This window comes from Vibrio sp. R15-SG3-ISO1A (genome assembly GCF_059833955.1).
The window spans coordinates 1-105,533 of the sequence record NZ_JCBDGH010000064.1 but is presented as its reverse complement, the minus strand read 5'-3'; the positions used below and the strand labels follow the sequence as shown (position 1 = coordinate 105,533).

The following is a 105,533-nucleotide window of genomic DNA, read 5'->3' as shown; positions in this document are numbered from 1 at the left end:
GCCACAAGGTTTTGTTTGCAACTTGGACAAACACAACCACATGCTCTACCCCGTTGCACCTCACTAATGTCTAGGTATTTATCATCCCTCAAGCCAAACGGTATCAGCATCCCTCTCTTCCCTTCACGTTTATGAATTGTCGGTGACTAGCGTCGACTTTTCTTCAGTTGACGAATATCCTTGTCCAACGCATCCATTTTAGGGACTCTCATACGCGCGACCTGTTTCTGTCCGTTTTTCAGAGTAATTTCAACCTCCAAGAGATCTGATTCGTGTTCTGTGTCACCTGTCGAGACCTCCTTCGTTTTACCCCAAAAATACCTGAGGTAGTGAGTTCTAACACTAGCGACACCGTCAAAAGAAAAGCCTCCTTTGAGGCAAATCGTAAGAAAGGAGAAAAATTCAGAATCTTTCGTGGTTTTCACTGCTTTGCCCCATGAACGCCACAGATCTGTCAGGGCTTGATAGCGACGAAAGTCCCTGCTTTTGGGAGTCGTAACCCGCGTTACTTGTTCATTGGAATCAAAATCCACCTCTGATACGTAGACACCTTGTTGCTGAGCGTGAACTCCCTCTAATGTCTCAGCTATGGTGCTTAATAGGGAGCGTGACCATGCCACTTTGCTTTGAAGTTGCCGCTCTATTTCGTCATAGAAATTGGGATCGGTATTTCTGATATCGTCAAAACCTGACTGTGCTTGTTGCAACACTTTAGATAGGCGCTTAATTGACGCAAGATCGGTGTCACTTGGAATTTGGATTAGTATGTCTTCACACTCTTTCACTTGATGAACATCAAGCCCGATACTCATCAACTCGTCTGTCTGTTTTTGGCTCAACCCTGCCACTGCAAACTCCATGCAACTTGTTACTTAATAGCTTAGTTGTAGAAGGTATCATTTTGTATAGATGAAGCAAGCGATCGGATAGACAAAAAGAGAGTGATGTTTCGAAAAAAGCGAAGAGTCGAAAATAGGTGGGGTTTAACAAAAGTTGCTAAAAATAGATTTCAGCGGCACCACAGAGGCACCACAGAAAAACGAAAAGCCCGATAACTCATTGAATTATCGGGCTTTTTTCGGATATATGGCACGCCCTGTAGGATTCGAACCTACGACCACATCCTTAGAAGGGACGTGCTCTATCCAGCTGAGCTAAGGGCGCTCTACAGGGACAGGATTATACGAGTTCGAGGTCTTAACACAAGACCTTTTCGTATCATTATGATCTAAGTGACTAAAAAAGGGGCATTGGCGGTTGAGGTGTTTAAAAACAACCCGAAGCAAACGTTTGCTTATGGATGTTCATTCAATTATTTGCGACAATGCGCCACAACTTATTCGCCATTGTGATTAAAGGAAAGTCATGACTGCTCAAAATATCGATGGAACACTGATTTCTCAAACCGTCCGTTCCGAAGTGGCGGCTCGTGTGAAAGCGCGCCTAGACGCTGGGTTACGTGCCCCTGGCTTGGCTGTGGTTCTCGTTGGTGAAGATCCGGCGTCTCAAGTGTATGTCGGCAGCAAACGCCGCGCGTGTGAAGAGGTGGGCTTTGTGTCTAAATCGTTCGACCTCCCTGCCACCGCAAGTCAAACTGAGCTGCTTGCACTGATTGACACACTGAACGCAGACGATGAGATTGATGGCATCTTGGTTCAACTTCCACTACCAGCGGGAATCGACTCTACCGCCGTACTTGAACACATTCATCCAGAGAAAGACGTCGATGGCTTCCATCCTTACAACGTGGGGCGCCTAGCGCAGCGCATTCCAAAACTGCGATCTTGTACGCCGAAAGGCATCATCACCCTGCTTGATCGCTATAACATCGATCTTCGTGGCAAACACGCAGTGGTGGTTGGCGCGTCCAACATTGTCGGTCGACCAATGACATTGGAGCTCCTGCTTGCGGGCTGTACCACCACAACTTGTCACCGTTTTACTCAAGATCTAGAAGGTCATGTACGTCAAGCGGATCTGGTGGTCGTTGCGGTAGGTAAACCTAACTTTATTCCAGGTCACTGGATCAAAGAGGGTGCGGTCGTGGTCGATGTCGGTATCAACCGCTTGGAGTCAGGCAAGTTGGTCGGTGATGTGGAATACGATAAAGCCAAAGAGCGCGCCAGCTTTATTACGCCAGTCCCGGGTGGTGTTGGGCCAATGACAGTGGCGAGCTTGATTGAGAATACTATGCTAGCGTGTGAGCAATTTCATACCAAATAAATAGCGCTCTATCCTTCCTCAGAGCAGCGCTTCTTCTCGCGGCTCTGAGGCTGTTTTAGCGACATTAACATTGCCCGACCCTACCTCTTTGGCGAGATACATCGCTCTGTCCGCCACTTTTAAACACTGACTTAAGGTCATCGTCTCATTGTTAAATGAGATACCCGCACTGGCGCCAATCTCGACGTGAATATTTTTCAGTGATTGTAAATGGTGACCATAAAAGAGTGCGACTACTTGCTCTGCCAGCGCAACCACTTCTTGCTCCGACTCATAATCGCGCACAAAAATCGCAAACTCGTCACCGCCCAAACGGGCAATGTCGTATTTTTGCAGTCGCTCGCCCAATGCTTGCTGCGCAATGGCTTTGGTTTGCTTGGCAAAATCGTACAGTACGTTGTCGCCGACATCGTGACCATAACGGTCATTGACCGCTTTAAAGTTATCTAAGTCGAAGTAAATGATCGCGGTGTGCTTGTTTTCATCAAGGCGCGTCGCGTGAGACAACACCGACATAAAGCTTGCTCGGTTGGCCAACTGAGTGAGCGAGTCAATGTAAGCCAGTTCTTGAATGCCCTCTTGATCCATTTTCAAAATATAGTCGTCCATTTGACTTTGAAAATAGATCACGATGTGACACATACCTGACATCGCGACCAAGGTTAATACCAAGCGAAACCCTACATGGTATGGGTACGGAAACTGCGTCAAGCCAAAGGCGAAGATCATGGAGGTAAGGACAATATTCAGTACCGACAGTCCCACTCCAACACGAAAAGTATTGATGAATATGCCGATGGCAGACAGTGGGTAGACCCACATAATACCTGTACCTTCATACCCTCCGGTAAAAATAAGATACAAACTCAAGGAGTAGATAATAAAAGAGAGCCCAGCAAGACCAAAGCGATGTTGCAGGTTAATCATTTTGATGGTGACGATGCCAACCAAGGAGTAAAAGGCCAACGTTGTGCCCAGTTCAATATCGCTGCGATAAAAACTATAGACAGAGAAGGCCGCAAGGAAGGAGACACCTAAGACAGCGAGCACCCGGATCATCATCATCTGGCGCTGCTGTTTCATTAAGACGACTTCGGATAATTTATCCGCTACAAAGTGGTGTACGTTCATCGCGCTCCAGTCATTGCTACAAAACCAATCACTTATTTAGATAATGCTACATTATTTATTGTCAAACAAATATAGACACCGTCAAGCTAAGCGCGACTGAACGTAGGAGGATTCGTCGTTTTTGTTTACCGCATCACATCACAATTGCATCCGCAAGGTGTGAAACAGCCAGCGCAAAGTAGTAAGACCGGTTCCATTTCATTAGTACGTTATAGTTATTGTAGACCAAATAAACACGCCCATTCGCATCATCTGGTGCGATCAACCAGGCTTGGATGTCTTGGTCGAGCTTAGGTAGCGGTCGGCCATCAAAACGGGTAATCCCCATTGACGCCCACTGTTGCAAATATTTGGCTTTGTCCGGCGCTCGCCCTTGAATTGACGTATCAAACCCAGCGGGAAGCGTCACTTGACGTCCCCAGGTGTAGGTATCGTCCCAACCGGATTGACTTAAATAATTGGCCGCCGAAGCAAACACATCCGCTTCCGTCGTCCAGATGTCTTTTTTACCATCACCGTTGCCATCAGCAGCAAAGGCTAAAAATGAGCTCGGCATAAATTGGCACTGGCCCATCGCCCCTGCCCATGAGCCTTTAAAATCATCAAAAGCAATATGGCCCTGCTCTAAGATCTGTAACGCAGCCATGGTTTCACTGCGAAAGAAGGCCTCTCGGCGGCCGTCGTACGCCAAGGTCGCGAGCGCATCAATGACGGGGTAATTGCCGGTAAATTTTCCGAAGTTACTCTCAACGCCCCACAGCGCAACAATAAAGCGCGGCTGCACACCATATTGCTCACCAATGCGACTCAGCTCAGTGTGGTGCTTTTGGTAAAGGGCTTTGGCTTGGTCGATTTTCCATTTTGGTACGGCGCGAGGAATGTACTCATCTAAGGTCAGTTTTTTCTCTGGCTGATTCTTATCGGCCGTCACGGCGCGTGGTTTATGAGTCACATTGGCAAATGCCTCATCGATGACGGGCTGAGCAATCCCCATCGCTTTGGCTTCATCTCTGAGTGTTTGGATGTAATCATCAAATGACACCTCACTCGCAGACACTGATGTTGCCAACACAGTGCCTGAAAGTGTCAATCCTAGAACAGCTGACAGTATTGTTTTCACATTGCCCTCCTTGAGCAATTTTAGCGAGTCTTTAGAACTATGAATTATTCGACTGCTGGCGAGCTTTTTTCTGCTCTTTGTATTCATCAAGCAGGTTTTTCGGTGGGGGTGGCAGTTGCAAAAAGAAGCCCTCATCTTGCATGGATTGCTTCACTTTTTCGATGTCGACTTGTGCTAACTTGCGCCCGTCGAGCTTCACCATCATCACCATTGTAGGTTTACCGAACATCTGCATCAGTGTGTCAGGAACTTGCGAAAAATCGTCCTTTTTCGGTAAGTAGAGGTACGCGCCCTCTTTTTTTGAACTCTTATAAATTGCACAAAGCATGTCTATGTTTTTATCTCATTGTCATTAAACGTCAATGTTTCGCTATTTTTGAGAGCAAAACACCCAATTGAGCGCAAGATAACTTGCTGAGCTTAGGGAGGGAATATAACATGAGTCCCCTAGTCCCAAGCAACGCCCTTAAGAGGTTGCCACTTACCTATATGTCGAATATGACCGAGCCCAATACAAGCAGGCCACAGACCATTGGGTCAGAGAGCGTTACTGCTCAATCCAAGCCGTCCCAATCATCCAGCGCCGCTTCGCCTGACTTGAAAGGCAGCAGTTTCACCTTGTCCGTTTTGCACCTTAGCGATAACGATGTCGACAAATGCATCGACTTCTTACAACAGAAAGTGCAAACGGCACCTGCGTTTTTTGCTCACGCACCTGTGGTGATCAATATTTCAAAGGTGGTGGGCGAATTGGACTTTGTAAAGCTTAAGCAAGGCATCGCCCAAGCAGGCATGATACCTGTTGGGGTGACAGGATGCCCAGATAAACGTACACAAAACTTAGCGTCTGACGCTAAGTTTGCCGTGATGACGGCAAGCAAGTCCCCTACACAAGCGCCTGCGACCCTAGCGCCCACTAAAATTGTGCGCACCCCGGTGCGCTCTGGGCAACAGATTTACGCCAAAGACGCGGATTTAGTGGTACTCAATCATGTCAGTGAAGGCGCCGAAGTGATTGCCGATGGCTCAATTCATATCCATGGCACTTTGCGTGGTCGCGCTATTGCAGGGGCCAGTGGCAACACAGGTGCCGTCATCATCTGTAACAAACTCAATGCAGAATTGATGTCTATTGCTGGGCACTACTGGCTTACGGAACAGTTTGCCGAGGAATATTGGCAACAGAAAGTGATGTTCAGCTTGAGCGACGATTCACTCAAATTCGAGCTGTTAACAATTTAATAGTTTAAAGGAACCAACGAATGGCACGCATTATTGTTGTCACATCAGGAAAAGGCGGCGTAGGGAAAACCACCTCTAGCGCTGCTATCGCTTCTGGCCTTGCGATGAAAGGCAAAAAAACCGCTGTGATCGATTTTGATATTGGTCTGCGTAACCTAGACTTGATTATGGGTTGCGAACGTCGCGTCGTGTACGACTTTGTTAACGTCATCAATGGCGAAGCAACGCTCAATCAAGCGCTGATCAAAGACAAACGTACCGACAACTTGTTCATCTTGCCCGCCTCTCAAACTCGTGACAAAGACGCCCTCACCAAAGAAGGCGTACGCCGAGTGCTCGATGACATGGATGAGATGGGTTTTGAATTCATTATCTGTGACTCACCAGCAGGTATCGAGCAAGGCGCTTTGATGGCGTTGTACTTTGCTGATGAAGCGATTGTCACCACCAACCCAGAAGTCTCTTCTGTACGTGACTCCGACCGTATCCTGGGTATTCTCGATTCTAAATCCCGTCGCGCAGAAGAAGGCTTAGAGCCGGTGAAACAGCACCTGCTACTCACCCGCTACAACCCTGCGCGCGTAAATCAAGGTGAAATGCTCAGTGTGGAAGATGTCGAAGAGATCTTGCACATATCCCTGCTCGGCGTGATCCCGGAGAGCCAAGCGGTTTTGAATGCCTCTAACAAAGGAGTGCCGGTCATCTTCGACGACGAGTCCGATGCCGGTATGGCCTATAATGATACGGTTGAGCGTCTTCTCGGTGAGCAAGTGGATTTCCGCTTCCTCACTGAGCAGAAGAAAGGAATTTTTAAACGACTATTTGGAGGCTAATTAGGCATGTCATTACTTGAGTTTTTCCGCCCGCAGAAAAAGAGCTCTGCGAATTTAGCCAAAGAAAGACTGCAAATCATTGTGGCCGAGCGTCGCAGTCAAAACGACCCTGCGCCGTCTTATCTGCCTCAGCTTAAAGAAGATATTCTGAAGGTCATTGCAAAGTATGTCGACATTGACCCATCGATGGTCGACCTGTCGTTTGAGCACAAAGATGACGACATCTCCGTTCTCGAGCTCAACGTCAAACTGCCAGACGAAGAGAAATAGCCTGATTTAGTGAGCTATTTGATATAAGTAATGAGCCGATGCAATTGCATCGGCTTTTTTACGACACCAATATGGATAGCACAAAATATGCGCAGACAAACAAAAGCCCCAGCACAGGGCTGGGGCTCAATTTCAAAGCGTAGGCTTCGTGCTAGCGAAAACCTATCTCAACGTGACGGCTTACTTATGCGTCCGCTTTTTCTTTTTTCGCTTTTGGTGCTGCTTTCGCTGCTTCTTGATCCGCTTTCTTCTTGATAACCGTTGTACCTTCGAAAGTTTCACCTTCAACGAATGCTTTACCGTAGTAAGAAGCTTTTAGAACTTCTTTCAGCTCAGAGATTAGAGGGTAACGTGGGTTCGCACCAGTACATTGGTCATCGAACGCTTCAACCGCTAGCTCATCAAGCTTCGCTAGGAAGTCAGCTTCAGCAACACCCGCCGCTTGGATTGACGCTGGGATGTCTAGGTCTTGTTTCAACTCATCCATCCACGCTAGTAGACGTTCAATCTTCTGAGCAGTACGGTCACCTTCTTGGCTTAGGCCTAGGTGGTCAGCAACCTCAGCGTAACGACGACGTGCTTGCGGACGGTCGTATTGAGAGAATGCAGTCTGCTTAGTTGGGTTGTCGTTCGCGTTGTAACGTACCACGTTAGAGATCAGTAGTGCGTTCGCCAAACCGTGTGGTAGGTGGAACTCAGCACCAATCTTGTGCGCCATAGAGTGACATACACCTAGGAATGCGTTTGCAAACGCGATACCAGCGATTGTTGCCGCGTTGTGTACTTTCTCACGAGCGATTGGGTCGTTTGCACCGTTCGCGTAGCTTGAAGGTAGGTACTCTTTAAGCATCTTAAGTGCTTGTAGAGCTTGACCATCAGAGTACTCGTTCGCAAGAACTGATACGTAAGCTTCTAGAGCGTGAGTCACAGCATCGTAACCACCGAATGCGGTTAGAGACTTAGGCATGTTCATGACTAGGTTAGCATCAACGATCGCCATCTGAGGTGTTAGCTCGTAGTCAGCAAGTGGGTACTTAGCACCAGTTTCGTCATCAGTTACTACCGCGAATGGTGTCACTTCTGAACCTGTACCTGAAGTTGTGGTGATACAAACAAGCTCAGCTTTTTTACCCATTTTAGGGAACTTGTAGATACGTTTACGGATGTCCATAAAGCGCATTGCAAGCTCTTCAAAGTGCGTTTCTGGGTGCTCGTACATTACCCACATGATCTTCGCCGCATCCATTGGTGAACCACCACCAAGTGCTAGGATAACGTCAGGCTGGAAGCTTTGCATCGCTTCAGCACCTTTCTTAACCACTGATAGCGTTGGGTCAGCTTCAACGTCGAAGAACGTTTGTACTTCCATACCTTGTGCTTTCAGTAGTTGTACTACGTCATCTGCGTAACCGTTGTTGAATAGGAAACGGTCAGTAACAAGGAATGCGCGTTTCTTACCTTCTAGGTCACTAAGCGCGATTGGAAGGCTACCACGACGGAAGTAGATAGACTTAGGTAGTTTGTGCCACAACATGTTTTCAGCTCGCTTCGCTACAGTTTTCTTGTTGATTAGGTGCTTAGGACCTACGTTCTCAGAGATAGAGTTACCACCCCATGAACCACAACCTAGAGTTAGAGAAGGTGCAACGTTGAAGTTGTACAGGTCACCGATACCACCGTGAGTCGTCGGGATGTTGATTAGGATACGAGCTGTTTTTAGCTTGTCGCCAAAGTAACGGATACGGTCTGCGTTTGTGTCTTGGTTAGTGTATAGACCAGAGGTGTGACCGATACCGCCGATTTCAACCATAGTCACCGCTTGAGCAACCGCATCTTCGAAGTTGTCTGCACGGAACAAGCCAAGCGTTGGAGAGAGTTTCTCGTGAGCAAATGCGTCCTCGTAAGACACTTTACCAAGACCTTCACCAACAAGCACTTTCGTGTCAGCAGGAACTTTCACGCCCGCCATCTCAGCGATTGCTGCTGCTGGCTGACCAACGATCTTCGCGTTCAATGCGCCGTCGATAAGTAGAACTTTACGTACTTTATCCGCGTCAGCTTTGCTCAGTACAACCGCTTTGTGCGTTGCGAAACGCTCTTTCACTTCGTCGTAAACTTCGTCAACAACGATTGCAGCCTGCTCAGAAGCACACACTACGCCGTTATCGAATGTTTTAGACATTAGGATAGAAGCCACTGCACGTTTAACGTCAGCCGTTTCATCGATAACGACAGGAACGTTACCTGCACCAACACCGATTGCTGGCTTACCAGAAGAGTAAGCGGCTTTAACCATGCCTGGACCACCAGTAGCAAGGATAAGTGCGATGTCATCGTGCTTCATTAGCGCGTTTGATAGCTCAACAGATGGTTGGTCAATCCAACCGATGATGTCTTTTGGCGCGCCCGCTGCTACTGCTGCTTCTAGAACCAGTTTCGCTGCATCGTTGGTTGAGTTTTTCGCACGTGGGTGTGGTGAGAAGATGATGCCGTTACGAGTCTTCAGAGAGATAAGAGATTTGAAGATCGCTGTAGAAGTTGGGTTTGTGGTAGGTACGATACCGCAGATGATGCCCACAGGCTCAGCGATAGTCATAGTACCTAGGTTGTCATCCTCTTCTAGGATGCCACAGGTCTTTTCGTCTTTGTATTTGTTGTAGATAAACTCAGAAGCGAAGTGGTTCTTGATTACTTTATCTTCAACAATACCCATACCAGATTCTTCGACCGCTTGTTGTGCTAGCGGGATACGAGCTTGGTTCGCAGCAAGAGAAGCAGCACGGAAGATTTGGTCAACTTGCTCTTGAGAGTAAGTTGCGAACTCTTCTTGCGCTTTCTTAACGCGTGCAATCATTGCATCTAGCTCGGCTATATTAGTAACAGGCATAGGGAAATCTCCTAAAATTAACAAATATTAAAAACTTTTTATTAAGCCAACTGCATGCTTATCTTGGGCAGTCAATCACAGCTTTCTTAGTAAATTGCTTTCAGGGCTGAGTATATTATTTCAGGTTGTGAAAAAAATTGACCCAGATCAGTTCTGAAAAACTATTTACCTAGTTAGTGGTACGCGAATCGCACAATTCACCATAAACCACTAATTTATAAAGACTTAAATCACAAATCCGAACTGAATAAAATAACAGCAATCAATCTATCGAACTCATTGAACAAGCATAAATTGTAAAAAAGTTTCATTTTTTGACCACAAACTTACATGTGATTCACAAAATTCGTGCTACTCACACTACAAGTTACGTCATTTTCAGATGAAATGGCGTCTTGAAGACGTGATTTTGTGGCAAACTTAACAACATCGTAAAACTGTAGCTCATCTTACGCCTCTTTTGGTTAACAAAACATGTCAGGCGCGATCCCTTTGTCAGGAATAATTAGAAATTCTCAGTCATGGTATAGGCGACAGATTAGCTTTTTTCATTCGTTATCTGCGTGAATTTAGACTATATTCCGCGTGACTTTTTTACCCCTTTGCCTAATGTGGACATGCTTAGATGCAAACCTTTGAATTAGCGATTTTTTTACAGTTTTTTCTCGGTTTAGTCGCCGCCGTTAACCCGGTGGGGATCATGCCGGTGTTTGTCTCGTTAACCGGTCATATGACCCTCGAAGAGAAACACAAAACCGCAACCACAGCTAACGCGGCGGTCGCGGTCATTCTGATCGTCTCTCTACTCGGCGGGCAGATGTTGCTCGATATGTTCAGCATTTCTCTAGATTCGTTTCGTGTGGCAGGCGGTTTACTGCTGCTGAGCATCGCCTTTTCGATGATGAGCGGTAAGCTCGGTGAAGATAAGCAAAACAAGCAAGAAAAATCGGAGTACGTCAGCCGCGAACAAATCGGTGTTGTGCCTTTAGCGATGCCTTTAATGGCCGGTCCTGGTGCGATCAGTTCAACCATCGTTTATGGTTCACGCTACCCGGGCATGATGGATACCACAGGTATCATCATTACCATCGCGGTGTTTTGCTTGTGCTCTTGGCTGCTGTTTCGTTCTGCGCCTTTGATCGTGAAATTCCTTGGTCAAACCGGCATCAACGTGATTACGCGTATCATGGGCCTGATTCTTGGCGCTCTAGGCATCGAGTTCATTGCCAACGGGTTACGCAATCTATTTCCAGGCCTCGCCTAACCCCTTGGAATCCCACTAAGGGGTTGATCAAACAAACATTGAGCAAGGTTGACGCCTTTCTGCTTTGCTCATACTCTGACCTTGTCGTTTGTCACTAGGCTAGGTCATGAAATCCGATCCCTTAAAACACCATCTTTATGTCATCATCTTTGGCACACATACCAAGGCGGGTCGACGCTTCGATTTGGCGCTGATCGTAGCCATTTTTGCCTCGCTGATCGTTCTATTGCTTGAATCACTGCCTAGCGTGCCACAGGAATGGAAAAGTACCTTAAGAGTGCTGGAATACTCGTTTACTGCGCTGTTTACGCTCGAGTACCTTGTGCGACTCTACTGCTCGCCAAAGCCCCTAGCCTATGCGAAAAGTTTTTATGGGGTGATTGATTTATTGGCTATCTTGCCCACTTACTTGGCGTTTTTCTTTCCTTCGGCGACCTTTATGGGCGTGATCCGACTGCTCAGAGTGATGCGTATTTTCCGCATTCTTAAGTTGGTGCGCTATCTGCAAGACTCCAACATCTTGCTGCGCTCTCTGCTCACCTCTCGGCGCAAAATCTTTATCTTTTTCTCTAATGTCGCCATCTTGGTCACCATCTTTGGCGCTCTCATCTACGTCATTGAAGGACCAGAGAACGGCTTCACCAGTATTCCCATGAGCATCTATTGGGCCATCGTGACCATCACCACCGTGGGTTATGGTGACTTAGTGCCGCAAACCGGTCTAGGTAAAACCATCGCGGCCATTACCATGCTGCTGGGTTACTCAATCATTGCGGTGCCCACTGGCATCATCACCGCTGAAATCAACCAAGAGATGAAATCACACAAGACCTTGGTCAAATGTCCAAACTGCTCAAAATCGGGGCATGAGTCTGACGCGCTCTATTGCAAACATTGTGGCAGTGAGTTGGCAGACCCCGATAAGCGCGTGACCGCCCCAGTTCAAGAAGAAGTCTAAGCACTTTGTGAATCACCGATAAAACAATCACCAATAAAAAAGCGCCTGCAAAGAGGCGCTTTAGGATAGGGAACCAACACTCGAGCTTGAAGGTTTATTTCTCCGCTAGAATGATACGCAGCGTACGACGCAACGGCTCTGCCGCGCCCCATAGCAGCTGGTCACCGACGGTGAATGCATTGAGGAAGTCATCACCCATTGCCATCTTACGTAGACGGCCGACAGGAATCGATAAGGTACCCGTCACTTTCGCTGGAGTCAGCTCTTTTGCCGTGATATCACGGTCATTCGGGATCACTTTCACCCAGTCATTGTGCGTGGCGATGATCTCTTCAATCTCATCCATCGGCACGTTTTGTTTGAGCTTGATGGTCAACGCTTGTGAGTGACAACGCATCGCACCGATACGAACACATGTGCCATCAATAGGAACAGGTGACGCTTGGAAACCTAGGATCTTGTTCGCTTCGACACCCGCTTTCCACTCTTCTTTGCTCTGACCATTGTCGCGTTTCACATCGATCCATGGAATCAATGAGCCCGCAAGCGGCACGCCAAACTTATCCGTTGGGAACGAATCGCTGCGCATGGTATCTGCCACTTTTTGGTCGATATCCAGAATCGAGCTTGCAGGGTTAGCCAACTCTGAGCTCACTGAGTCGTTGATCACGCCCATTTGCGAAATAAGCTCGCGCATGTTTTGCGCACCCGCACCAGACGCCGCTTGATACGTCATCGCGCTGGTCCACTCCACCAGCCCTTTTTCGAACAAGCCACCTAGGCCCATCAACATCAAGCTTACCGTGCAGTTACCACCAACAAACGTGTTGGTGCCCGCGTGGATACCTTGTTGGATTTGCGCCAAGTTGACCGGATCCAACGTGATGATTGAATCTTGAGCCATACGCAGTGTTGAGGCTGCATCAATCCAGTAGCCTTTCCAACCTGCTTGGCGTAGTTTCGGATACACTTCTTCCGTGTAGCTGCCACCTTGACAAGTAATGACGGCATCAAGCTGTTTTAGGCTCTCTAGATCGAACGCATCTTGCAGCAAACCCGCGTCTTTACCAAAGTTTGGAGCTGGGATGCCGACTTGAGAAGTGCTGTAAAAAACCGGTTCAATGAGATCAAAATCTTTCTCTTCCACCATGCGCTGCATCAGGACAGAACCCACCATGCCACGCCAACCGACTAAACCTACTCTCATTCTCAACTCTCCATGTAATCTAAAAAAGGAATCACTCATCTTTCAATGTTCAGCTCAAAATCTCAAGCAAAAAATGCCATATTTTTGTAAGTTTTGTCTCGCTAAGCGCTAGAATCGCGTTAGCTGACTGTTTTCCCACTTTTTCTCAACGACGACACTACTAATCGTTCAAACCGAACAGAAAGAAAACAAAGCATCTACGGGGGAAGTAGTCGACAAGTCAGAACCAAACTTAACACGGGGCTTCTGATTGACGTATGATCTTTTCCATCGCTAAGGCCACCACTTGGAATGGCCATTTTTGTTGACTCATCGCTCTCAATTAAAGCTGATTCACTTTTAAGAACTGTTTCGCCTCGTCAATTGCCTGGCCAAGGACACGCTGTAGCTCGTTGAGCTCATCAGACAGGTCGGTTTGCGTCTCTTTGATCGCTTTTTCAACGCGAGCAGCCGCTTGTTTGAGAAGCGGCGCACCCAAGTTCCCCCCCACACCTTTTAAACTGTGCGCTTTGCGCAGTGCAGTCTCGGGGGATTCAACAATCAACCGTTCAATGGTACTGACGTCATCTTGATGATCTTCCACAAATACTTCCAGCAGCATGCATACTGACGCAGTATCACCATTGAGCGAGCTCAACATAGCTTGGGTATCGATAATCGGCTCTGGTTCCATAGGACTCTCTACTTCCTCGAGTTCATTGTCTTTTTTGTCAACCTCAACCCTGTTGTGATGATCAACCATCGGCTCATTTGACGCTAAACGTGAACGCGCCGCCGTTCGTGCGCTCATCACTAGTAAAACCAGCGCCGCGATGGCGAGAGCTGAACTGACTAATCCAAGCTGCACATGACGCTCCAAGCTTTGGTGGTACGCCTCGCCCAAGGAAGCAATTTGAATATTGACATCATGCCCGACCAGCCCTTCAACCAAGTGCAGACCTTTCGCGTACGTCCCCAACACCTGAGCCACCAACGCGAGTACACGCTGCAATTCTTGTTGCTGTGTGCCCTCTAGTTCCGTTGACCAAACATAAATACTGTCCATTTCACGCGATAGACGTGGGCTATCGTCATGCGTACCAAACACTTCCTCAAGCACCAACGCACTCAACCGATAGTAGGTTTGCGTCACCAGTGGCGAATCGGCCTGTTTACCCCTCGCTTGCTTGATGGTTTCAATCAGCTCTTGAATAAGGAGATCGTTGTCGAGGTAGGCTTTCGCTTGTGCAATGTATTTATCCAGCGAGAAAAGCAGTTGGCTAACATCAGGGGAGTACCAACTTTGCTCATAATTGGCTTCAATCTGCAATTGCAGCGCATAAATCAGTTGCAGATTCAGCTCTTGCTGATCCGTCGCTTCTGGCCGATACGCGGAGGAGAGGTGAAAGGTGCTACGCAGCTCTTCAACCGCGTTACGCAATTCGGTGATCCGCTGATGAGATTCGCCCAGCACTCGATAGTTGCTCACTAGAATTGCTGTTATCGCAATCCACAGTAAGACAACCATCCCACCTAGCCTGAGCCTGCTACTATCCATGTGTATGCCCTAAACAATATCCGTAAATACAATCATATACCGATTTTTTACATTCTGCTGAAGAAAGCGGCTTTGCACTCGCTCTTTCCTTTTGTCTGTGGCACAACGCAACAAAAAGCCCGCGACAATGCAGGCTCATAGATTGAGGTGAACTGAGCTCTGCTCTTTACCGGAGCATCATTTGCGATTGAGTTGCTCGCGCAAGTTCGGCGGTGTGCCTTTGATGGTCAGGGTATCGGTTTCCGGATCGTAGAAAATACGCTCGCCGAGCAGCAAACTGTCGAAGTTAATACTCAAGCCACCGCCAGCGCCGACGTACTTGGTTAGCTTACGAACTGCGGTTCTATCTCCTGGGAAACTCTCCTCGAGTTGGTAGCCTTGCTCTTGGGTGTAATCCAAAAAGCTTGTGCCATCATGCGAGGGGGACAACTCACCAGACAACTCTTTCACGTAGACTTCATCGCCGGCTTTAATTTGCTCGCTGCAGTAATCCGCTACTTGCTTTTTAAAACTCAGTACTTCGTCTTTTTCTAACTTGGAATCAGCACAGAAATCATCCACGGCCTGCATCAACACTTGGTTTTGCTGCTTGCTGTCGAGCCCGACCTCTGCCTGCAAGAAGTCCAAGAAGAAGTCTGCCACTTTGCGCCCTACTCGCCCTTTGATGTAGGCAAGATAGCGGTTGGACTCTTTATCGGTCTCATAAGCGGTCAAATCGATACGCGCGGCAATGTCCATTTTGCCCAGATCGAGATAGTCGGTGGCGCTAATGTCCAGCCCTTCGGTGACCTTTAAGCTCTGATTAGACGGAATGATGGCGACAAACAAGTAATCGGTCGCGAGCGATTGATACTGCGCAATCACCAAGATGCCTTCATCAGCAAAAGGGTATTTCGCTAACTCGTCTTTTAAGCGCTTGGCGCTAACTTGTGAGAAGTCGTAAAAATCGCGCTCCCCTTTTCGCAGTTCATGCAACCAGTGCTGAAATTCGCTGTCTGATTTGAAGCAGCCAAAGCCTTTTCCCGCTTTAGAATGAAACACGCGATGCAGCTCTGCGACGAGGTTTTCTGTCGACGCATCATTGGCAAGAGAAGCACTGCGGTAATTGACGATGAGCTCGTCGGAATCATTTTTCTGAAGTTGATGTAAGATTACGTGAGAGAGGTGCAAACTCATGTGATTTTTATCGCTGGGTAGGTTTCAGTTGCATCGCATTGTAGGGTATCATAAGCCGCTTTACTATCATCATTAGAGTCTTTATGCCGATTACATCTAAATACAGCGACGAGAAAGTAGAACAGATCTTAACTGAAGTGGCTGCTATCCTAGACAAACATGCCGCGGGTCCAGAACTGGCGCTTATGATCGCAGGAAATATCGCAACCAATGTCTTAAATCAGGATGTTGCGCCTTCACAACGCAAAGCAATTGCTGAAAAATTTGCTCAGGCGTTGATTTCTTCTATCGAAGAAAAAAGCCATTAAAAAATAAACGGATAATAGATAAAGATACATGGTAGATAACGGAAATACATATGGTGAGCGCGTATCGCGTCTCGTCGGCTGGGGTCACTGGTTTGCGTTTTTCAACATCATCGCTGCGATGTTGATTGGTACCCGTTATATCACTCAATCACCATGGCCTGAGACTTTGCTCGGTCAATTTTATCTGGCCGTATCATGGGTCGGGCACTTTGGCTTCCTCGTATTTGCCCTGTATCTCCTTGTTCTCTTTCCGCTGACGTTTGTCCTTCCGTCACGCAAACTGTTCCGCCTGGTGGCGGTCTGTTTTGCAACGGTGGGACTCACCGTATTGCTGATTGACACTCAAGCGTACCAGACCATCAATTTGCATTTAACGCCCGTGGTGTGGGAAGTGCTGTTCAACGATGACAGCTCCTCTGCCCTCAGTGCCGATTTGCAGCATTTATTTGTGGTGTTACCGCTCATCTTTTTGCTCCAATTGGCGTTATCTGAATGGGTGTGGCGCAAGCAGCGTAAACTCTCTCATAAGCACGTCGGCCGCCCAATTTCGGCGCTGTTCTTTATCAGCTTCATCACTAGCCACTTAATTTATGTGTGGGCGGATGCCTATTTCTACAATCCAATCACCTCTCAACGCGCGAACTTCCCGCTCTCCTACCCGATGACCGCTAAATCCTTTATGGAGAAACACGGCTTGTTGGACCGAGAGCAATATCTCAAACGCCTAGAGAACAACCAAACCAGCAACCAACTAGTCAGCTACCCGCTTGAGCCACTGGAGTTCAATCGCCGCGCCAACCAGTTGAACGTATTGGTGGTGAGCGTCAACAACCTCAGAGCCGATGCTTTGAATGAGCAGTTGATGCCAGCGACGGCGAAATTTGCCGCGCAAAACCTAAACTTTACCAATCACTACAGCTCAAGTAATGACACCTTTGGTGTGTTTGGTCTGTTTTATGGTCTGCCGAGTAGCTACGCCAGCAGCATTAAAGCGCAAGGTTCCAAGCCGATTGTGATTGATACGTTGGTCGACAAAGAGTACCAATTTGGCCTATTCAGTAGTGATAACTTCGATGATGCGTTGTACGGCGAAACCGTTTTCCGCGGTATGAACTTCCACGGCGTTGCGTTCGATTCCGATCACTCTGCCGAAGAGCAAACCATTAACGCATGGGCAACTTGGGTACAAGAGCAGAAAAAGTCACCTTGGTTTAGCTACGTTGAGCTCACCCCTGTCGAAAACTTCAGTGCTTACAGCAGTGACAGTAACGACAAACAAACCTCGACGGAAAAGCTCATCGCCGGCTACCACAAATCCGTTCAGCACGCCGACAAACAAGTCGCGCTGCTGATTGACGCGCTCGATACCTTAGGTCTCGAGGAAGACACCATTGTGGTGATCACCTCAAACCACGGCGCAGAGTTCAATGAAACCCAGACCAACAGTTGGGGCGCGAACAGTAATTACAGCCGATACCAACTTCAGGTGCCTATGGTGATCCATTGGCCAGGTAAGGTCGCGGCCACCTTTACTCACCGCACCAGCCACCTCGACTTCTCGGTGACGCTGCTGCAAGACATGTTAGGAGTATCGTCAAACCCAAGTGACTTTAGCAGTGGTCGCAATTTGTTTGATGAGCGTTCTCGCAAATGGATTTTAGCCGGTGATTCGCGTGAGTTAGCCCTGATTACCAACAAAAACACCACGGTGATCGACAAATTCGGCAACTACAAATTGTACGATGCGAACTACCAGCGATTACAAGACGACAACCCTACACTGCCGGTGTTAATGCAAGGTTTAACCGAATTGCAGAGATTTTATACAAAGAGCAACTAAATCATAATGTTATAATTGACGCTTACGTTGAATATGGTAAATTAAGCGAATCGGACTGTAGCGCAGCTTGGTAGCGCACTGTCATGGGGTGTCAGGGGTCGCTGGTTCAAATCCAGTCAGTCCGACCAGACAAATCAAAGGGTTAGCATTTGCTAGCCCTTTGTCTTTTCTACTCAATGACTATTTTGATGACTAAATTAGCCCTCTTAAGCATATAATCACCAACCAAGTAAGCATCAAAGAGTAGGCGATCACTTCCAGCATTCGCTAACCGTAAACCTCAGCAATAAATGCGTCTCTAGTTTCTACGTAGTCAGCAATTAGATGCTTGTGTTCCTTTGGCAGTTGAGCAATACAAGAGATCGCACCAAAGCGGCTCAGCCAAGCTCTAGGTGACATTTCTAAGCTTGCGGCAATAGCTCTAGCCAGTAAATCCAAATCCATCATTTGACAGTCTGTTAGCGTTCGCATTGCTTACCCCTTATTGTCGAGTTAGTTTGCGCATCATTGGCATTAGATATTCATTCATATATCTATCTTCCATTGCGCGGATCGCTGCGTGTTTTTTCTTGAATGTTTTCCAGTGGATACCCTTTGGCTTTAGCCAGTAGGTCGAATCTTCAAGAAGGTTGTCACAGTCTATCTTGTGTACTGGGTGATCACCCCATAAGGCACGGCGCTCTTTTCTTATTCGCCGCATTAGCCGCTCTTCTTCTGATTGGGTATTGCTTAAGTTGTAAAGCTTTAGGCACTTGCTACAGGCTAGCGCCTTGCGATAGATATAAAGCCGCTCTTTGAGTTCATCACAATGCGCACATAACAAGTAAAACCTAACGCCATAACCAACCTTTTTAGGTTCAAGATAGTAATGCCCTTTCAAGCCCTCTACCGTGTAATGCGCTCGCTTGTTTTCCTTTCTCTTTGCCTCAGCTAGTAGCGGCTGATTGAGAAAGTCACGTACCGAAATTGACGGATAGTGCTCTTTGTAGCGGCGTTTGCGTTGGGCTGCCATTACGCCGCCTTAAACAACTCTAAAGCGCTGCTAATGTCTGAAAATTCACGGTTAGAAGATTGTGCCAATACGCACTGTTCGGTGAGTAGGTAGTATGATTTGCTTAGAGTGTGGTGTGGCGGTTCAAACTTCGGGGCGACTTCTATAACCTCTTGAGCTAAATAAAAGCCTTTGTGTGACCTAATCACTCTAAAGCTACGCCCTGACACCGTTTTAACTTCAATTTTGATATTCATATCGCATACCTAAAAAAAAGCCCCGTGACGCTTCTCAGCGTGTTGGGGCTGCATTCTTACACTAGGGATTTGATAAACGCGATTGAAATATTTTCGCGCTCAAAGCGGCGTGTCCAGTTATCAGCATCAGCAAGCTCTGCCAATGTCGGGCTTTGTCCAGCCACTGCCGTATCACTCCAGTCATAACCCAATGGGTGAATAATTGGAGACACGCGAGACCAAACAACCTCAGAACCGCCACCATTACAGCTAGCCGCAGAACGCTCAATTTCTAGCGCATTCATTGGTGTACCCATAGCACCAGCTAGAGCGCCAGCACCAAGCATTACACTTGTGTAGATGGGGTTTTGTGGGTCTGTGTTGTCTACGTCAACGGTCGAATCAACTAGCAGCGCCATACCACCATAAACGGGGATGGTCATATCTAGCTCTTCAATGCGGCGGTACTCTAGCGAGATCTCGCTGTTTCCCTTGGCTGATTTGGCAATTGAACCAAAAATATTAGGGTGAACCACCAACATTTTCATTTGATCTAGGTTCTCGGACAACGTCACTGCACCATCAACAATCATGTCATAAGAGAAAGACTTAGTTTCATCTCCTACAACCATGTCACCGCCGTGATTTGACACAGAATCAGCCTCTAAGCCTTTAAGTGTCGCAACCGTACGTGCGTTAAATACTCGCGTCCAATAGTCGCCAGCGCGTGACTGAATCATATCTGATGCGTTCACACCTGACAGCTCATTCGCTAGGTCAATAGACGACCAGCCATTGTTCAGGTTAGCAATGCGTGTTTTCATTTCCACAGCACTAACTGAGTTAGGCGTAGCAGTATCACCAATCACATCATTTGATAGATTTGGGTCAGTGTCTGCTAGGTCTTTCCATGCTGGGATCGTTACAGCAATGCCGCCTTGGTTGGCTTTAGCTTGGATTAGTGAGCTAGTCACTACAGCGCCGCTTTGATATAAAGCTGAACGCTTGACCGATTTTTCTTGAATGTAGCCAGTGAACTGCTCTGGCTGGATTAGATTGCTTAATGTACTCATAGTATTAGCCTTTAGATTTACTTGCCGATCCCGAATTGAGATCCGACTTTCATTTGAGTATCTGCTTTCGCATTACCAAGGCTTCGGTAATTCGTCTGCGTAGCACCGCCCCCGCTTGAGTGCTCAGCTAGGCAAAAATTAGCATTAGTTTTTTGTAGGTAATCAATTAGATCGCTCTCGTTGATTTCCTCTCCGTCATAGCCAACCAGCGAGACAAGCGGCTTGCCGTCCACTACTTGAGCCTTAACGTGTTCCTGAATCTTGAGTGATAATAATTGCTCTGCGCCCTCTACTGGGTTCAACTTGTTAAGCAATGACGACACCGTAGACTGAGAAACAAACGTTTCAAATTCACTTAGTAGCCCGTCATTACTTTTTTGAAGCTGATCTAGTTGGACACCTAACTCTTGTTTAGCACTGCTCGCCGCTCGCTTTTCAGCAAGTAATACATCTCTGTTTTGCTCTAGCTTGGCGATTGACTCAGTGAGTTGCTCCACCGTTAGAGCTTCCGCTTTAGGCTGCTCAACATCGGCTGGATGATTGATTTGGTCTGTCATGTGGAACCTCTGACGATAGATAAAAGATAAGGTGAGATCGGGGAGCCTCCACTGGAAGGTGAGACCAGTTTCTCCCCGACCTCGATGCGCATTAGCAAAAACGCATGGCTATTATACCAACTATTGATAGGTTTTGACTATTAATAATGCGAAAAACCATTAAAAAACTTATCAAACCTTAGTGTAGATAGGTAGCTTAGAAAACGAGAAGATGTCGTTTAGTGATGTGGGCGGTCAATGTTTTTTACCGCCACGCCCAAAACGGTCAAGGGCTATGGGAAAATTTCAAAGTGAGGTTTTGATAAGTACAAAATTCTTGTACGTAGTGATGGTGGAGAACTTCCACCAATGGTGGATGCTTCAGATTTGAATCACTGGCAGTGAAGATAGGCTCAACTTTGAGCGCACTAAGCCAATGGCTGGGTTATGCCGATGCGTAACTGGGTTGCTACGCATGGCAGATTCCACTGTCGAAGGTAGGACTCCCCTCAATTTTTGGGTGTCGCCAAGGTGCAACTTGATTGCTACACCTATTTGTATGGCTTCTCCCATGCTTTAGCTAGCGAATCTAGCCAATATCGCCATAATATCTCCCATAACGGATTGACCGACCATTCCAAATACTACTGTTGTTAACACAATCACTCTTAGATAAAGCACTCACATATTCCCTATACATGGTTATATATTAAGTAGTGCAGTTTCTGCACCAAACCTAGTTTCCATTGTTCACGAACTAAATCACGCGCAATCCCTTGCTGTGATTGGGTTTTACCCGTTTGCAGCCTTTTGGGTATAGTGCAGTTTTTGCACCTTGTTTTTGCTCTGATTTTTTGAGTTAAGTGCAGTTTCTGCACCAAACCTAGGGGGGTATAGTGCAGTTTTTGCACCGTGTGATTTTTTAGCTTCAATAGGTCGCCAGTCAGTTCTAAGCGGCTTTGGTGATGCCTTGACTGTAACATTGCCCTGCCCTCTGTACTCATCCACACCAACCCAAGTGAACGCAAATAGCGTTGGTGGCTTGCCGCCTTTTCGCTGCGTTGTGCCTACTCCAGTTATTTCTATGAGTCCATTATCTTGTAGCGACTTGAGCGCACCTCTTAGGGTGTTGTTACTACCAAAGTGATCTTGCATTGCGTCCCATGTAGCTGTGAGATTCCCGTTGTTATGCCCGTTGTATTGACGCAACATTAGGGTTAATAACTTCACCGCATTCCCTGACAGCGCCGCATAGCTCGCAGAATCCACCACATAGTGCGGAATGCCTACAAACTTGGTTTTGCCTCGCTTATTCTCTCTCGCCATATTTAGCCCTCGAGAAGTTGCGATAATTGGCAATCAGCATTTTGTATAGACTGCTGATCTAAACCTATATACGCCATTGTCACTGCTGGGTTAGAGTGACCAATCCATTTAGAAACTAAAGCGATGTCTTTAGACGCTCTATATAACGCTGTAGCGGCTGATTTACGTAAGGTATGGCAACCTAGCCTCAGTGATTGAAATGACTCTCTGGCGGCTTTAGATAGACTCTCTCGCCACTCCTCAAGCTTGTTCTGTAACTTCTGCATGATTCGGTAGACTGACTGCCTAGTCACTGGCTTATCATCGCTTGAGCGGTTGCTGTTTAGCGTGAGGGTTGAAAAGACCAATTCAGACCTAACGCCATATTTCTCATGACGTAACTTAAGAATATCCATAGCGGTTTTGTTGCCGCTAATGTCAATGATTCGCGCCTTGTGTTTTGCTGAACCTGACTTGATGATCTCTTGTTGTACTTGAGCGCGGTTTTGCTCGTAGTATTCGTTTAACCAGTGACCAGCCTTGTCATCCGCTCCCATAATTGCTGCAAACTCTAAAGCCATCTCTAGGCTACTAGCGGCTAATACAACGGTTTTTAGGTCATCATTGCCCGTTTCTACCGCTATTGCTCTAAGGTACTGCTTAAGCTTTGGTAGAGCGCTTGTTTGTAGCTTCTTGTTGGTTGCTTTGGTTAGTTTGGCTTTGCTCTGTTTTGACTCATGGATAGTTATCAAACCTTTCTCTAAATCAACGCTGCACCATGTCATCTCACGCACATCAATAGAACGCAAACCAGTTGCCAACTGAACCTCAAACAAGTGATGCCAAAATTCGCCCTCTTGTTTTGCCAATTTACGGAAATGATTTAGAGACTTGTTATCTGCGATTGGAGTTCTTGCTAATGTCATGACTTAACCCTCCACTTTTTGCAGCATGCTGATTAGCTGGCGGTGAGTTAGTAGATGCGCGACTGATCGCAGTTGTGATAAAGTTAGCTTATTCATGGTCAAACCCTTATTTTGACTGTGATAGCGCCTCGATTGGTTTGCAGACCTTTCGGGGCGTGTTTGTATTTGATACACTACCGTATATACGGTTAAGAAAACAATACAACGGTATATACCGCTTGTCAACACGGTATATACGGAACATAGGAATTTTATGCAAAAAAAATTGGATATCCCTAACCAGTCACCAGTGACCACAATGCGCATGAAACCAGAAGAAAAGGAGCGCTTCATCAAGGCTGCTAACGCTGACGGATTTAAATCGCTTGGTACTTGGCTTAAACACTTGGCTAGAGATCGCGCTGATAAATTAGAGATTGAATAGTCACGCATCTGTGTATATCCTTTTTAGCATGGCTGGCGGCTTTAGTTTGCAGACCGAACCGCCAACCATAATCTTGAGAAAGGGCTTTAGTGATTACTTGCTAGAGTCCTTTTTTATTTCCGATGGAACGTCATTGGCAGATTCCGCGCCATATGTCGCCAGCAAATCACACCTAGCCTTAACCCAGTCCACCTTTCGCCATTTAATAGCGTTGAGTAATTGCTTATCAAGGTTTCGGGTTCTCATAGCCCACACGCGATCAGTTACACGCTTCTTCATGCTTTCACGGTCGTTTAAAAACTCGTTAATCTGCTCAACCGTCATCATGTGATATGAGTAATTCCCATGCGCTCGTTTGGTCGTAATTTCTACCCCGTGTTTGATTTTTAAAGTTGATATAACCGCATCTTCTTTGTCTATTTCAATGTCAGCGTAGCCTCTACCTGGTGGGCTAGTTGTCATCTCATTTAGCAAATAGATTAAGGTCTGACGATGAATCGCATCCATTTCAGATGTTAGTTCGCGAAACGCATCAGGAAATTCCTTCTGCATTGACTCGAGTGTAATAGGCATAGTTAAGCCTCCTCATGGTTGTTAGAAGATTGGTTTTGACACTTACGTGAATTCAGCCAGTCGCAAAGGTCTTGTCTGTAAAAACCTACACGTCTAGCTGATAGTTGGATTTTTGCTGGAAAGTCGCCTGAATTAACTAAGCGTTGAAGTGTTGGAATTGAAAAGCCGCAAAATGTTGCTGCTTCTTTTCTAGATAAGATTTGGTTCTGCATTCTACTGCCCTCTTGCTATGAAGTGGGTTCAGTTTAGTGCAGGTAGAATCATTATATAATTGAGGAAAAACTATTTATTCTTTTCCCCCATCTAAAAATACATTCCTAACAATTTCCTCCTTTAAATTCTCTTTCCAATTATTCCCTATATAAGCTTTCATTCGATCTCGAAGGGTTTTCCTATCAATGCCTAGCCGTCTAGCCGCTTCTGATACATTGGAATCACTATCCAAGTAAGTCCTGACTGTTCTACTGCTTTCTTCTGGTGGTAGTGGGGGTCTGTGATTTGGTATCCTGTTCTTCTCTGCTATAGCAGAAAATGGGACATCTGAACTAAGCGCACGATCAAGAAGCTCAAAAACAACTAAGTCATCCTTTTTCTGGAGCCCTAGATATCGGATCATTTCATGCTCTTTTTCCAATGGGTCATCAATATTAGCAACGTCCAACTGTCGCTTCATCGAGACTGCATCAGCTTTCATTTGGGCTGTTTCTTTTTCCAACCAAGATGATTTTTCATCATAAAGCTGTTTATTTTCTTCACTTAATTTCATCACCAGCTCAGAACTTGAAACCAACTCCTGAAGCAGTATATATATAGCCACTGCCCCCAAGGCACTACTTTGTTTTACTTCATCAGAAACGTCAGCACTAGCAAGTTCAATCAATTTATCTTGTGCATCGCTTATGATCTTCATAGCCTCACTGTTCATATACTTGCTCCTCTAGATACTTAGACCACCGCTCTAAAGCATCTCTCTGCATCTCGAATAATTCGCTTTGTTGCTTACCTTGAACATAAACCCTAAGCATTTCAGGCAAACTGTGATTAACCAATAACTCAACAATATGAGGCATTACACCAATTGCATTCATTCCACTTATTGCCGTCCTTCTTAAATCGTGTGGCGTCCAGCGCTCAATACCAAAATCATCCTGCTTTCTGGCAATGGCTCGAGTGATTACCTTTTCACTCATTGGCTTATCGCCTTTCGGTGACGGCATTACATACCGACTGCCATTAGAGCACTCTTTCAATTCTTTGAATAACTCAATAACTTGATTCGATAACGGTATCAGGTGATCTTTGCCATTCTTAGTGTTTGGCATTAACCAAGTGCCTTTCTCAAGGTCTAAGTGTCGCCACTCTGATAGGGTAATTTCGTTTCTACGCTGTCCAGTGAGTAACAGAATCTTAGTGGCTAGAACCACTTGAACCGACAAGCCAAGATTAGGCAACTTCTGCCAAACTGTTGCTATCTCATCGCCCGACAAATAACGCTCTCTAGGCTTTGGAGCGTGGTACTCTGACTTTTTAAGACTGGCGGTCGGGTCATCTTGCAAATAGCCCCTACGGACTCCCCAAGCGCATATTTGACGCAATAAGCCTAGTATCTTTCTGGCGTGTGGTTTACTACCTCTCGCCATGATTGGATCAAGGCATTGGTTAACGTGGCGCACCTTCATGATGCTTAGTTTGATATGACCAATTGACGGGTTTATATCGGCTTTAATTTCTCTCTGGGGAATGTCTAGGCGCGTTCTATTGTGTCGGGCGTATTTATCTAGCCACTCTCTGCATAAATCCGCTACAGTGCTGACAGTTTCTTGGTTACGCTCCAGCTTTGGATCGATACCTTCAACAATTAGCTGTCTAGTGTCTGCATGTGCGTCCTCTGCCTTTCTCAGTGGCATTTCTGGGAATCGCCCGTAATCAATACGGTGCTGCTTTCCCTCAAATGTATATTTGCCCTGCCAAGTAAGAACGCCCTTAGCAGACTCACGCAATGCCAAACCCATCTCATGAGAGTGCATCGTCTGTTTGCCTGTAGGGTTCTTGAGGATTCTCTCTAAATCTCGCTTGCCTAACGCCATGACTAATCCAATGACTAAAAAATATGACTAGCTATGATTTTACGTGATTCGTTATGATTCAATCAAAGCCCAATAAAAACGCCACTTTAGGCGTTATATTGATTATACTTGATTGCTCATGATTCATACAGAACTAATTGAATATAGTCATGGGGTGTCAGGGGTCGCTGGTTCAAATCCAGTCAGTCCGACCATTTATCCCTAAAGGGCTCATCTTCGGATGAGCCCTTTCTCGTTTATACGGCGACGCATCACAGAACCTCAGTATCAAAATCCATAAAATAAACCAATGGTTCATTTTATGGATTTGCTATGACTCAATACCATGCCATCGTCGATAGCGCAGGTGGCGCTGATTTTACCTCTATTCAAGCGGCGATCGAGGCTGCCCCCGCGAATGATGCTCCGTACCGGATTTTTATTCGCAAAGGTCACTATCCAGAGCGGCTGACGATTGCACGCGCCAAGGTGTCGCTAGTCGGTGAATGCGCACGTGAAACCGTCATCGACTGTAAGATCGCCAATCAAATGGTACTGGAAGATGGCTCTATAGGTGGCACCTACGGTAGCCGCGTCGTCATCGTCGATAACCAGCACTGCACATTGGCTCATCTCACGATTCGCAACTCGTTCGACTTTATTGCCAACCAAGCGAAAAATGATAGTGATCCCAGTAAACTCACGCACACCCAATCCGTCGCCCTATTGGTTGGCCAGCACGCTGACTATTTCATTGGCCACGATCTGATACTCGATAGTTATCACGACACCCTGTACGTGAGCGCAGGACGCAGCTACTTCTCAACATGTCATATTCTAGGCAGTATTGATTTTATCTTTGGTGGCGGCAGCGCTTTATTTGAACAGTGCCAAATCACTTGCCGTGCCAGAAGTGACAGGCCCAAGGACGCGCTATGGGGTTACATCGCTGCGCCGAGCACACCTCATTGTGTTCCCTTGGGTTTGGTCTTCTACCGCTGCGTTATCGATGCCGAAGCTGACGTCCCCAAAGGCAGCTATGCACTCGGTCGCCCTTGGCACCCCACCACCCACTTCTCTGATGGCCATTACGCCGATCCGAACGCCATTGGGCATTGTGCCTACTTAGCGTGTGAACTTGGCGAACATGTCAGCGATTGGACATCCATGAGTGGCCGCGGCCGAGACGGCAAGCGAGTGTGGTTTACCCCAGAGCAAAGTCGATTTGAATTGGTAGGTAATCGAGGAGAAGGCGCTCACGCACTGCCCCAGCAACAGCGTGAGATTGACGAGCACAGCGAACTTGGCTGGAAACCGCAGCAGCCCTTCAGCTAGCGAAGGGCTGCAAGATTGACGGTTATTGCGCCGTCATCGCCATCTCATTGTGACGCTCACCATAGATGACGTCTCGGTCATAGACGACGCGCACCTGTTCACCCATTTGACGATCGCCATGCAAGTAGCCACCACTTGAAACCAAAGTGGGCAGTTCATCGTAAATCCCCTGATTCGCCGCTTCAAGACAAAGCAGCGCATAGGGAATCGGGTCGTCAAAACGGGCGTACTTGACCGCTTTATTGGCAACAAACAAGCCACTTTCGCTGTGCCAGTGCTGCTCAATCAGTTGAGTTGCCGCGCTGTCTGCTAACGTCAACCAACGATGATCGCCGTCGATGTGGTGCATCTCTATCAGCGCCAATAGCAAGTAGCTCGAACAGAGTGACGTCTCGCTGGCTACCTCCATCAAGGCCCCCGTTGAGGACTCAAAACGGGCGAGTTCAAAGCGCGTCAGCATGCGTTTTAATAGGCGTTCAACACGCTCATTTTGGCTGGCTCGATAAGCGCGCGTCAGCGTCAATAAGTACGCAGGGTCGGCATCACGACGCGCTAATGTGGTGCCTTTGTCACCATAATAGCCATCTCGCACAAACTGATAGCCCGTTAAGTCGGTCCCATCAGCCCAGCACGGCTTCATTTGATTGGTTTCCTCATCCCAAGCGTGAGTAAAGTAGCCCTCGATGCCATCAATGATCCAGCCAAGCCACTCTTTGTCTTCACACACTTCAGGGCAAGCTAACAGAGCCAGCGGATTATCCACCACCAGCGCCCAGCAATCACGAAACAAAGCATTGGCTTCAAGCGCAATAGGGCCAAACTCAGGTCCAAATTGACGCCGCGCGCGATCACCAAACCAAGAGTAGGTCAAACGATCATCCTCAGGCACAGGCTCACGCTGCAAGGGTGAAGAGAATTGATAGACCGGCATGCGGGTCTTTGGATGACGGGCGAGCACAAATTGTCGATAGAGGTGCTTAGCCCAAGTCAGCGCCGCTTGGTCGTGCGTGTAGCGATAGGTGTGACATGCGGCGTATATCAGATCGGTTGAGGCATTCACAAACGTTAGTCCAACCGTTTCCGGTAATGTAGGCCATGCGCTCGCATCAACGGCGTCTTTGGGCGTATGGCGGGAGAATATCGATTCCGGTTGCAGTCGACCATATTCGCCATGTCGAGTGAGATCGCACTTGTCCCAATCCATCACGTGTGACGCCCAAAAGCCACTCAAATAGCGCTCAGTCACCGCCGGCTCGGTCTGATACATCAAGTCGTAAAATGGGAAGTGGTTTTTAAGTTCGTGGACACACTCTTTGCTTGCCGGGCCTTCAATGGCACCACTGGCCCAATCGACAAATCGATGCCCCCCCCAATGCAGTAATCCACTGGGTTTGTCGTGGTAACGGGTCAAGATACTTTCGCTCAGTTCGCTGGCGTGCGTAAAGTAGTGATTATCACCGGTGAGCATACTGTAGCCGATGTATCCGCGCATCAGATTTTGTTGGCTGGCAAAGTTGCTCATCGGGACTTGGCGCCCGTCGGGGTAGGTCCACATCACAGGCTGTAAGGTAGTGACATCCAGGCCGTCGGCCATCAGGCCCGTCTGGGGGTGCTTCCCTAGCTCTACACTACGGGCATAAAACAGATCAATATAGGGGCGAAAGGTGCGACGATTGGCAGTGTCCGTCATAGAGAATCCTTAATAGACAGGTCCTTATTAACCGAAAAAGTTGACCAAAAGAAAAAAGGCGCGAAGCCATCTGACTTCGCGCCCTACTCAAGCGATTACTTCGCCATGCGTTTCAAGATGCGGTCGCCGCGACGTAGGAAGTCTTTGGCAGCACCAGACACATCGGTTTGGCCGTAATCCAGTTTTTGCATCACTTCACTAAACAGCTCCATCAACTGAGCGTTGTCTGTGTACGTGGTTGGCAGCACTTCTTTTGGCAACGATTGAGCTTGCAAGTAACCTAGGTAAGACAAGCTTTCTTGGTCGATTTCGCCTTTGGCATCCAACGTTGTAAGACCAGCGGTGCTCAATGGAATACCACGAGCGAGACCTAGCGCCTCAACACCCACAGGATCGTTTAGCAAGAAGTCGACCAATTTCGCCGCTTCTTCTGGGTGCTTAGTGTTACGACCAATCGAGAACATCATCGAAGGACGCGCCAACAGACCTGAGTCAGTTGCACCCGGCGCCATTGGGTAAGGCGCTAGCTCCAGTGTCATTGAAGGATCAAGGTTGGCGGTGTATTTCGCGATAGCTGTATCCCACATGTATAGACCACCGAAGCGACCGTCAATCCAAGGGCGCATTTCATACAAGTTGCCTTTACCGTACGAAGCGAACTCTTTGGTTGATGGGAAGACGTGATTACTGACCTGATCCACATAAAGCTGGAAGAAGGCTTCCATCTCTTTTTGCTCGTAGTTGAGCATGTTAGTCTCAGCGCTGATGATGTCTTTACCCGTGGTTTGCAGCATGTAAGAGCGGTTCATCGCAAATACGTCGCGCGCTTCAATAACCAGTGGGTAGTGATCCGCACCAAGGTTTTTCTCAAACGCTTTACCCGCGGCCATCAACTCGTCCCAGTTATTTGGGTAATCCACCCCAGCTTGCTCCCACTTCTGCTTGTTGTAGTAGAACACGCGGGATGTCATACTGACTGGTAAGCCGTTGATTTTTCCGTTAACTGTGGTCATGTCCATCGCCGTTTTCGGGAAGTTCGCAATGTGCAGCGCATCCGCCTTTTGGCTCATGTCGTAGAAACCACCGCCATCACGAGAGAAGATAGGCAGCCAGTTCCAGTTGGTTTGCATCACATCAGGTTCAGTGTTACCCGCGATCTGTGTGGTCAAGCGAGACAAGTGACCATCCCAACCTGTGTATTCTGCTTTGACCTTGATGTCTGGGTATTTTTGTTGGAACTTCTCAATCGCTTCCAACGTCGCTTGGTGGCGTGAGTTACCGCCCCACCAAGACATACGTAGTTCAACGTCAGCAAAAGACGGTGCAGAGGTGGCGGCAATCGCCGACGCGATAAGAGTAGTCAGTACCTTTTTGTTCATGGATGTTTCTCCAATTATTATCGTAATAAAGAAATGTTCTGTTCAGTTTCTTTGTTAAAGATGTGCGCTTTTTGCATATCAACAACGAATTTGACGTTGCTGCGCGTTTCCATGCCCAGCTTGTCTTTCACATCGTCAATCGGCACACGAGCGGTAAATTCCTGATTATTCACTCTAAAGTACACAAACACCTCATGGCCCATGTTCTCCATACGCACCACATCGCCTGTGATCGTCGGTAGAGCATCATCTTCAGCCATCTGCAAGGTAATACTGTCTGGGCGAATACCGAGCACCGCTTTCTCACATTTGTGTGAGCGAATTTGCTCCGCTTTCGCTTGTGGTAGTTTCAAACGCTGGTCGCCGATCGCCACGTACAAGCCATCTTCTTCATCGTGCAGTTGAACATCACGTAAGTTCATTTCCGGTGCACCGATAAAGCCAGCCACAAACATATTGACGGGGTTGTTGTAGAGCTCATCCGGTGTATCAACTTGCATGATCTCACCTAGCTTCATCACACAGATGCGATCGCCCATGGTCATTGCTTCGGTTTGGTCGTGCGTCACGTAAACCGCCGTCGCAGAGCTGCCCTCTTTCTTAAGGTGGCGGTGCAGATCCGAGATGCGCACACGCATTGACGCGCGAAGCTTGGCATCTAGGTTTGACAGTGGCTCGTCAAACAAGAATACGTCTGGCTTTTTCACGATAGCGCGGCCTACTGCCACACGCTGTGCTTGGCCCCCTGACAACTGACGCGGCAAGCGCTCGAGCAACTCTTCAATCTCCAAGATTTTGGCTGCTTCATTAACGCGCGCTTCGATTTCATCTTTCGGCAGCTTTTGCAACTTAAGACCAAAACCCAAGTTCTCTTTCACTGTCATGTGTGGGTAAAGGGCGTAGTTTTGGAACACCATCGCAATGCCGCGATCTTTGGGTGCCAAGTTGTTCACCACTTTGCCGCCAATGGTCACTTCACCACCGGTGATGTTTTCCAAGCCCGCCAACATACGTAGTGTGGTTGATTTCGCGCAGCCTGATGGCCCAACGATGACGAGGAACTCACCGTCTTTGATGGTCAAGTCGACACCGTGTACCGCCTTAAAACCGTTTGAATATACTTTCTCTAGCTTTTTAAATTTCACTTCAGCCATTGTTCTTACTCCAAATTAACCTTTAATACCGCTACTGGTGACGCCTTCAACAAAGTATTTTTGAGACATGAAGAACACCACGATGGATGGGATGATGGCGATAGAAGCCATTGCTAGAATTTCGTTCCACTTCGCCCCTTCAGTGACGTCAATTGACATCTTCAGAGCCAGTGCAATCGGGTATTTTTCGACACTTGAGACATAAATCAGTGGACCCAAGAAATCGTTAACCGACCACATGAACTGGAACAGCGCTACCGAGATAATCGCAGGACGAATCACCGGTACGACAACATGCCAAAGTACCTGAAGTGAATTACAGCCATCGATCATCGCCGCCTCTTCCATATCTGTTGGTACGCCGCGAAGGAACTGAACCAACATGAAAACGAAGAAGCCTTGCGTTGCAAATGCCAAAGGCAAGTACAGGGGTAAGTAGCTATCGAGCAGCCCCATCTCACGGAACATTACGTATTGAGGAATAAGCAGAACCGATTGAGGGAGTAACACGGTCGCAATCAATGTCGCAAACCAGAACTTCTTCCACGGGATGTCAAATCGAGCGAAGCCGTAGGCCACGATGGTCGAAGAGACAACCGTAAAGAATACTTTTGGTAGCACATAATAGAACGTGTTTAAGATGTAGTGACCGAAGGTAAATTCAGTCCCTGTTTTCCAGCCATTGATAAACCCTTCCAGACTCCATTCAGAGGGGATAAGGCTCATCGACGAGAAAATTTCATGGTTGGGCTTCATGGCTGCCGTGAACATCCACAGCAGTGGGTAGAGCATCAAAAAGCCCACACCAATCAACACAACATAGCGAATAAAGGCATTGATTTTTTCGCGGCGAATCGTGCGTGCATTCTCTGCACCATTGTCAACCGCTTGATTTTCAACCGTAATAACTGACATGATTATTTCCCTCCCTTATCGCCAGAGTAGAAGACCCAGTACTTCGATGAACGGAACGTAATGCCCGTAAAGATGGCCACAACAACAAACAATGACCAAGCCAAAGCACTGCCGTAACCCATGTCAAAGAACTTGAACGCGGTTTCGTAGATGTAGAGAGAGATTAAATAAGTGGACTTCATTGGTCCGCCACCGGTAATCACGTACGGAGCGGTAAACTCTTGGAACGCCTGAGTGGTTTGCATAATGAAGTTAAAGAAGATAACCGGCGTGATCAGTGGCACCGTCACTTTCAAGAACATTTGCCATTTGCTCGCACCATCAATCAACGCCGCCTCGTATTGAGACTGAGGCACGTTTTGTAGTGCCGCGAGGAAGATAACCATCGCAGAACCAAACTGCCAAGCACGTAGCAACGTGATGGAGAAGAGCGCAAATGCCGGTTCACCTAACCAGCTGATAGGTTCCACACCAAAGAAGCCAAGCGCACCATTGAGCACACCGTCTATAGCGAACAATGCGCGCCACAGTACGGCAATAGCGATACTTGAACCTAGAATGGAAGGGATGTAGTACGCGGTTCTGAAAAAGCCAATTCCTTTGAGTTTAAAATTCAGGATAAAAGCTATGAACAACGCGAACGCCAGTTTGACTGGGATGGTCAAGAAAACGTACAAGAATGTAACGCTCATTGACTTCCAGAACACATCATCTTCAGTGAGCATGTACCGATAGTTCTCAATCCCAACGAATTCAGGCGAATTCATGAGATCGTAATCGGTGAAGCTCATCAAAAATGATGACACAAATGGAAAGGCGGTAAACACTATCAACCCGATGATATAGGGAGACAGGTACGCCAATCCAAGCTTACGATTTTCATACATTTTCTCGTCCTCTTTAGAGTTATATGCCAGCCGGTTAGACACTTCCCTTAGCAATACGCCTGCTGGCTTCACTATTCATTTAACGCAACTCTGTGAGGGATTTCACGTCGAAAAAATGTAATTGTGATCTTAAATAACATTTTTAATGATATACACACAAAAAATGTGAAACGCAGTTCTATTTTCATTTTTTAAAACGATCGAACTGTAAATTTTTACAAAAAACGGCACCTATCCGGCAATCTCACACATCAGGACAAATAACCAAAAAGATACTAACCAAAACACCAAAACAGAGATAAGAGCCACATAAAATAGAAAAAGCGGCTTATTAATTCAAAAAAATCATCAGAAACTGATTTGGCAAGGATAAAATTGATTCAAATCAAATAAATGAAATCACACAAGGAAAAGGATACATCGGGATGGTGAATGATTTTATTTTTAGAGCATCAAAATAAATAACAAAAGCAAAACATCGAATAATTTACAAAATTTAAACGTTATTCCCATTAAAATAAAACATCGTTTCATCGATCACGATTTGAGTATTTTAATGTTCATTTTATTAAGAAAGATCACTACATTAGCCGCCATCAAAACTACAGCTACAAAGGCGTTTCTAGATGAAGAAGATCCTAACCACCGCCATCCTACTTGGCCTAACCGCAACAGCAGTGAATGCAACGACACTGAACCTACGTCATGAGTACATTGCTTCTGAAGGCGATATGGACGCGAGACATCGTGACCGACTCGCCATTTCGCATGGATTCGACAACGGTATTGGCTTGAGCGCAGAAGTAAAATGGGGTTACGGCGATGACAGCTTCGACCTGTCTAAACTGAAAGACGTGGGCCATGAGACCAAAGTCAGTTACAACTACAAAGTCACCGATAGCTTTACGTTACAGCCTGCCTACGCCATTGACGCAAGCTCTTCTGCCGCAACACATAAATTCGATCTACGCGGTACACAAAAAATTACCAGTGATTGGAACGTGGCACTTCGCTACCGTTACGGTTACAAAAACAATGCTGCGAATAACGGCTCAAGCCACTACAACCAGTTGAACCTGACGTCTGGCTATAAAATGGGCGACTTTGGCTTTGGTATCGATATCGAAGGTAAGTTCGAACACTCTAGCTGTAAATGTAATGGCTATAAAGGGGATAAGAACTACCTAAACCTAGTCAACTTTACGGGTGAATACTCAGGCTTTGAACACGGCTGGCGCCCATTTGGTGAGATCGGTATGGTCGCACAAAGCACTGATTGGGGTGTTAATGATGCAACCAAATCAGAAAAAGACTCTTACGAGCCTCGTTTCCGTGTTGGTGTGAAATACTCGTTCTAACCGCTCACAAATAAAGCAAACAGTTTTTATAGGGGTTTACAAGCCTAACCAACCCCTATACTATGCGCCCCACACGGAGAGATGGCTGAGTGGTTGAAAGCACCGGTCTTGAAAACCGGCATACGTTAATAGCGTATCTAGGGTTCAAATCCCTATCTCTCCGCCACTATTTATCTTAAAAAGCCTTTGATTTTCAAAGGCTTTTTTCGTTTCTGGCGCAGACTTCCTCAGCTAAGAGGATTGACTGAGTCAATGTATATGTTCAAATCTGCATCTGGTGTCTACTACACACGCCTCTGTTTGCCGAAGTCTTTAAAAGATAATGGCTTTCCATTTGATATTAAGATTTCTCTGTATACCAAAGATCGCGCTGTGGCGGTTGATCGTGGTATTGACATGCTCGCCGAGCTGCGCCCTGTGATCCGCAGTACTTGCCCTAACTCTAGCCTTGATGCCTTCCATAAGAATGTAGGGCAAGTGATCGCTTCCCAACGTGAACAGCTCAATATTGATGCGCCCAACCTTGTTAAAGCTCGCCCCATCGTAGCCAAGGTGTCCAAAGTCGTTGCTCAGCCAATGCGAGAAAAAATCTCTGACCTACTCAACACTTTTCTTGATAGTAAGCGTCTGGAGCAGCTGCATGATCTCACGGTGCATCAACTCAAGCAGCGCAATCAGCACTTTATTGATACGGTGTCCGTGACATACATTGATGAAGTGACCCCTTCCATTGCCATGCAGTATCGAGACGCGCTGCTGAATCAAGGAAGAAGCAACAAGACCAACAAGTTTTACATGGCATCGGTGAAGCAGTTTCTAGGGTGGTGTCATGCAATGGAGCATTTGAGTACTCAGCCCTTTGCTAATGTCAAACTCAGAAAGCCCACAGGCACTAAAGCAGACGTCTCTCGCCCACGCTGGAGCCGAGAAGAGTTAAAGCAGTGCTTTACTCGCACTACGATGAACCACTCTAATGAGAGCTTGATATGGGCGTTGTTGCTGATGGCGTATCATGGCTGCCGCCCTTCGGAGGTTTGCCAGTTAAAAGTGAGCGATATTTGCTTTAAGTCGAACACCTTTGCCGTGTCTGATGAGAATGAAGGGCAGCATGTGAAAAATGATAACGCTCGTCGCACCTTGCCGCTTCATACTCATTTTACGAAGGGTAAGTTTGTCGATTTTGTTCAACGTAGAGAGAAAGCGCGTCAACAGAATCTATTTGATTACCCCAAGAAGAACGCACGTAACTGCGCCAAGCCCTTAACAGTTGAATTTGGCAAGCTGTTGACCGAAAAGGGATTTAAAACGGGTAAACGCCCTACCGCTTATAGTTTTCGTCATACCTTTGTCGATGAGCTGAAAAAGATAGAGGTTGCGGAGCATGTTGTCGCTCAGCTCGTGGGGCACTCACATCATGCCCTAACTTACGGTCACTATGGAAAGACGCTCAATGTCGAATCATTGCGCAGTTATGTTGACGGAATTGAGTTTCCAGAGCTAGAGCATTTCTTTTAAATGAGTTGAATTAGTGGTTGTATACCAATTTCATTAAGAGTATAATTAAAAGATTATGTTTGTATTTGTTGATGTTTATCGCTGGGTGTGGTAAGGTATCCTTACATTCAAAATAAGTACGCTTGGGGAGATGTGCTGTTGGTAGGAATACATCGCTATGCAAACACTTGGTACATACGTTCAGTCTCAACGTCCAATCATTCAAAGTAAACTCGCCGCTTCATCATGGAAATCTGAGTGCTCAAGGCTCAATATTATCGAGTCGGAAATAGGGCATGTTCGTCTGAATGACATTGATGAAACCTTTGTGCTTCAGTGGGTATCAAAAAAGCACCCTGATTATAAACGAGGCAAAAAGGCGATACACACCCTTGTACAATGGTCACCGAAAACTCGCAATGCTTACCTTGGCTTATTGAAAAAGCTGCTTGAGAGTGCAGAGCATGACAGGCTTATCGCCTCTTCACCCCTTGCACAAGTCGAGCTTTACAAGCTGTCTGACGCCGAGGCTCTGCCATTTTCTCGCGCAGAGCTGGCAAAAATTCTCTCCTACAAAGAGGCTTGCTATGAAGCAAGATTACTTGTGATGCTCGGCGCAACAACAGGTTTGCGTATCAGTGAGTTGATTGCCCTTGGTTGGGAAGACGTTGATTTTAAAAATCAGTGTTTACATGTCAGACGAGCCAAGCCACTCGCCAAAGCACCTTTCAAGGTAACCAAAACCAAATCGTCACAGCGCAAGGTTGAGCTGAATACTCACGCTATCTCTGCCCTTAGAGAGCTTGAAAGTGTAGTGGTCAACTAAATCCGGACACTTTGTTAGGCCAATTCTCGGCTTTAGCGGGCGGCACCCCATCATTGTGCTGATGCGGGCGCTGCCAGTTGTAGTAATCCATCAAAAACAGACCCACGTCTCGCCTCGCTTCTCGAGCAGTCATGTAGCCTGTTGATGGGATCCATTCTGTCTTTAAGCTCCGGAACAAGCGCTCCATTGGCGCATTATCCCAACAGTTGCCACGGCGACTCATACTCTGTGTTATCTGATAACGCCATAGCCGTTGTCTGAACTTCCGGCTCGCATATTGGCTACCTTGGTCTGAGTGAAACATGACTCCACGAGGGCATCCTCGTTGCTGGTAAGCCATATCTAGGGCTTTCACAACCAAGTCCGCATCAGGCTTTTCTGACATCGCCCAACCTATGACTCGCCGGGTATGAAGGTCGATAACAGCAGCCAAGTAGTGCCAACGACTGCCAGCCCAGACATATGTGATATCTCCGCACCAGAATTTATTAGGTTCGACAACGTCGAACTCCCTTTCTAGTCGATTCGGGATATCCGGTCGTTCCATTTGCACTGATTTATAAGAATGAGAGCCAGGTTGCTTAGACAACAACCCTGCTTCTTTCATCAGGCTACGCACTTTGAAACGACCAACCTGATATCCCAGCTCCTGCATCATTGACTTTAGCGAACGACTCCCTGCAGAACCACGACTCGCCTTGAACAGGCGACGAAGCTCACTTCGGAGTTTTAGTCGCTCAGGATCGACACTACGTTTCCGGGCCTTGTACTCATAGAAACAGGACGTGGAAATACCGAAAGCGGAGCAGACCAGTTCAGTGGACTCTTGCTCTCTTAACTGGTCTATCAGTGCGTACGTTCGAACTCGTCCGCCATCAAGAGAGCTGTTGCCTTTTTTAGAATCGCTTTTTCTCGTTCTAGCCGGTTGATGCGGGCCTCAAGCTCTTGAATCTTCTGCTGCTCAGGCGTCAAAGCCTTGCTGCTGGGAGTTTTACCATCACGCTCGGCCTGAAGTTGACTGACCCAGCGGCGGAGTACTGTCTCCCCAACATCCAAAGATCGACTGGCCTCAGCAACCGAATAGCCTTGATCCAGCACTAGGCACGCGGCCTCTAATTTAAACTCAGCAGTAAATGAGCGACGCTTTCTAGTCATTAAACACCTCTTGTTACGGTGGCAAGTTTACCACCTAAAGTGGTGTCCGGAATCATTAAACCACTTCATCCACATCAGGCGCTTAAGATGAGAACACCTGCTGAGGTATATGCTTTAGCAGCTTAAGTTGTCTAATTTTAGCTGGGTCATTACAAAAATTCACCCCGCTATCTTGTTGTATCTACTAGAAAACGGAACTTTTAGCCAAAAAAACAAGGCATTAAGGTTGTTTGAATTTCAAAAAAATGCGGGTATCCTTAATTTTGTTCTCAATAAAAAATATTTAATTTCCGATTCTCGGTATTTCCCCTCATCATTTTTTAAACTCGATTTGACGCTTTTCCTTTTATCAAACTGGCTTTGCTTCTCAGCGGCCTGCAAGGTTGCTGAGGCCAACTAATAACATTTGTTATCAAACAAACAAGAAGCCAAAATTTTTTTGAGTGGGTACTCTTTGTTAGTAATGCAAACAAAGGCTGTGAGAAAATCCATCAAACATAACGGCCTCCGGACAGAAGTAAATATGAGGGATAACACTAACTAGGCCTCGGATAATTAGGAAAAGTATCTTTAAATCTTTAACACTTGTTGCAACTTTTTTGATGATTTTCGCTAACTGAGAGGTGTGATGTTATCTTCTTATCCGGCGTTGAAGGGATTATGGTTGAGAAAAGCTTGGTAAAGGACGACTCTATACGTGTTCCATACTCCCTTCTTGCTCGAACAATAACCGGATGTTCTTACTTTGACAACTCGAGAAAAGAGGGAATATTGCCAAATAACGAACGATGCCGACTCTTATACTCTGGCATCGTCCATCTTGCAGTTCAATCTATTAATTTGTCCAGTAACACCTTAGATAACTAGTCTAACAAAATAGAAACGGAGTTAAACATTCCCATAGCAGAACTCTACCCCTATTTAGTTTTTTCCACTTGCCAAGCCCTTAAACCCTCATAACTAAATCCTAGGTAAAAGCTTACTTCTGAGTTGACATCATCTGTAATGAAATCACTTTTAGGTACAAAAAACGCGTCAAAACCATTCACGCGAATTGCACCTTTCTTTTGGTTATCCACTGAAGTGATTATTCCCGTGACTCGGCCAAGTTTATGTTTGTTTGCAAAGAAACCATCCCATTTGCCAAGTTCATGAGCATTAACTAGTGGAAGAGTTCTTTTAGTATCTGAAGAAACCCATTCAAACGATTTCTTGCTTGTTGTTGAAACGGGAATGTTACGCCTGCATTTTTCTATATAGTCCTTTGCCTTCTGTTGACTACTTAGAACACCTTCTCTATAGCTAAAATAGTGCAAAATATATAAGTAGTAAGTAGCATGAACAGATTTTCTTAATCGCTCCCAAACTTCAATTTTATCTATAGCCTCATAGTAAGAAAAACTAGGTGACATACGGTAAGCTCGGAACCAATGTTTAATATCGCGGTCATCCCCCCGGTTACTTGCAATATTGATTTCCATCAAATCTACGATCTTATCCAAATTTTTATCAGACAAACCGGATTCTTCATGAACTTTGAAATAGGTACTCGCCAACAGTCGCCTTGTATTAGTATGGTCGATATCTTTGTGTGATGTCATCAAGTTTGTCAGCCCTTCTATCAAACCCTCTTTATCATCATAAAACTTTGGAACTTTCGATATGGTTTCTTCAGCATGATGTGAGATTTTGTCCTCATCCTGTATACGCTTCAGTTCTGTAATTGACCACTCCAGCTCTTCTAGTTCTTCACGACACCATTGAGATGCCTCGTTGTTTTGCTTAAAGAAATCGCAATAGGTGTGTTTTTTACCCGTATCAACTGGCTTACTCTGCCTATAAATAGCTTCCACCGCTCCTTGGATTAACTTCGTGTATGAAACCAAAGCATGCTCAGATTTCCAACCACGATCATACGCTGTCATAAAGAACTCCCGCGATAATTCATAGTTATCCTCAATTTTGTCGATCACATCAACTGCTCTATAGCGGAGTCCTGTTTCTAAAGTAGGATTACTTTTAATGTCACGTATAGTTTCTTTCACTAAATTACTATAAACCATTGCTAGACCGTGATAGTGAACTTCACTTTCAGGATCTAACTCGATTGCTTTTTGGAAATAGCCTATCGCTTCTTTGCTGTCGCGTTGTGGGTCATAATTAATATGTCGACCCAAATGACTGAAGTAATGGGCATTATCAGGGAAACTATCACATAGATACTTAAGCACTTTATGCTGTTTATTTGAACTTTTAATATCGCTTAATAACTCAGAGAATTTTCCTTTCCCTCCATTTTCTTGATTTACTTCGGACTTACGTGCAATAAACAATCCTTGCAATATTTTCTCAGTTTGTTCTTCATCGCGAAGCTTTTGGGTTCCAAGAATACTAATCAGCTCAAGGCAGGAATCCTGAAACCTAGTCGCGTAACCCATTTCATCATCTTTATCAAGTAACCTAAATATAAGTTGGCGTGCTATCACGGGGTGGATAATACGCACCGATGCATCCTCAACTAAAAACAATGGGGCTGCACTTGTTCCAAACACTTCTTTAACTCTGAATACGCTGGTTGGAGCCCTACCTAGTATGACATTTATGAAAGATATAGGGAGATTATCCTGTGTATAATGTGAGATTAAAGAAAGCCATATCAATAGCTTCTTTCTGTCTTCAAGGATCTCACATGTCGAATTCTGAATAAACGAATCTATGCTCTTGTACTCTTCTTCGAAGGTAAAGAAACCGTAGAAAAATGGTTGTCGATACTCAACCATATTATCGTCATTGGTAAGCTTATCTAGTAATTCAAATCTGTCAGGATTTGCAAGTGCTCTGTAGTAGCGATGGAATGCCTCTGCATCTTCATTCTTAAGTGGACAAGGTATACTTAGAACTGAGTGGTTTCTATTAGTAGAGTGGTTTCTATTAGTAGAATGCTCACCACGTTCTGACTCCAATAATACATGAATGACACCGCGAACCTTTAATTCATTGGTTAACTTGTCTTTTTCAGTTGAACTTAAAACCGTACCATCGACAATAATAACGAGTGGTAAGTTCGTGAGAATTGATATTTGCTCTACATACTCATGGATATTAGTACTGTTTTTTACTACCTCTATAACAGGCCAATCATTTTTTAGGCGCCACGCTACCTTTTTAAGGACAGTACTACCACCGGCTCCAGGCTTATGGTATACAGTGCACTTTTCATAACTATTTTTGACTAGCGCTTCAACTACTTTTGATTGTACTTTTTTATCAATGGATAAATCGATAGCAAGGTTTTGCTCAAGTTCAGACCAAGATATTTGATGTCCTCTATGAAATTGACCAATATTACTTTTTTGATCAGCCATACCAGAGTGCAGTATATTAATGCATTTAGAACTAGCTGCATGAAGATCCTTGGGGACTTCTATTTTAGATAGCTTATTGCCACTTGTGCTTCTCACCGGAATTAGAACTTTATCATCGGCAGAAGGCATACTGTAATATTGAGATATGCTGCGAGTAAATTCCGTTAGTTGACACTTAAAACACTTTATATCATCTAGCTCGAGAGCCCTTCCAAGCTCTTGGTATGCGGTCATTTCGATATCATCACCACAAATAACAATAACTTTCAGCTGTTCTTCTAAGCTTTCGTCCAGAGCTTCGAGAATATGTTTAACTTTATTAATGTCCTCGTTTTCCGCTACCACGACTAAATTTACTGGTAAGACAGAGGTACGCCTCGCAAACCCTTGACTTAGAACTCTCAGCCTTGAGGCTGCATCTCTACGCCATTCTTTAAAACTGCTGTACAAAGATTCACTATCCAGTTCATGACCATTAACGCTAAGCCAAATAAGAATATCCATTTCAAGGTTGTTATTTATTTGCCTTGGCAAGCAATGTTTCCAAGCAATACTTTCAGATAAACGTCGTTTTGATTTGTCATGTAAACCATCGCCATGTACATCAAAATCGAGTACCAGATTCCAAGGTAAAGAAGTCATCCATTGACTATCATGCGAAGGCAAGGTGCGCAATTTTTCGCCAGCCAAGAAGATATATTTCGCCTTGTGACGGCTAAAATAGTCACATTCGCTCCAGATGGTTTGGATGGTATCTTCATCCTCTAGAGGCACAATAAGTGTTGATTGGGCAATTGCTTTTGGTTCACTCACTGAGATATTTTTGGCTTTTAACAGGTGATGAAGATTTGCAGCGGCATAAATAAAAGCGGATACTTTCATTTTATTAGAAAGTACTTCATCGTCTGCTAAGCGGCCTTTATTTGCAAAATTAAGACCAACGGCGATCCTAGCGAGTATTAATTGGTTATAAACATCTTCAATTCGGTTCTCATAGTGGTCTATTGCCCACTTTCTTATGTTTTTTCGATAGGTATGAATTTGCAATACACGAGTCAAAATGTCTCCATTCAAGCCAACTGGCTCGGGCTGCTCACACTCCTCAATGTTACATAGCAAGTCAGTTACTTTAATCCATTCTTCCATTGGTGTATCAGCGTGATTATTGAGTAACAATGAAAACTCAAGATAGGCATGATCAAAGAACATAGGCATTTGTGGTTTAAATTGTTCAAAGTCAATCAAAAACTCACGTTGCTTCCCCTTGTCTAGCCCTCCGTACAAGCAGTTATGACCATGTAAGTCACCATGCATACATCCCTCTAAGGGTCTCAATCTTATTTCACTAAGTCGTGAGTGACTATTTGCTGCGTAGTAATAAGGGTTGGGAAATGAATTGCTCGAAAAATAAAATGACTCTGATTGTGGTGAGATAGATAGCAAGCTATCCAATAGTTTTGGTAGTCTACTACCATCACTAATACGGTAGTCGAGCCACTTAAATAGAACATCTTGTGCAGAACACTCATCTGCAATTTTGTCGTTATGCCATTGGGTTAGAAGCAGTTCAGAAACACTGCACATAACGTTTGTCTGTGTAGTATGATCAACACTTGCTAACTCTTCAGTTAGTCCTAATCCACTACCTGCAATGGTCATAATGAAAGCAGATTGATTGTCACCATCTACTTTTTTGATTAGCTTAGGAATATGTTGTTCAGCAAATTCAGGCAATATTGTAGTAGCAAGTTGATGTGCTTCAAACTCATTTTTTGAGTATTCAGTACTGTTAGTACTGTATTTTATTATGGCAAACCCCGAATAAGCTGGGCTTTCAATAGTGATGTCACATAAATAAACTTCATCACCTGATTTACCTGACAGTTTTTTCTTGAGGTGAAATTCTCTGGCTTTGCATTGTTCCCTGACAAGGTCTTGTAAATTCTTGTAATTATCTTCAATATCCATATATTACCTAGCTCAAATATTTTGTTATTGTTCCGTCTGCCGTTGTTTTTAACCCGCAATGGAGTTTGAAACCAGTTATAGCTGCTAGTTCAACCTGTGAACACTCTTAACACAGTACGACAACCAATTATACTAACGTATGTATTCAGGTAATAGTGTGCGTCAGCTCCGAATTAAGCAACGCACTACATGTGATCCTTAACTTTTCTAATCTATTACCCTACCTGTTCCTATTACTTCTTTTTTATTAATTAACCTGTTAGCTCTATGCGACAGCTGTTACGGATTAATCCATTCAGTAATGCATCCGCAACAGTGACAATCCTAAACAGCAGTACGAGACGTCGACGTGTCTTAACAAGGGCTGCGATGCAGAACCACTACCAGTGAGAATATCTGGTTCGGTCATTTCCCCAAGTATCCATTTATGTAATTGCGTGCGTATCAAAAAGAGAGGTAGATGATTCAACACTACACAGTTGGATTCACATGAGCTATTGTAACCTAAACCTTGACATCCCAACCTCGTTCTATATAGTCATCAAGGTAAATCAATTGTTTAACAAGAAGTTCGCCCAAAGACTGTAATTAATTGAAAGTTAAATGCTTTTAGAGTTTCTGAGTGCTAGAGATAAAATTCAAATCCCTATCTCTCCGCCACATTGTAAAAGCCGCTGATTTCATCAGCGGCTTTTTTCATTTTGAGCGGCTCTACTTCACGTTAAGTGAGAAAAGCCGACAAGAATGGGATTTAGGTGCATATCGCCAACTCTCATTAAAGAAATCCCCGCTTTTCTTACACTTTTATTGTGTCTATTCTTTATAGTAACTCGACTCTTCTTATGAGGTAGTGTCGTTACTATGCAACCGTCCGTTAAATTGCAGCCTTTGGTGTATCGCAGTTTCTTTCGTAGCTCCTTAATCCCATTGTTGGTGATTGAGCTTTTGTTGCTGACCCTGTATTTCAGTATTAACGCCTACTTTTCAGAAAAAACCCGTTCGACTCTGATTGAAGAAGTCACCCTTTCGCTCAATGAAATCACCGCCAACGAAGCACTGCGCGTGAACCTTCAGTTGCAAGCGGTCTCGCGTTCAGCGCAGCTCCTTCAGACCAACCACCAGCAGTTTTTTACTCAAGCGATTTGCACCTTGCCTCATGGTGAGCCTGATTTTGCGGTGCACGCCAACGGCGCGATGTACAAAATCAACGCCGTCGGTGCCAGCCTTTATTATTCTCGAAGCACTCCAATTGGCGAGGTGCAACAACAAAAGGCACGTTGCAGTGAAGCGCTCGACCCACTGTTGATGACCATAGTCGACACCAATCCGGCCATCGTTCAGGCGTACATCAACACTTGGGATGACATGAATCGCCTCTACCCCTTTATGGACGATGCGCCCAGTCAATATGGGCCAGAGATCGACATGGAAGCGTTCAATTTTTACTATGACGCAGACGCCGAGCACAACCCAAGTCGCGGCCCCGTGTGGACAGAGGTCTATTTAGACCCCGCCGGGCAAGGTTGGATGTTGTCGAGTTTAGTGCCCATCTACAATGGCGAGGTGCTGGAAGGGGTCAGCGGTATCGATGTGACGGTCGAGTCTTTTATCGATCATGTGTTGAGTCATGAATACCCTTGGCAGTCCGCCTCTTTTGTGATTGACGAAGCAGGGACCATTCTCGCCTTGCAGCCTGAGGCTGAGCGCCTGCTTGGTCTTACCGAGCTGAAACACCACGATTACCAAGCTAGCGTCACCGATACTGTGACCAAGCCCGACGCCTTTCAGCTCGCCGCTCTCACCACATTGCCCAGCGATATTGCTCGCCTCTCTTCACAGCCTCGTCAAATCGAGTTAGCGGGCCGTAATTACCTCGTTGACACTAACCTCATCGAAGAGACCGGATGGAAAATCATCACCCTTGTCGATATGGCGTCATTTCTCTCTCCCGTTATCAGCTTAACTCGCTTTTCACATCAGTTGGGGTATCTTGCTGTTGCGATAATGGTGTTGTTTTACTTTGCTTTTGTCTTGTATTTACAGTCCAAGTCAAAACGCCTCGCCGCAGAAATTTCTCGCCCGATTGAAGCGTTAACCACGGCCACCAGCAAACTGGGCAAACATTGGCAGTTGGGCGATCTGGTGGATACTCACGTGGAGGAGATTCATAGCCTCAATCGCAATTTCCAAAACCTGTTTGATGAGTTGAAATCTCGCACCGCAGAGTTGGTTGAATCCACCATTAATGTCCGCGTACAGATGCGCGAGAAAGAGTTGCTTGCTCAGCTTGCGCATACCGACACATTAACCGGCATGCCCAATCGACTTAAACTCGATGAAGTGCTTCAGCACCACCACAGCAAAGCCAAAACGGATACCCATACTTACAGCGTCTTGCTCCTCGACATCGACCACTTCAAACGAGTCAATGACACCTATGGCCACCAAACGGGCGACATCGTGCTGACCGAACTGTCTGACTTGCTGACACAAAACGTCCGAGATACCGATATTGTCGGCCGCTGGGGGGGCGAAGAGTTTCTGGTGATATGCCACGGTGGTGATCCCGCCACACTCTCAGACTTAGCAGAACGACTTCGCGAGGTGGTCGCTACCTTCTCCTTCACCGACATTCCCGCGTTGACCATCAGTATCGGTGTCGCCAGATATCACGATGGCGATGACATCAATACCCTTCTCTCACGCGCTGACCATGCGCTCTATCAAGCCAAAGACCAGGGACGTAACCGCGTCGTACTCGCCTCTGACTGATGGTTTCGAGCCACGGTACCCCTAGAGTCGATAAACAGCGATGAGAATGTGGACTTAATCCACTTGATTGCAATTACGTTATAACATAACATTTGCGACCAATTCTCATTAACCAACTTGGAAAACTCTCATGACACAACCTGTGGTCGTCGCCAACGCTCTGTGCGTCGAGTTCGCACACAACCCGGTTCTCAATGATGTTCACTTTAGCGTCCAACAAGGGGAAGTCTTTGCTTTGCTCGGTGGCAATGGCGCCGGCAAATCGACAACACTCAAAACCTTTTTAGGCACCGTCACGCCATCATCAGGCCATGCCGAAGTACTCGGTCTCTCAACCACCACTCATATTGATGAGATTCGTAGTAAAGTCGCTTACTTGCCTGAATCCGTCATGCTGTATGGGCATTTAAGCGGCCTTGAAAACATCGACTACTTTTTGTCTCTCTCGGGCGTTACTCGCTCACGTCCTGAGGTGGAACAAGCTCTTGCGCAAGTGGCGCTCCAGCCCAATGCCTGGCATCAACGCCTCTCCAGCTATTCCAAAGGAATGCGACAAAAAACCGCGATCGCCCTCGCGCTGCTGCGTGAAGCGCCCGTGCTGTTTCTTGATGAGCCGACATCAGGCCTAGATCCAAGAGCCATTGACGAGTTCAACCAGTTGATCAGTGCGCTTGCTAAACAAGGCACGACGGTGTTTATGGTCACCCACGATGTCTACGGCGCATGCCAAGTGGCTGACCGAATCGGCCTATTGGACAAAGGACGTATTGTCGGTCTGTTTGAGCGTTCAGAACAAGGCAGCATCGACACCGAGCAAGTCCACGCCGCGTTCGCGCAAAGGGGCTAAGCATGAAAACTCTCTCCCTTATTCTGTTTGATGAGTGGCGTTTTTGGCGTCGCAGCAAAGTTGCCGCTACGGTGCTGGTGATCGGCGTATTACTCACTCTGGCATCTGTGGTGGTCAATCATGTTGAGACACAACACGCCGATGCTGAGCGTCGCCAACTTCAGCAGTACTCTGAATCCCAATTTATGGCCCAACCTGACCGTCACCCACATCGAATGGTCCATTACGGTCACTACGTGTTTCGTAATCCCACGCCATTGAGTGCACTGGATCCTGGTGTTGATGCGTATACGGGTCATGCGATTTTTCTTGAGGGCCATCGCCAAAACACCGCGATGTTCGCTGAGCAAAACCAGTCTAGCGGCATGACGCGCTTTAGTTCTCTGTCTCCTGCCTTTTTGGTCCAGGTGCTGTTGCCACTGCTGATTGTGTTGGTCGGTTACAGTTGCGTCACGCGGGAAAAAGAGGCCGGTACCTTGACCGTACTCATCACGCAAGGGGTGAACGCTCGTCAACTGCTGAGTGGTAAGTTCCTGGCATTGGTCTTGGCCGGAGTCGTCATGTTATTACCCTTGATGGTTGCGAGCCTGCTCGCCATTGGCGAGGGTGAAAGTGTCTTGACCAGCAGCGCCTTTATCTCCGGTTACCTTGGATACATCGTCATTTGGAGTGCGTTGGTGCTGTGGGTCTCGAGCATGAGTCAGCGCAGTCACGCCAGCTTCGCCATATTGATTAGCCTATGGGTGGTATTTGCTGTGTTGATGCCGCGTATTGCCAGTTCAAGTGCCGCCACACTGGCGCCGGCGATGGGCAAATTGGAGACAGATTTTGGCGTGATTGAGGAGCTGCGTCAGCTTGGCGACGGACACAACGCCGCTGACCCTGCCTTTGAAAAACTCAAACGCGATCTCCTTGAACAATACCAAGTGGACGACATCGCCAAGTTGCCAGTCAACTTTCGCGGCGCCGTCGCCGCGTATTCAGAAGAGAAACTGACTAAGGTTCTCAATCGCTACGCCGAAGACAATATGGACAAAGAGCAAAACCAAGCGAACATTGCGCGCCAATTTGGTTGGTTATCGCCGACGGTCTCCATGGCCAATCTCTCAATGATGCTGGCCGGTACCAACTTGGAAACGCACCATCGCTTTTTACGCCAAGCCGAAGAGCTGCGTTTTGAGTTCGTTCAAGCGCTAAATCACGTCCACCTGCACGATCTTGATTACCAAACCGACGTGAACCGCTATAAAGACGACGCGACAGCCAAAGCCGCGCGCGTCGACGCTCACCACTGGCAAGTGCTCTCCTCTTTTACTTTTACGCCACAAGCGCCCAACGCCCGATTAGCCCAAAGTCTGCGATATGCGTTGCAAATGGGACTTTGGTTACTGATTCTGGCGGGACTTATCCGTTTCGCGACTAGGAGATTGATGTCATGATGTCTTTAACGGATCTCATCCGTGAAACCCGTTTTCTCGCTAAACAAGGTTACGTTGTCGGCTTTTTGCTGGTTGTGTTTGCCCTGACAAGCTTTGCCGTCGTTAGCGGCGTAAATGAAATTCGTGAGCAGCAAGAGACCTTAGTTCGCTTGCAGGCGAAGGATGCCACAGAGCGCGAACACATTCTCGCCGAGCAGCACGACTACGGCAGCGCCGCTTACTACAGCTTCCACCTCACCTACTCTGAGCCTCAGCCGCTTGCCTTTGCTGCCATGGGCCAGCGTGATGTGACTTCTTGGAAGCACCGCATCCGCATGCTAGCGCTCGAAGGGCAGATCTACGAAACCGACGCACAAAACCCGGAACTCTCCTTGGCAGGCTTTTTCGATTTTGCGTTTATTGTCAGCATACTACTGCCTCTGTTTGTGATTCTGTTGCTCCATGATTTACGGGCGGGAGAGCGCGAAGCGGGTCGCTACGATCTGCTGTTGGTGAGCGCTAAACGTCAAGGCTCGCTATGGGCGGCACGTGCGTTGATTCTCTGCACGGGACTTGCACTGGCCCTGTTGGTCCCCTTTACTCTTGGTGCATGGACGATGGCAGTGCCCATCACCCAAGTCCTCGCGGTGATGGCCATCGTGCTTGTCCACCTCGCCTTTTGGGCATGGTTAACCTTACTCATCGGAAAAACACTCACCCAGAAAGGTCAGCGCTCGGCGCGCATTGCCTCAGCTTTGCTTGGTATTTGGTTAGCCTCGACGGTGGTGGTGCCCGTGGTCAGTGATAGCGTGATTAACCACACCATCACAGGTCCAAGTGGCGGCGACATCGTACTGCTGCAACGCGAAGAGGTAAACGGTGCGTGGGACAAACCCTTTTCTGATACTTGGGCGTCATTCTTAACTACCCACCCAGAATGGGCGCAAGCAACCGATATGCAATCACTGTTCGAATGGAAATGGTACTACGCGTTTCAGCAAGTGGGCGATCAAAAAGCCGCGCCACTGTCACAAGCGTATCGCCAAACACTACGCGAACGTGATGCCGCCGCTGGCTATGCAGCGTGGCTTTCGCCTTCAACGCTCACCCAACGTTGGATGACATCGCTAGCAAATACCGATGTCAAAGCGAGCATGCGCTACGAGCAACGTGTGCGCGATTTCCACCAATCGCTGAGACACTTCTACTACCCGCTGCTGTTTGGTGACGCGCCATTTAGCCATGATGAACTGAAGGCCATGCCGGTTTTCTCTGACGAGGGCTAAGGCTCGCTCACTCAAGCAATGAGCGAAAAAAAAGGCGCAGAGCAATCACTTGCCTGCGCCTTCTTCATAAATCTGCTCAGCTAAAGCTGATTAATGTCTTCAAACGATCCTTGAATGTAAGAGCCGAGATGAGTAGCGTAGTGTTCACTTTCAATCAGCGCCAACAACTTGTTTTTAAGCTCCACTGGATAGAGACGTTTCTCTGCCAACTGTTCAATCGGCACCCACTCGACGCTTTGAATAAACTGCTCGTCATTCAGCCCTTTAAGGTTCTCTAAGTTCGGTGTGCCTTGATAATGGGTGATGTGATAAAAGAACTCGGCATGGTAGCGATGATTTTCCGTTTCAAGAAACTCGCGCACGCACACTAGCTCACCCACTTTCACGCTCAGCCCCGTCTCTTCAACGAATTCACGTTCAACACACGCCTTAGTGCTGCGATCAACCGATTCCATGCCGCCCCCCGGCGGTATCCAGTATTCACCGGTAAAATCGTTGACTCTGAGCAACAACACGGCGCCTTGATCGACCAGTATGCCCGCGGCACGTATCCTGTGTTCCATGACTAATCCTTGTAAACATCCATTGCAGCTTGAATCAACTGAATGTGTATCGGCACTAAATCCTCATGACGAGTGCGATAACCACCACCGACGACGCAGGCAATCGGCACACCTCGCCTCGTCGCTACTTCAAACATAGCTCTATCTCGTTGATATATCGCCTGTGTTGAGACATTAAAATACCCCAGTTCATCCTCTTGGTGAATATCCACACCGGCATCATAGAGAATAAAATCAGGCTGATGCAGATTCACAGCCATCTCGACCACGCTAGTAAAGTGACTTAAAAATGTCGCATCGTCTGTGCCCTTTGAAAGCGCCACATCAAGATTAGAATCCGGTTTGCGCGCCGGAAAGTTCTTGTCGCAATGAAACGATAGGGTAATGATCTCCGCCTCATCTCGACACAAGGTCGCCGTGCCATCGCCGTGATGCACATCGCTATCAACAATAAGCACAGTATCCACATGCTCATTGGTCAAGGCTCTTTTGGCCGCGATCACCAAATCGTTGATCAGACAAAACCCACTACCAAAATCATAATGCGCGTGATGGTAGCCGCCGCTCAAATGAATCGCCACGCCTCGCTCTAGCGCCGCGTCCACCGTTGCACAGGTACCCCCTGCCGAAGTGAGGGTGCGAGTGATCAGTTGCTCACTCCAAGGAAAGCCAATACGGCGCATTTGGGCAGCAGGCAGTGCGCCGCGACACAAGAGATCAAGATATTGGTCGCAATGGGTACGCGCGGCTTCCTCCATCGTGATGGCACTGGGCGTGACCCAATCGATACGGTGCTGCCAAGGCGCTTGCTTGCGTATCGCCTCATACAGATAGCGATATTTGTTGATCGGGTAACGATGCCCATCAGGCAAGGGTAAATCGGAGTAGATCGGGTGGTATATCAGGGGGATCATGAGGACAACAAACACGTAACCATAACGCCCATGCTAGCAGCTCACGGGCGCAGGGAAAACGACTATCGATAGATGGACTTGGTGGATTGTCGAATCATCAAGTCTATCGGTGGTAAACGAGCCTCATGTCGTTCGCCTGACAACAAGTTCAACATCGAACGCGCAGAGACGGCGCCTATCTCTTCAATCGGCTGACGCAATGTAGTTAAAGCGGGCGTAAAGTATTGAGAGGTGGGCAAATCATCAAAACCGACGATGGAGACATCCTCTGGCACTCGAAAGCCGTGGTCAGTCAGGGCTTTCATTGCGCCATAGGCCGTTTGATCATTAGCGGCAAACAACGCAGAGAAATGCACTTTAGATTCAATCAGTTCAACCGTTTTCTCATACCCTGTTTCAGAGCTGAAATCGCCCTGTTTGATCAATTTTGGATTGGGTTTGATTTGCGCTTCAGTTAACGCTTTCTTGTAACCGGCAAAGCGTGCCCCCGAATCTGGTTGACTGGAGAGCCCTTTAATGTGGGCAATATTCACATGGCCAAGTTGCAACAGGTGCAGCGTTGCAATATATCCGCCCAGTACATTATCTAGATTCAAGGAGCGAACGTTCTCCCCTTGAATGTCATAGCCTACCGCGACAACCGGAATGGATTTCGCCGTGGTGAGAATCGACTGCTCGCTCAAGTTGCCCGTCACAATGATGATGCCATCGACGTTGCTTTTCATCAGGTACTCAAGCGCATGAACCTCAAGCTTATTTTGCCAATGTCCAGTCGCTAAAACCAAGGAGTAACCTTGCGCCAGCAATACATTCTCCATGTCATTGAGAATACGACTGGTGTAAGGACTGTCAGGATGCTGAATCAGCACACCAATCGTCATCGAGCGACGAGTGGTGCTTTGCTGCATATGAAAATTGGGCTTGTAACCCAACGTGGTGATCGCCTGCTCGATCTTGTGGCTCTTGTCATCAGACACATAGGTGGTGCGATTTAAAAAACGCGACACCGTACTAGGCGAGACGCCAGCCAACGTCGCGACATCGTACACCGTGGGGGATTTTTTCTTCTTGTTTGTCATAAGGTTGCTCGGCTCATCATGAGTCACTCACCGTAAGTGGCTGAACTATAATGGGACTGAGTCGTGTACTCAATCCCAACGATTGCGGCTTTGTGAGGTTCAGGCAAAACTCAATGGCAACCAGATATGACATCGCTCTGCCTGCACCCACGTATGCGCGTCCCTCATTATTGGTACAGATAAGCGAAAATCATTCCCGGTCTGAAGTATCGCCCCGCGGTGTACTTTAACCCCGTGCTGAGTAACCACTTATGCAGGTCAGCGTGATCCGGCCAATTATCCTTAGCAGCAAACTCGTCAGACGCGAGAGAGCGAATAAACTCATCGATATCATCCGTCAGATTTGGATTAACACGCCCATCGCTAAGTAGATGACCTAAGTGTTGCAAATACGATACCCACTGCTGAGCGCGAGTCTTATCGATGTCAAATCGCTGCGCCATCGACTCTGGCGTCACCACGACCGAGCAATTGAAACCCTCTGGCGCGGCGAAAGGAATCTTCGCCATTTGGTATAGCGCCTGATAGACGGTATCCATCAAGGCTTCCGCTTGCGTTTGCTTACCCGCCAAACGCAGCGCGGTGGCAACACTGAATTGCACACCAATCCAGACATCTTGCGCTTGGAATGCCTCGTGAGGACGCCCGTCCGCTAAGGTCATATTCGCCACCCCCAGCTTAGGACTGTTGGCAACAAAGTTAGTTTGGTAGATAAAATCCAAAGTACGTTCAGTCCGCTGCGGCGCAAACAAGCGAGGTAGCCCCACCAATTGCAGGTAGCTGTCAGCCAGTAACGCATCACCAAAACTGTTATCTGAATCCTCCACCAGCTCAGCAAACTGAGGCGTAAAGGCGGCGGGTGCGCGGCTCAATAACTGCTGCTTCTTCACTTTACGCTGCGCCCTTTGGCCATCGTCACTCGCCTCGTCGACCTCATCAAGATACGTGTTCAACACCGCGGCATCGCTCACTGCGTCACCACTCACCGCTAACCCCAATCCTTGTAGCTCAGCCAAACCTTCTCCTGTCAGATGCTTGGCTTGGACCGGCGTAACGAAAAAGTGGTAATAGCCTTGCTTCTCATCCCATAAGGCACGTTCGAGGGTTGCCAAAGCGCGCTCGCTACGTTCATTGTAACCCTCGCTCAGCGCCGTCTCACCAACACATTGAGCTAACTCAGCTGCCGCGCGCAGCCCTGCGGCCCATAAGCTACCACAGTAGATAGAGATGCCATGAGACGACAGGTTATCAAACGTATCGTCCGTGCCACGTGTCAAAGGTAAATCCTCACCGGGGCCAATCAGTTGACTGAGGTACTCGATACTCTCTTTCACCGCCGGCCAGCACTGTTCCACCACCGCCTGATCGCCGGTTTTCTGCCAGTGGCGGTAGACCATCAGGATGTATTTAGGTGCGAGATCCTTCCACTCTTTGACGTTATGCCAACTGTAGGCATCTGGCTGAATATCGTAAGGGCTGCCAAGATCGTGGATCACCGCGCCGCGCTCGGCACGCGTGCCTTGGTATTTTTCGTCAACCAACTCAGCGTAAGGTTTGTCTTCATACTCCCAATAGCGCCGCAGAGTGTCGTCACTGGCTAAAATCGCCCGCGCAAAATGCTTCATCACCGCCCCATCGAGTTGTGGCAACAAATACAGCAGTGAGAACGAGCCGTAAAAATAAACATCCAGTGAATTAAAGAAGGGATAATCGACACACTCTTTGACCAGCAAGGTATCTTCGACGTCCCACACGGTTGATTCCGCCAGAAACGAGAGGCTGTTCATCGCCATCGTCGCGTAACGCTGGGCACTCTCTTGACCACTAAACTTGGCCACCGCCTGGTCATAAAAGCCTTGTTGCTGGGTGACAATACGCTGCTCTATCTCTGAAAGCTTAGGCAAGGTCTGCGTTAATATCGTTTCAGCGCGCGATGGCTCAGGGAAGTAGCGAGCGTACGCTTTGTGGCTTTGCCAACCGTCGAGAAGGATTTTGCTGTGATCCATCACTTGCGCGAAACGCAGCGATTGCGTTTCACCCGGCTCAAGCTTCACCTGAACACAAACTAGAGCACTGAGTGGCTCACGGCCACTGTAGATACCGCGGTCAAAATGATCATTGGTTCGCCCTGTATGCAGTGCACGCCACACTTGTTGCTGCGCCTTGCTGGCGTAAACCTGTGATTTAAGCGACACGGTTATCTTGCCCGCTTGAACTGTGCTCGCTGACGCTTGAACGCCGTAGATCACCTCGCCTTCAATATCACTGGCATACGGTGAGTTGGACGCCAAGCGCACACCACTGAACTGCGTCTCACCTTGATCAAGCACAATCGGTTGATGCTGATGCCCAATCGGGTTTTGCACCAAGTGACAACACGAATCTTGTACGCCATCTCGTGCCTTTTGGTAGGTCGCTCCCATCAAGTTATTCAGCGGCTGAACCACGGTGACCCACTGAGCTTTACTGCTGCGGTTGGTGAGCTGAAATTGGTTCCAGTGCAAAGGTAGACTGCAAAGTTCTGGGGCATCTTTCACCACAGGAGAGACCACTTGGCGAGTTAACTCAATATCACCGAGTCCATGATAGTCATACTCCGCCAACGGATACAGCGCCCGATAATGCACTCGACTGGCGTCAACAGAGGGCACCACTGAACCACGCTTCGGTGTCAATGACCACGCGTGGGTCGACCCATTGACCAACAAACCATTAAAAAAGTCGATCGCGACCAGTAGCTGAGTCTCAACGCTTGTCTCGTCAGCCTGAATTGCCTGGTGCGTTGCAGCGCTAAATTCAATATTCCAGCGTAGAAAGTGCTCTTTGTTGTTCAAGTAGAACTGACCAGACAAAATGGTCTCCCTAATTAAGGACAATAGCTCACCTTTATTCTTACATTGTGATATCTCATGTAAAAATATCGCTGGATAGTAATTTAAATACAGTTTCGCTTCAGAAAAATCCGGTATATCTAGATTCTCAACGTGATATTCATCCATCACAGAAATATAGAAATCGTTGAAGTAGATATCATCCTCTTGGCAATCAATAAATATACCAGGAATGAAACTAAAATTCGGCGTTTTACCTTGCGGCGTTAAGGTGAAGGTGTTGCCAATACCACCCACCGCCATCCCTGTATTTTCAGGGGTGGTTGAGATAGGCGTATACCAAGGCTGGATAAATTCAACGGCGTTGCCTTTACTGCACAGAACATCCGATGGACCAAAATATGAAGTGTATGGAATTTTATTTATCATAATGTGAAAACCAACATTGAATATTTATATTCATCAATTAATATCGTCTTCAAAGGAGATATTAATATGTTTAAAATCGTTAAAGGGAAATTTGGAGATTTTCACTCCACAACACTCTTAAATTCAAAACTCGGCATCTGCGTCGAAATTATTCAAGACTTTGGTGCCATTATTAACCAATATCGGGTCAATCATAGTCCTTTCTCATTTATTGTTGGCTACCAAGACAGTCAAAATGTGATTCAATCTCACCCTTTTTTCTCTCGTAGTGCCAAACTGTTTCCCTTCCCTAACCGCCTAAAAAACGGTCAATATCACTACCGAGGCCATGACTACAGATTACCGGCGAACTTTCCTTGGTCTAAACATGCCGTACATGGCCTACTTTACAATCAACCGTTTCAAGTCGTTGAGACCGATGCACAAGAGCACTTTGCCACGGCGCGTTTTCGCTATGAGACCGGCCATCTTGCCGACGGTTTTCCGTTCGCTTTCCGGCTCGACGTCTGCTATCACATTGATGAGACTGGCCGCCTTCGCTGTTATACCGAGATCACCAATACCGGCGAATCCCCTTTCCCTTATGGCGATGCTTGGCATCCTTATTTTTCGCTCGGTGATTCACTGGCACAGTGCCAACTGAGCCTAAGCCCTCATCAAGAGGTCGTACACCGCGATGATTTACCCACCGGCGAATACACGAGCAACACCGCCCTCAGTATCCCAACGACGCTCGCCGATGTCACACTCAATCATTGCTATCGATTTCATCAAAGCAGTGATCAATCGCTCACCCTAACCCGAGCGGATCAACAAGCCCGTCTCGACTACCAGCAAGGGGCAAATTACCCTTTTATTCAGCTCTACACGCCAGCGTCGGAGCCGAGTATTGCAATTGAACCTATGTCATGCCCTGCTGATGCGTTTAACAATCACATGGGTTTATTGGAACTTAATCCCGAGCAAACCGCGCAGTTTGAGTGGCAGTGCCACGCACACTATCAGCCACGGAACTGATGCACCATCGTCGGGGAGGCTAACCTCCCCGAGCATTGGTTAGCCTAGCGTCACCTCAATGCGGTGGTCACCCGCCGCCAATACGGGCACTTTATTGCCCTCGACACGTTCACCGTTGACACGTAACTCAGCCACCCCCTTGCTCACCCGGTTAGGGTTGTCGACATGGATGTGGTACGTGGCGCCGCGAAACTGTCGAGTCACACGAAATTCTGGCCACGCTTTGGGAATGCAGGGATCGATGATCAATCCATCGATGTCTGGTCTTACGCCCAAAATCCACTGTGTGCCCGCGACGTAAGTCCAAGACGAAGTGCCCGATAGCCAAGCATTGCGTCCCAATCCAAACTGCGGATGCTCATCACCCAGAATGTTTTGTGGGTAACAGTATGGCTCCGATTCGAATGTCTCAATCACATCATTTTTCGAGGCAGGATTGATTTGACGATAGTACTGATACGCACGATCACCATTGCCCATCTTCGCCTCAGCAATCATCACCCAAGGGTTGGCGTGCAGGAAGATGCCGCCATTTTCTTTCGCCCCAGGTGGATACGTCGAGACGCCACCTAAGTTAGGATCAAAGCCGTTGTAGCCCGGCGTTGACAGCTTAATCCCATTGGCGGTATTGAGTTTCGAGTAGACAGAATTCAACGCCGTGGTGGCACGCTCGCCATCAGCAAACCCGGAAATCACTGGCCAGCTTTGACCATTAGTGTAGATTTGCCCTTGCGCGTTGATGTGTGAGCCAATTGGCTGACCTTGCTCATCAAAATAACGGATAAACCATTCGCCATCCCAGCCACATTCGTTGACGGTGGATTTCATCTGCTCGTACTGCGCTTGGTATTGCTGCGCACGTTGCTCGTCACCCCGTAAGCGACACAAATCAAGCATATCCAACAGCGCTTTACCGTACATGTTGGCGACCATCATCGACTCGGCGCCAGTGGGTAAGTTAACCGTGTCATTCCAATCTGCAAAACCCAGTAGCGGCAATCCGTGTTGACCGGTATTGCTGCGCGTGAACTCTATCGCTCGGCATAAATGCTCCCACACTGAGGCAGATTCAAGCGGCTGACCCTGTTTATCTTTTTGATAAAACGGGATCGATTTGTCGAGAAACGCACCGTTGCCTGTTTCTTTGACGTATTGGGTGACCGCATAGATGATCCACAAGTGATCATCGCCATAGTAATCCGGTCGGTCTTCTTCTTCTCGCGAGTCACCGGCATTGGCTTCCATCGTAGAGGGGAAGAACTGGTGCATCGCGGAGCCATCTTGGTTTTGGACCGATAAAAGACGCTCAATAAACTCACGCGCCTCTTCCGGCATATGGGTAATCACGCCCAAGGTATCTTGTGATGAGTCTCGAAAACCAATACCACGCGCACCGTAGCCAAGCTGATACAGAGACAAGTAACGTGACCAGTTCTTAGTAGTATGACACTGACGCGGGTTGTGGATGTTCAGCATCGAGTTCATCGCCGGATCGGGCGTTTCTACCTGAACGGTCGCAAGGTAGTCTTGCCAATGATCGGCTAGCTCAGCAAAGGCTTTATCCACTTGGGAGTGATCGCGGTATTTCTCCAGCATGGGCGCGGCGTCAGCCAAACTCGACATTTGCGTCAGTTGCACGACGGTGCGCTCACTTGCTTGAGGCTCAATCCAACCCAAACGCAAATTGAGCGCGCCGATGTTGTCGCCACGTAAACACTCGCTGTTGCCCAGTTCCTCTGCAAACAACTTCTCTGGCGCGGCCCAACTGCCATAACCGTGATTACCGAGAAACACTTGGCGGTCGCCATCGAATGAGGTCGCCACTCGGTCGGCGGTCATCAAGTTGACGGCATAATCGCGCTTCATAAATGCGTATTGCTCTAAGACGGTATGACCGCTCGCCTGTTGATGCGCATTGAGCGTCATCGTTTGCGGCACCCAGTCCGCGTTGACGAGCTGCTTAAGGGCATCAAAATGGGTAAATTCGAATACTGGCACAACATCTACGTGCAAAGCCTCGTCACTGATGTTGGTGATTCGGATGTCTTCGAGCAAGACGGGGGCATCTTTAGGTACAAAGAAGGTCGCCTCACAGCGTACCCCATACCCTTCGGCGATGATGGTGGTGTATGACAGCCCGGTATGGTTCTCAAACTTATCGAGAGGTTTAAGCGTCGGCGTATAGAAGGGTGAAAACACCTGAACATCGCCTTGGCGGTTGTTCACCTTTAGGTATAAGGTCGACCCTTTAAACTCTGAGTTAGGCAACTGAGCTATGTATTTGGTGATGCGGTTGAGGGCTGGGTCACCTTTACACAATACCACGCCGCCATTGCTGTCGACCAAGCCGCCAAACTCGAGTGTGCCCACGTAGTTACACCACTTGATTGGCGTACATGGTGTGGTGGCGACGTATTCTTTGTTGTTATCGTCAAAATATCCGAAATTCATGTCACTATCCCTGGCTCCCCCAAACCGAGGGAGCAATTCATTAAATCGTGTAATAAAGCGAATGAGATTCGCCGTGAGTGGCAGCCTTAGCTCGCGAGCGAGTTTTCGCTCAGCGCGTCAAACAGATGAATCGCGTCGAGATCGAGGTATAAAGTCAAATCCTTCACATCCACTTCTGCCGCTTGGGTTTCAACCATCAACGGCTGACCGCTGACCTCGGTTTTCAGCAAAATGCTGGCGCCGAGCAGCTCTTTGTCTTTAATGGTGACAGGAATCGGCAGCACGCGGTCATGGTCCACTTGCTCAGCACGCAAATGGATATCGGTTGGGCGCACACCAAAGTGCAGTGCGAGGTTTTTCGACGCGTGCGCTTTGAAACGCTCTGGCAACGGGATCTCGACGTCGCCTAGGGCAACAAAGAACGCCCCTTGCTTTTCAATCAACTTCGCATCCAACATGTTCATCGACGGGTTGCCGATGAACTGCGCAACAAATTTGTTGGCAGGGCGTTTAAAGACTTCGGTTGGCGTACCGACCTGCGCCACATAGCCATCTTTAAGAATGACGATGCGATCGGCGAGCGTCATCGCCTCAATCTGATCGTGGGTCACGTAAATCGTGGTGGTTTTCAGCTCACGATGCAGTTGCTTGATTTCTTCACGCATCACACCGCGAAGCTTCGCATCAAGGTTCGATAACGGTTCATCAAACAAGAACACCTTAGGTGTACGAACCATAGCACGCCCCATGGCCACACGCTGACGCTGACCGCCCGATAACTCTTTCGGTTTACGCTCAAGCAAAGGTTCGAGCTCAAGCATTTTGGCCGCTTTTCGCACTTCAACGTCGATGTCTGGCTTTTTCATCCCTTTCAGTTTGAGGGCAAACGCGATGTTCTCGTACACCGTCATGTGCGGGTAGAGCGCGTAGCTTTGAAACACCATCGCCAAATCACGATCTTTGGCGTCGATTTTGTTCATCAGCTTATCGCCGACAAAAATATCGCCAGAGGAGATGCTCTCCAACCCCGCGAGCATGCGCAGCGTGGTCGATTTACCGCAGCCAGAAGGGCCAAGGAACACCACAAACTCACCATCATTGACGGTAAAATCGAAGTGCTTTACCACGTCCACATCACCAAACGATTTTTTAATGTTACGAAATTCTACTTTAGCCATTAGTTGTTCTCCTCAGCGCGCTCTAGCAACATATTGCGATAGGCAATGGCGCTCTGTTTCAAAGTTCTTTGTTGAGTTTGGTAATCGACATGGACGATGCCGAAACGTTGGTGGTAGCCAAATGACCATTCGAAGTTATCCATCAGGCTCCACGCAAAATAACCATCGACGCGAACGCCCGCTTTGATAGCGTTGTCGACCGCTTCTAAATGCGATTGGAAGTACGCCACACGTTGCGTGTCGTCAACGCGGCCCTCGCAGACGTCATCATCACCGGCAGCGCCGTTTTCTGTGATATAGACAGGCGGTAGATTGGCGTAGCGCTCTTTAAAGCGAACCAAGAGATCCGTCAGACCTTGCGGATAAATTTCCCAGCCAATGTGGGTGTACTCCGACTCTTGCGGTTTGATGGTCTCAATCTCACCTTGCTCGTTGTAACGGGCAACGCTGCGGCTGTAGTAGTTCAGGCCAACGTAGTCCACCGGCGCTGAAATCACTGCCAAATCACCATCGAGGATCATCGGCATATTGGCGGCATGTTTTTCCATTACCACCGCTGGGTACTCCCCTTTCAGTACCGGATCCATGAACCAGTGATAACTCTCCGCTTCACAGTAATCCGCCGCGCCTTGGTCTTCTAGCGTGAGTGGGTATGACGGCGTCGCGTTAAATACAATGCCATGCAAAGAGGCCGGTGCATTGGCGCGCAGGATTGGCATCGCCAAGCCGTGGCCAAGCATCAAGTGATGAGACGCTAAAAAGCCCTCTTTATCCCCTTCGATACCCGGTGCATGAATACCCCAGCGGTAGCCGAGGAAAGCGGCAACAAACGGTTCGTTAAGCGTGGTGTAAACATCAATTTTGTTGCCAAAATACTCGCTGACAACTTGGGCATACTCAGCAAACTTGTAAGCGGTTTCACGATTTAACCAACCGCCCTTATCTTCAAGGTATTGAGGCAGGTCCCAATGGTAGAGCGTGACATACACCTTCAAACCACGAGCATGGCACTCATCGATGATCTGCTCGTAGAACGCCAATCCTTGCTCATTGACTACGCCGTCTTGTGGCAAAATGCGCGGCCACGCCATGGATAAGCGGTAAGCATCCACACCGAGACTTTGAATCATCTCAATGTCTTGTTTCCATAAATGGTAGTGATCGCAGGCGACAGCCCCGGTGTCGCCATTGTCGACTTTGCCTGGTACGGCGCAAAAGGTATCCCAAATAGAGGGCGTACGACCGCCTTCATGGATGCCACCTTCAATTTGGTAAGACGAGGTCGCCACACCAAAGACAAATTCCTTACTGCGTAATTTTGAGTCACTTGGAAGTTGATATTTATTCATTTTCTTACCTTATCTAACCTTTTACTGCACCCGACGTTAAGCCGCTGATCATCTGTTTTGACGCGAAGAGATACGTCACCACCAAAGGCAAAATGGAAATGGTGGTCCCCAGCATCACCGCGCCCCATGGCGTGTTAGGAATCCCTTGCACACTGCGCAGGGCTTGAGTAATCACGTAGTTTTCTGGTGTCGTCAGTACAACTAACGGCTGCATGAACATATTCCAGAAGAAGACGAACTGAACGATAGCCAATGTTGCCAACGCCGGTTTCATCAATGGCAAAACCACGCTCCAGTAAGTTCTAAACTCCCCCGCTCCATCCAGTTTAGCCGCTTCAAGCAACTCTTTCGGGATCGAGGCCACAACGTGCTGACGCATCAAGAAAATACCAAACGGCGTCGTCGTAAACGGCAGCCAAACCGCCATGTGGTTATCAAGCAAGCCAAGGAACTTGACGATCATAAAGTAGGGAATCAAGCTCAGTACGGGCGGGATCATCATGGACCCAACCAACATGCCGAACAGGATATTTTTGCCGCGGAACTTGAACACAGCGAAGGCATAGCCCCCCATGCTACAAAACAGTAGCGAAATCGTGGTGCCTAGGAAGGCGACATAAATCGAGTTAAACATCGCTTGCCAAAAAGGCATGATCTCTTGCAGTTTGGCGTAGTTGATCGCCAAGCTGTCACCAATGGCAAAGCTGATACCCGAACCAAAGATTTCGGTGCGGTCGCGTGTGGATAACAGCGCCGACCAAACAAACGGAAACACCGTCACAATCGCAGAGACAATCAGAATGATGCCCAATACGACCATCAGCACCTTAGTGAAAATTTCAATCGCTCGGTCGCTGGGCTTGATGGCTGCCCAAATCGACACTGGCGAAGTCGCAGAGTGAGTCGTCATGGTTATTGCTCCCCTAAGCCTTTTTTACCGAAGAAGAAGAATTGAATCGTGGTACACGCAGCGATCAAGGCAAACAGCAGCCAGGAAATCGCCGAAGCGGTGCCCATCTCTAGCCATTCCCAACCCACTTTGTAGAGGTACATGGAGATGGTGAGGCCCGATTGACCCGTACCGCCAGTACCACGTGTCAGAACGAACGGTTCTTCAAACAGCTGCAGGTTACCGATGATGGTCATGGTGACCGCGAAGAAGACAAACGGACGAATCATAGGCAGTGAGATGTTCCAAAAACGGCGCAGTGCGTTGGCGCCATCCATACGGGCAGCTTCTAGGATGTCTTTGGGTATGGTCATCAAGCCTGTGGTGTAGAGCACGATGTTGAAACCGGTGTATTTCCAAAACACCATGATGGCAATCGATGGTTTCACCATAGTCGCGTCATCTAACCAACGAATCGGCTGGTACTCATTGACCCAACTGAACGCCCAGCCAAACAGAGAACTGTCAGCCAACGCCATCAAGGTTTGGTTGATGATGCCGGAGTTTGGCGAGTACATGTTGAAGAAGATCAGCGATGCCGCAACGGTTGAGGTAATAAACGGCAGAAAATACGCTGACGTTAACCAATGACGAAGACGGTCACCCATTGACACCAAAATGTACGCCACAGGAATGGCGACAAGGTGCTGAGCCACACCGGATGTGATGGCTAACCACAACGTATTTTTCAATGAGCGCCAAAGCCACGGGTCGGTCAATGCAATGTAGTAGTTCTCATACCCCACATATTGCATCGCGCCGAGTCCTTCGACTGGGTTCCACTCATGAAACGAGAGATAAACAGAAAAAAGTAACGGGAAAATCCCAAATACAGAAAAAATAATCAAAAACGGCAATAGGAATCCGTACGGTGTAAGCGCTTTCAAATTTAGGCGAGAAAAAAGACTCTGACCGGTTGAAGTTTCCATGGCGCTGCTCGCTGCTTGATTCATAGTAACGACCTCTTACCTAGGGAGACGCAGAGTTGCGTCTCCCAAACTTAAAACAAACGTTGACTTACAGGTTGCGCGTACGACGCTTGATCAAACGCTCTGCTTCTTGCAGTGCGGTTTTGATGTCTTTGCCTTCATCCAGCACTTCCATCAACGCGTTTTCTAAGATGATAGACCGCGCGACATGGTCACCTTTTGCTGGCGCCACTGGCTTGATGTTCTTCGCCACTTCAGCAAACAACAAACGTGCTTTTTGTCCACCGAGGAAGGCCACTTCTTCTTGGAACAGATCGTCATCGTAGGTCGTCACGTTCGCTGGGAACGCAGCAATAGTTTCGAAGTGTTTGAGCTGCACATCACGGTTAGTCGTCATGTATTCAATCAACTTCCACGCTTCGTCTTGCTTAGTCGATTGTGTCGGAATAGACAGGAATGAACCGCCCCAGCTGCCGTAGATGCCATCTGGTAGGTTCGATACGCCCCACTTACCGGCGGTGTCTGGTGCGATCCAGTTATTGAGGTGACCCAATAGCCAAGCGCCTGACAACTGCGTGGCGAATGTGCCATTACGGAAACCTTCGTACCACTCGTTTGACCATGCCAAGATACGGCCATCTAAGCCTTTGTCACGGATCTGCTTCGCCACTTCGAACGCATGAACAAAGCGCTCAGACGTCACCACAGGCTCACCTTTGGCATCAAAGTACAGACCTTCGCCTTCCGGCACAGTCGTAAAGATAATCGCTTGCGCAACGTCCGCTGCAGAGGCAATCAACTGGACATTTTGTGCTTTAAGCTTTTCACCCGCCGCGATGTAAGAATCCCAATCTTTAATGGCTTCATTGACATCAATACCCGCGTTTTCAAAAATGTCGGTACGGTAGTACATCACACCTGGCCCTAGGTCGACGGGGATACCGTAGACATCACCATCACCGCCCTTGCCTTGTGTCCATGCATAAGGCGCAAAGCGATCGGCGTATTTGTCTGCCCCATATTGCTCAGATAAGTTCACCAAACCGCCAGAAGCAACAAACGGACCGATTTTTTCGACATCGACTACGATCACATCACCTGCGCCCGACCCTGTTGCCAAGTTGGTGGTCAACTTGGTGTGGTGGTCACCATGGTTGTTCATCAGGTAGTCGACCTTGATGCCAGACTCTTTTTCAAATTCAGGCAGAAGCACTTTTAAGCTGCTGTCAAAATCTGGAAATCCATCAAAGCGAATTTGACTATCTGCTGCTGTCGCTGTGGCAGCAAGCCCGAGTGCAACCGCGCTCGAAAGCGCTAAGGTCTTAAATTTCATGTCTTATCCTTAATCTTGTTATTGGTGTTTAAACGAGTGCTATAGGGTACTGTTTAGGTCCTTGACTGAATCTCGCACTACCAACGCGGGGTTGAGTTTGAAATTCACATCACGCTTGTTTTTGTTCAGTTTTTGCAAGGTGAGCTGTACGGCCTCAATGCTCATTTGCTCAATGGGGAAGTTGATTGTGGTTAACGATGGGGTCAGGTAACGAGCGAAAATGTTATCGTCAAATCCCACCAGCGACACATCCTCCGGGATAGAGAAACCTGCGCTGCGTAGCACCTCAAATGCACCAAAAGCCATGTGATCGTTCGACGCAAAAATCGCGCTGAATCGGCACCGACGCTTGAGCAGTTTTTTGGTGGCGATAACGCCGGTCTCTTCGGTAAACCCTGCCTCCGAGACCAGCGCTTCGTTGTACTCCAAGCCTGCTTCCTCCAGTGCACTTCGGTAACCCTGCAAACGCCCCCGTGCGTCTGACTTATCCAAAGGCCCTGTGATACAAGCAATCTCGGTGTGCCCCTGCTGCAAAAGATATTGAGTCGCCAGTTTGCCCCCCAACTCGTTGTCAATATCGATGCAGCTCTGATACATCTCTGGAATAAAACGGTTCACTAACACAACAGGAATCCCTTGTTCTTCCAGAGCGATCAGATAGTCATCACACAGGTGTTGAACATGAAGAATTAATGCATCGACCCTACGTCCTAGCAAAAACTCCACTGACTCACGTTGCCCCTGCTCCGTGTTTGAGCCAGCTGTCACCACTGCGTGATAACCAAAGCGGCGCAGGTTTTCCTCTAGACAATGGAGAATGCCCGAGAAGAAAGGCCCACCTAGCTCCGGTACAACAATCCCAACGCTACCGGTACGACTCGACGCTAAGGCTTGAGCAATCGAATTGGGACGATAGCCCAGCTCTTTGATCGCTTTTTCCACCTTGAGCTTCTTGTCGTGACTCACGCGACTGGTACCGTTAATGACTCGAGATACCGTCGCCTGAGAAACCCCCGCATGCTCGGAAACGTGTTTAATTGTTGCCACTGAAACCTCAATACTGCTTTGACTTGAAACCGCTTACAGGCTGAGTATTCCGTAGTTGGAGGGAGGAATGAGTGAGTGTCATCACACTAATTTTTGGAAAAAAATGGCGGTTTTGGAAAAATAGAGAGCCGCTACAGTTTCAATCGTCGCCATGAAACAGTTTCATGAAATAACCACACATCCTTTATTTATCAGGCCAGAAAATAACCTAATGGCATGTATTTTTATGGGGCATAAAATACAAAAAGAGAGGCGAATACCTCTCTAATATAATACTTAATAGTGAAATTAATGGCGCAATATAAAGCTGGCCGTTAATTCAAATTGCACTTGCGCCAGTTGTTCCAATTCTTTTCCTTGAGTCGCGAGTTGGTGTGAGCGATCTAAATTCTGCTCAGCTAAGGAGTGAATGTGACTGACGTTCTTAGTGACATCACTCGCCACCGACTGGTGCTCCGTTGTCGCACACGCGATTTGATGGCTACGCTGAGAAACCTGATCCAATCGGCTATGCACTTCATGCAGTCGCGCATTGACTCGCTCGGTTTGCTGCATGCTTTGCCCCATCCCATTCAAACAACTGGCAATTTGTTGGCTAGCGAGATCCGAGCGCTGCTGCAATCGCTCAATTTTGTTTTGAATCTCTTTCGCACTGCTGGTGGTCTGCGCTGCTAAGATTCGCACTTCATCGGCCACTACAGAGAATCCTCGGCCATGCTCACCGGCGCGCGCGGCTTCAATCGCCGCATTCAGTGCAAGTAAATTGGTCTGCTCTGAAATACCGGAAATGGCCTCCAATATCGACTCAATGCTGGCACTTTCAGCCTCCAGTACTCCAATAGTTTCAGTGACTTGGTTAAGCTCTTCAGAGAGCGATTCCAACATTTCCACATTGCTATTCATCTCTGTCTGCGCGTGCTGGGAGTGCTCAACGGCGCCTGTGACTAGGGAGAGCGTCTGCTCTGCTGAGCTCGCGATGTCTGTCACCGAGCACTCGATTTGCTCCATCGCCGTCGCTACCAATAGCGTTTGCTCTGTCTGTTGACTGATCGCTTGATTGAGCTCTGCGCTAATGGTTTGGTTGGAGAGTGATGCCTCATTGACCTGCGCACTGGATTGACGAATACGCTCAATCATCTCCGACAGATGACGCACCACGACATTGACCTTTTGCGCCACCTGGCCAAACTCGTTGCGCGCTGAATAATCGACATCAGACGTAAGATCTTTCTGCGCGATGGCATCGAGTGCCCCCAGTAAGAGCCGTGTCGGTCGGCGCACCATACTGGCAAAACTCAAACCCAATACAAGCGCAACAACAATAGAGCCAAACGAGATGCCGATAAACAAGGTTTGTGTTGCCTCGGTGGCCGATTTTGCCTCTTCATACAGGTCATTGGCGACCTGACTGGCAAAGCGTGACAAGCCATCGATATGCTCGAGCTGACGATCAATGGCTTGTTCCAACTCCTGACGTAGTTGTCGCAATTGTTCTGCCTGCTCTACGGTTTGCAGGTGCCAATGCACTGCACCCTCTTGAGAAAACGCATGTAGCTTTAGGCGCTGTAAGGTACCTTCTAACGTTTGATAGACCTTTGGCGCTACCGCAGTTAAGGCTTGTTCGCTCTCCTCCAAATAACGCTTGCGCGTCGTAAAACGTCGCGCCACTGAGCGCAGCTCTGTCATGTCTTTCTGCTTGTAGACCTCATTCGCTTCATTTCCCAGCAACGACACTTGACTGGTCACTCCATCCAATGCTCGCTGAGCTGACTCTGATTGTGCATTTGTACGCGCACGTTGAAGCGAGTTACTCAACTGCGTCATCAGTTGTTGGAATTGAGACTGAAGATAGTCACTGCGATCTTGCGCATCAAGCACATCGGTATAGGCATTCATCACCGCTTCCAAACCACCGAGCGCCAATTGCCCTTGTTCTCTGACGGGTGTGAGGAATGGCATGAGCTGAGGTTGATGCTGCGCTGCCGATTCAAACCACTCCAACTGACTAAGATAGACATCGCGATTGACGGCTATCCGCTCTTCAAAAGGGGGCAACTCATCCAAATACTGAGCCGACAAAAAGGGCGTAAGACTACGATTAATATTAAGAAAATCGATGGTCAACTGCGCAGAGCGCAACATCAATGGCGTCGTATCACGAGTAATCGACTCCATCTTATCTGTAACATCTTGGCTACTGTGTACAGAAAGCCACGCCGATCCGACCATAATCGCAATCAAGCAGATAAAGCCCAAATAGAGGCGTGACACAAGGGTTTGAAATGGCATAGGTTCACCCGTTCTTGACCGAATCTAGAACACTTCGGTGTTTGACAAGGATAAAAAATGGGCACAAAACTGTGCCCAAACTGGAGTTAAATTGGCTGGTCGACCCGGCCCCACCAATCTGCCTTGTGGGGCCAATAAGTTGGACAGTAAATTACCCTAGGCTTACCACCACGCTTCGAACATGGCGCCGACAGCCACGGTGTCTGCGGTCGTTTTATCACCCGCGGACCCAGTCGTTTCTACATCGCCAACGGTTGTGTAGAAGCGTAGCATCGGACGGCTCCAAGGCAAACCTCCCAGTGACACGTTTTGAGATAATGTCACTTTCCAACCGGTTTTCTCACTGCCATCGTCCCAATCTTCCATCGCATAGCCAGCTTCTAGCCATGTTGAGTGAACGTCATCCCATTGATACTGTGGACGAACGATACCGGCGTATTCGCTTTTCTCATCGGTATCAGCACCTGAAATATCTTTGTACGACACTAAGTAATCGATAATAAATTGCTCAGACGCTTTGTAGCCCCCTTCGACACTTGCGTAAAAGACCTGCTTATCACCTGCTAGCTCGAATACTGAGTTGTCAGCGCCATCGGCGTATTTCATCACTAACTTATTCGAGCTACCTAGGCCAAGTACGGCACCGACTTGCCAAGCGGTTTCATCTTCAACGTTTACTGCAGGATTTTTCTTCACAACAATATCGCCATCTTCGTCAATCACGATTTCCTCACTCGCTGAGCTGTTGGCTTCACTAGAAGCAAAACCATAGTTCGCGTAAAGGTCTAGATTGCCGAAACCCAAATTGATGCCATGTAACTTTGACGTAATAGCATAGCGGCCCGCATCGTTGCCCAATGCCCCGTCCGAGCTATCCACTGCACCAACAAAGCCCATATCCAACTTCACGCCACCCAAGTTTAGGTTGTTGAAGCCCGCGCCTTGGCCATCATGAGACATCCAGAAGTAATCATTCAAACCTTGTTGTGGACGCTGATGGAAGTCACGACCCGCCCACATGTAGAGCTCTGGTTGGCTTTCAAAAATGTTGGTAACACCGGCATACATTTTCTTCAAATTCACACCGCCTGATGAACCCCATTGGTCGTTGTTCCAATCATCCACCATGAAAACCAAATCCCATTTGGCGCCATTGTCCGCTTGGAAGATTTTGGCTAATTGAACTTCACCACCGTTCGCTTCGTTACCCAAACGGCCAAGAGAGCGACCAGTGCTGCCCACTTCGACATAACGGTTGTCACCTGACGAGTGATGCGCGCCATAACGTGCGTAACCTGAGAAGATAATGCCTTGAGGCACTTGCGTATCTGGAGTCAACACAGCTTGTTGTTGGTCATTGACGTAGTCAATTTCAACCAGCTTAGACTCTAATTCTTGAATACGTTGCTCTAATGCCGAAATATCGGTTTCCGCAGCAAGGACAGAGGCAGAAGCGAGAGTGGAAGCCACCGCTAAAGTTATTGGTAAAACTCTAAAATGTTTCATGTTATATCCCTATTTAATTTAGGTTTGTTTTAATTCAGGGAAATAATAAGCAATGAAACCTTTGAAAATATTTGCCGACTTCACATCCGATTATTGAAATAAGCGTCATGAAACTGTTCTATTCAAGAGATTTAAAAATTAAAACAAGACTTTCATAGAGTTATGACGTTGTTTTTCAGGTTAGGCGAGGATGAAATCGGTTTCATTTCATGAGATTTGGCGAAATTTGTCACGAAAACGAGTCGATAAACAGGCGAACAAAAAACAACTCACATGAAAACTTTCAGCATTATGAAAGCTTTCATACTCGCTCAACGGCTTTTCTTCGCTCTTGGTGATTTGCCTTTAAAAGAACGTCTCTTTTTGTAGGCAGGACGCTCAACCTTAGGTAAATGACGCAGCGATGGCGGCACGTCACCGGATTTGACCTGCTGCATCAATCCGTCGATGCTCTGTTGGAGTGCTTGCATGAAAGGTTGGTAGGCTTGATTCCGCTCGGCCATACCTTGCAACTGGTGCTCCCAGTGGGCGGTCATGTCAGGGTAGGTGGATTCGCTTGGTAAGGCGTGAATTAGCCCGCGCCCGGCGGCGGAGCTCAATATGGCTTTGCCTTGGCGGGTGAGGAGTTGACGCTTAAACAGCGTATCCAAAATACCGGCTCGAGTGGCTTCGGTGCCTAACCCGTCGGTCTCTTTTAAGATGGCTTTTAATGCTTTGTCTTCAACGAATCGGGCGATGCCTGTCATCGCTTGCAGGAGCGTGGCTTCGGTAAAGTGTTTCGGCGGCTCTGTTTTTCTCGCTTTGATCTCTCCCTCTCGGCAGGTCAGCACTTCTCCTTTCGCCAGCGGTGGCACCGTCTCAACGCCTTGATCCTCATCATCCACTTTGCCCATCAGTGCCTTCCACCCCGCCAAGACCAATTGTCGACCTTTGGCGACAAACGCACCGCCGGCGATCTCAAACACCAACTTGGCTTCGGCATACACGGCTGCAGGGTAAAACTGCATCAGATATTGGCGAGCAATCTGCTGATAGATTTTCATTTCACTTGCAGAGAGCGCATTGACTGACGCTTTTTTAGGCGTCGGAATAATCGCGTGGTGCGCATCCACCTTGCTGTCATTCCATGCTTTGGACTTCAAGGAGAGATTCGCCTCCTCCACCGCCGTGGACAGATCCTTGGCGTTATTGGCAATCGCATCACAGACCGAACGCGCCTGCGAGTAGTGCTCAAGCGGCAGGTAGCGGCAATCTGAGCGTGGGTAGGTGATGAGCTTATGTTTTTCGTACAAAGATTGGCAGGTATCAAGTACTTGTTGTGCGCTCATACCAAAACGCTTGGCGGCGTCAATTTGCAGTGCAGAGAGCGAATAAGGAAGCGGCGCCGACTGCTTAGTCTGCTTTTGTTCGGACTCCACCACCGTGGCCGGCTGATTGGCGATACGGCTTGCAACGTTCTCAACCAGCTTGCGGCTCAATACTCGGCCTTCTTCATCGAGCCAAGGCTGACAGGCTTCACTCGGCTTCCATCTCGCGCGAATATCAAACGCCTGATCACCCTGCTGATAGGGAATCAACGCATGCAACGTAAAATAATCTTTAGGTACAAACTGCTCAATCTCTTCATCTCGGCGCACCACTAGGCCGAGTACCGGAGTCTGAACGCGCCCAACGGATAAAACGCCCTGATAGCCCGCTTTTTGCCCCAACAAGGTATAGGCTCGCGACATATTCATCCCATACAACCAGTCAGCGCGCGAACGCGCCAACGCGGAAACAGAAAGGGGGATAAAGTCACGGTTGCTGCGCATTTGGCTAAGCGCACGTTTAACGGCTGGTAAGTTCAAGTCACTGATCAGCAGACGTTGCATCGACGTCCTCTTACCTTGGGGGACGCGACAGTATTCAATCACTTCATCCACCAGCAATTGCCCTTCTCTGTCTGGATCCCCAGCGTGGACGATCTGCTGCGCCTCTTTCAGTAACTTACGGACCACTGTGAGCTGCTTGCTGGCGGACTTTCTCGGTCTGAGTTGCCACTGTGACGGGACAATAGGCAAGTCAGCGAGATTCCATTTTTTGTAGCGCTCGTCATAACTGTCTGGCTCGACCTGCTCTAACAGGTGGCCAATACACCAGGTCACTACATCGCCATTGCCGCAACGAATATAGCCTGACTCATTTTTCTTTGGGCCAGGCAGCGCGGCCGCGATCGCTCGGCCAAGACTGGGTTTTTCAGCAATAAACAGACGGGACATAGGGAGTTTAGACGCGAGTCAAATGGCAAAAAATAAGGGCAACATTAACCAATGTCGCCCTTACAAATCAAGAAAAACTGTAAATATAACCAGTATTATTCTTCGTCGCTGCCTGCTCGCGCCGCGGCTTCTTTAATCAGTGGCTGCAATTCGCCTTTTTGGAACATCTCAATGATGATGTCACATCCACCGATCAGCTCACCTTCTACCCACAATTGTGGGAACGTTGGCCACTGCGCATACGCTGGCAGTTCTGCACGGATGTCTGGATTTTGTAGAATGTCTACGTAAGCGAATTTTTCGCCACAAGCCATCAAAGCTTGCGCTGCTTGAGATGAGAAACCGCAGCTTGGTAGTTTCGGGGAACCTTTCATGTAAAGAAGGATCGTGTTTTCTGCGATTTGCTGTTTGATTTTATCGATAGTTTCCATTGCTTCCTCTTAATGGAGTTACTGCAAATATTCTGGACATTCTAAACCATTAGCGCAGAATAAAAAGCCTACAATAAGAAGGGATTTAATCCTTGCACAGATTTGGGCTTGAATGCGACACTATTTGCACAATGCGGTGTCTTGCAAAAGCCGACGGGCTCATGACGAGAATTTTGCAGTGATCGGATCCGAATAACTCTTTTAATAAAGTAAAAACTTGCTAAACTAGAACGCAAGTCAGCACATTGACCACAGCAAGCCGCGTGCAAGCTGTGAATAATAAATAACACTGGAAGCAATCGAAAGGGCTAACCCTTTCAAATCAATGGAGAATCGAGCAATGGCATTTGAACTACCCGCTCTTCCTTACGCGAAAGACGCACTAGAACCACACATCTCAGCAGAAACCCTAGATTTCCACCACGGCAAGCACCACAACACTTACGTGGTTAAGCTCAACGGCCTAATCCCAGGTACTGAGTTCGAAGGCAAAACACTCGAAGAGATCATCAAGACATCTTCTGGCGGCATCTTTAACAACGCTGCACAGATCTGGAACCACACCTTCTACTGGCACTGTCTTGCTCCAAACGCGGGTGGTGAGCCAACAGGCGCAGTAGCCGATGCCATCAACGCAGCCTTTGGTTCGTTCGACGCATTCAAAGCGAAGTTTACTGATGCGGCAATCAACAACTTCGGTTCTTCTTGGACATGGCTTGTGAAAAAAGCTGACGGCTCACTAGATATCGTGAACACGTCAAACGCAGCGACGCCACTAACAGAAGAAGGCACCACGCCACTACTGACGGTTGACCTATGGGAACACGCGTACTACATCGACTACCGTAACGTTCGTCCAGATTACATGAACGGTTTCTGGGCACTGGTTAACTGGGACTTCGTTGCAGAAAACCTAGCAAAATAATCCCCTCCCCCAAAAGGATTGGAATTTAGTCGCCTAAAAAGCCAGCAGTCAGCTGGCTTTTTTCATACCTGCTCTCAAGCTTTTTGTCCCCTCGCCGCTACATAGACATCAAGCGAGGACATATGCACACCCCGATTCATACCTTAGACAAAGCGAGCGTCATCAACGAGCTTCAGTTTGGCACTGGCATCAATCATGCGGTGCACGAAGGTCGCCGTGCCGATTTTGCGCTGATTCTCTCTTTGTTCTCTGATGATGTCCGCGACACAACACCAGTGGAAAAAATCGATACGATTGACAGCAGTGAAGCGGCCCTGCGCCGTCGATTTGAGTTGCCGTCTCCGCAAACTCTGCGTTCGGATCAAAGCTCATACGCAGTTTCCGCGCAACAAGCGGCGCTTTTTCACTCCAGTGGTCTCGCCAGTGCTAAGTTGTCCCACTACCTAACACCGGAAACCTTGACCTATTTACCCGAAGAGACACACGATCTTCCTGAAGAGGTCTATCACAACCTTTCTGGTCACCAGAGGCGTCAACTGGCAGAACAAACACCGCGTGAGCTAATGCCGGCCGATCTCTACAATCAGCTGATCCACGCTCAACGTCAGTTCCAAATTTCCCTACAAACTTAATGGGTTAACACCTTTGCTATTGACGCAGGATCACATTCTCGTTGTCTCATTTTGTATACATATTCACCCGTTCAACTAGAGAGTGTGAAACACCGCAAAGAAACACGCTCTGCTCAAAGATGCGCACAACTTATTTGAAGTTATTCACATATAAGTAACAGTTAATCTACCATGCTATATGAACAAAGTAGTCAAGTGTGACGAGAAGGAAGACGAGCGATGGATATAAAAAATGCAGTAATATTAATTACTTCTGCAGGCTCTCAGCTTGGTGGTACGCTCGCGTCTCATTTCGCATCGCTAGGTGCCACCTTGGTTCTGTGCGACAAAAACTCCGCTCGCTTGCAACAAACAGTGCAAAGCTGTCAGCAGATCTCCACTAAGATCTACTCCTGTGCGATTGTTGATTACAGTGTCGATGCCATTCACGATCTGTTTCATTACATGGATGATACGTTAGGTCACTCACCCGATGTGTTGATCAACGCCATCACTAGCCATGCGATGCCGACCATTCTTGAACAGAGCGGCCGCGAGATTTTTACTCAGCAGCTTTCCCACATGGCAGCGACGCTATTTAGCTTCGGCCAAGCTACCGCAGAGCGAATGAGGATGGAAAAGAAAAACGGGGTAATCGTCAACGTTATCGCCCATGCGGATTATCGAGATTTATCTGGCTTCGACAACGCCACCTCCATGGTGGCCGGATTTACCCAAAGCTGGGCTAAAGAGCTAACGCCTTTCAACATTCGCGTTGGCGGTGTCGTGCCCAGCTATGATGTTGACGATGTTCATTGGTCGGAGATTCACGACGAGCTGATCCGCAATACCGAGTATATCGTCGCCAATGATTACTTCAGTGGACGCGTAATGGCCGCTTAGCGTTGCAAAATAGCCTCGCTCGCCTGCTCAATCAGATCGAGCACATTCTCGAACCCTTCATCTCCGCCATAATATGGGTCAGGTATTTCATCCACGTCTGCATCAATGTAACTGAGAAACAGTTTGAGCTTATGTTGATGCTCACGTGGGCACTGCGCTTCAAGATCGGCTAAGTTGTCCCTATCTGCCGCCAAAATGAGATCAAAGCGAGCAAAATCATTGGGCTCTACTTGCCGTGCTCGAATCCCTTTAAACGAATATCCCCGCTTTTTTCCTGCCGCCTGGGCACGTGGGTCCGGCGCATGACCTTGGTGGTAACCGATGGTTCCTGCCGAGTCTATCTCCACTTCAACGCCTAGCTCTTTTGCTTTCGCTCTGAGCACCGCTTCGCCCGTCGGAGAGCGACAGATATTGCCCATGCAGACGACAAGGATGGAGGAACACTGAGTGATGTTCATGATGGATTTCCTTTTCAGTTGACCAATGTGCCGGCGTTTTCTCTCATTGAGGAAACGCGCCGTCGATTCCAAGACAATACGCGCAGATAAAAAAAGAGTGAAGCACGGGCTTCACTCTTTCGAATTCTCATAGGGGCGGTTTACTTGTAGTAAGCCTCAACCTCGCCTTTGAGTTTAATCAGCATCGGTTGACCCCAGCGATCTTTTGCTTTCGGTGATGGGATTTTTACCCAGCCTTCGCTGATGCAGTACTCTTCCACATCGTTGCGCTCTTTGCCATTTAGGCGAATGCCGATTTGGTGTTCAAAACACTCAGCGATGTGATGTGGGCTGCGTGGGTTGCCTGATAGGTGATCCGGTAACTCAGGTTTGGCGTTGGTATCGCTCATACTTGTGACCTAATAGTAGTAATCAAAACGTGGATTCTAGTTGAGACGCTAGGCGGGTTCAACTCTCACATCAAGACAAAGGGTAAGAATACCGCTTGTCGGCGCCTCAACTACTCGCCACTGGATAAGCGAAGGTGCAACAGACCATTGTCGACAAACGCGTTATCGGGATGAAAGGTAACCAGATTCGATTCAAAGGACCAATCCCCTGCTCCCCAGCGCGTGTGATCGAAACTATCAAAATCATCACGCCACACCTTCTCAAATTGCCCATCTTGATAGCGGTAGTACTCCATCCAATCCACTTGCTGGGTGAGTGGCAGTTGCTCAGGCTGAAACTTACCCACCCAATCCGCCGCTTCAGAGACCCAAAGGTTCATGCGGTAACTTTGCGGACTGTCTCGCATGTCTATCACCTGTTGCGAGTCCTTGGCTAATACGCGATGCAACACCTCACCATTGACCAACCAAGTGATTTCATCTGGAGTCCAGATGAGCGTGTATTCCTGAAAGGTATTCAGTGGCACGGGATGGAGATGTTCGGAGTGAATCCGCTCGTTAAGGGCGCCTGTGATGAGATTGGTTTGCAGTTGGTTGGGCGCTTTGCCGATCGCCTCGATATCTATCTCACGCCAAGGAATGCCGCCTTGCCAGGATTCATTATCATAGGTGAAAAAAGACGAGACGACGCCGGGCGCAGAGACCAACTTCATCCTCATTACGAACTTGCCAAATGTGACTTTGTCAAGGCTGTAGACTTCTGCGCCATAGAGTGGAACAGACGTCGTATTTAACCGCCCAGATTGAACCAAAGTATCTTGATTGGACACGTCAGCTTGTGTGTTAAATGGGATAAAACTCAGGGCTGCGGCCATCGCGTATCGTTGCCAAGTCGGGTGTATCACCTCTGTGCCTCCTTCTCAAAACACATCTTGGTTATACACCGTGGCTAAGGGATACAACATTCGTAAATTCAAGTTGTTATCCATATCTTGAACAGCGACACTTTTTAGATTGCCGATATGAAATCTATCCCAGCAGGATGAAACTTCTCCCTCTCAAAATGTGATATCACGCGAGAGAGTAACCACAGTCGATGACGGTTTTTTCCCTTTGCGTTGTCCGCTATGATGGCGAGCAAAGGAATGATCACAAGGTAACGATATGTCAGACCAAGCACCTTCTCACAAAGAGCAAAAACACCAACAGCGTCAACAGAAAGTCAAAGAACAAGTTGATAAGAAAATTGCAGCGGCGCAAGAAGAGAAAGGCTTGTTGCTCATCATCACGGGCAACGGCAAAGGCAAATCCACCTCAGGGTTTGGCACAATTGCTCGCGCGGTCGGTCATGGTAAACAGTGTGCTGTCGCGCAGTTTATCAAAGGAACCTGGGAGAACGGCGAACGCAACCTGTTAGAAAAACTTGGCGTCGAGTTTCAAGTGATGGCGACAGGCTTTACATGGGAAACGCAAAACAAAGCCACTGATACCGAAGCGGCGCAAGTGGTGTGGAAAGAGTGCCAGCGCATGCTCAAAGACGAATCACTGGATGTGATTCTGTTTGACGAGCTCACCTACATGGTGAGCTATGGGTATATTGAACTCGAAGAAGTCATCGAGGCACTCGAGCAACGCCCAGCAATGCAATCGGTGATCATCACCGGGCGTGGTGCCCATCGCAGTTTGATTGAGATGGCCGATACCGTCTCAGAAGTGAAAAACATCAAGCACGCCTTTGAATCTGGCGTCAAAGCCCTCAAAGGGGTGGATTGGTAACACGATTTTCCCATTACTGGGAGTTAAAAAAGCCTAGCTCATTGCGACAATCGCGAGCTAGGCTTTTGTTTTGTTGTTGTGATGCGCTGTAAGGTTAGTTGAACAAACCTTTGATCAAACTGTTGACGGCTTCCTTGGTTTTTTTGTCTTTGATTTTCCCGTCTAACTTCTCTAAGCCGCGGTCGATCTCTTTCTGCGCTTTTTGCTTCAGTACATCATCAAAAACTAACTTGAACTTAGGCGCATCCCACGAGCCGGAGATGTTAATTGGAATCGTGACATCCTTCAGCTCATCGATATCTTTACCGCCTTGACCTTCCAAAGAACCGACCACTGAAGTGCTCACGGTAAAGTTCACTGTCTGCTTGATGTAGTTCGCTCCGCCTTGACCACGTATTCGTAGCAGAGGGGATTGCATGGTGAGATCGTTGGTCGATACATTGCCTTTGTTAAGGACTAACGTAGCTTTCATCGCACTAAAGTCGGTTTTCTGAACGCCCGTTGCCGCTTCCACTTTTTGACCTTTGATCTTGGCGTAGTTCTCACGAATCAACTGCGCAACGTTGATCCCATTGACCGCACCATCGGTGAAACTTATTCCTATCGTGCCAACAAGATTTTGCTGAATACCACTTGGAGTCAAACTGCTACCTTTGACGTCAACATCAATGTTACCTGTGCCTTCCAACTGATCAGTGTTGGCCACATCCACCAGCAAAGGCTGCACTTTCACGCCACGAATCTGTTTTTTGGCACTGTAGGTCGCTGGGCTCTTACGCGCATCCAATCGTCCTGTGGCCGTGACGCTGCCCTGGTAGAGGTTGGCGGTAAAGGCGCTCAAATCAACCACACCTCGGTCAATCGAGAAGCTTGTGCTCACCTTCTCCATCTTGGCGTTGTTGGCCTTGAACTTATCGATGGTGATGTCACCCTTCACGTCCAAATTGGCCAACGCTGACAAGTCAGGTTCTACTTCTGCACTCGGTTGTTTCGCAGCTGACGTCCCCGCTTGTGACGTGCCTGATTGCGGTGAAGAACTTGACGTCGATTGAGATGAGTCGGAAGATTCGCCTTGATTTGAGCTGGCTTCGCCTAATCCAAGAAATTCATCCAAGTCGATGTTTGGACTGTGAAGCGCAAAGCGCACTTTCGCGATTTCGGCCAAGGTGACGTCGGCTTTGCCATCAAATTGCAATGCATTGGCAGTCAGTTTACTCAGCACAAGGCTCAGATGACTCTTAGTGAGATCAAAACGTATGTCCGATAACAAGCCAATAGCCATAGGGGATTGAGGTAGGCTCTCGCCTTGCAATTGACCGTCGAGCGTGAATTGATTCACTTGCACTAGCGTCATCGCTTTATCAACGCTCAGTTTGGCCGCGCCCGTCATATCGATGTCCATATCAGCGGCTTGGCCTTTGATCTCGAAAGTCAACGGATTCACCGCATCAAACTGAAACGTCTCTAGCGCCAGCTTAATGGATTCCATCTTGGTGCTTGGATCGCTAAAACGGCTATCTAGGTTGATATTGCGCAGCGCATAATCACGCAACCCGGGGGCTAATTTGAGCTCAAGGTCACCCTTGGTTTCAAACACTTGTTGGTTGTTTTGCCCTTTCGCTGCAAACGTCACTGAACTCCACTCATCGAAGACAAACTCAGACAAGTTAAACGCCACATCGAACAGTTTGGTGAAACTACCTGTACGCAGGTCTTGGATCTCTACAGCGGCATTACTGACGCTCACGCCAGCGAAATTGATGCTCCAAGCGGCCCCAGCTTCTGTTGCGGTTGACGACGGCTCGCTGCTGGTTGAGCTTGCTACGTCCCCTGCCGTACTCTGGGTTTGAGTCGCCGGTTGCGATGAGGATGACGATTGAGTCAAAGCATCCAAATTGGTCGAGCCATCTTTACGCGTGATCAGCGCGAACTCAGCACCATCAAGGCGAAGTTTGCCAATGTTGAGCTGCTGGCTAAATAGCGGCATGACCGAGACATCAATACCCACTGAATCGACTTTAAACAGATTTTGTTTATCAAACCCGGCTGGGTTTCTCAGTTCAGTTTTACCGAGCTCAAAGCCAATCGATGGGAAAAACTGCCAACTGATATCCCCCTCAATGACCAGATCTAAGCCGGTGTGCTTTTTGGCCTGTTCGACAATCAGGGGTTTAAATTGGTTGGGATTGACGAGGGTTACCAATGCAACCACCCCGCCAAAGAGGACCACAACGACGACCGCTATGGCTATGAGTAACTTCTTCATCAGCATTATCCTTGCTAAGTAAGAGACAATTTTAGGACTTCCCCAAGTATAAGTCGTGATTGAACAAATACTTGTCGCCATAAAAAGAAAGTGGCACTTAAAGTGCCACTTCTCACTAAAAAAATAAACCCCGCGGGGGTTATGCTTTCAGAAGTTTTGCAATGTGCGCTTTTAACACGTCAATGGCGATACGGTTTTTACCGCCACGAGGCACAATGATGTCCGCATATTGTTTAGAAGGCTCAATGAACTGCATAAACATCGGGCGAACCGTTTTCTGATATTGCTTCAAAACGGAATCCATTGTACGACCACGCTCTTCCACATCACGCTTCACGCGGCGCAGCAAACAGATATCAAGCGGCGTGTCCATAAAGACCGTCGCATGCATCAAATCACGTAGACGCGGGTCAGTCAGGAGAAGAATGCCTTCAAGGATGATGACTTTCTTTGGGGTTAACGTGGTGGTTTTATCTAGGCGGGTATGCTCAGTATAACTGTACTCAGGGACTTCCACCGCTTCACCGCGGGTCAACTGTTCTAGGTGGTCACAAAGCAAGTCATGGTCTAGCGCACTTGGGTGGTCATAATTGGTTTTTACACGCTCTTCCATGCTAAGGTGGCTTTGATCGTTGTAGTAGCTATCTTCCGTAATCACACCAATTTGATGATCGCCCACCTTCTCACGCAACTCACGGTAAATCGTACTTGCGATTAAACTTTTCCCAGAAGCAGACGCGCCAGCAATACCGACGATCACACATTGATTATTCTCAGACATTATTCTTGCACTCGATGTTTGAATTGGTGTCATATTCACTAATATTAGCAAGTGTGCAAATAGACGCATGCATATCAGTGTAAATTGGTTAAACCGCCTGATTATAGGGAGAAGCGCGGTTTGTTGCTAGTCACACTTAGCAACAAAACCGCATTTGAAGGGAGAAAAACGCAAGCAATCGATTACACCAAGTGAGGGTTACTCGACCATGGTGAATTGGATTGCCGCAGGGCGCTCTTCACCTTGCCAATACATGCGCGCAGTGATCGCTTCGGCAAGGGTAAGGTAGATTTGACTGTGTTCTGAGTCTGGCCTTGCCGCCACCGTAGGCACGCCTTGATCGATGTCTTCACGCATCGCTATATGCAGCGGCACTTGAGCGAGCAGATCCAACCCATATTCTTGTGCCATTTTCTCTGCGCCGCCTGCGCCAAAGATGTGCTCACGCTCACCACAATGAGAACAGATATGGTAGCTCATGTTCTCGACCAAGCCGACAACCGGCACCTCTACTTTATTGAACATCGCCGCGCCTTTACGTGCATCGGCGAGCGCTAAATCTTGCGGTGTGGTGACAATCAAAGCACTGGTGACGGGGATTTGCTGCGCCAGCGTCAGTTGAATATCCCCCGTACCCGGCGGCATATCGACCACTAAATAGTCCAAATCTGGCCATTCGGTCTCATTCAACAGCTGAGCTAACGCCTTAGAGGCCATCGGGCCACGCCAAATCGCGGCTTCGTCTTTAGAGACCAGATAACCGATAGATTGCGTCACGATGCCGTGCGCCTTGATAGGTTGCATCCACTTGTTGTCTCTCACTTGTGGCTTGGCGTCTTGCTGACCAATCATCATCGGCACCGATGGCCCATAAATATCCGCATCCAACAAACCGACGTTGGCACCTGTTGCGGCGAGCGCCAACGCCAAGTTGACCGACGTTGTCGATTTTCCGACACCGCCTTTGGCTGAGGTTACGGCAAGGATATTTTTCACGCCTTTCACTTCCGCGCTCACATGAGTGCTGAGCGGTTTCACATCGATTTGGATAGAATACGGGAAACGCTGGATTTGACCGCGCTCAATCTGACCTTCAATCCAAGTATTGAGTTCACTAGGCAAAGAGCGCGAAGAAAACGGCAGTCGAATCTGACATTGGTCGGCGGCGACATGAACGAGATGTGGCGTTGAGGCCCAATCGGCCACAAGCTGTGGATGTTGAAACTGATTAAGCCAGTCGCATAGCGCTTGCTTGGAAGTAAACTGCTGCATGAATGCTCCTTGTTATAAGACCCACTGAACTGGCGGAGGGCGCGCAGAAAACACACGCTCTTTGTACAGAAGGATAGCACTGCCCATGCTATCACTCCCGAGGTCCTGACAGAACCCTGAAAAAACTGGGTGTTTGAGCAACTAGATACCTTGGAGTCACTGGTGGGATAAGGTAGTATTACCGTCTATTTTTTCCTACACCTTAAGAAGCGAATATTAAGTATGGCAAACGATCCAAGAACCCTTGATCCAAGGAAACTGCTGGTAACTTGTGCCCTTCCGTACGCTAACGGTTCGATTCACCTAGGTCACATGCTTGAGCACATTCAAGCCGATATCTGGGTACGCTACCAACGCCTACGTGGCAACACTGTAAACTTCATCTGTGCTGACGATGCTCACGGCACGCCAATCATGCTAAAAGCACAACAGATGGGGATGACACCAGAAGAGATGATCGCTGCCGTAAGTGAAGAGCACCAAAAAGACTTCGCTGGCTTCGATATTAGCTTTGATAACTACCACAGTACACACTCAGAAGAGAACCGTGAGCTAGCGTCACACATCTACTTAGAGCTAAAGAAAAACGGCTTTATTTCTAGCCGTACCATTTCTCAACTGTTTGACCCTGAGAAAGAGATGTTCCTTCCGGACCGTTTCGTAAAAGGGACCTGTCCGAAGTGTAAATCCGAAGACCAGTACGGTGATAACTGTGACAACTGTGGTGAAACCTACAGCCCAACGGAACTGATTGATCCTAAATCAGCGGTCTCTGGCGCGACGCCAATCATGAAAGATTCTGAGCACTTCTTCTTCGACTTGCCTCAGTTCGAAAGCATGCTGAAAGAGTGGACACGTTCTGGTTCTCTTCAAGCTGAAACTGCCAACAAGATGCAAGAATGGTTTGAGTCAGGCCTGCAGCAGTGGGATATTTCACGTGACGCCCCTTACTTTGGCTTCGAGATCCCAGGTGAAAAAGACAAGTTCTTCTATGTTTGGCTAGATGCGCCAATTGGCTACATGGGCTCGTTCAAAAACCTGTGTGACAAGCGTGATGATCTCGACTTCGACGAGTACTGGAAAAAAGACAGCACAACAGAGCTTTACCACTTTATCGGGAAAGACATCGTTTACTTCCACTCTCTGTTTTGGCCAGCGATGCTTGAAGGCAGCGGTTTCCGCAAACCAGACAACGTATTCGTCCACGGCTATGTAACGGTTAACGGCGCGAAGATGTCTAAGTCTAAAGGCACCTTCATCAAAGCAGCCACTTACCTAGATCACCTAGATCCAGAGTGCCTACGTTACTACTACGCGGCGAAGCTCAACAGCCGCATCGATGACCTCGACCTCAACCTTGAAGACTTCACTCAGCGCGTGAACGCTGACGTCGTGAACAAGATTGTTAACCTAGCATCACGTAACGCAGGCTTCATCAGTAAGCGCTTTGACGGCAAGCTTTCAGCACAGTTTGCAGAGCCAGAACTATACAACGAGTTCGCAACAGCGGCTTCTCGCATCGCAGAGCTTTATGAGAGCCGTGAGTTTGGTCGCGCAATCCGCGAAATCACGGCCCTTGCTGACAAAGCAAACCAATACGTCGATGAGAAAGCGCCGTGGGTGATTGCGAAAGAAGAAGGTAAAGACCAAGAGCTGCAAGACATCTGCTCTGTGGGTATCAACCTATTCCGCGTATTGATGACGTACCTAAAACCTGTGATGCCTGCGCTCGCTGCACGCACTGAAGCCTTCCTAAACGAAGAGCTGACATGGGAAGGGGTCGCGTCACCACTGACCGATCACGAAATCACTAAGTTCAAAGCGCTGTTCAATCGCATTGATCCGAAGAAAGTGGAAGCGATGGTGGAAGCGTCTAAAGAAGATGCGGCAGCCGAAGTGGCAGCGAAGGAAGCAGCAGAAGCGGCGAAGCACCAAGTGAGCCAAACTGAGCTGGATAAAGATCCTATCGCCGATGAGATTGAATTTGATGCATTCGCCGCAGTGGACATGCGGATCGCTCGTATCATCTCTTGCGAAGAAGTGCCAAAAGCCAACAAACTGCTTAAGTTCCAACTCGATATCGGCGGTGAAACTCGTCAAGTCTTCTCTGGTATTAAGTCTGCTTACAAACCCGAAGAGCTTGAAGGCAAACTCACCGTGATGGTTGCGAACCTTAAGCCGCGTAAGATGAAATTTGGTATGTCGGAAGGCATGATCCTAGCAGCAGGCCCTGGTGGCAGCGAGCTATGGATTCTTGAGCCTCATGAAGGCGCACAGCCAGGTATGCGCGTGATGTAATCACCAGGCTCGTATCACTCATCCCCGCGTGACACCGTCCGCGGGGATTTTTTGTGCCCTCAATCACAATATTAGGGCTTACTTTGCACCAAAACCGTTCAACCCCTTCGCCCTCCAGAATGTAACCTACTGTATTTAAACAACTTATAAGTTGGCACTGTTCCTGCTCTACCCACTTAGTAGTAGGCGAGTACAAGGAGTACGTTATGTTTGTGTTGATCTCAGTGGTTCTATCGATAGCCGTATTGGCTGTCATGCTTTACTTCTCTAAAAAGCGTCAAAGCACTTTAGAGCGCAAGTTTGAAACACTGGTCTTGCTGCGACAGGTGATGTTGCTTAGCCGCAAACATCGTAGCGCGACCCACCTGGCGTTAACCAAGGAGGTGACGGATAGTGAGCTGGAAGAAATTGAAGCGCTCTACGATCAAATGGTCGATATCACCAATGGCTTGGTGGCCAATGCGCCCTTTGACAACAAACCCATGTACCGAATTTTCCAATTAAAACTCAAAGGCATGCATAAAGAGTGGCAAGACAGAACCGTGATTCGCAACCAAGTCATTCACGGTAAAACCATTCGTCACTGCATGTTCTTGATGGATGAAGTCGCGATTGCATGGTTGATTGAGTCTGAGCGTGAAGATCTCAGTGATGAGTACCACATGAACTGGCAACAAATCCTCGACAGTATGGAAGTGCTGACTCAACTGCGTTTGTGCATTCCAGAAATCGATACTATTGATGGTCGCTTGCGCGTTAAGTACTACTGCGATAAAACGCGTCGTAAACTTAACCAACTGTCGATCATCAGTCCATTGAGTGTTGCCTCGCCAGCCAGCAGTGCCGCGATGCGTGATCTGACTGAAATCGCCATCAGCGAAGAGCTAGAGTGGACAGAAGAAGCCTTGTATGAACTGACCAGTGACGTGTCTGCGGTCATCTCGCAAGTCTATGACCAAGTGTTATCGGACATGACGGAAACACTCTATCTGCCACTTCCTCGAGTAGCGATAGCGTGAACGGCTAACGATACACGTTTTAGCAAAATCTATGGTTGCCAATCTATTGTAAAAAAATAAAAACGGCCAGGTGATAAGACCTGGCCGTTTTCATCATTGTTTGCTCAACGCGAATATGCGCTAAAGAACTCTGATACTTAGAGCATTTTTACTTAGAGCATTGTTTAGAGCATTTTGCGCGCCGCTTCGACGACAACTTTAATCGAGCGTGCTTCGGTTTCTTTTAGCGTAGAGTGATCAGGGATCTCTTTTTGAGTTCGGTTGATGATGACACCCGCCACACAACCTGCTTTTAGGCCAGAGCTTGCACACATCGTCAATAAGGTCGCTGACTCCATCTCGAAGTTCAGTACGCCCATATCTTGCCACTCTTTCATCGAGCCTTGGAAACGTTTCACCACGCGACCTGAGAAGGTATCGTAACGCTCTTGACCAGGGTAGAAGGTATCACTGGAAGCCGTGACACCCATGTGAACCGTTGCACCTGTCTCTTCTACCGCCGCTTTCATCGCTGTTGCCACATCAAAATCAGCCACCGCTGGGAACTCCATAGGCGCGAAATGCAGACTGGCACCATCGAGACGCACAGAGCCGGTTGAAACAATCATATCGCCAACATTCACATGCGGTTGGATTGCACCAGTGGTACCAACACGTAGGAAGGTACGCACACCACACTGCGCTAACTCTTCAACCGCAATAGAAGTCGATGGGCCACCAATACCGGTTGAACACACAACAACAGGCTTGCCCTCTAATTCAGCGCGGTACAGCGTGTATTCACGGTGACTGGCGAGAAAGACGGGATTATCCATCTCTTCAGCAATTTTTTGCACACGTGCAGGATCGCCAGGGATGATCGCGAGTGTCGCACCAGCAAGATCATCTTTTGTAACACCAAGGTGGAAAACAGCTTGAGACATAGGGGAGGCTCCTTATAGTGACAGGCTCATCGAATGGGTGGCGGCCTGTTCTTACATTTGTTTGGGTACCCGGCTACTCTAACCAAGTCAGCAGCAATATGGAGTGATTTAGATCACACATAACAAAGCAACAAAACATTCAATTTCACAATAAACCGTTTTGCATCACACTTTAATGCGCAATATCGTCAATTTTGCACATTAAACCGCCGTTTGATCTCACGTTTTCTCAACGCTACGGCCATCACCCCGAGGTCGACAGCGATGCCTCCGAGAGCGAAATAAACGGCGATGCGTAGATTAAACCGGGTGCTTAAAGCAATCGTTGATGGTTTTACCGATCGCGCGTAACACATCTCTTCTCGTGATGATCCCAACCAATCGACCATTATCAATGACAGGGTAGACCTTGGGTTTACCGACCTTCATCATATCCGCCAACTCGATAATAGAGGTCTCAGGGGTCACTGAAAGTACCTCCTTGCTCATACAGTCCGATACGATATGGGTATCTTGGCAGTAGTAACTCACCTTGATGAGTTTATCCAACAGGTCTTGACCCGAGAGAAAACCAATCACTTTTTTGCTCTCGTCAATCACGGGCCCACCGAGATAATTTGAGTTCATCACCTTTTCAAGTGCCGCACTCAACGACATATTGGGGGTAAATGTCACCGCTTGTAACGTCATATAGTCTCTGACCTTTAATGATTCCATCTGCGTCTCCTTGTCCGTGCTCTGGGCGGGTCATACTATATATTGTCGTCTAATTTCTTGATTTCACAAATGGCGCTGCGCATTTTTCCACCGACCCTCAACTTAATGACTAAACTGTAATTAGTGATAGCGATGGAGAGGTATGAGCCCGTGAACTCAACGTTGACTGAATTGATGAAAGTGAACCCCGCGTTGATGCATACGGTGTTTGCCTCTTTGCCTGAGCCGACCTTTTTAATCAGCAAAACGGGCGTCTATGTGGAGGCGTGGGGTGGACGCGATACGACGCGTCACCATGACCCAAGAATCATTATCGGGCTAGATCAGTACCAGGTACTCCCCGCTGATAAAGCGGTGTGGTTTAGCCAAGTGGTGGTCGATGTCATAGAGAGTCAAATCCCGGCAGAGCTGGAATACTCCCTTGACCCAAAGTCGTTGAGCTGTTTTAACGAGGTGGAAGGGCCAAAAGATCGACAGTTTTTTAATGCGTTGGTGATCCCCCTCCCCGATACGGAGTTTGTCCTCTGGACGGTTCGCAACATCACCGAGCACCAAAATGCGCTAGAAAGGTTGGCAAAGCAGCAGCTTGAACTGGAAAAAATTACCCACATTGACCATTTGACTAAGGTCTACAACCGCTACGCCTTGGATGTGATGGTCCCGGATGTCTTAGAGCTGGCCTATCTTAACCAAACGGGATGTGCGCTGCTGATGATCGATCTTGATTGTTTTAAGCAATACAACGATCGCTACGGCCACTTGAAAGGCGATGATGTGCTTGAATCACTGGGGGCGACGCTGATGAACTGGTGCAGTGCGCACGACCTCTGTTTTCGCTATGGCGGTGATGAGTTTCTGGTTGTGTGTCCCAACATCAGGGAGAGTGAGTGTTTAGAGCGTGCAGAGCAATTGCGAGATCAGGTTAACGCTCTAGCGATTGAGCATCTATCTTCAACCGTAAGCAATTGTGTGTCGATTACGATTGGCATCCATTATTGCCCGCACATTCCCCACCCGATGAGCACCGAGCGTCTAGTTGCTGTGGCAGACAAAGCGCTGTTCTTTGCCAAAAAACAGCGCCGGGGTACGATTCATCAAATCAATCAGTGGTAGAGCAAGGCATCCACTAGGGTTGTTGCCAGCGCTGTGCGGCTTGCGCATCGGACTCACGCGATTCCACCCAGCGCGTATCGGTTGTCGTGCGCTCTTTTTTCCAAAACGGCGCTTGTGTCTTAAGGTAGTCCATCACAAATTCGCACGCTTCAAACGCGGCTTTGCGATGCGCACTCGTTACGCCGACAAACACAATTTGATCGCCAATATCAAGATCGCCAACACGATGAATCACACGCACACAATCCAGCGGCCAACGCGCCAATGCGCTGTCGCCAATCTTTTGCAGCGATGATTCCGTCATTCCTGGATAATGTTCAAGGGTAAGACCGGTCACTTGGTCGCCCAAGTTCATGTCCCTAACCTTGCCGACAAAGGTCACCACTGCGCCAATACTGGCGTCCTTCGCCAACTGACCATACTCCTCACCGACATCAAAATCATCCGCTTGAACAGAGATACGAACCGTCATCGTTAGCCCCCAGTCACTGGTGGGAAAAAGGCCACTTCATCGCCATCTTTCAGCGGATGGGTAAGCGGCACAATCGCTTGATTCACCGCTGCGAGCAGTTTACCCGCTTCAAGTGCGAGAGACCATTTGCCCTCTTGCTGCGCAAGATGCGCACGCAATGACTCCACGGTGTCAAATTGGTCAGGGAGCGTTAATGTATCAACGCCAACCAACTCGCGCGTCTGCGCAAAAAACAATACGTTAATCATAATCCACCTTGAAATGCCCGGATTTTCCGCCCGTTTTCTCCAAAAGACGCACCGAACCGATCACTATGTCTTTTTGAACCGCTTTACACATGTCGTAGATGGTCAGCGCCGCCACTGAAGCCGCGGTCAATGCTTCCATCTCCACACCGGTTTTGCCGGCGAGCTTGCACACCGACTCGATGCGCACCTGACTCTTTTCGGTCAGCGCTTCCAACTGTACTTCCACTTTGGACAGAAGCAGCGGATGGCATAACGGAATCAAGTCCCAGGTTTTTTTCGCGGCTTGAATACCGGCAATACGAGCGGTGGCAAACACGTCACCTTTGTGATGCTCTCCAGAGAGAATCAGTTGCAGCGTCTCTGGCGCCATGTGAACAAAAGCTTCAGCGCGCGCCTCGCGCACTGTGTCTGCTTTGCTCGACACATCGACCATATTCGCTTCACCCGAAGCATTGATGTGAGTCAGTTCACTCATGCGACCCCCTTATACCGATAAGTGAGGCATAAAGTTACAAGGACGATGGCTGGCATCCAACTGCTGCTTGATGATCTTAGTCCAGCCTGTGCGACACGCGCCTGTCGAACCCGGCATGGCAAAAATCACGGTGTGATTGGCAAAGCCAGCAATGGCACGTGACTGAATCGTTGAAGTGCCGATTTCTTCAAAAGAGACCATGCGAAATAGCTCGCCAAACCCTTCCACTTCTTTATCAAATAAAGGCTTCAGTGCTTCAGGCGTACTGTCGCGAGAAGTAAACCCCGTACCGCCGGTGATCATCACCGCTTGGATTGACTCATCCGCAATCCACTGAGAGACGATGGCACGAATCTTATACATGTCATCAATCACAATTTGTTTATCGACCACCTGGTGTCCTACCTCTTGAGCTTGCTCGACCAAGTAGCGTCCCGAGGTATCGTTTTCTTCGTTACGGGTATCCGACACGGTTAACACCGCGATTGTCGCCGGTTGAAATTTGCTTTCTGCGTGACCCATTTGTTCACCTTTCACATAATTTACGTTGTTATTTTTTTGATCACGAGTGTCGCCCCGCGATCACAAACTCTTCTTTCGTCACTCTGACGTGGCTATCCACCGATAGAGGCTAAATGAGGTGTAGCACCTGAGTTTCCATCATGAAGAAAGTGACTGACGGATTTGGTTTGAAGTGATTGCTGAATACGCGACGTCAGCGCCGCTTGTTGGCCATCACTTTGGAGCAAATCTCTCAGATCCACCCCCTCTTCACCAAACAGACATAAGTGCAATTTACCAATTGCCGAGACTCGTAGACGATTGCAACTTTGGCAAAAATCCTTCTCGTAAGGCATGATCAAACCAATTTCACCTTGGTAATCTGGGTGAATAAACACCTGAGCGGGGCCATCGTTACTGGCTCGAGCCTTGAGCAGCCAGCCGTTGGCGATAAGCTGATTGCGAATCGCCACACCGGAGACATGATGTCGTTGAAACAGCTCATCCATCTCACCCGTTTTCATCAATTCAATGAAACGTAACTGGATTGGCCGGTCTTTTATCCAAGCGAGAAACGCCGGCAGTTCTTGCGCATTGAGATCTTTCATCAACACGACGTTCACTTTGACCTGCGAATACCCCACTTCAAACGCTTTATCAATGCCCGCCATGACTTGGGTAAACTTGTTCTCACCGGTGATCTGGTGGAACATGCGCGAGTCAAGGCTATCGACGCTAACGTTAATGTGAGTTAACCCGGCTTGCTTCCACTGTTCAACCTGCTTCTCCATCCGGTAGCCATTAGTGGTAGTGGCGACTTTCTTGATGCCCGGCGTACTTGAGACGGTATGAATGATATCCGTGAAGTCTTTACGTAAGCTGGGCTCTCCGCCTGTGATGCGCACCTTGTTAGTGCCGCACTCGGCGAACGCATTGACGACCCGTTGGATCTCTTCTATCGATAAAAAAGACGAGCTACGACGCCCCGCAGGTTGATAACCATCAGGCAAGCAGTAGGTACATTTGAAGTTACAGACATCTGTAACAGAGAGACGCAAGTAGTAAAACTTGCGTTGAAAACTATCTTCGAATTGTTGCGCCACGAAACACCTTTCCAAACACGGGAGGCATGACCATTTCCAATCAAGCCCTTGTGACCTTATGTCACTGGCTTAGCGCGCTTATTCTCTTGTTGAAAACTTAGCCCGATAAGCTCGGAGTTATGGCAACCGGTTCCGTTTTGAACCAGCAGCTAAGCGATAAAATACTTAAAATTTGTGGGCCTTTCTACCTTTGGCGTAAAAAAACCGAATCTCGCGCCCAAAATACCCACTATTGAGTACTTGCGGCGCCTCGATTACTCTACATTGTAGTCCATAGTGATAATAACAATGACACACACATGACGTTATACAATACAAAAAAAGTGGTCGCAGTTGGCGGCGGTCACGGTCTAGGGCGCATGTTGGCGGCTCTAAAAGATTTCGGTAGTAACGCCACGGGGATCGTGGCGACGACAGATAACGGTGGCTCAACTGGGCGCATTCGCCACTGCCAAGGCGGCATTGCCTGGGGCGACACTCGTAACTGTATCAACCAATTGATCACCGAACCCTCCATAAGCTCAATGATGTTCGAATATCGCTTCAAAGGCGCGGGAGAGCTCGATGGTCATAACCTTGGCAATCTTATGCTCACGGCACTGGATAACCTGTCCGTGCGCCCACTGGAGGCGACCAATCTCATTCGCAATATGCTTAAAGTGGATGTCAATATCATCCCCATGTCAGAGCACCCTTCTGACTTGAAAGCCCTTGCACCTAACGGACGCTGGGTCACCGGTGAAACCAGTGTCGATGAAATGCCAGATAAGTTGATTCGTTTAGACTTAGAGCCAGAGGTACCGGCGACGAAAGAGGGCGTCCTCGCTATTGAACAGGCAGATGCAATCATACTTGGCCCTGGCAGTTTTCTGACCAGTATTATGCCCCCGCTGCTGCTGCCTGAATTAAGTAAAGCCATCGCGCTCAATCGCAAAGCGACACTGATTTTCGTCGAAAACTTATCCAAGGAGCATGGTCCTGCGGGGAAAATGTCCTTAAGGGAAAAACTCGAATGGTGTGAACGCGCATGCCAAGGGCGTAGGATTGATGTGGTGCTCGGTGATACGCCTCACCCTGAGCTCAGCGAGTGGAACTGTGTGACGACGCACCTTGCCTCACCCAATCGCGACTGGCGTCACGACCGAGTGAAATTGCAGAGCGCCATTGAACATTTAGTTGACCAATAACGAGTGGTAACTTTGCTTGGTCTCGTGCAACAGAGTAATCATGGCATGCTTTGATTGCTCTACGTCTAACTTCGCCCCGGTTTTGACTTTGGTATCTATTTGCGTAGAGAGATGGCACAGGGCATCGGCGCCAAAACTGGCGGCGCTGCTTTTCAACGCGTGGCTGATCTCTTTAAGGTACTCTAACACGTCCGTTGCACCGTCATCGGAGAGATGCTCAATGTAACTGCTCAGTTCCCCTAAAAAGATGTCTAATAGCACGGGGACATTCTCTTGGCCGATTTCATCGGCCAACTTATCGACTTTAGCCTGATTCAAAACAGGTTCCATTAGCTTTCCTTAGCGTTCCACGCTTGTAATTTTCGATAGAGCGTTGACGGGCTGACATCCAAATACCCTGCGGCCTTCGGGATATTGCCATCACATGCGGCGATCGCCTGCTCAATGGCGTTTTTCTCAGTCAACCATAACGGAAAAATCTCATGCACTGAAATCGTCTCCGGTTGCGGTAAAGAGACTCGGATTTCATTGGTCGCCGGTTGGTTTAGCGGCGGCGGCAACATGTCTAAGGTGATCTCGCGGCCATTATTAAGCACAACGACGTTCCGTAACACGTTTTGCAGCTGACGCACATTGCCCGGCCACTCATAACGTTTAAAACGTTCGACCACATCCGGTGCCAGACGAACAAAATCTTTCCCTTCTTCATTGGACATGAAACCCAGCAGCGAGTAGGCAATCTCTATAATATCTTCTCCACGCTCACGCAGTGGCGGGAGATGCAAAGGGATCACATACAGGCGATAGTACAAATCTTCCCGAAAACGCCCTTCTTCCACTTCTTTCCAAGGATCTCGGTTAGTTGCACACACAAAACGCACGTCTACACTTTTCATTTTAGACGACCCGACTTTCTGGAAAGTACCGGTCTGGATAAAACGCAGCAATTTGGTTTGCAAGTCTAGATCCATCTCGCACAGCTCGTCCAAAAAGAGTGTGCCACCATCAGCCAACTCTGCGGCGCCCTGCCTGTCGGTTGATGCGCCGGTAAACGCCCCTTTCACGTGGCCAAACAGCTCACTCTCAATCAAATCCTTAGGAATCGCCGCACAGTTGATCGCAATAAAGGGCTTATCGCCACGTTTACTGGTGGCATGAATAGCCTCGGCGCACACTTCTTTACCTGTGCCACTCTCACCAGTGATAAAAATACTCGCTTTACTGGTTGCGGCGGAGTCGATGGTGCGATAGACCGCTTGCATGGTTTGGCTACTGCCGATGAACCCTTGATAACTCTGATTTCCCGGGTTATCGGCTTCGTTTTTCAACTTAGTGGCTTTACGAATCGCGTTGTTCACGGTTACGCGCAGGCGATCAGCTTCACACGGCTTAATCATAAAGTCTTGCGCGCCAAGACGCATCGCTTCTACCGCGCTATCAATCGAGCCGTGGGCAGTCATAAAGATAACAGGGACATCCGGATCTTTCGCTTTCACCGCGGTTAATACGTCCATTCCCGTCATATCGGGAAGTCTTAAGTCGAGTAGGATGAGATCCGGTGTGCGAAAATTGAGGCTCTCAATCGCATCACGCCCAGTGCCGACGATATTGATGTCTATCCCCAGTGGCGTGAGATACGAGCGATAGAGCGCCGCAACGGACGCCGTATCTTCTACCATGAGTAGGTATTTGGATTTTTGAGTATTCATTGCCTAGCCGTCTATTTTTATTTTGCATTCGACTAAATGATTGCATTGCGCATTGCATTTTGCAAATTTATCACCTAAAAAGCGCGTAATTGAATGAAAATCACGCTTTAAAAGTTGGCACGCTAGATGCAATAAACACTGTGACCCTCATGGGTCACCTAGCCAACTGACGTTGTTAGTGAACAAAGTATTCACAAGAATAGCCAATAGAACTGATTTCTGTTGGCTTTTTTTTGTCTTGTGATCTGGGATTAGCTGTTGGCAATAAATTGCTGCCTCAGCTTGTCAATTTGGTCACGCTTCTCAGCAGCAAGCTCAAATTCCAACTCTTGCGCATGACGATACATTTGCGCTTCGAGCTGACTGATCGCTTTCTCTAACTCTTGTGGGCTCATATTGCCATAGGATTGAGACAACTCGGCGACTTTGGACAAAGGCACGGCGTTTTGATTCTTCTGACGCTTCGACTTCGTGATATCACCTAGCTCCATAATATCTTTGATATTACGTTTTAATGCTTGTGGCTCTATGCCCATTTTCTCGTTGTAAGCTTGCTGTTTCTCGCGACGTCGATTCGTCTCGTCCATCGCTTTCTTCATCGACTTGGTGATGGTGTCCGCGTACAGAATCGCTCGACCCTCAATGTTTCGCGCCGCGCGGCCTATGGTCTGAATCAAGGAACGTTCTGAACGCAAGAAGCCTTCTTTATCTGCGTCTAAAATCGCTACGAGAGAGACCTCAGGCATATCGAGCCCTTCTCGCAACAGGTTAATACCCACTAGGACGTCAAACTCACCAAGTCTCAGATCGCGAATGATCTCGACCCGCTCCACCGTATCGATGTCTGAGTGTAAATAACGCACTTTGACGTCATGCTCGGTCAAGTACTCAGTGAGATCCTCCGCCATTCGCTTGGTCAGCGTCGTGACTAATACACGCTCATCTTTCGCCGCTCGAATACGAATTTCTGACAGTAGATCATCTACCTGAGTCGCCACGGGGCGCACTTCAAGTTGTGGGTCAAGCAAACCCGTCGGCCTAACGACCTGATCGGCGATCTCCCCATCCGATTTCTCTAGCTCATAATTACCTGGCGTCGCTGAAACAAAAATGGTTTGCGGTGCCAATGATTCAAACTCTTCAAACTTCAACGGACGATTATCGAGCGCCGAAGGCAGACGAAAACCAAACTCCACTAAGGTCTCTTTTCGTGAGCGATCCCCTTTGAACATCGCGCCGATTTGCGGAACTGTAACGTGCGATTCATCAATCACCAACAAGCCATCGTGCGGTAGATAGTCAAACAAGGTCGGCGGCGGCTCTCCCTCATTTCGACCACTGAGGTAGCGGGAGTAGTTTTCAATCCCCGAGCAAAAACCCAACTCGTTCATCATCTCTATATCAAACTGAGTACGCTGGGAGATCCTCTGCTCTTCAAGCAATTTATTGTTTTCCAGCAACGTTTTTTTACGCCCTTCCAACTCTACCTTGATTTTTTCTATCGCATCTAAAATACGATCTCGAGGGGTAACGTAGTGCGTTTTGGGATAAATGGTAAATCGCGGTAGGTCTCGCTGTTTGACCACACCCGTGAGCGGGTCAAACACGCTGATGCAATCTATCTCATCATCAAACATCTCAATCCGTACCGCATCTTGATCCGATTCAGCCGGGAAGATGTCGATCACCTCTCCACGCACTCGAAATTGGCCGCGCTCGAACGCAACGTCGTTGCGGCTGTATTGCAATTCGGCCAAACGACGTAGGATGTCACGTTGGTCCATCACATCGCCGCGACGGATGTGCAACATCATTTGCAAATAGGATTCAGGATCGCCCAAACCATAGATCGCAGACACCGACGCGACGATGATGGCATCTTTACGCTCAAGTAGCGCTTTGGTGGCCGACAGGCGCATTTGCTCTATGTGCGAGTTAACCGAGGCGTCCTTTTCAATAAAGGTGTCGGTGGTAGGTACGTAGGCTTCAGGCTGATAGTAGTCGTAGTAAGAGACGAAATACTCAACAGCATTATTAGGGAAAAACGACTTCATCTCTCCGTACAGCTGCGCAGCCAGTGTTTTATTCGGTGCAAGTAGAATGGCTGGCCTTTGTGCTTGAGCAATCACATTCGCCAGTGTGAACGTCTTGCCAGAGCCCGTAACACCGAGCAGTGTTTGATGGGCAAGCCCTGCATCAAGGCCCTCGAGTAACTGCTTGATCGCGGTTGGCTGATCCCCTGATGGCTGATAGTCTGAGACCAGATCAAATACTTTATTCATACGCATGTACACCGTAAGACAATTTCGTCTATTTTGGCTGTATAGATATACAGACTCAATAGGCGAGAGAAAAATAAATTACCGATTTTTCTTATCTGTAGAATTTACTCTAGATCATCATATTCATTCCTGTTAATATTCCTCCCCCTAAAGGAAATCTACTCCTAAAATTCCTCTCTTTTACTCCACAGCTTACTCACATTTCAAGCTAATTTGTTACATTCTCTTTTTGTTATGCACAGGCTAAGATCTCGCCGTTTCTCAGGCATTTTCTCGATTATCATCTGATAGAACAAGGTTTTGTAACCCAAACTCTTCACGTTACAAATTAGAGTAAAGGCATTAATTTTGACGGAAATTTTACTTGATCAGATCTCATGCACACACTTATCCACAATTTTGGTGGATAAGTAAATAGAGCCCAAATGCCGCAAGGGCTACAGAAAAGTAAAGCTTTTTTTATGATTAATTTTTGCGTTTTTACGCAGAATGAAACTTGACAGATTTTCTGGTACTGCTAATATTCCGCTCGCTTTAGAGCAATTCCCCCTTAGTTCAGTTGGTAGAACGGCGGACTGTTAATCCGTATGTCGCAGGTTCGAGTCCCGCAGGGGGAGCCAAATTTCTAAAAATGCCCAGCTTATACAGTTGGGCATTTTTACATCTAGAGCTTTGTGAACGGTGAATATGTCACAGCCGGATGGCCGGCCCGTTCGAGTCCCGCAGGGGGAGCCAAATTTCTAAAAATGCCCAGCTTATACAGTTGGGCATTTTTACATCTAGAGCTTTGTGAACGGTGAATATGTCACAGCCGGATGGCCGGCCCGTTCGAGTCCCGCAGGGGGAGCCAAATTTCTAAAAATGCCCAGCTTATACAGTTGGGCATTTTTACATCTAGAGCTTTGTGAACGGTGGATATGTCACAGCCGGATGGCCGGCCCGTTCGAGTCCCGCAGGGGGAGCCAAATTCAAGAAAGCCCAGCTTAGAAATAAGTTGGGCTTTTTTACGTTCAGAGCGTTGTGAACAGTGAATATGTCACAGCCGGATGGCCGGCCCGTTCAGCGAATAGATGGCTGAACGAACCAGATTAAATTATTGAAATCGATTAGTTGATAACGATAGTTGAACCAACCATTTCTTCATTCAGTACTGTTAGGTTAGACGCACCTACTGTACCCACCGCTTTCAATAGACCTTGCTCGTCACGCTCCATTGCTGGTGCGTCTGTAGTAACACCCTCAGGCAATTGGTCTAAGCCTTCGATTTGACCATAGAAGATATTGTTCACAAACTTAGAACCCACCATCTGGAATTTTTCGCCTTCAAATTGTCGGAATGCGTTTGTACCATCTTCAGTTGCGATAGACAGGTTGTTTTCAAATAGCGTATTAACAGCTGGGAAGATTGTTTCAACACGTTCATCGTTGGTTAAGCTCACACGGTGAATCGCATTACTCGCAAAGATGCCTTGTGTATTGTTTACTAGCGTGTTGTTCTTAACAACAACGTCTTTTGGTGTCCACTGCTTTTGCAGTGTTTTACCGTCTGTTGAATCTTTACTTAGCACTTCGCCATTCGCTACATCGATGATGCCTGTGTTCAGCACAAGAGCGCCACGGTAAGTACCTTTACCTAATGTGCCTTCGATATAGTTGTTTTCAATAATGTGGTTTTCATCATAGATACGGATACCGCCTGAGTTAGCCGTGTTACCCGGTAAGATCACGTTGTTTGTCACAACATTATTATGGCCATGACGTAAAGAAATCATCGAAGTACTGTTTTTGATTGTGTTGCCATCAAAAGTGATGCCGCTCGCTTTCACAGAGATAAGCTCGATCTCGCCAGAGCCGTTTTTACCGACATAACCACTGATATTGTCGAAGTAGTTATTGCGGATAATACTTTGTGAATCAAACAGTGAGTTGTGGCTGTCACCCACGCGGATCGCTTGTCTGTCGTTGCGGTTGGTTCTCACCATTTTCGGGTTAGAGTTTTCGATCAGCTCCATATCTAAAGCCGTCAGGTCTTTAAAGATGTTACCTTCGATCAGAGTTTTCTCTAACTTGTCTGATGTTGCCACAACAAGCATCGCGCCGCGCTTGTACTTACCTTCAAAAGTATTGTTGGTAATCTTGTTGTTTTCACCGCCAACCGTGATCCAACGGATGTTAGGGTATTTTCCTTTCTCATCCGCTACGTATTCGTAGTCGTTGAACTTGTAGATAACAGAGTTATTTAAGGTGTTGTTTTTACCAAAGATACCAAACACGCCCATGATGTTTGCATCATGACTTTCAGTGCTTAGCGTTGCGCCACCTTCAGTGAAGACTAAGCTCTCAATTAGGTTATTGTCACCCTTAATCAAGAACTGAGTTGAACCGTTAAAAATGGCAGTTCCAGGCTCTTGAGCGACAATCTTGACGTTGTTCGCTGATAAAGTCACACGACCTAAATCGGCATAGCGACCTGGTTTGATGCTAATCACATCGCCATCTTGCGCGTTGTTGATGCTCTCGCGTAGCTCCAATACCTCTTGTGCAGAAGCCACAGCAACACCTTGATCAACCATAACTGCTGTCGGTTGGGTAACTTGTTCTGTGCTTGCGTGGCTCGTTGTCGCGCTTGCGAATAGTAATGAACCTAAAATAAATGCAATTGGTGACTTTTTCATTAGTATCTCTTTCGTAGGGTATTTGAGTATGAGGGAAGGTTAGCAACACACAAGAGGGCGAGAAAACCGATTCGCCCTTGGAATGTGGTCTGAATCGCATCGGCTTTGTTAAACTGTGGATAAGTTCAAATAATTTAATAACACAAATAGACCGTGCTATTTAATGGTTGTAAAGGGTCTTGGTTCAGGTTAATAGATCTCTTAGATTTTATTTTAACTTATTGTTTTTAAAGCCTTATATTTGGGGCCACCTTAACTCTTAGTAGAAATTTTAAACTAGACCATATGAGGGAGTCTGTAAATCAAGGAGAATTTGTAATATTAGTGCACTTGGCATAACGAAATATTGATGGGAGTTTTGGGAAAGATATAGAGTATGAATGAGTTGGTAATTCTTTCTGCTAGCAGTGTTCCCGCTAGCACGTTTCTGGACAAAAGTCACTTAGAGAAGTCACTTAAATTAGCAAAATGCGGATAACTTTAGGTATGGGAAAGTTGCTTAATGAAGTGTCCAGTTTTGCAGGCACAGATCAAAGTGACAAAACCCAGCGTATCACTTCACTTCAAATCAAAGAAGAAGTTGAAGAATTGAAGAACTATCACTATCATTTTTGCCATTCTTCATAATATTTTCAATTGGTTAGAAGGCGATTAGAGAATGAGAAACGTTGTTAGTGACGATAAAATCAGTGATTTTCGAGACTTAGTTAACTCAAACTCTAGCTTTGTGTATCAAATATACAAAGATAAAGGTGGTAAGAATCTTTTTAACCTCGTTTGCTCTGCTATGGATTGGATCTCTGTCTCTGTTCGCCACTTAGAAAATGCGCCTGAGTTTGACAAGAACATAGATAGTAGATGTATGCAGGTCTACTCTCTGATCTCTTCAATAGACCTTATTTTCGAGTCAATAAAACAACTCCATCGAGTGTTTATAACTGATAAGAAAGAGCCGTTTTATGGTGAAAAGAAATGTTTCAAAGATCGCCTCTTCGCTAATGAAGATGATAATAATTATTTTAAAACTATCAGGGCGTGTTTCGGTGCTCACCCTGTAAATCTGAATCAAGAAAACTCAAAGCGTTTCGCAAGTTGGCCATTTCAAAGTCATTTCAACACTGGCGATTTGAGTGTTCATTTGTACAGTCGAGATGTGGGTAAAGAAGACCTAACGTTAAACCTCAATATCAATGAGCTGCTGGAATTTCTCAGAATTCGATATGAGTATCTTGATGTTATTGCTGATCGGATTGAAACGCTGTTTGTTGAGTATCAACACAAACTTTCAAAAGAAAAAATTGAGACTAAATCAGATCCTTTAGAACAACTCTATGTTCTTCGTACTGAGTCAGAAAAACGATTAGATAACGATTACTATAACGGGGAGATTAACGACCTGATTATGATTTTTGAAGCGGAAGTAACTGACGCTGACCTTGTACCATTGGCTGATAAGTATAAAGAATCCCTCCTACCTCTGATTGAAGAGATTAAGACGAACCTTCAAGAAATGAACATCGTTGACCTAGCAAACGATAGTGAGCTGAGAATAAGATCTGAACTTGATAAAGAGTTACGTTATGAACTTGGTAAGTTCTACACTTGGGTTCACGGTGGCAGGTACGATCCGCTACTTGAATATTATTTTGAAAGGTTTAACGCTTCTACTGACGGTAAGTTCAAGTTCACCAAAACTGATGACATCAAACTTACGTTTCTTAAAGCAAAGCTCATGCTAACTGAATAGTGTGAACAAATTGGCTCAGCTTTTTTCTTTTGCTGTTCATTACTTTTTGTATATCAAAGTTACCTCAACATCACTGTTTGAACTTTGGGTTGTAACTCATAAAGGGGCAGAAATGAGATAACGCGTGTTCAGCTAATTACGGCTTTAAACCCAAAAAGTAATCGCACGTTATTGTCATCTGACAGCAGCCGGATGGCGCAATAAAAAATGGTCATCCGTTGGATGACCATTAAATACGTTTACGTAGAGGGCGTGGAGGTTACGCGCCTTCGTTATGCAACTCTAGGTTAGCAAGCTCTTGCTGAATTTCTCGTTGCGTTTTTGCATCATCGCTGCGCAAAGACTCAAGAAAGTCTAAGTACTGCTGATTGATGTCGCCGGTTACGTATTCACCGCTAAATACCGACGTTTCGAACTGAGAGATGTCTGTGTTGCCTAGGCCAACGGCGTCCGTAAGGTCTTCCAACGTCTGGAAAATGAGCTCATCGGCACCAATTTGCTTACAGATCGCTTCGTTGTCTCGGCCATGGGCGATAAGCTCATTGGCGCTTGGCATGTCAATGCCGTAAACGTTCGGGAAGCGAATCTCTGGCGCAGCAGAGACCATGTACACTTTCTTCGCACCTGAATCGCGGGCCATTTCGATGATCTGCTCTGACGTAGTACCACGTACGATAGAGTCATCAACCAACAACACATTCTTGTCTTTAAACTCTGAACGAATCGCGTTGAGTTTACGACGTACTGACTTCTTACGCTGCTGCTGACCCGGCATGATGAACGTGCGGCCAACATAGCGGTTTTTCACAAAACCTTGGCGGTAAGGCTTTTCAATCGCTTGAGCGATTTGTAGGGCGATGTCACACGAGGTCTCTGGAATCGGGATAACCACATCAATATCCAGATCAGCAAATTCGTCACGAATTCGGTCGCCCAGTTTCTTGCCCATTTCCACGCGCGCGCTGTAAACCGAAATTTTATCGATAAATGAGTCAGGACGTGCAAAGTAAACAAATTCGAAAATACATGGGTTGAGTCGAGGGTTGTCCGCACACTGCTTAGTATGCAGTTGACCATCAAACGTCGCATAGATTGCTTCACCTGGCGCGACATCGCGCATAAAGTCAAAACCGACGGCATCCAGTGCCACTGATTCAGAGGCAACCATGTACTCGGTGCGACCTTCAACCTCGCGTTTACCTAAACACAATGGGCGAATGCCGTTAGGATCGCGGAACGCAATCATGCCGTGACCAATGATCATAGCCGTCACCGCGTAAGCACCACGAATCGCGCGATGCACGTTGGTGACAGCACGGAACACATCTTCAGAGGTAACGTTACCTTTAAAAGTATCAATCTCATGAGCCAACACGTTAAGCAACACTTCTGAGTCAGAGGTGGTGTTGATGTGACGACGGTCTTTCTCGAACAACTTTTCGCGAATTTCGTGTGCGTTTGTGAGGTTACCGTTGTGAGCCAGTGTGATACCAAATGGTGAGTTCACGTAGAAAGGTTGCGCTTCAGACGCGCTTGAGCTTCCTGCTGTTGGGTAGCGAACATGGCCGATACCCACTGTACCTTGAAGTCTTTGCATGTGTTTGGCTTCAAACACATCCTTTACTAAACCGTTCGCCTTTCTCAGACGAAAACGATTGCTATCTATGGTACAAATACCCGCGGCATCTTGGCCACGATGCTGCAATACCGTCAATGCGTCATAGATAGACTGGTTTACAGGCGTTGTGCCCACGATTCCAACAATACCACACATGTCTTAACCCTCGATTTTCGACAATGGCTGGAGCGCTATAGCGCCCCAGATAAGAAACTAGATGTTGCTTGTAGGTGTTCAAAAAAAGGTGCGATGATGCGGCTGAATTCCGGTACCAACTGCGACCCTTTCCACCACTGTGAGTCTGGAAACGACGTAAACGCATCCATGAAGAATAGTGCCGCTGACACTATAAGAACACCTCGTAAACCGCCAAACACGATACCAAGGACTCTATCCGTTCCAGACAAACCTGTCTTCTGCACTAATTGAGCAATCACATAATTGACGATAGCACCGACAATCAGAGTTGCAATAAACAGAGCAGCGATCGCGGACCCGTTTCGGATCATGTCATCTTCGATATTGGTGAAATACATCGCCAATTTCGCGTAGTACTGACTGGCAATAAAAAAGGCGCCAAACCAGATAACAAGAGACAGTGCTTCTTTCGCGAAGCCACGAATTAAACTGATCAGCGCTGAGAGGCCGATCACACTTAAAATGACAATATCTAACCAGTTCATGTTGTTCTACATCTTAAGTTGGCGCGCATTTTAACAGAAAAAACGCTGACGCAAACGTTTTCTTATGGATTTAGTGGTTTAAATTTAAGCAATCGGCCTTTTGAGCCAGTGATCTTTTCCAGTTCAATCACTTGGCGTTCGAGTTTACTCTTCGACACATCAGGACCAATAATTACTCGGGTAAAACCATTCTCTAATTTGGTGTGTGCTTGGTATCCGCGCTTTTGTAAATCATCCACGACGCTCTGCGCATTCTCTGCGTTTTTCAACGCCATCAGTTGGATGATCCACGCACTGTCTTGATACTCATTTCGTTCAGGGATGGCTTTAACGATCACCTCGAGTGGCGCCTCTTCTGCACTCTCCTCTTGAGTGACGACCGCGACAGGCGTATCGGGCAGCGCTTTCGAGTCATCCACCGGCTCGAGAATCTCAAACGATTCCAGATCGCTTTCAAGCTCCGGTTTTAGCGGGATACTGGCAATCTCTTCCTGATAGTGGCTTTTCTTGCCATCGAGCACATCGGGCAATACGATGACGCCAACCGCTACTAAGATGATGGTACCGACTAAGCGGTTTTGAAATTTGCTCGCCATTTAATCTCCTTGTGTTTGCCAATGCGCCAACACTTCCCCAACGGTATGAAATGAGCCAACAACCAGTATCACATCGTCTTGGCCCGCCTTTGTCATCGCGGCTTCAAAAGCCAGCACCGGAGAATCAAAGGTTTGAGTCGCGGCTGGTAAATAGCTTGCCAGTTCATTAGCGTGCGCGGCGCGAGGGCCATGCAGTGAAGCTGGATACCAATGCGAAGAAAGCTCGCTCAAGATAGCCAGCGTCGCCTTGATGTCTTTATCATGCAGCATGCCCACCACAGTATGAATCACACGTTTTGGGTATTGCTTTGCTACACGTTCAACCAAGTATTGCGCTGAATGTGGATTGTGCGCGACATCCAAAAGTATCACTGGCGAAGTGTGCAGAATTTGCATGCGCCCTGGCAAGGTGGCGTTTTCAAGGCCGTTGACGATATTGATATCTGTGATATCCAGATTGGCGTTTGCCAGCGCCGTTAAGGCCGTCGCCGCGTTCTGCAGTGGCAGTCCGGGAATGGGTAGCTCGTTTAATTCAAAAGTGCCCAGTTGCCAGCGCCATTGTGTCTCTGATTGTTGCTCATAGTGGTATTGAATCCCCACTTGAAAGAGCTCAGCCTGAATATCATCGGCGTGTGCTGCCACGGTTGATGGCGCTTTCGGTTGACCGCAAATCGCTGGTTTGCCTGCGCGAAAGATGCCGGCTTTCTCAAAACCAATCACGTTAATGTCATCGCCCAGCCAATCGACGTGGTCGATGGCTAAACTGGTAATCACGGATACGTCATGATCGACGACATTAGTGGCGTCTAAACGCCCGCCCAAACCGACCTCAAGCAAGACAACATCCACTTGCTCGGTTTGAAACAGGCGTAACGCCGCAAGCGTGCCAAACTCAAAAAAGCTTAGGCTGATATCCCCGCGCTGCTGTTCAATGAAATCGAAGGCTTGGCAATGCTTCTCGTCGGCTAAATCGACGCCATTGACGCGCACGCGCTCGTTGTATCGAATTAAATGAGGAGAAGAGTAGACACCGACTTTATACCCTGCGTCGAGCAAAATCGCTTCCATCAAAGCGCAGGTAGAACCTTTGCCGTTGGTACCAGCAACGGTAATGACTGTCGGAGCGGGTTTGGTTAAGTTGGCTTGTTGTGCGACGGCTTGGACTCGGTCTAGCCCGAGATCGATCGCTGAGGTATGGATGTTGGCTAAATAATCAAGCCACATCGTAAGAGGGGATGTGGCTTGTGGAATTTGGGTTTGACTCATCTAACTGAAACCATAAATTGTGGTGGTTTGTTAGTGTGTTACTTTACCCTTTTTCGTCCGCTTCTGGTACTTCATATGCAGGTTCATTTGGCGCATCATTCACAGAAACCACCAATGGCGACGGTTGATTGGTCATTTTGGCCAACAAACTGCCGATGCGTTGACGCATTTCACGGCGATCAACAATCATATCGATAGCCCCATGCTCCAACAGGAACTCACTGCGCTGGAAGCCTTCTGGAAGATCTTCACGAACGGTTTGTTCAATCACACGGCGACCTGCAAAGCCAATCAGTGCTTTGGGTTCACCAATATTGATATCGCCTAGCATCGCTAAGCTCGCCGATACACCGCCCATGGTTGGGTCCGTCATCACTGAAATGAACGGCAAGCCTTTTTGCGATAGTCGCTCTAACGCTGCACTGGTTTTAGCCATCTGCATCAGAGACATTAGCGCCTCTTGCATTCGCGCACCACCACTGGCCGAGAAACAGACTAAACCACAGTTGTTTTCCATCGCCGCTTCAACCGCACGTACGAAGCGAGCGCCAACGACTGAACCCATCGAGCCACCCATAAAGGAGAACTCAAACGCACACGCAACCACAGGTAGACCCAACAGCTCGCCTTGCATAACGATGAGCGCGTCTTTTTCACCACTGCTCTTTTGCGCAGCAGAAATGCGGTCTTTGTATTTCTTCGAATCGCGGAACTTGAGCTTATCTTGTGGCTCAAGCTCAGTGGCTAACTCAGTACGATTACCTTCATCCAAAAATGTTTCAAGACGACGACGCGACGACATGCGCATGTGGTGATCACATTTAGGACAAACTTCTAGATTTCGCTCTAGTTCAGCGTGATAAAGCACTTGTTCACACGATGTACATTTGGTCCATACCCCTTCAGGGATTGACGCTTTTCTCGATGTGCCGATATTGCTCTTTTCTAAAATCTTTTCAAGCCAACTCATGGAAGACCTTTTCTCTCTCGAT

At 47.7% G+C, this 105,533-nt stretch carries 90 protein-coding genes, 4 tRNA genes and 1 riboswitch; of the genes, 30 read left to right on the top strand and 64 right to left on the bottom strand.

Going from position 1 to position 105,533, the window contains the following annotated elements; genetic code table 11:
• Nucleotides 1-146 precede the first annotated feature (146 nt).
• Complete coding sequence (locus tag AC6R0L_RS10180) at nt 147-848, bottom strand: hypothetical protein (RefSeq protein WP_500629049.1); 702 nt, start codon at nt 846-848, stop codon at nt 147-149.
• Nucleotides 849-1,087: 239 nt separating this feature from the next.
• Nucleotides 1,088-1,164 (bottom strand) — tRNA-Arg (locus AC6R0L_RS10175).
• Nucleotides 1,165-1,365: 201 nt separating this feature from the next.
• Here AC6R0L_RS10175 and folD point away from each other — a divergent pair.
• Nucleotides 1,366-2,223: a bifunctional methylenetetrahydrofolate dehydrogenase/methenyltetrahydrofolate cyclohydrolase FolD gene (folD, locus tag AC6R0L_RS10170; RefSeq protein WP_487901080.1), complete on the top strand. Its 858-nt coding sequence runs from the start codon at nt 1,366-1,368 to the stop codon at nt 2,221-2,223.
• Between the two features lie 18 nt (nt 2,224-2,241).
• On the opposite strand, the gene AC6R0L_RS10165 is transcribed toward folD, so the two are convergent.
• The 3 genes from AC6R0L_RS10165 to AC6R0L_RS10155 all read right to left on the bottom strand — a co-directional run bounded on the left by AC6R0L_RS10165 (nt 2,242) and on the right by AC6R0L_RS10155 (nt 4,802).
• On the bottom strand, nt 2,242-3,354 hold the full coding sequence (locus AC6R0L_RS10165) for a GGDEF domain-containing protein (protein ID WP_500629048.1): 1,113 nt from the start codon (nt 3,352-3,354) through the stop codon (nt 2,242-2,244).
• A gap of 133 nt (nt 3,355-3,487) precedes the next feature.
• Nucleotides 3,488-4,474 carry a lytic murein transglycosylase gene (locus AC6R0L_RS10160; RefSeq protein WP_500629047.1) on the bottom strand — a complete coding sequence of 329 codons (987 nt, stop codon included), beginning with the start codon at nt 4,472-4,474 and terminating at the stop codon, nt 3,488-3,490.
• Nucleotides 4,475-4,511: 37 nt separating this feature from the next.
• The gene (locus tag AC6R0L_RS10155) at nt 4,512-4,802 is read right to left on the bottom strand and encodes a YcgL domain-containing protein (protein WP_487901077.1); all 291 of its coding nucleotides are present in this window, start codon (nt 4,800-4,802) and stop codon (nt 4,512-4,514) included.
• A gap of 110 nt (nt 4,803-4,912) precedes the next feature.
• Between AC6R0L_RS10155 and minC the strand changes: the two genes are divergently transcribed.
• The 3 genes from minC to minE are packed head-to-tail and all read left to right on the top strand — an operon-like array spanning nt 4,913 to nt 6,819.
• Nucleotides 4,913-5,716 (top strand): septum site-determining protein MinC, encoded by an 804-nt coding sequence (gene minC / locus AC6R0L_RS10150; protein ID WP_500629046.1) that lies wholly within the window; start codon nt 4,913-4,915, stop codon nt 5,714-5,716.
• A 20-nt stretch (nt 5,717-5,736) separates the two neighbouring features.
• Nucleotides 5,737-6,549 (top strand): septum site-determining protein MinD, encoded by an 813-nt coding sequence (minD, locus tag AC6R0L_RS10145; RefSeq protein WP_334552629.1) that lies wholly within the window; start codon nt 5,737-5,739, stop codon nt 6,547-6,549.
• 6 nt (nt 6,550-6,555) lie between these two features.
• Nucleotides 6,556-6,819, top strand: coding sequence for a cell division topological specificity factor MinE (gene minE, locus AC6R0L_RS10140; protein ID WP_334552630.1), 264 nt, complete (start codon nt 6,556-6,558; stop codon nt 6,817-6,819).
• 184 nt (nt 6,820-7,003) lie between these two features.
• Here minE and adhE read toward each other — a convergent pair whose 3' ends face one another.
• A complete protein-coding gene (gene adhE / locus AC6R0L_RS10135) occupies nt 7,004-9,706 on the bottom strand; it encodes a bifunctional acetaldehyde-CoA/alcohol dehydrogenase (protein WP_334552632.1) in 2,703 nt (900 codons plus the stop codon).
• A gap of 625 nt (nt 9,707-10,331) precedes the next feature.
• On the opposite strand from adhE, the gene AC6R0L_RS10130 reads away from it, so the two are divergent.
• Both AC6R0L_RS10130 and AC6R0L_RS10125 read left to right on the top strand, forming a co-directional pair.
• On the top strand, nt 10,332-10,970 hold the full coding sequence (locus AC6R0L_RS10130; protein WP_500629045.1) for a YchE family NAAT transporter: 639 nt from the start codon (nt 10,332-10,334) through the stop codon (nt 10,968-10,970).
• A gap of 106 nt (nt 10,971-11,076) precedes the next feature.
• Nucleotides 11,077-11,928, top strand: a complete 852-nt coding sequence (locus AC6R0L_RS10125; protein WP_334552636.1) for an ion transporter — start codon at nt 11,077-11,079, stop codon at nt 11,926-11,928.
• Between the two features lie 94 nt (nt 11,929-12,022).
• Here AC6R0L_RS10125 and asd read toward each other — a convergent pair whose 3' ends face one another.
• The 3 genes from asd to yejK all read right to left on the bottom strand — a co-directional run bounded on the left by asd (nt 12,023) and on the right by yejK (nt 15,848).
• Nucleotides 12,023-13,135, bottom strand: coding sequence for an aspartate-semialdehyde dehydrogenase (gene asd, locus AC6R0L_RS10120; protein WP_334552638.1), 1,113 nt, complete (start codon nt 13,133-13,135; stop codon nt 12,023-12,025).
• Nucleotides 13,136-13,457: 322 nt separating this feature from the next.
• On the bottom strand, nt 13,458-14,672 hold the full coding sequence (locus AC6R0L_RS10115; RefSeq protein WP_500629044.1) for an Hpt domain-containing protein: 1,215 nt from the start codon (nt 14,670-14,672) through the stop codon (nt 13,458-13,460).
• Nucleotides 14,673-14,849: 177 nt separating this feature from the next.
• Entirely contained in the window at nt 14,850-15,848 is a 999-nt protein-coding gene (gene yejK / locus AC6R0L_RS10110) for a nucleoid-associated protein YejK (protein ID WP_487901073.1), read from the bottom strand.
• Nucleotides 15,849-15,931: 83 nt separating this feature from the next.
• Between yejK and AC6R0L_RS10105 the strand changes: the two genes are divergently transcribed.
• From AC6R0L_RS10105 to AC6R0L_RS10095, 3 genes are all read left to right on the top strand, one after another.
• A complete protein-coding gene (locus AC6R0L_RS10105; protein WP_334552646.1) occupies nt 15,932-16,156 on the top strand; it encodes a YejL family protein in 225 nt (74 codons plus the stop codon).
• Between the two features lie 28 nt (nt 16,157-16,184).
• Nucleotides 16,185-17,996, top strand: coding sequence for a DUF3413 domain-containing protein (locus AC6R0L_RS10100; protein WP_500629043.1), 1,812 nt, complete (start codon nt 16,185-16,187; stop codon nt 17,994-17,996).
• Nucleotides 17,997-18,047: 51 nt separating this feature from the next.
• A tRNA-Pro gene (locus AC6R0L_RS10095) sits at nt 18,048-18,124 on the top strand.
• A 139-nt stretch (nt 18,125-18,263) separates the two neighbouring features.
• Here AC6R0L_RS10095 and AC6R0L_RS10090 read toward each other — a convergent pair.
• The 7 genes from AC6R0L_RS10090 to AC6R0L_RS10060 form a co-directional block, all read right to left on the bottom strand.
• The gene (locus AC6R0L_RS10090; RefSeq protein WP_500629042.1) at nt 18,264-18,467 is read right to left on the bottom strand and encodes a hypothetical protein; all 204 of its coding nucleotides are present in this window, start codon (nt 18,465-18,467) and stop codon (nt 18,264-18,266) included.
• 10 nt (nt 18,468-18,477) lie between these two features.
• Nucleotides 18,478-19,008, bottom strand: coding sequence for a hypothetical protein (locus AC6R0L_RS10085; protein ID WP_500629041.1), 531 nt, complete (start codon nt 19,006-19,008; stop codon nt 18,478-18,480).
• Complete coding sequence (locus AC6R0L_RS10080; protein ID WP_500629040.1) at nt 19,008-19,244, bottom strand: hypothetical protein; 237 nt, start codon at nt 19,242-19,244, stop codon at nt 19,008-19,010. The genes AC6R0L_RS10085 and AC6R0L_RS10080 overlap by 1 nt, the downstream gene beginning before the upstream one ends.
• A gap of 56 nt (nt 19,245-19,300) precedes the next feature.
• The gene (locus tag AC6R0L_RS10075) at nt 19,301-20,296 is read right to left on the bottom strand and encodes a hypothetical protein (RefSeq protein ID WP_500629039.1); all 996 of its coding nucleotides are present in this window, start codon (nt 20,294-20,296) and stop codon (nt 19,301-19,303) included.
• Between the two features lie 17 nt (nt 20,297-20,313).
• Nucleotides 20,314-20,853 carry a hypothetical protein gene (locus AC6R0L_RS10070; RefSeq protein WP_500629038.1) on the bottom strand — a complete coding sequence of 180 codons (540 nt, stop codon included), beginning with the start codon at nt 20,851-20,853 and terminating at the stop codon, nt 20,314-20,316.
• A gap of 771 nt (nt 20,854-21,624) precedes the next feature.
• The gene (locus AC6R0L_RS10065) at nt 21,625-22,158 is read right to left on the bottom strand and encodes a hypothetical protein (protein WP_500629037.1); all 534 of its coding nucleotides are present in this window, start codon (nt 22,156-22,158) and stop codon (nt 21,625-21,627) included.
• Between the two features lie 2 nt (nt 22,159-22,160).
• Complete coding sequence (locus tag AC6R0L_RS10060) at nt 22,161-23,063, bottom strand: tyrosine-type recombinase/integrase (RefSeq protein ID WP_500629036.1); 903 nt, start codon at nt 23,061-23,063, stop codon at nt 22,161-22,163.
• A 253-nt stretch (nt 23,064-23,316) separates the two neighbouring features.
• On the opposite strand from AC6R0L_RS10060, the gene AC6R0L_RS10055 reads away from it, so the two are divergent.
• Nucleotides 23,317-23,487 (top strand): hypothetical protein, encoded by a 171-nt coding sequence (locus AC6R0L_RS10055; RefSeq protein WP_500629035.1) that lies wholly within the window; start codon nt 23,317-23,319, stop codon nt 23,485-23,487.
• 93 nt (nt 23,488-23,580) lie between these two features.
• On the opposite strand, the gene AC6R0L_RS10050 is transcribed toward AC6R0L_RS10055, so the two are convergent.
• From AC6R0L_RS10050 to AC6R0L_RS10035, 4 genes are all read right to left on the bottom strand, one after another.
• Nucleotides 23,581-24,060 (bottom strand): hypothetical protein, encoded by a 480-nt coding sequence (locus AC6R0L_RS10050; RefSeq protein ID WP_500629034.1) that lies wholly within the window; start codon nt 24,058-24,060, stop codon nt 23,581-23,583.
• Between the two features lie 2 nt (nt 24,061-24,062).
• Entirely contained in the window at nt 24,063-24,272 is a 210-nt protein-coding gene (locus AC6R0L_RS10045; protein ID WP_500629033.1) for a helix-turn-helix transcriptional regulator, read from the bottom strand.
• A gap of 74 nt (nt 24,273-24,346) precedes the next feature.
• The gene (locus tag AC6R0L_RS10040) at nt 24,347-24,985 is read right to left on the bottom strand and encodes a helix-turn-helix domain-containing protein (RefSeq protein ID WP_500629032.1); all 639 of its coding nucleotides are present in this window, start codon (nt 24,983-24,985) and stop codon (nt 24,347-24,349) included.
• Nucleotides 24,975-26,147: a tyrosine-type recombinase/integrase gene (locus AC6R0L_RS10035; RefSeq protein ID WP_500629031.1), complete on the bottom strand. Its 1,173-nt coding sequence runs from the start codon at nt 26,145-26,147 to the stop codon at nt 24,975-24,977. The genes AC6R0L_RS10040 and AC6R0L_RS10035 overlap by 11 nt, the downstream gene beginning before the upstream one ends.
• A 312-nt stretch (nt 26,148-26,459) precedes the next feature.
• On the opposite strand from AC6R0L_RS10035, the gene AC6R0L_RS10030 reads away from it, so the two are divergent.
• A complete protein-coding gene (locus tag AC6R0L_RS10030; protein ID WP_500629030.1) occupies nt 26,460-27,461 on the top strand; it encodes a pectinesterase family protein in 1,002 nt (333 codons plus the stop codon).
• 22 nt (nt 27,462-27,483) lie between these two features.
• Here the strand turns inward: AC6R0L_RS10030 and AC6R0L_RS10025 are convergent, their stop codons facing one another.
• The 5 genes from AC6R0L_RS10025 to AC6R0L_RS10005 all read right to left on the bottom strand — a co-directional run bounded on the left by AC6R0L_RS10025 (nt 27,484) and on the right by AC6R0L_RS10005 (nt 33,486).
• Nucleotides 27,484-29,151, bottom strand: a complete 1,668-nt coding sequence (locus tag AC6R0L_RS10025) for a pectate lyase (RefSeq protein WP_500629029.1) — start codon at nt 29,149-29,151, stop codon at nt 27,484-27,486.
• 95 nt (nt 29,152-29,246) lie between these two features.
• Complete coding sequence (locus tag AC6R0L_RS10020; protein WP_500629028.1) at nt 29,247-30,530, bottom strand: ABC transporter substrate-binding protein; 1,284 nt, start codon at nt 30,528-30,530, stop codon at nt 29,247-29,249.
• A 17-nt stretch (nt 30,531-30,547) separates the two neighbouring features.
• On the bottom strand, nt 30,548-31,684 hold the full coding sequence (locus AC6R0L_RS10015) for an ABC transporter ATP-binding protein (protein WP_500629027.1): 1,137 nt from the start codon (nt 31,682-31,684) through the stop codon (nt 30,548-30,550).
• 15 nt (nt 31,685-31,699) lie between these two features.
• Nucleotides 31,700-32,599: a carbohydrate ABC transporter permease gene (locus AC6R0L_RS10010; RefSeq protein ID WP_334552655.1), complete on the bottom strand. Its 900-nt coding sequence runs from the start codon at nt 32,597-32,599 to the stop codon at nt 31,700-31,702.
• A gap of 2 nt (nt 32,600-32,601) precedes the next feature.
• Nucleotides 32,602-33,486, bottom strand: a complete 885-nt coding sequence (locus AC6R0L_RS10005) for a carbohydrate ABC transporter permease (protein ID WP_334552657.1) — start codon at nt 33,484-33,486, stop codon at nt 32,602-32,604.
• 626 nt (nt 33,487-34,112) lie between these two features.
• On the opposite strand from AC6R0L_RS10005, the gene AC6R0L_RS10000 reads away from it, so the two are divergent.
• The 4 genes from AC6R0L_RS10000 (at nt 34,113) to AC6R0L_RS09985 (ending at nt 37,164) form a co-directional block, all read left to right on the top strand.
• The gene (locus AC6R0L_RS10000) at nt 34,113-34,844 is read left to right on the top strand and encodes an oligogalacturonate-specific porin KdgM family protein (RefSeq protein ID WP_500629026.1); all 732 of its coding nucleotides are present in this window, start codon (nt 34,113-34,115) and stop codon (nt 34,842-34,844) included.
• 75 nt (nt 34,845-34,919) lie between these two features.
• Nucleotides 34,920-35,010 (top strand) — tRNA-Ser (locus AC6R0L_RS09995).
• A gap of 92 nt (nt 35,011-35,102) precedes the next feature.
• Nucleotides 35,103-36,359: a tyrosine-type recombinase/integrase gene (locus tag AC6R0L_RS09990; RefSeq protein ID WP_500629025.1), complete on the top strand. Its 1,257-nt coding sequence runs from the start codon at nt 35,103-35,105 to the stop codon at nt 36,357-36,359.
• A gap of 157 nt (nt 36,360-36,516) precedes the next feature.
• Nucleotides 36,517-37,164: a tyrosine-type recombinase/integrase gene (locus AC6R0L_RS09985; RefSeq protein ID WP_500629024.1), complete on the top strand. Its 648-nt coding sequence runs from the start codon at nt 36,517-36,519 to the stop codon at nt 37,162-37,164.
• Here AC6R0L_RS09985 and AC6R0L_RS09980 read toward each other — a convergent pair.
• Nucleotides 37,157-38,319 (bottom strand): IS3 family transposase gene (locus AC6R0L_RS09980; protein WP_500629023.1). Its coding sequence is split into 2 segments (ribosomal slippage): nt 37,157-38,064 and nt 38,064-38,319, totalling 1,164 coding nucleotides; the frame shifts between segments, so codons are not numbered across the junction. The two genes, AC6R0L_RS09985 and AC6R0L_RS09980, sit on opposite strands and share 8 nt — an antisense overlap.
• A 917-nt stretch (nt 38,320-39,236) precedes the next feature.
• Nucleotides 39,237-43,652 carry a tetratricopeptide repeat protein gene (locus AC6R0L_RS09975; RefSeq protein ID WP_500629022.1) on the bottom strand — a complete coding sequence of 1,472 codons (4,416 nt, stop codon included), beginning with the start codon at nt 43,650-43,652 and terminating at the stop codon, nt 39,237-39,239.
• An 861-nt stretch (nt 43,653-44,513) separates the two neighbouring features.
• Between AC6R0L_RS09975 and AC6R0L_RS09970 the strand changes: the two genes are divergently transcribed.
• The 4 genes from AC6R0L_RS09970 (at nt 44,514) to AC6R0L_RS09955 (ending at nt 49,975) form a co-directional block, all read left to right on the top strand.
• The gene (locus AC6R0L_RS09970) at nt 44,514-46,424 is read left to right on the top strand and encodes a sensor domain-containing diguanylate cyclase (RefSeq protein WP_500629021.1); all 1,911 of its coding nucleotides are present in this window, start codon (nt 44,514-44,516) and stop codon (nt 46,422-46,424) included.
• Nucleotides 46,425-46,554: 130 nt separating this feature from the next.
• Nucleotides 46,555-47,271, top strand: a complete 717-nt coding sequence (locus tag AC6R0L_RS09965) for an ABC transporter ATP-binding protein (RefSeq protein ID WP_334552662.1) — start codon at nt 46,555-46,557, stop codon at nt 47,269-47,271.
• Nucleotides 47,272-47,273: 2 nt separating this feature from the next.
• A complete protein-coding gene (locus AC6R0L_RS09960) occupies nt 47,274-48,710 on the top strand; it encodes an ABC transporter permease (protein WP_500629020.1) in 1,437 nt (478 codons plus the stop codon).
• Nucleotides 48,707-49,975, top strand: a complete 1,269-nt coding sequence (locus AC6R0L_RS09955; RefSeq protein ID WP_500629019.1) for a DUF3526 domain-containing protein — start codon at nt 48,707-48,709, stop codon at nt 49,973-49,975. Before AC6R0L_RS09960 ends, AC6R0L_RS09955 begins: the two co-directional genes overlap by 4 nt.
• Before the next feature lie 80 nt (nt 49,976-50,055).
• Here AC6R0L_RS09955 and AC6R0L_RS09950 read toward each other — a convergent pair whose 3' ends face one another.
• The 4 genes from AC6R0L_RS09950 to AC6R0L_RS09935 all read right to left on the bottom strand — a co-directional run bounded on the left by AC6R0L_RS09950 (nt 50,056) and on the right by AC6R0L_RS09935 (nt 55,791).
• Nucleotides 50,056-50,538 carry an NUDIX domain-containing protein gene (locus AC6R0L_RS09950; protein ID WP_500629018.1) on the bottom strand — a complete coding sequence of 161 codons (483 nt, stop codon included), beginning with the start codon at nt 50,536-50,538 and terminating at the stop codon, nt 50,056-50,058.
• A gap of 2 nt (nt 50,539-50,540) precedes the next feature.
• Entirely contained in the window at nt 50,541-51,452 is a 912-nt protein-coding gene (locus AC6R0L_RS09945) for a histone deacetylase family protein (protein ID WP_500629017.1), read from the bottom strand.
• 62 nt (nt 51,453-51,514) lie between these two features.
• A complete protein-coding gene (locus AC6R0L_RS09940) occupies nt 51,515-52,531 on the bottom strand; it encodes a LacI family DNA-binding transcriptional regulator (protein ID WP_500629016.1) in 1,017 nt (338 codons plus the stop codon).
• A 167-nt stretch (nt 52,532-52,698) separates the two neighbouring features.
• Nucleotides 52,699-55,791: a GH116 family glycosyl hydrolase gene (locus AC6R0L_RS09935; protein WP_500629015.1), complete on the bottom strand. Its 3,093-nt coding sequence runs from the start codon at nt 55,789-55,791 to the stop codon at nt 52,699-52,701.
• 66 nt (nt 55,792-55,857) lie between these two features.
• Here AC6R0L_RS09935 and AC6R0L_RS09930 point away from each other — a divergent pair, with 66 nt between their 5' ends.
• A complete protein-coding gene (locus tag AC6R0L_RS09930; protein ID WP_500629014.1) occupies nt 55,858-56,808 on the top strand; it encodes an aldose 1-epimerase in 951 nt (316 codons plus the stop codon).
• A gap of 39 nt (nt 56,809-56,847) precedes the next feature.
• On the opposite strand, the gene AC6R0L_RS09925 is transcribed toward AC6R0L_RS09930, so the two are convergent.
• The 11 genes from AC6R0L_RS09925 to AC6R0L_RS09875 all read right to left on the bottom strand — a co-directional run bounded on the left by AC6R0L_RS09925 (nt 56,848) and on the right by AC6R0L_RS09875 (nt 72,528).
• Nucleotides 56,848-59,259, bottom strand: coding sequence for a glycoside hydrolase family 94 protein (locus tag AC6R0L_RS09925; RefSeq protein WP_500629013.1), 2,412 nt, complete (start codon nt 59,257-59,259; stop codon nt 56,848-56,850).
• A gap of 86 nt (nt 59,260-59,345) precedes the next feature.
• Nucleotides 59,346-60,437: an ABC transporter ATP-binding protein gene (locus AC6R0L_RS09920; protein WP_500629012.1), complete on the bottom strand. Its 1,092-nt coding sequence runs from the start codon at nt 60,435-60,437 to the stop codon at nt 59,346-59,348.
• Nucleotides 60,437-61,786 (bottom strand): GH1 family beta-glucosidase, encoded by a 1,350-nt coding sequence (locus AC6R0L_RS09915; protein ID WP_500629011.1) that lies wholly within the window; start codon nt 61,784-61,786, stop codon nt 60,437-60,439. The genes AC6R0L_RS09920 and AC6R0L_RS09915 overlap by 1 nt, the downstream gene beginning before the upstream one ends.
• A gap of 13 nt (nt 61,787-61,799) precedes the next feature.
• Nucleotides 61,800-62,696 carry a carbohydrate ABC transporter permease gene (locus tag AC6R0L_RS09910; RefSeq protein WP_334552683.1) on the bottom strand — a complete coding sequence of 299 codons (897 nt, stop codon included), beginning with the start codon at nt 62,694-62,696 and terminating at the stop codon, nt 61,800-61,802.
• Nucleotides 62,697-62,698: 2 nt separating this feature from the next.
• A complete protein-coding gene (locus AC6R0L_RS09905; RefSeq protein ID WP_420378211.1) occupies nt 62,699-63,664 on the bottom strand; it encodes a carbohydrate ABC transporter permease in 966 nt (321 codons plus the stop codon).
• 88 nt (nt 63,665-63,752) lie between these two features.
• Complete coding sequence (locus AC6R0L_RS09900; protein WP_487903507.1) at nt 63,753-64,997, bottom strand: extracellular solute-binding protein; 1,245 nt, start codon at nt 64,995-64,997, stop codon at nt 63,753-63,755.
• Between the two features lie 39 nt (nt 64,998-65,036).
• A complete protein-coding gene (locus AC6R0L_RS09895) occupies nt 65,037-66,044 on the bottom strand; it encodes a LacI family DNA-binding transcriptional regulator (protein ID WP_334552689.1) in 1,008 nt (335 codons plus the stop codon).
• A 288-nt stretch (nt 66,045-66,332) separates the two neighbouring features.
• Complete coding sequence (locus AC6R0L_RS09890; protein ID WP_500629010.1) at nt 66,333-68,333, bottom strand: methyl-accepting chemotaxis protein; 2,001 nt, start codon at nt 68,331-68,333, stop codon at nt 66,333-66,335.
• Between the two features lie 162 nt (nt 68,334-68,495).
• Nucleotides 68,496-69,839 (bottom strand): carbohydrate porin, encoded by a 1,344-nt coding sequence (locus AC6R0L_RS09885; protein WP_500629009.1) that lies wholly within the window; start codon nt 69,837-69,839, stop codon nt 68,496-68,498.
• Nucleotides 69,840-70,150: 311 nt separating this feature from the next.
• A complete protein-coding gene (locus tag AC6R0L_RS09880; protein WP_500629008.1) occupies nt 70,151-72,097 on the bottom strand; it encodes a DNA topoisomerase III in 1,947 nt (648 codons plus the stop codon).
• A gap of 95 nt (nt 72,098-72,192) precedes the next feature.
• Complete coding sequence (locus tag AC6R0L_RS09875; protein ID WP_334552696.1) at nt 72,193-72,528, bottom strand: Grx4 family monothiol glutaredoxin; 336 nt, start codon at nt 72,526-72,528, stop codon at nt 72,193-72,195.
• A 340-nt stretch (nt 72,529-72,868) separates the two neighbouring features.
• On the opposite strand from AC6R0L_RS09875, the gene sodB reads away from it, so the two are divergent.
• The 3 genes from sodB (at nt 72,869) to AC6R0L_RS09860 (ending at nt 74,967) form a co-directional block, all read left to right on the top strand.
• Nucleotides 72,869-73,453, top strand: coding sequence for a superoxide dismutase [Fe] (gene sodB, locus AC6R0L_RS09870; protein ID WP_334552697.1), 585 nt, complete (start codon nt 72,869-72,871; stop codon nt 73,451-73,453).
• A gap of 122 nt (nt 73,454-73,575) precedes the next feature.
• Nucleotides 73,576-74,085 (top strand): VC2046/SO_2500 family protein, encoded by a 510-nt coding sequence (locus AC6R0L_RS09865; protein WP_487903411.1) that lies wholly within the window; start codon nt 73,576-73,578, stop codon nt 74,083-74,085.
• A 219-nt stretch (nt 74,086-74,304) separates the two neighbouring features.
• Nucleotides 74,305-74,967, top strand: coding sequence for an SDR family oxidoreductase (locus AC6R0L_RS09860; protein WP_500626029.1), 663 nt, complete (start codon nt 74,305-74,307; stop codon nt 74,965-74,967).
• Here AC6R0L_RS09860 and AC6R0L_RS09855 read toward each other — a convergent pair.
• The 3 genes from AC6R0L_RS09855 to AC6R0L_RS09845 form a co-directional block, all read right to left on the bottom strand.
• On the bottom strand, nt 74,964-75,425 hold the full coding sequence (locus tag AC6R0L_RS09855) for a low molecular weight protein-tyrosine-phosphatase (RefSeq protein ID WP_500629007.1): 462 nt from the start codon (nt 75,423-75,425) through the stop codon (nt 74,964-74,966). The two genes, AC6R0L_RS09860 and AC6R0L_RS09855, sit on opposite strands and share 4 nt — an antisense overlap.
• Nucleotides 75,426-75,565: 140 nt before the next feature.
• Nucleotides 75,566-75,814, bottom strand: coding sequence for a DUF3297 family protein (locus AC6R0L_RS09850; RefSeq protein WP_500629006.1), 249 nt, complete (start codon nt 75,812-75,814; stop codon nt 75,566-75,568).
• Nucleotides 75,815-75,924: 110 nt separating this feature from the next.
• Nucleotides 75,925-76,719, bottom strand: coding sequence for a family 16 glycosylhydrolase (locus AC6R0L_RS09845; RefSeq protein WP_500629005.1), 795 nt, complete (start codon nt 76,717-76,719; stop codon nt 75,925-75,927).
• Between the two features lie 259 nt (nt 76,720-76,978).
• Between AC6R0L_RS09845 and cobO the strand changes: the two genes are divergently transcribed.
• The gene (gene cobO, locus AC6R0L_RS09840) at nt 76,979-77,590 is read left to right on the top strand and encodes a cob(I)yrinic acid a,c-diamide adenosyltransferase (protein ID WP_500629004.1); all 612 of its coding nucleotides are present in this window, start codon (nt 76,979-76,981) and stop codon (nt 77,588-77,590) included.
• Between the two features lie 94 nt (nt 77,591-77,684).
• Here cobO and AC6R0L_RS09835 read toward each other — a convergent pair whose 3' ends face one another.
• From AC6R0L_RS09835 to apbC, 3 genes are all read right to left on the bottom strand, one after another.
• Nucleotides 77,685-79,856, bottom strand: a complete 2,172-nt coding sequence (locus AC6R0L_RS09835; RefSeq protein ID WP_500629003.1) for an AsmA family protein — start codon at nt 79,854-79,856, stop codon at nt 77,685-77,687.
• A gap of 139 nt (nt 79,857-79,995) precedes the next feature.
• Entirely contained in the window at nt 79,996-80,637 is a 642-nt protein-coding gene (gene udk, locus AC6R0L_RS09830) for a uridine kinase (RefSeq protein ID WP_487903407.1), read from the bottom strand.
• A gap of 198 nt (nt 80,638-80,835) precedes the next feature.
• Entirely contained in the window at nt 80,836-81,909 is a 1,074-nt protein-coding gene (gene apbC / locus AC6R0L_RS09825; protein WP_500629002.1) for an iron-sulfur cluster carrier protein ApbC, read from the bottom strand.
• 222 nt (nt 81,910-82,131) lie between these two features.
• Here apbC and metG point away from each other — a divergent pair, with 222 nt between their 5' ends.
• On the top strand, nt 82,132-84,207 hold the full coding sequence (gene metG, locus AC6R0L_RS09820; protein WP_500629001.1) for a methionine--tRNA ligase: 2,076 nt from the start codon (nt 82,132-82,134) through the stop codon (nt 84,205-84,207).
• Nucleotides 84,208-84,413: 206 nt separating this feature from the next.
• On the top strand, nt 84,414-85,226 hold the full coding sequence (locus AC6R0L_RS09815) for a hypothetical protein (RefSeq protein ID WP_500629000.1): 813 nt from the start codon (nt 84,414-84,416) through the stop codon (nt 85,224-85,226).
• A gap of 164 nt (nt 85,227-85,390) precedes the next feature.
• Here AC6R0L_RS09815 and udp read toward each other — a convergent pair whose 3' ends face one another.
• Both udp and AC6R0L_RS09805 read right to left on the bottom strand, forming a co-directional pair.
• Complete coding sequence (gene udp, locus AC6R0L_RS09810) at nt 85,391-86,149, bottom strand: uridine phosphorylase (protein ID WP_334552719.1); 759 nt, start codon at nt 86,147-86,149, stop codon at nt 85,391-85,393.
• 300 nt (nt 86,150-86,449) lie between these two features.
• Nucleotides 86,450-86,866 (bottom strand): CBS domain-containing protein, encoded by a 417-nt coding sequence (locus AC6R0L_RS09805; RefSeq protein WP_334552721.1) that lies wholly within the window; start codon nt 86,864-86,866, stop codon nt 86,450-86,452.
• A gap of 150 nt (nt 86,867-87,016) precedes the next feature.
• Here AC6R0L_RS09805 and AC6R0L_RS09800 point away from each other — a divergent pair, with 150 nt between their 5' ends.
• Nucleotides 87,017-87,979 (top strand): GGDEF domain-containing protein, encoded by a 963-nt coding sequence (locus tag AC6R0L_RS09800; protein WP_500628999.1) that lies wholly within the window; start codon nt 87,017-87,019, stop codon nt 87,977-87,979.
• Between the two features lie 13 nt (nt 87,980-87,992).
• Here the strand turns inward: AC6R0L_RS09800 and moaE are convergent, their stop codons facing one another.
• The 5 genes from moaE to moaA form a co-directional block, all read right to left on the bottom strand.
• Entirely contained in the window at nt 87,993-88,451 is a 459-nt protein-coding gene (gene moaE, locus AC6R0L_RS09795) for a molybdopterin synthase catalytic subunit MoaE (RefSeq protein ID WP_500628998.1), read from the bottom strand.
• A 2-nt stretch (nt 88,452-88,453) separates the two neighbouring features.
• A complete protein-coding gene (gene moaD / locus AC6R0L_RS09790) occupies nt 88,454-88,699 on the bottom strand; it encodes a molybdopterin synthase sulfur carrier subunit (RefSeq protein WP_334552725.1) in 246 nt (81 codons plus the stop codon).
• Nucleotides 88,692-89,174, bottom strand: coding sequence for a cyclic pyranopterin monophosphate synthase MoaC (gene moaC, locus AC6R0L_RS09785; RefSeq protein ID WP_334552727.1), 483 nt, complete (start codon nt 89,172-89,174; stop codon nt 88,692-88,694). The genes moaD and moaC overlap by 8 nt, the downstream gene beginning before the upstream one ends.
• A 9-nt stretch (nt 89,175-89,183) precedes the next feature.
• Nucleotides 89,184-89,696, bottom strand: coding sequence for a molybdenum cofactor biosynthesis protein B (gene moaB, locus AC6R0L_RS09780; protein ID WP_500628997.1), 513 nt, complete (start codon nt 89,694-89,696; stop codon nt 89,184-89,186).
• A 92-nt stretch (nt 89,697-89,788) separates the two neighbouring features.
• A complete protein-coding gene (moaA, locus tag AC6R0L_RS09775) occupies nt 89,789-90,778 on the bottom strand; it encodes a GTP 3',8-cyclase MoaA (protein ID WP_500628996.1) in 990 nt (329 codons plus the stop codon).
• Nucleotides 90,767-90,907, bottom strand: a riboswitch (molybdenum cofactor riboswitch). Its footprint overlaps the gene before it by 12 nt.
• 170 nt (nt 90,908-91,077) lie before the next feature.
• On the opposite strand from moaA, the gene yvcK reads away from it, so the two are divergent.
• Nucleotides 91,078-91,965 carry a uridine diphosphate-N-acetylglucosamine-binding protein YvcK gene (gene yvcK, locus AC6R0L_RS09770; protein WP_500628995.1) on the top strand — a complete coding sequence of 296 codons (888 nt, stop codon included), beginning with the start codon at nt 91,078-91,080 and terminating at the stop codon, nt 91,963-91,965.
• On the opposite strand, the gene luxU is transcribed toward yvcK, so the two are convergent.
• The 3 genes from luxU to uvrB form a co-directional block, all read right to left on the bottom strand.
• The gene (luxU, locus tag AC6R0L_RS09765) at nt 91,951-92,295 is read right to left on the bottom strand and encodes a quorum-sensing phosphorelay protein LuxU (RefSeq protein WP_500628994.1); all 345 of its coding nucleotides are present in this window, start codon (nt 92,293-92,295) and stop codon (nt 91,951-91,953) included. The two genes, yvcK and luxU, sit on opposite strands and share 15 nt — an antisense overlap.
• Nucleotides 92,295-93,674, bottom strand: a complete 1,380-nt coding sequence (gene luxO, locus AC6R0L_RS09760; RefSeq protein WP_334552735.1) for a quorum-sensing sigma-54 dependent transcriptional regulator LuxO — start codon at nt 93,672-93,674, stop codon at nt 92,295-92,297. The genes luxU and luxO overlap by 1 nt, the downstream gene beginning before the upstream one ends.
• A 251-nt stretch (nt 93,675-93,925) precedes the next feature.
• Nucleotides 93,926-95,956, bottom strand: coding sequence for an excinuclease ABC subunit UvrB (gene uvrB / locus AC6R0L_RS09755; RefSeq protein ID WP_487903397.1), 2,031 nt, complete (start codon nt 95,954-95,956; stop codon nt 93,926-93,928).
• Nucleotides 95,957-96,500: 544 nt separating this feature from the next.
• Here uvrB and AC6R0L_RS09750 point away from each other — a divergent pair.
• Nucleotides 96,501-96,576: transfer RNA gene (locus AC6R0L_RS09750), tRNA-Asn, on the top strand.
• A gap of 486 nt (nt 96,577-97,062) precedes the next feature.
• Here the strand turns inward: AC6R0L_RS09750 and AC6R0L_RS09745 are convergent.
• Nucleotides 97,063-98,631 carry a polysaccharide lyase 6 family protein gene (locus AC6R0L_RS09745; protein WP_500628993.1) on the bottom strand — a complete coding sequence of 523 codons (1,569 nt, stop codon included), beginning with the start codon at nt 98,629-98,631 and terminating at the stop codon, nt 97,063-97,065.
• A gap of 658 nt (nt 98,632-99,289) precedes the next feature.
• Here AC6R0L_RS09745 and AC6R0L_RS09740 point away from each other — a divergent pair.
• Nucleotides 99,290-100,378, top strand: a complete 1,089-nt coding sequence (locus tag AC6R0L_RS09740) for a hypothetical protein (RefSeq protein ID WP_500628992.1) — start codon at nt 99,290-99,292, stop codon at nt 100,376-100,378.
• Between the two features lie 259 nt (nt 100,379-100,637).
• Here the strand turns inward: AC6R0L_RS09740 and purF are convergent, their stop codons facing one another.
• The 5 genes from purF to accD form a co-directional block, all read right to left on the bottom strand.
• Complete coding sequence (gene purF / locus AC6R0L_RS09735) at nt 100,638-102,152, bottom strand: amidophosphoribosyltransferase (RefSeq protein ID WP_500628991.1); 1,515 nt, start codon at nt 102,150-102,152, stop codon at nt 100,638-100,640.
• A 35-nt stretch (nt 102,153-102,187) separates the two neighbouring features.
• Nucleotides 102,188-102,679, bottom strand: coding sequence for a CvpA family protein (locus tag AC6R0L_RS09730; protein ID WP_334552740.1), 492 nt, complete (start codon nt 102,677-102,679; stop codon nt 102,188-102,190).
• Nucleotides 102,680-102,741: 62 nt separating this feature from the next.
• Entirely contained in the window at nt 102,742-103,275 is a 534-nt protein-coding gene (locus tag AC6R0L_RS09725; RefSeq protein WP_500628990.1) for an SPOR domain-containing protein, read from the bottom strand.
• Nucleotides 103,276-104,541 carry a bifunctional tetrahydrofolate synthase/dihydrofolate synthase gene (gene folC, locus AC6R0L_RS09720; protein ID WP_500628989.1) on the bottom strand — a complete coding sequence of 422 codons (1,266 nt, stop codon included), beginning with the start codon at nt 104,539-104,541 and terminating at the stop codon, nt 103,276-103,278.
• A 43-nt stretch (nt 104,542-104,584) separates the two neighbouring features.
• The gene (gene accD, locus AC6R0L_RS09715; RefSeq protein WP_500626009.1) at nt 104,585-105,511 is read right to left on the bottom strand and encodes an acetyl-CoA carboxylase, carboxyltransferase subunit beta; all 927 of its coding nucleotides are present in this window, start codon (nt 105,509-105,511) and stop codon (nt 104,585-104,587) included.
• Nucleotides 105,512-105,533: the final 22 nt, after the last annotated feature.

What these genes read in the sequence shown, in the direction of transcription:
- accD (WP_500626009.1), bottom strand. Translation starts at nt 105,511, where the DNA reads ATGAGTTGGCTTGAAAAGATTTTAGAAAAGAGCAATATCGGCACATCG.
- apbC (WP_500629002.1), bottom strand. Translation starts at nt 81,909, where the DNA reads ATGCAGCAGTTTACTTCCAAGCAAGCGCTATGCGACTGGCTTAATCAG.
- AC6R0L_RS09905 (WP_420378211.1), bottom strand. Translation starts at nt 63,664, where the DNA reads ATGGAAACTTCAACCGGTCAGAGTCTTTTTTCTCGCCTAAATTTGAAA.
- AC6R0L_RS10000 (WP_500629026.1), top strand. Translation starts at nt 34,113, where the DNA reads ATGAAGAAGATCCTAACCACCGCCATCCTACTTGGCCTAACCGCAACA.
- luxO (WP_334552735.1), bottom strand. Translation starts at nt 93,674, where the DNA reads ATGAATACTCAAAAATCCAAATACCTACTCATGGTAGAAGATACGGCG.
- asd (WP_334552638.1), bottom strand. Translation starts at nt 13,135, where the DNA reads ATGAGAGTAGGTTTAGTCGGTTGGCGTGGCATGGTGGGTTCTGTCCTG.
- AC6R0L_RS09935 (WP_500629015.1), bottom strand. Translation starts at nt 55,791, where the DNA reads ATGATAAATAAAATTCCATACACTTCATATTTTGGTCCATCGGATGTT.
- AC6R0L_RS09745 (WP_500628993.1), bottom strand. Translation starts at nt 98,631, where the DNA reads ATGAAAAAGTCACCAATTGCATTTATTTTAGGTTCATTACTATTCGCA.
- AC6R0L_RS10085 (WP_500629041.1), bottom strand. Translation starts at nt 19,008, where the DNA reads ATGGCAGCCCAACGCAAACGCCGCTACAAAGAGCACTATCCGTCAATT.
- moaC (WP_334552727.1), bottom strand. Translation starts at nt 89,174, where the DNA reads ATGAGTGAACTGACTCACATCAATGCTTCGGGTGAAGCGAATATGGTC.
- udk (WP_487903407.1), bottom strand. Translation starts at nt 80,637, where the DNA reads ATGTCTGAGAATAATCAATGTGTGATCGTCGGTATTGCTGGCGCGTCT.
- moaD (WP_334552725.1), bottom strand. Translation starts at nt 88,699, where the DNA reads ATGATTAACGTATTGTTTTTTGCGCAGACGCGCGAGTTGGTTGGCGTT.
- AC6R0L_RS09975 (WP_500629022.1), bottom strand. Translation starts at nt 43,652, where the DNA reads ATGGATATTGAAGATAATTACAAGAATTTACAAGACCTTGTCAGGGAA.
- metG (WP_500629001.1), top strand. Translation starts at nt 82,132, where the DNA reads ATGGCAAACGATCCAAGAACCCTTGATCCAAGGAAACTGCTGGTAACT.
- AC6R0L_RS10035 (WP_500629031.1), bottom strand. Translation starts at nt 26,147, where the DNA reads ATGGCGTTAGGCAAGCGAGATTTAGAGAGAATCCTCAAGAACCCTACA.
- AC6R0L_RS10105 (WP_334552646.1), top strand. Translation starts at nt 15,932, where the DNA reads ATGCCGATTACATCTAAATACAGCGACGAGAAAGTAGAACAGATCTTA.
- AC6R0L_RS10030 (WP_500629030.1), top strand. Translation starts at nt 26,460, where the DNA reads ATGACTCAATACCATGCCATCGTCGATAGCGCAGGTGGCGCTGATTTT.
- AC6R0L_RS10090 (WP_500629042.1), bottom strand. Translation starts at nt 18,467, where the DNA reads ATGCGAACGCTAACAGACTGTCAAATGATGGATTTGGATTTACTGGCT.
- AC6R0L_RS09850 (WP_500629006.1), bottom strand. Translation starts at nt 75,814, where the DNA reads ATGAGCGATACCAACGCCAAACCTGAGTTACCGGATCACCTATCAGGC.
- AC6R0L_RS09890 (WP_500629010.1), bottom strand. Translation starts at nt 68,333, where the DNA reads ATGCCATTTCAAACCCTTGTGTCACGCCTCTATTTGGGCTTTATCTGC.
- AC6R0L_RS10075 (WP_500629039.1), bottom strand. Translation starts at nt 20,296, where the DNA reads ATGAGTACATTAAGCAATCTAATCCAGCCAGAGCAGTTCACTGGCTAC.
- moaE (WP_500628998.1), bottom strand. Translation starts at nt 88,451, where the DNA reads ATGACGGTTCGTATCTCTGTTCAAGCGGATGATTTTGATGTCGGTGAG.
- minD (WP_334552629.1), top strand. Translation starts at nt 5,737, where the DNA reads ATGGCACGCATTATTGTTGTCACATCAGGAAAAGGCGGCGTAGGGAAA.
- AC6R0L_RS10130 (WP_500629045.1), top strand. Translation starts at nt 10,332, where the DNA reads ATGCAAACCTTTGAATTAGCGATTTTTTTACAGTTTTTTCTCGGTTTA.
- AC6R0L_RS10100 (WP_500629043.1), top strand. Translation starts at nt 16,185, where the DNA reads ATGGTAGATAACGGAAATACATATGGTGAGCGCGTATCGCGTCTCGTC.
- AC6R0L_RS09885 (WP_500629009.1), bottom strand. Translation starts at nt 69,839, where the DNA reads ATGAAACATTTTAGAGTTTTACCAATAACTTTAGCGGTGGCTTCCACT.
- AC6R0L_RS09970 (WP_500629021.1), top strand. Translation starts at nt 44,514, where the DNA reads ATGCAACCGTCCGTTAAATTGCAGCCTTTGGTGTATCGCAGTTTCTTT.
- AC6R0L_RS09985 (WP_500629024.1), top strand. Translation starts at nt 36,517, where the DNA reads ATGCAAACACTTGGTACATACGTTCAGTCTCAACGTCCAATCATTCAA.
- AC6R0L_RS10005 (WP_334552657.1), bottom strand. Translation starts at nt 33,486, where the DNA reads ATGTATGAAAATCGTAAGCTTGGATTGGCGTACCTGTCTCCCTATATC.
- AC6R0L_RS09920 (WP_500629012.1), bottom strand. Translation starts at nt 60,437, where the DNA reads ATGGCTAAAGTAGAATTTCGTAACATTAAAAAATCGTTTGGTGATGTG.
- AC6R0L_RS09945 (WP_500629017.1), bottom strand. Translation starts at nt 51,452, where the DNA reads ATGATCCCCCTGATATACCACCCGATCTACTCCGATTTACCCTTGCCT.
- AC6R0L_RS09930 (WP_500629014.1), top strand. Translation starts at nt 55,858, where the DNA reads ATGTTTAAAATCGTTAAAGGGAAATTTGGAGATTTTCACTCCACAACA.
- AC6R0L_RS09805 (WP_334552721.1), bottom strand. Translation starts at nt 86,866, where the DNA reads ATGGAATCATTAAAGGTCAGAGACTATATGACGTTACAAGCGGTGACA.
- AC6R0L_RS09855 (WP_500629007.1), bottom strand. Translation starts at nt 75,425, where the DNA reads ATGAACATCACTCAGTGTTCCTCCATCCTTGTCGTCTGCATGGGCAAT.
- AC6R0L_RS10015 (WP_500629027.1), bottom strand. Translation starts at nt 31,684, where the DNA reads ATGGCTGAAGTGAAATTTAAAAAGCTAGAGAAAGTATATTCAAACGGT.
- AC6R0L_RS09990 (WP_500629025.1), top strand. Translation starts at nt 35,103, where the DNA reads ATGTTCAAATCTGCATCTGGTGTCTACTACACACGCCTCTGTTTGCCG.
- AC6R0L_RS10010 (WP_334552655.1), bottom strand. Translation starts at nt 32,599, where the DNA reads ATGTCAGTTATTACGGTTGAAAATCAAGCGGTTGACAATGGTGCAGAG.
- luxU (WP_500628994.1), bottom strand. Translation starts at nt 92,295, where the DNA reads ATGGAACCTGTTTTGAATCAGGCTAAAGTCGATAAGTTGGCCGATGAA.
- AC6R0L_RS09730 (WP_334552740.1), bottom strand. Translation starts at nt 102,679, where the DNA reads ATGAACTGGTTAGATATTGTCATTTTAAGTGTGATCGGCCTCTCAGCG.
- AC6R0L_RS10055 (WP_500629035.1), top strand. Translation starts at nt 23,317, where the DNA reads ATGCAAAAAAAATTGGATATCCCTAACCAGTCACCAGTGACCACAATG.
- folD (WP_487901080.1), top strand. Translation starts at nt 1,366, where the DNA reads ATGACTGCTCAAAATATCGATGGAACACTGATTTCTCAAACCGTCCGT.
- AC6R0L_RS10115 (WP_500629044.1), bottom strand. Translation starts at nt 14,672, where the DNA reads ATGGATAGTAGCAGGCTCAGGCTAGGTGGGATGGTTGTCTTACTGTGG.
- udp (WP_334552719.1), bottom strand. Translation starts at nt 86,149, where the DNA reads ATGTCTCAAGCTGTTTTCCACCTTGGTGTTACAAAAGATGATCTTGCT.
- AC6R0L_RS09860 (WP_500626029.1), top strand. Translation starts at nt 74,305, where the DNA reads ATGGATATAAAAAATGCAGTAATATTAATTACTTCTGCAGGCTCTCAG.
- cobO (WP_500629004.1), top strand. Translation starts at nt 76,979, where the DNA reads ATGTCAGACCAAGCACCTTCTCACAAAGAGCAAAAACACCAACAGCGT.
- AC6R0L_RS09910 (WP_334552683.1), bottom strand. Translation starts at nt 62,696, where the DNA reads ATGACGACTCACTCTGCGACTTCGCCAGTGTCGATTTGGGCAGCCATC.
- AC6R0L_RS10080 (WP_500629040.1), bottom strand. Translation starts at nt 19,244, where the DNA reads ATGAATATCAAAATTGAAGTTAAAACGGTGTCAGGGCGTAGCTTTAGA.
- AC6R0L_RS09875 (WP_334552696.1), bottom strand. Translation starts at nt 72,528, where the DNA reads ATGGAAACTATCGATAAAATCAAACAGCAAATCGCAGAAAACACGATC.
- AC6R0L_RS09965 (WP_334552662.1), top strand. Translation starts at nt 46,555, where the DNA reads ATGACACAACCTGTGGTCGTCGCCAACGCTCTGTGCGTCGAGTTCGCA.
- AC6R0L_RS10155 (WP_487901077.1), bottom strand. Translation starts at nt 4,802, where the DNA reads ATGCTTTGTGCAATTTATAAGAGTTCAAAAAAAGAGGGCGCGTACCTC.
- AC6R0L_RS09940 (WP_500629016.1), bottom strand. Translation starts at nt 52,531, where the DNA reads ATGACAAACAAGAAGAAAAAATCCCCCACGGTGTACGATGTCGCGACG.
- AC6R0L_RS10060 (WP_500629036.1), bottom strand. Translation starts at nt 23,063, where the DNA reads ATGACATTAGCAAGAACTCCAATCGCAGATAACAAGTCTCTAAATCAT.
- adhE (WP_334552632.1), bottom strand. Translation starts at nt 9,706, where the DNA reads ATGCCTGTTACTAATATAGCCGAGCTAGATGCAATGATTGCACGCGTT.
- AC6R0L_RS09960 (WP_500629020.1), top strand. Translation starts at nt 47,274, where the DNA reads ATGAAAACTCTCTCCCTTATTCTGTTTGATGAGTGGCGTTTTTGGCGT.
- yejK (WP_487901073.1), bottom strand. Translation starts at nt 15,848, where the DNA reads ATGAGTTTGCACCTCTCTCACGTAATCTTACATCAACTTCAGAAAAAT.
- folC (WP_500628989.1), bottom strand. Translation starts at nt 104,541, where the DNA reads ATGAGTCAAACCCAAATTCCACAAGCCACATCCCCTCTTACGATGTGG.
- AC6R0L_RS09950 (WP_500629018.1), bottom strand. Translation starts at nt 50,538, where the DNA reads ATGGAACACAGGATACGTGCCGCGGGCATACTGGTCGATCAAGGCGCC.
- AC6R0L_RS09865 (WP_487903411.1), top strand. Translation starts at nt 73,576, where the DNA reads ATGCACACCCCGATTCATACCTTAGACAAAGCGAGCGTCATCAACGAG.
- AC6R0L_RS09900 (WP_487903507.1), bottom strand. Translation starts at nt 64,997, where the DNA reads ATGAAATTTAAGACCTTAGCGCTTTCGAGCGCGGTTGCACTCGGGCTT.
- AC6R0L_RS09925 (WP_500629013.1), bottom strand. Translation starts at nt 59,259, where the DNA reads ATGAATTTCGGATATTTTGACGATAACAACAAAGAATACGTCGCCACC.
- AC6R0L_RS09740 (WP_500628992.1), top strand. Translation starts at nt 99,290, where the DNA reads ATGAGAAACGTTGTTAGTGACGATAAAATCAGTGATTTTCGAGACTTA.
- sodB (WP_334552697.1), top strand. Translation starts at nt 72,869, where the DNA reads ATGGCATTTGAACTACCCGCTCTTCCTTACGCGAAAGACGCACTAGAA.
- AC6R0L_RS10065 (WP_500629037.1), bottom strand. Translation starts at nt 22,158, where the DNA reads ATGGCGAGAGAGAATAAGCGAGGCAAAACCAAGTTTGTAGGCATTCCG.
- AC6R0L_RS10040 (WP_500629032.1), bottom strand. Translation starts at nt 24,985, where the DNA reads ATGAACAGTGAGGCTATGAAGATCATAAGCGATGCACAAGATAAATTG.
- AC6R0L_RS10070 (WP_500629038.1), bottom strand. Translation starts at nt 20,853, where the DNA reads ATGACAGACCAAATCAATCATCCAGCCGATGTTGAGCAGCCTAAAGCG.
- AC6R0L_RS09725 (WP_500628990.1), bottom strand. Translation starts at nt 103,275, where the DNA reads ATGGCGAGCAAATTTCAAAACCGCTTAGTCGGTACCATCATCTTAGTA.
- moaB (WP_500628997.1), bottom strand. Translation starts at nt 89,696, where the DNA reads ATGGGTCACGCAGAAAGCAAATTTCAACCGGCGACAATCGCGGTGTTA.
- AC6R0L_RS09815 (WP_500629000.1), top strand. Translation starts at nt 84,414, where the DNA reads ATGTTTGTGTTGATCTCAGTGGTTCTATCGATAGCCGTATTGGCTGTC.
- AC6R0L_RS10025 (WP_500629029.1), bottom strand. Translation starts at nt 29,151, where the DNA reads ATGACGGACACTGCCAATCGTCGCACCTTTCGCCCCTATATTGATCTG.
- AC6R0L_RS10125 (WP_334552636.1), top strand. Translation starts at nt 11,077, where the DNA reads ATGAAATCCGATCCCTTAAAACACCATCTTTATGTCATCATCTTTGGC.
- AC6R0L_RS10165 (WP_500629048.1), bottom strand. Translation starts at nt 3,354, where the DNA reads ATGAACGTACACCACTTTGTAGCGGATAAATTATCCGAAGTCGTCTTA.
- AC6R0L_RS09915 (WP_500629011.1), bottom strand. Translation starts at nt 61,786, where the DNA reads ATGAATAAATATCAACTTCCAAGTGACTCAAAATTACGCAGTAAGGAA.
- yvcK (WP_500628995.1), top strand. Translation starts at nt 91,078, where the DNA reads ATGACGTTATACAATACAAAAAAAGTGGTCGCAGTTGGCGGCGGTCAC.
- AC6R0L_RS10045 (WP_500629033.1), bottom strand. Translation starts at nt 24,272, where the DNA reads ATGCAGAACCAAATCTTATCTAGAAAAGAAGCAGCAACATTTTGCGGC.
- AC6R0L_RS09955 (WP_500629019.1), top strand. Translation starts at nt 48,707, where the DNA reads ATGATGTCTTTAACGGATCTCATCCGTGAAACCCGTTTTCTCGCTAAA.
- minE (WP_334552630.1), top strand. Translation starts at nt 6,556, where the DNA reads ATGTCATTACTTGAGTTTTTCCGCCCGCAGAAAAAGAGCTCTGCGAAT.
- uvrB (WP_487903397.1), bottom strand. Translation starts at nt 95,956, where the DNA reads ATGAATAAAGTATTTGATCTGGTCTCAGACTATCAGCCATCAGGGGAT.
- purF (WP_500628991.1), bottom strand. Translation starts at nt 102,152, where the DNA reads ATGTGTGGTATTGTTGGAATCGTGGGCACAACGCCTGTAAACCAGTCT.
- minC (WP_500629046.1), top strand. Translation starts at nt 4,913, where the DNA reads ATGAGTCCCCTAGTCCCAAGCAACGCCCTTAAGAGGTTGCCACTTACC.
- AC6R0L_RS09880 (WP_500629008.1), bottom strand. Translation starts at nt 72,097, where the DNA reads ATGTCCCGTCTGTTTATTGCTGAAAAACCCAGTCTTGGCCGAGCGATC.
- AC6R0L_RS10050 (WP_500629034.1), bottom strand. Translation starts at nt 24,060, where the DNA reads ATGCCTATTACACTCGAGTCAATGCAGAAGGAATTTCCTGATGCGTTT.
- AC6R0L_RS09835 (WP_500629003.1), bottom strand. Translation starts at nt 79,856, where the DNA reads ATGAAGAAGTTACTCATAGCCATAGCGGTCGTCGTTGTGGTCCTCTTT.
- AC6R0L_RS10020 (WP_500629028.1), bottom strand. Translation starts at nt 30,530, where the DNA reads ATGAACAAAAAGGTACTGACTACTCTTATCGCGTCGGCGATTGCCGCC.